This is a genomic window from Ideonella alba (genome assembly GCF_018069875.1).
Classification (GTDB): Bacteria; Pseudomonadota; Gammaproteobacteria; order Burkholderiales; family Burkholderiaceae_C; genus Ideonella; species Ideonella alba.
Window position 1 is genome coordinate 111,179 of sequence record NZ_JAGQDF010000012.1, and the last position, 91,926, is coordinate 203,104.

The 91,926-nt window shown below is 69.9% G+C and carries 96 protein-coding genes (1 of these 96 running past the window's edge); 48 read left to right on the forward strand and 48 right to left on the reverse strand.

Annotated features, from left to right (window positions below; translation table 11 throughout):
* Together KAK07_RS19035 and msrA are read left to right on the forward strand one after the other, a co-directional pair.
* Nucleotides 1-1,683: the 3' portion of an ExeM/NucH family extracellular endonuclease gene (locus tag KAK07_RS19035; protein ID WP_210862598.1), read on the forward strand. It extends 1,158 nt beyond the left edge of the window; only the last 1,683 of its 2,841 coding nucleotides appear in the window; the start codon falls outside the window, past its left edge; the stop codon is at nucleotides 1,681-1,683.
* 245 nt (nucleotides 1,684-1,928) lie between these two features.
* The gene (gene msrA, locus KAK07_RS19040) at nucleotides 1,929-2,444 is read left to right on the forward strand and encodes a peptide-methionine (S)-S-oxide reductase MsrA (RefSeq protein ID WP_210862600.1); all 516 of its coding nucleotides are present in this window, start codon (nucleotides 1,929-1,931) and stop codon (nucleotides 2,442-2,444) included.
* Nucleotides 2,445-2,460: 16 nt separating this feature from the next.
* Here the strand turns inward: msrA and KAK07_RS19045 are convergent, their stop codons facing one another.
* The 6 genes from KAK07_RS19045 to KAK07_RS19070 all read right to left on the reverse strand — a co-directional run bounded on the left by KAK07_RS19045 (nucleotide 2,461) and on the right by KAK07_RS19070 (nucleotide 6,845).
* Nucleotides 2,461-3,405 (reverse strand): YeeE/YedE thiosulfate transporter family protein, encoded by a 945-nt coding sequence (locus KAK07_RS19045; protein WP_210862602.1) that lies wholly within the window; start codon nucleotides 3,403-3,405, stop codon nucleotides 2,461-2,463.
* A 16-nt stretch (nucleotides 3,406-3,421) separates the two neighbouring features.
* The gene (locus KAK07_RS19050; protein WP_210851583.1) at nucleotides 3,422-3,907 is read right to left on the reverse strand and encodes a hypothetical protein; all 486 of its coding nucleotides are present in this window, start codon (nucleotides 3,905-3,907) and stop codon (nucleotides 3,422-3,424) included.
* Between the two features lie 38 nt (nucleotides 3,908-3,945).
* On the reverse strand, nucleotides 3,946-4,443 hold the full coding sequence (locus KAK07_RS19055; protein WP_210862604.1) for a YHS domain-containing (seleno)protein: 498 nt from the start codon (nucleotides 4,441-4,443) through the stop codon (nucleotides 3,946-3,948).
* A complete protein-coding gene (locus tag KAK07_RS19060; RefSeq protein WP_210862606.1) occupies nucleotides 4,443-5,015 on the reverse strand; it encodes a hypothetical protein in 573 nt (190 codons plus the stop codon). The genes KAK07_RS19055 and KAK07_RS19060 overlap by 1 nt, the downstream gene beginning before the upstream one ends.
* Before the next feature lie 76 nt (nucleotides 5,016-5,091).
* A complete protein-coding gene (locus KAK07_RS19065) occupies nucleotides 5,092-6,177 on the reverse strand; it encodes a hypothetical protein (protein ID WP_210862608.1) in 1,086 nt (361 codons plus the stop codon).
* A 56-nt stretch (nucleotides 6,178-6,233) separates the two neighbouring features.
* Nucleotides 6,234-6,845, reverse strand: a complete 612-nt coding sequence (locus KAK07_RS19070; RefSeq protein WP_210862609.1) for a DedA family protein — start codon at nucleotides 6,843-6,845, stop codon at nucleotides 6,234-6,236.
* A 234-nt stretch (nucleotides 6,846-7,079) separates the two neighbouring features.
* On the opposite strand from KAK07_RS19070, the gene KAK07_RS19075 reads away from it, so the two are divergent.
* Nucleotides 7,080-7,865 (forward strand): GNAT family N-acetyltransferase, encoded by a 786-nt coding sequence (locus KAK07_RS19075; RefSeq protein ID WP_210851588.1) that lies wholly within the window; start codon nucleotides 7,080-7,082, stop codon nucleotides 7,863-7,865.
* A gap of 155 nt (nucleotides 7,866-8,020) precedes the next feature.
* Here KAK07_RS19075 and KAK07_RS19080 read toward each other — a convergent pair whose 3' ends face one another.
* Nucleotides 8,021-9,358, reverse strand: coding sequence for a hypothetical protein (locus tag KAK07_RS19080; protein ID WP_210862611.1), 1,338 nt, complete (start codon nucleotides 9,356-9,358; stop codon nucleotides 8,021-8,023).
* A 154-nt stretch (nucleotides 9,359-9,512) separates the two neighbouring features.
* Here KAK07_RS19080 and KAK07_RS19085 point away from each other — a divergent pair, with 154 nt between their 5' ends.
* Nucleotides 9,513-11,198, forward strand: a complete 1,686-nt coding sequence (locus tag KAK07_RS19085; protein ID WP_210862613.1) for an AMP-binding protein — start codon at nucleotides 9,513-9,515, stop codon at nucleotides 11,196-11,198.
* Nucleotides 11,199-11,201: 3 nt separating this feature from the next.
* Here the strand turns inward: KAK07_RS19085 and KAK07_RS19090 are convergent, their stop codons facing one another.
* From KAK07_RS19090 to ocd, 6 genes are all read right to left on the reverse strand, one after another.
* Nucleotides 11,202-12,524, reverse strand: a complete 1,323-nt coding sequence (locus tag KAK07_RS19090) for a hypothetical protein (RefSeq protein WP_210862615.1) — start codon at nucleotides 12,522-12,524, stop codon at nucleotides 11,202-11,204.
* Nucleotides 12,521-13,477 carry a hypothetical protein gene (locus KAK07_RS19095; RefSeq protein ID WP_210851592.1) on the reverse strand — a complete coding sequence of 319 codons (957 nt, stop codon included), beginning with the start codon at nucleotides 13,475-13,477 and terminating at the stop codon, nucleotides 12,521-12,523. Before KAK07_RS19095 ends, KAK07_RS19090 begins: the two co-directional genes overlap by 4 nt.
* Complete coding sequence (locus tag KAK07_RS19100; RefSeq protein ID WP_210851593.1) at nucleotides 13,474-13,986, reverse strand: hypothetical protein; 513 nt, start codon at nucleotides 13,984-13,986, stop codon at nucleotides 13,474-13,476. The genes KAK07_RS19095 and KAK07_RS19100 overlap by 4 nt, the downstream gene beginning before the upstream one ends.
* A gap of 50 nt (nucleotides 13,987-14,036) precedes the next feature.
* On the reverse strand, nucleotides 14,037-14,519 hold the full coding sequence (locus KAK07_RS19105) for a hypothetical protein (RefSeq protein ID WP_210862617.1): 483 nt from the start codon (nucleotides 14,517-14,519) through the stop codon (nucleotides 14,037-14,039).
* Between the two features lie 166 nt (nucleotides 14,520-14,685).
* Nucleotides 14,686-15,171, reverse strand: a complete 486-nt coding sequence (locus tag KAK07_RS19110) for a hypothetical protein (RefSeq protein ID WP_210851595.1) — start codon at nucleotides 15,169-15,171, stop codon at nucleotides 14,686-14,688.
* Nucleotides 15,172-15,221: 50 nt separating this feature from the next.
* Nucleotides 15,222-16,271 carry an ornithine cyclodeaminase gene (gene ocd, locus KAK07_RS19115; protein ID WP_210862619.1) on the reverse strand — a complete coding sequence of 350 codons (1,050 nt, stop codon included), beginning with the start codon at nucleotides 16,269-16,271 and terminating at the stop codon, nucleotides 15,222-15,224.
* Nucleotides 16,272-16,401: 130 nt separating this feature from the next.
* Between ocd and KAK07_RS19120 the strand changes: the two genes are divergently transcribed.
* The 3 genes from KAK07_RS19120 (at nucleotide 16,402) to KAK07_RS19130 (ending at nucleotide 18,254) form a co-directional block, all read left to right on the forward strand.
* Entirely contained in the window at nucleotides 16,402-16,824 is a 423-nt protein-coding gene (locus KAK07_RS19120) for an Lrp/AsnC family transcriptional regulator (protein ID WP_210862621.1), read from the forward strand.
* A 75-nt stretch (nucleotides 16,825-16,899) separates the two neighbouring features.
* Nucleotides 16,900-17,394: an acyl-CoA thioesterase gene (locus KAK07_RS19125; RefSeq protein WP_210851597.1), complete on the forward strand. Its 495-nt coding sequence runs from the start codon at nucleotides 16,900-16,902 to the stop codon at nucleotides 17,392-17,394.
* Nucleotides 17,394-18,254, forward strand: coding sequence for a fructosamine kinase family protein (locus tag KAK07_RS19130; protein WP_210862622.1), 861 nt, complete (start codon nucleotides 17,394-17,396; stop codon nucleotides 18,252-18,254). The genes KAK07_RS19125 and KAK07_RS19130 overlap by 1 nt, the downstream gene beginning before the upstream one ends.
* Here the strand turns inward: KAK07_RS19130 and KAK07_RS19135 are convergent.
* The 8 genes from KAK07_RS19135 to KAK07_RS19170 form a co-directional block, all read right to left on the reverse strand.
* A complete protein-coding gene (locus KAK07_RS19135; protein WP_210862624.1) occupies nucleotides 18,248-22,054 on the reverse strand; it encodes a bifunctional nitrate reductase/sulfite reductase flavoprotein subunit alpha in 3,807 nt (1,268 codons plus the stop codon). The genes KAK07_RS19130 and KAK07_RS19135 overlap by 7 nt on opposite strands.
* Nucleotides 22,055-22,065: 11 nt before the next feature.
* Entirely contained in the window at nucleotides 22,066-22,401 is a 336-nt protein-coding gene (gene nirD / locus KAK07_RS19140; RefSeq protein WP_210862626.1) for a nitrite reductase small subunit NirD, read from the reverse strand.
* Nucleotides 22,402-22,411: 10 nt separating this feature from the next.
* Nucleotides 22,412-24,991, reverse strand: a complete 2,580-nt coding sequence (gene nirB, locus KAK07_RS19145; RefSeq protein ID WP_247664472.1) for a nitrite reductase large subunit NirB — start codon at nucleotides 24,989-24,991, stop codon at nucleotides 22,412-22,414.
* Nucleotides 24,988-25,791, reverse strand: coding sequence for an ABC transporter ATP-binding protein (locus KAK07_RS19150; RefSeq protein ID WP_210862627.1), 804 nt, complete (start codon nucleotides 25,789-25,791; stop codon nucleotides 24,988-24,990). The genes nirB and KAK07_RS19150 overlap by 4 nt, the downstream gene beginning before the upstream one ends.
* The gene (ntrB, locus tag KAK07_RS19155) at nucleotides 25,788-26,708 is read right to left on the reverse strand and encodes a nitrate ABC transporter permease (protein WP_210862629.1); all 921 of its coding nucleotides are present in this window, start codon (nucleotides 26,706-26,708) and stop codon (nucleotides 25,788-25,790) included. Before ntrB ends, KAK07_RS19150 begins: the two co-directional genes overlap by 4 nt.
* Before the next feature lie 19 nt (nucleotides 26,709-26,727).
* Nucleotides 26,728-27,975, reverse strand: coding sequence for an ABC transporter substrate-binding protein (locus KAK07_RS19160; RefSeq protein ID WP_210862631.1), 1,248 nt, complete (start codon nucleotides 27,973-27,975; stop codon nucleotides 26,728-26,730).
* 311 nt (nucleotides 27,976-28,286) lie between these two features.
* Nucleotides 28,287-29,558 carry a nitrate regulatory protein gene (locus KAK07_RS19165; protein ID WP_210862633.1) on the reverse strand — a complete coding sequence of 424 codons (1,272 nt, stop codon included), beginning with the start codon at nucleotides 29,556-29,558 and terminating at the stop codon, nucleotides 28,287-28,289.
* Between the two features lie 40 nt (nucleotides 29,559-29,598).
* Nucleotides 29,599-30,528 (reverse strand): LysR family transcriptional regulator, encoded by a 930-nt coding sequence (locus KAK07_RS19170; protein ID WP_210862635.1) that lies wholly within the window; start codon nucleotides 30,526-30,528, stop codon nucleotides 29,599-29,601.
* 102 nt (nucleotides 30,529-30,630) lie between these two features.
* Here KAK07_RS19170 and KAK07_RS19175 point away from each other — a divergent pair, with 102 nt between their 5' ends.
* The 8 genes from KAK07_RS19175 to KAK07_RS19210 all read left to right on the forward strand — a co-directional run bounded on the left by KAK07_RS19175 (nucleotide 30,631) and on the right by KAK07_RS19210 (nucleotide 37,653).
* On the forward strand, nucleotides 30,631-31,797 hold the full coding sequence (locus KAK07_RS19175) for an alpha/beta hydrolase family protein (RefSeq protein WP_210862637.1): 1,167 nt from the start codon (nucleotides 30,631-30,633) through the stop codon (nucleotides 31,795-31,797).
* A 17-nt stretch (nucleotides 31,798-31,814) separates the two neighbouring features.
* Nucleotides 31,815-32,765 carry a VOC family protein gene (locus tag KAK07_RS19180; protein ID WP_210862639.1) on the forward strand — a complete coding sequence of 317 codons (951 nt, stop codon included), beginning with the start codon at nucleotides 31,815-31,817 and terminating at the stop codon, nucleotides 32,763-32,765.
* Nucleotides 32,766-32,832: 67 nt separating this feature from the next.
* Nucleotides 32,833-33,963 (forward strand): FAD-dependent oxidoreductase, encoded by a 1,131-nt coding sequence (locus KAK07_RS19185; RefSeq protein WP_210862642.1) that lies wholly within the window; start codon nucleotides 32,833-32,835, stop codon nucleotides 33,961-33,963.
* Between the two features lie 17 nt (nucleotides 33,964-33,980).
* The gene (locus KAK07_RS19190; protein ID WP_210851608.1) at nucleotides 33,981-34,784 is read left to right on the forward strand and encodes a cyclase family protein; all 804 of its coding nucleotides are present in this window, start codon (nucleotides 33,981-33,983) and stop codon (nucleotides 34,782-34,784) included.
* Nucleotides 34,785-34,788: 4 nt separating this feature from the next.
* Nucleotides 34,789-35,772, forward strand: coding sequence for a fumarylacetoacetate hydrolase family protein (locus KAK07_RS19195; RefSeq protein WP_210851609.1), 984 nt, complete (start codon nucleotides 34,789-34,791; stop codon nucleotides 35,770-35,772).
* The gene (locus tag KAK07_RS19200; protein ID WP_210862643.1) at nucleotides 35,769-36,251 is read left to right on the forward strand and encodes a nuclear transport factor 2 family protein; all 483 of its coding nucleotides are present in this window, start codon (nucleotides 35,769-35,771) and stop codon (nucleotides 36,249-36,251) included. The genes KAK07_RS19195 and KAK07_RS19200 overlap by 4 nt, the downstream gene beginning before the upstream one ends.
* Entirely contained in the window at nucleotides 36,251-37,264 is a 1,014-nt protein-coding gene (locus KAK07_RS19205) for a sugar phosphate isomerase/epimerase family protein (RefSeq protein ID WP_210862646.1), read from the forward strand. Before KAK07_RS19200 ends, KAK07_RS19205 begins: the two co-directional genes overlap by 1 nt.
* The gene (locus tag KAK07_RS19210) at nucleotides 37,264-37,653 is read left to right on the forward strand and encodes a C-glycoside deglycosidase beta subunit domain-containing protein (RefSeq protein WP_210862648.1); all 390 of its coding nucleotides are present in this window, start codon (nucleotides 37,264-37,266) and stop codon (nucleotides 37,651-37,653) included. Before KAK07_RS19205 ends, KAK07_RS19210 begins: the two co-directional genes overlap by 1 nt.
* A 16-nt stretch (nucleotides 37,654-37,669) precedes the next feature.
* Here KAK07_RS19210 and KAK07_RS19215 read toward each other — a convergent pair whose 3' ends face one another.
* A complete protein-coding gene (locus tag KAK07_RS19215) occupies nucleotides 37,670-38,662 on the reverse strand; it encodes a LacI family DNA-binding transcriptional regulator (RefSeq protein WP_210851613.1) in 993 nt (330 codons plus the stop codon).
* A gap of 242 nt (nucleotides 38,663-38,904) precedes the next feature.
* Between KAK07_RS19215 and KAK07_RS19220 the strand changes: the two genes are divergently transcribed.
* The 18 genes from KAK07_RS19220 (at nucleotide 38,905) to KAK07_RS19305 (ending at nucleotide 58,735) form a co-directional block, all read left to right on the forward strand.
* Nucleotides 38,905-41,124: a TonB-dependent receptor gene (locus tag KAK07_RS19220; RefSeq protein WP_210862649.1), complete on the forward strand. Its 2,220-nt coding sequence runs from the start codon at nucleotides 38,905-38,907 to the stop codon at nucleotides 41,122-41,124.
* Nucleotides 41,125-41,180: 56 nt separating this feature from the next.
* Nucleotides 41,181-42,239, forward strand: coding sequence for a sugar phosphate isomerase/epimerase family protein (locus tag KAK07_RS19225; RefSeq protein ID WP_210862651.1), 1,059 nt, complete (start codon nucleotides 41,181-41,183; stop codon nucleotides 42,237-42,239).
* Between the two features lies 1 nt (nucleotide 42,240).
* Complete coding sequence (locus KAK07_RS19230) at nucleotides 42,241-43,428, forward strand: Gfo/Idh/MocA family protein (RefSeq protein WP_210862653.1); 1,188 nt, start codon at nucleotides 42,241-42,243, stop codon at nucleotides 43,426-43,428.
* A 29-nt stretch (nucleotides 43,429-43,457) separates the two neighbouring features.
* Entirely contained in the window at nucleotides 43,458-44,468 is a 1,011-nt protein-coding gene (locus KAK07_RS19235) for a sugar phosphate isomerase/epimerase family protein (RefSeq protein ID WP_210862655.1), read from the forward strand.
* Between the two features lie 19 nt (nucleotides 44,469-44,487).
* Complete coding sequence (locus tag KAK07_RS19240) at nucleotides 44,488-44,880, forward strand: C-glycoside deglycosidase beta subunit domain-containing protein (protein WP_210862657.1); 393 nt, start codon at nucleotides 44,488-44,490, stop codon at nucleotides 44,878-44,880.
* A 25-nt stretch (nucleotides 44,881-44,905) separates the two neighbouring features.
* Nucleotides 44,906-45,304 (forward strand): C-glycoside deglycosidase beta subunit domain-containing protein, encoded by a 399-nt coding sequence (locus KAK07_RS19245; RefSeq protein ID WP_210862659.1) that lies wholly within the window; start codon nucleotides 44,906-44,908, stop codon nucleotides 45,302-45,304.
* Nucleotides 45,305-45,339: 35 nt separating this feature from the next.
* On the forward strand, nucleotides 45,340-46,371 hold the full coding sequence (locus tag KAK07_RS19250) for a sugar phosphate isomerase/epimerase family protein (protein WP_210862661.1): 1,032 nt from the start codon (nucleotides 45,340-45,342) through the stop codon (nucleotides 46,369-46,371).
* Between the two features lie 47 nt (nucleotides 46,372-46,418).
* On the forward strand, nucleotides 46,419-47,336 hold the full coding sequence (locus KAK07_RS19255) for a sugar phosphate isomerase/epimerase family protein (RefSeq protein WP_210862663.1): 918 nt from the start codon (nucleotides 46,419-46,421) through the stop codon (nucleotides 47,334-47,336).
* Nucleotides 47,329-48,288 (forward strand): sugar phosphate isomerase/epimerase family protein, encoded by a 960-nt coding sequence (locus KAK07_RS19260; RefSeq protein WP_210862665.1) that lies wholly within the window; start codon nucleotides 47,329-47,331, stop codon nucleotides 48,286-48,288. Before KAK07_RS19255 ends, KAK07_RS19260 begins: the two co-directional genes overlap by 8 nt.
* Nucleotides 48,289-48,312: 24 nt before the next feature.
* On the forward strand, nucleotides 48,313-49,095 hold the full coding sequence (locus KAK07_RS19265; RefSeq protein ID WP_210862667.1) for a TIM barrel protein: 783 nt from the start codon (nucleotides 48,313-48,315) through the stop codon (nucleotides 49,093-49,095).
* On the forward strand, nucleotides 49,092-49,883 hold the full coding sequence (locus tag KAK07_RS19270; protein ID WP_210862669.1) for a TIM barrel protein: 792 nt from the start codon (nucleotides 49,092-49,094) through the stop codon (nucleotides 49,881-49,883). The genes KAK07_RS19265 and KAK07_RS19270 overlap by 4 nt, the downstream gene beginning before the upstream one ends.
* 22 nt (nucleotides 49,884-49,905) lie before the next feature.
* On the forward strand, nucleotides 49,906-50,682 hold the full coding sequence (locus tag KAK07_RS19275) for a nuclear transport factor 2 family protein (RefSeq protein ID WP_210862671.1): 777 nt from the start codon (nucleotides 49,906-49,908) through the stop codon (nucleotides 50,680-50,682).
* A 13-nt stretch (nucleotides 50,683-50,695) separates the two neighbouring features.
* A complete protein-coding gene (locus tag KAK07_RS19280; RefSeq protein ID WP_210862673.1) occupies nucleotides 50,696-52,372 on the forward strand; it encodes a GMC family oxidoreductase in 1,677 nt (558 codons plus the stop codon).
* A gap of 22 nt (nucleotides 52,373-52,394) precedes the next feature.
* Complete coding sequence (locus KAK07_RS19285; protein ID WP_210862676.1) at nucleotides 52,395-53,585, forward strand: MFS transporter; 1,191 nt, start codon at nucleotides 52,395-52,397, stop codon at nucleotides 53,583-53,585.
* A 71-nt stretch (nucleotides 53,586-53,656) separates the two neighbouring features.
* Nucleotides 53,657-55,117 carry an MFS transporter gene (locus tag KAK07_RS19290; protein WP_210862677.1) on the forward strand — a complete coding sequence of 487 codons (1,461 nt, stop codon included), beginning with the start codon at nucleotides 53,657-53,659 and terminating at the stop codon, nucleotides 55,115-55,117.
* Nucleotides 55,118-55,137: 20 nt separating this feature from the next.
* Nucleotides 55,138-56,148: a Gfo/Idh/MocA family protein gene (locus tag KAK07_RS19295; RefSeq protein WP_210862679.1), complete on the forward strand. Its 1,011-nt coding sequence runs from the start codon at nucleotides 55,138-55,140 to the stop codon at nucleotides 56,146-56,148.
* A 42-nt stretch (nucleotides 56,149-56,190) separates the two neighbouring features.
* Nucleotides 56,191-57,504: a xylose isomerase gene (gene xylA, locus KAK07_RS19300; protein WP_210862681.1), complete on the forward strand. Its 1,314-nt coding sequence runs from the start codon at nucleotides 56,191-56,193 to the stop codon at nucleotides 57,502-57,504.
* A 10-nt stretch (nucleotides 57,505-57,514) separates the two neighbouring features.
* Nucleotides 57,515-58,735 carry a hypothetical protein gene (locus KAK07_RS19305; protein WP_210862683.1) on the forward strand — a complete coding sequence of 407 codons (1,221 nt, stop codon included), beginning with the start codon at nucleotides 57,515-57,517 and terminating at the stop codon, nucleotides 58,733-58,735.
* A gap of 16 nt (nucleotides 58,736-58,751) precedes the next feature.
* On the opposite strand, the gene KAK07_RS19310 is transcribed toward KAK07_RS19305, so the two are convergent.
* Nucleotides 58,752-59,534 (reverse strand): IclR family transcriptional regulator domain-containing protein, encoded by a 783-nt coding sequence (locus KAK07_RS19310; protein WP_210862685.1) that lies wholly within the window; start codon nucleotides 59,532-59,534, stop codon nucleotides 58,752-58,754.
* 260 nt (nucleotides 59,535-59,794) lie between these two features.
* Between KAK07_RS19310 and KAK07_RS19315 the strand changes: the two genes are divergently transcribed.
* The 8 genes from KAK07_RS19315 to KAK07_RS19350 all read left to right on the forward strand — a co-directional run bounded on the left by KAK07_RS19315 (nucleotide 59,795) and on the right by KAK07_RS19350 (nucleotide 67,451).
* Nucleotides 59,795-60,874, forward strand: coding sequence for a porin (locus KAK07_RS19315; protein ID WP_210862687.1), 1,080 nt, complete (start codon nucleotides 59,795-59,797; stop codon nucleotides 60,872-60,874).
* Between the two features lie 88 nt (nucleotides 60,875-60,962).
* Entirely contained in the window at nucleotides 60,963-61,664 is a 702-nt protein-coding gene (locus KAK07_RS19320; RefSeq protein WP_210851632.1) for a TetR/AcrR family transcriptional regulator, read from the forward strand.
* 116 nt (nucleotides 61,665-61,780) lie between these two features.
* Nucleotides 61,781-62,341, forward strand: coding sequence for a TRAP transporter small permease (locus tag KAK07_RS19325; RefSeq protein WP_210862689.1), 561 nt, complete (start codon nucleotides 61,781-61,783; stop codon nucleotides 62,339-62,341).
* Between the two features lie 21 nt (nucleotides 62,342-62,362).
* Complete coding sequence (locus KAK07_RS19330) at nucleotides 62,363-63,643, forward strand: TRAP transporter large permease subunit (protein WP_210862691.1); 1,281 nt, start codon at nucleotides 62,363-62,365, stop codon at nucleotides 63,641-63,643.
* 39 nt (nucleotides 63,644-63,682) lie between these two features.
* Complete coding sequence (locus KAK07_RS19335) at nucleotides 63,683-64,690, forward strand: TRAP transporter substrate-binding protein (protein WP_210851635.1); 1,008 nt, start codon at nucleotides 63,683-63,685, stop codon at nucleotides 64,688-64,690.
* A 33-nt stretch (nucleotides 64,691-64,723) separates the two neighbouring features.
* Entirely contained in the window at nucleotides 64,724-65,623 is a 900-nt protein-coding gene (locus KAK07_RS19340) for a shikimate dehydrogenase (RefSeq protein ID WP_210862693.1), read from the forward strand.
* 19 nt (nucleotides 65,624-65,642) lie between these two features.
* Complete coding sequence (locus KAK07_RS19345; protein ID WP_210862695.1) at nucleotides 65,643-66,524, forward strand: 4-hydroxyphenylpyruvate dioxygenase; 882 nt, start codon at nucleotides 65,643-65,645, stop codon at nucleotides 66,522-66,524.
* 12 nt (nucleotides 66,525-66,536) lie between these two features.
* Nucleotides 66,537-67,451, forward strand: coding sequence for a sugar phosphate isomerase/epimerase family protein (locus KAK07_RS19350; RefSeq protein WP_210862697.1), 915 nt, complete (start codon nucleotides 66,537-66,539; stop codon nucleotides 67,449-67,451).
* Between the two features lies 1 nt (nucleotide 67,452).
* On the opposite strand, the gene KAK07_RS19355 is transcribed toward KAK07_RS19350, so the two are convergent.
* Nucleotides 67,453-68,352: a LysR family transcriptional regulator gene (locus KAK07_RS19355; RefSeq protein ID WP_210851639.1), complete on the reverse strand. Its 900-nt coding sequence runs from the start codon at nucleotides 68,350-68,352 to the stop codon at nucleotides 67,453-67,455.
* A gap of 135 nt (nucleotides 68,353-68,487) precedes the next feature.
* Between KAK07_RS19355 and KAK07_RS19360 the strand changes: the two genes are divergently transcribed.
* From KAK07_RS19360 to KAK07_RS19380, 5 genes are all read left to right on the forward strand, one after another.
* Nucleotides 68,488-69,519: a TRAP transporter substrate-binding protein gene (locus KAK07_RS19360; RefSeq protein ID WP_210862699.1), complete on the forward strand. Its 1,032-nt coding sequence runs from the start codon at nucleotides 68,488-68,490 to the stop codon at nucleotides 69,517-69,519.
* Between the two features lie 63 nt (nucleotides 69,520-69,582).
* Entirely contained in the window at nucleotides 69,583-70,140 is a 558-nt protein-coding gene (locus tag KAK07_RS19365) for a TRAP transporter small permease (protein ID WP_210851641.1), read from the forward strand.
* Nucleotides 70,137-71,465: a TRAP transporter large permease gene (locus tag KAK07_RS19370; RefSeq protein WP_210862700.1), complete on the forward strand. Its 1,329-nt coding sequence runs from the start codon at nucleotides 70,137-70,139 to the stop codon at nucleotides 71,463-71,465. The genes KAK07_RS19365 and KAK07_RS19370 overlap by 4 nt, the downstream gene beginning before the upstream one ends.
* Before the next feature lie 19 nt (nucleotides 71,466-71,484).
* Nucleotides 71,485-73,221, forward strand: a complete 1,737-nt coding sequence (locus KAK07_RS19375; protein ID WP_210862703.1) for a tannase/feruloyl esterase family alpha/beta hydrolase — start codon at nucleotides 71,485-71,487, stop codon at nucleotides 73,219-73,221.
* 31 nt (nucleotides 73,222-73,252) lie between these two features.
* Entirely contained in the window at nucleotides 73,253-74,533 is a 1,281-nt protein-coding gene (locus tag KAK07_RS19380) for a gallate dioxygenase (protein ID WP_210862705.1), read from the forward strand.
* Nucleotides 74,534-74,718: 185 nt separating this feature from the next.
* Here KAK07_RS19380 and aptA read toward each other — a convergent pair whose 3' ends face one another.
* Entirely contained in the window at nucleotides 74,719-76,083 is a 1,365-nt protein-coding gene (aptA, locus tag KAK07_RS19385; RefSeq protein ID WP_210862707.1) for an omega-aminotransferase AptA, read from the reverse strand.
* Nucleotides 76,084-76,174: 91 nt separating this feature from the next.
* On the opposite strand from aptA, the gene KAK07_RS19390 reads away from it, so the two are divergent.
* Nucleotides 76,175-77,101 carry a LysR family transcriptional regulator gene (locus KAK07_RS19390; protein ID WP_210851646.1) on the forward strand — a complete coding sequence of 309 codons (927 nt, stop codon included), beginning with the start codon at nucleotides 76,175-76,177 and terminating at the stop codon, nucleotides 77,099-77,101.
* A 24-nt stretch (nucleotides 77,102-77,125) separates the two neighbouring features.
* Here the strand turns inward: KAK07_RS19390 and KAK07_RS19395 are convergent, their stop codons facing one another.
* The 15 genes from KAK07_RS19395 to KAK07_RS25845 form a co-directional block, all read right to left on the reverse strand.
* The gene (locus KAK07_RS19395) at nucleotides 77,126-77,554 is read right to left on the reverse strand and encodes a gamma-glutamylcyclotransferase family protein (protein ID WP_210851647.1); all 429 of its coding nucleotides are present in this window, start codon (nucleotides 77,552-77,554) and stop codon (nucleotides 77,126-77,128) included.
* Nucleotides 77,555-77,594: 40 nt separating this feature from the next.
* Nucleotides 77,595-78,485: an acyltransferase family protein gene (locus tag KAK07_RS19400; RefSeq protein ID WP_210862709.1), complete on the reverse strand. Its 891-nt coding sequence runs from the start codon at nucleotides 78,483-78,485 to the stop codon at nucleotides 77,595-77,597.
* Nucleotides 78,482-78,946 (reverse strand): MOSC domain-containing protein, encoded by a 465-nt coding sequence (locus KAK07_RS19405; RefSeq protein ID WP_210862711.1) that lies wholly within the window; start codon nucleotides 78,944-78,946, stop codon nucleotides 78,482-78,484. Before KAK07_RS19405 ends, KAK07_RS19400 begins: the two co-directional genes overlap by 4 nt.
* Nucleotides 78,947-78,982: 36 nt before the next feature.
* On the reverse strand, nucleotides 78,983-79,348 hold the full coding sequence (locus KAK07_RS19410) for a bleomycin resistance protein (RefSeq protein WP_210851650.1): 366 nt from the start codon (nucleotides 79,346-79,348) through the stop codon (nucleotides 78,983-78,985).
* A gap of 10 nt (nucleotides 79,349-79,358) precedes the next feature.
* On the reverse strand, nucleotides 79,359-79,742 hold the full coding sequence (locus KAK07_RS19415; RefSeq protein ID WP_210862712.1) for a hypothetical protein: 384 nt from the start codon (nucleotides 79,740-79,742) through the stop codon (nucleotides 79,359-79,361).
* A gap of 19 nt (nucleotides 79,743-79,761) precedes the next feature.
* Nucleotides 79,762-80,376, reverse strand: a complete 615-nt coding sequence (locus KAK07_RS19420) for a GNAT family N-acetyltransferase (protein WP_210862714.1) — start codon at nucleotides 80,374-80,376, stop codon at nucleotides 79,762-79,764.
* Between the two features lie 36 nt (nucleotides 80,377-80,412).
* Nucleotides 80,413-80,604 (reverse strand): YbjQ family protein, encoded by a 192-nt coding sequence (locus KAK07_RS19425; protein WP_210862716.1) that lies wholly within the window; start codon nucleotides 80,602-80,604, stop codon nucleotides 80,413-80,415.
* 80 nt (nucleotides 80,605-80,684) lie between these two features.
* Entirely contained in the window at nucleotides 80,685-81,128 is a 444-nt protein-coding gene (locus KAK07_RS19430) for a DUF4188 domain-containing protein (RefSeq protein WP_310738446.1), read from the reverse strand.
* A gap of 138 nt (nucleotides 81,129-81,266) precedes the next feature.
* Nucleotides 81,267-81,701 (reverse strand): hypothetical protein, encoded by a 435-nt coding sequence (locus KAK07_RS19435; protein ID WP_210851655.1) that lies wholly within the window; start codon nucleotides 81,699-81,701, stop codon nucleotides 81,267-81,269.
* Nucleotides 81,698-82,108, reverse strand: coding sequence for a CC0125/CC1285 family lipoprotein (locus tag KAK07_RS19440; protein ID WP_210851656.1), 411 nt, complete (start codon nucleotides 82,106-82,108; stop codon nucleotides 81,698-81,700). The genes KAK07_RS19435 and KAK07_RS19440 overlap by 4 nt, the downstream gene beginning before the upstream one ends.
* Nucleotides 82,109-82,352: 244 nt before the next feature.
* Entirely contained in the window at nucleotides 82,353-82,700 is a 348-nt protein-coding gene (locus KAK07_RS19445; RefSeq protein WP_210851657.1) for a hypothetical protein, read from the reverse strand.
* 5 nt (nucleotides 82,701-82,705) lie between these two features.
* Nucleotides 82,706-83,026 carry a heavy metal-binding domain-containing protein gene (locus KAK07_RS19450; protein ID WP_210803616.1) on the reverse strand — a complete coding sequence of 107 codons (321 nt, stop codon included), beginning with the start codon at nucleotides 83,024-83,026 and terminating at the stop codon, nucleotides 82,706-82,708.
* A gap of 115 nt (nucleotides 83,027-83,141) precedes the next feature.
* Nucleotides 83,142-83,516 carry a cupin domain-containing protein gene (locus KAK07_RS19455; RefSeq protein WP_210851658.1) on the reverse strand — a complete coding sequence of 125 codons (375 nt, stop codon included), beginning with the start codon at nucleotides 83,514-83,516 and terminating at the stop codon, nucleotides 83,142-83,144.
* Nucleotides 83,517-83,672: 156 nt separating this feature from the next.
* Complete coding sequence (locus KAK07_RS19460) at nucleotides 83,673-84,119, reverse strand: hypothetical protein (RefSeq protein WP_210851659.1); 447 nt, start codon at nucleotides 84,117-84,119, stop codon at nucleotides 83,673-83,675.
* A 49-nt stretch (nucleotides 84,120-84,168) separates the two neighbouring features.
* Nucleotides 84,169-84,618 carry an excalibur calcium-binding domain-containing protein gene (locus tag KAK07_RS25845; RefSeq protein WP_210851660.1) on the reverse strand — a complete coding sequence of 150 codons (450 nt, stop codon included), beginning with the start codon at nucleotides 84,616-84,618 and terminating at the stop codon, nucleotides 84,169-84,171.
* Between the two features lie 195 nt (nucleotides 84,619-84,813).
* Between KAK07_RS25845 and KAK07_RS19470 the strand changes: the two genes are divergently transcribed.
* Nucleotides 84,814-84,972 carry a hypothetical protein gene (locus KAK07_RS19470; RefSeq protein ID WP_210851661.1) on the forward strand — a complete coding sequence of 53 codons (159 nt, stop codon included), beginning with the start codon at nucleotides 84,814-84,816 and terminating at the stop codon, nucleotides 84,970-84,972.
* Nucleotides 84,973-85,043: 71 nt separating this feature from the next.
* Here KAK07_RS19470 and KAK07_RS19475 read toward each other — a convergent pair whose 3' ends face one another.
* From KAK07_RS19475 to KAK07_RS19510, 8 genes are all read right to left on the reverse strand, one after another.
* Nucleotides 85,044-85,628 carry a hypothetical protein gene (locus tag KAK07_RS19475; protein ID WP_210851662.1) on the reverse strand — a complete coding sequence of 195 codons (585 nt, stop codon included), beginning with the start codon at nucleotides 85,626-85,628 and terminating at the stop codon, nucleotides 85,044-85,046.
* Nucleotides 85,629-85,701: 73 nt separating this feature from the next.
* Entirely contained in the window at nucleotides 85,702-86,334 is a 633-nt protein-coding gene (locus tag KAK07_RS19480; protein ID WP_210862718.1) for a DUF2272 domain-containing protein, read from the reverse strand.
* Nucleotides 86,335-86,540: 206 nt separating this feature from the next.
* Nucleotides 86,541-86,975 (reverse strand): hypothetical protein, encoded by a 435-nt coding sequence (locus tag KAK07_RS19485; protein ID WP_210862720.1) that lies wholly within the window; start codon nucleotides 86,973-86,975, stop codon nucleotides 86,541-86,543.
* Nucleotides 86,976-87,148: 173 nt separating this feature from the next.
* Nucleotides 87,149-87,913: a hypothetical protein gene (locus tag KAK07_RS25455; RefSeq protein ID WP_247664474.1), complete on the reverse strand. Its 765-nt coding sequence runs from the start codon at nucleotides 87,911-87,913 to the stop codon at nucleotides 87,149-87,151.
* Nucleotides 87,914-88,054: 141 nt separating this feature from the next.
* Entirely contained in the window at nucleotides 88,055-88,555 is a 501-nt protein-coding gene (locus tag KAK07_RS19495) for a hypothetical protein (RefSeq protein ID WP_210862722.1), read from the reverse strand.
* A gap of 145 nt (nucleotides 88,556-88,700) precedes the next feature.
* The gene (locus KAK07_RS19500; protein WP_210862724.1) at nucleotides 88,701-89,642 is read right to left on the reverse strand and encodes a hypothetical protein; all 942 of its coding nucleotides are present in this window, start codon (nucleotides 89,640-89,642) and stop codon (nucleotides 88,701-88,703) included.
* A complete protein-coding gene (locus KAK07_RS19505) occupies nucleotides 89,639-90,205 on the reverse strand; it encodes a DUF6932 family protein (protein ID WP_210862726.1) in 567 nt (188 codons plus the stop codon). The genes KAK07_RS19500 and KAK07_RS19505 overlap by 4 nt, the downstream gene beginning before the upstream one ends.
* A 201-nt stretch (nucleotides 90,206-90,406) precedes the next feature.
* Nucleotides 90,407-91,678, reverse strand: a complete 1,272-nt coding sequence (locus KAK07_RS19510; RefSeq protein ID WP_210862727.1) for a DUF4062 domain-containing protein — start codon at nucleotides 91,676-91,678, stop codon at nucleotides 90,407-90,409.
* Nucleotides 91,679-91,926 lie beyond the last annotated feature (248 nt).

Consider the following 91,926-nt stretch of genomic DNA (forward strand, 5'->3'; position numbering starts at 1 on the left):
TCGGCCGAGGCGCAGGCCCTGGCCGACGCCAACGCCCGCCGGCGCATCATCCTGGACGACGGCAGCAGCCAGCAGAACCCCAACCCCACGCCCTACCTGGGCGAGGGCGACACGCTGCGTGCCGGTGACACCGTGGCGGCGATCACCGGCGTGGTCGACTACGGCCTGGCCACCAGCAGCTCGTCAGGCCCGGGCGACTACCGACTGCACCCGACCGAGCCGGTGGCCTTCACCCGCGCCAACCCGCGCACCGACGCGCCGCCGCCGCTGCCCGGCAACCTGGTGCTGGCCAGCTTCAATGTGCTGAACTACTTCACCACCTTCACCGATGGCACCGACGCCTTCGGCCAGAGCGGCCAGGGCTGCACGCTCGATGGCGTCAGCCTGCCGCAGAACTGCCGCGGCGCCGACAACCTGGCCGAGTTCCAGCGCCAGCGCGCGAAGATCGTGGCCGCGCTGTCGGCGATCAATGCCGACGCCGTGGGCCTGATCGAGATCCAGAACAACGGTGCCACCGCGGTGCAGAACCTGGTCGACGGTCTCAACGCCCAACTGGGTGCCGGCACCTACGCTGCGGTGCCCGACCCCGCTCAGGGCAGCGGCAGCGATGCGATCAAGGTGGCCATGATCTACAAGCCTGCCCGCCTGCAGCGCGCGGCCGAGGTCCAGAGCGACGTGGATGCGGTGCATAACCGCCCACCGCTGGCCCAGACCTTTGAGGCCCCCAACGGCGAGCGCCTGACGCTGGTGGTCAACCACCTGAAGAGCAAGGGCAGCTGCCCCGGCGCCACCGACCCGGACGCCGCTGGCAACCTGGACAGTGGTGACGGCCAGGGCTGCTGGAACGCCCGCCGCGTGGCCCAGGCCCAGCGCACGGCCAGCTGGGTGGCCAGCCTCGCAGGCAGCGCCGGCACCGACGCTGCGCTGCTGCTGGGCGACCTGAACGCCTACGCCCAGGAGGATCCGATCGTCGCCCTGGCCGACGCCGGCTACGCGGACCAGATCGCGCGCTTCAACCGCTTCGGCTATTCCTACGTGTTCGACGGCGCCGCCGGTCGCCTGGACCATGCGCTGGCCACGCCCACGCTGGCGACCCGGCTGACCGATGTCGCCCCGTGGCACATCAATGCCGACGAACCCTCGGTGATCGACTACAACACCGAGTTCAAGCAGCCGCAGTGCGGCAGCTGCGGCCCCGACCTTTACACGGCCACGGCCTTCCGCTCGTCGGACCATGACCCGGTGGTCGCGGGCCTGTACCTGGTGAAGGTGATCGCAGGCAGCTCGGGCAAGGACCGGCTGGTGGGCACGCCGGGTGACGATCAGCTGATCGGCGGCGGCGGTGCCGACAAGCTCACCGGCGGCGCCGGCGACGATGTCTTCACCTACACCGCGATGAGCGATGCGCGCGACACCATCCTGGACTTCACGCCGGGCTCGGACCGCATCGATCTGCGCGCGCTGCTGGCCAGCATCGGCTACACCGGGTCGGACCCGATCGGCGACGGCGTCGTGCGCCTGAAGGACAGCGCCAAGGGCGCGCTGCTGCAGATCGACACCGACGGCGCCGGCCCCAGCGCGAAGTGGAAGCCCCTGGTCCTGCTCAGCGGCGTGCCGGCCAGCGCGGTGGTGCCGGCCCGCGACCTGGTGTTCGCCGACCCGGCGCGGCGCGCGCAGCGCTGAGCGGCCCGGCCGGCGCTCGGCCGCCCGGTGTTCTCGTGCCCGGCTGAGCCACCGGCTGTCGGTCGGACGGGCCTTTGCCTTGGGCCGCAGGGTCGTGTCCAGCCCCCCATCGTCAACGTTGCGGCACGGGGTCACGCTGGCGCGGCCTGGGTGTAAGGCAGGCTGCCCGTGTTCGACTGATGCGCTGTGGGGCGATCCTGCCCTGGCAGCACGGTGCCTCGCGGCACCACGACACGGAGAACATCATGACCACGACCGACACCGCCATCCTCGCGGGAGGATGTTTCTGGGGCATGCAGGACCTGATCCGCAAGCGGCCCGGCGTTGTGCGCACCCGCGTGGGTTACAGCGGCGGCGATGTGCCCAACGCCACCTACCGACACCACGGCACGCATGCCGAGGCGATCGAGGTGGTGTTCGACCCCGCCGTGATCAGCTACCGCGAGCTGCTGGAGTTCTTCTTCCAGATCCACGATCCGACCACGCTGAACCGGCAGGGCAACGACCGCGGCACGTCGTACCGCTCGGGCATCTACGTCACCAGCGAGGCGCAGCGCACGGTGGCGCTGGGCACGATCGCCGATGTCGACGCCTCGGGCCTGTGGCCGGGCAAGGTGGTCACCGAGGTGAAGGCGGCCGGCCCGTTCTGGCAGGCCGAGCCGGAACACCAGGACTACCTGCAGCGCTACCCTGAGGGCTACACCTGCCACCGGGTGCGACCCGGCTGGACGCTGCCGCGCCGCGACGCGGCCCAGGCTTGAGCCACCCACCGGCGCGTCATCGCGGCGCCAGCACCTGCAGTGCGGCCGCGATGACCGCCACCATCGTGCCGAAGGCCACCCAGGCATAGGGCCACAGCATCGGCATGCCCAGCAGCACCAGGCCGTCATTGCCGCCCGGTATCAGCGCACCACCCCAGCCCATCAGCAGGCCGCCGGCCGCGCAGCGCAGCAGTGCGCTGGCGCGGAAGCGGCCGGGCCGCAGCGTGCCGCTGGACCAGCCGCCGACGATGGCCCCCACCAACACGGCCAGGCCCAGCGCCCCGCGCGCCAGCAGGCTGGCGGCCATGCCGCGGGCCAGGTCCTGCAGCACGTCGGTGTAGGTCCAGGCGCCGGCCAGCAGCAGCAGTCCGGCGAAGCTCAAGCCGATCACGGTGGTCGCGGTGTGCGGCGACCAGGCGCCGCTCAGCGCGATGCGCTGCGCCGCCCGCGCCCGCCATGCGCGCCACAGCACCAGACCCAGCAGCCCGGCCATCAGCAGGCCAGGCCACCAGGGAGGTGCACCGGCCAGTGGCGAGTCAACTGGCAGCGGGCGCGGCGGCGAGAAGACCGCGCCCACGCTGACGCAGCCCAGGTAGAAGCCCAGCGGCGTGGCCGCGTACACCCACTGACCCGAGCCCAGCCGGGCCACGGTACCGAACACGCAGGCCTGGTTGAGCACCGCACCCAGGCCCAGCAGCGTGGCGCCGATCCCGGTCCAGCGTGACACCGCATAGCCGGCCGGCCAGGCGCCCGCATGCCCCAACTGACGCGCCAGCATCACGCCGGCGCAGACCCACAGCGAGGCCTCCACCATCGCCGCCAGCCGCGTGGTGCGGCGGCTGGTGCGCCACTCCTCCACGGCGGCCACGGTGCAGGTGGTGCCGCGCTGGATGGCCAGCCCCATGGCCGCCGCGCACAGCAGCGCCAGCACGAAGGCCGTGCCCGCGATCATCGGGTTCATGGCCGGGCCACCGGGCTCATCGGCCGCGGAGGCGGGCCAGCCATCCCAGCCACAGCGCGCGCCGCAGCCACAACAGCAGCGCGCAGCTCAACCACACGCCGCAGGCCAGCATGAACAGCTCGCCGCCATCGCTGCTGCCATCGGCGTTGACCACCGCCACGCCCAGCGGCGTGAACAGGTGGAAGAAGATCGCGCCACTGATGACGCCCAGGCCCAGGGCCGCGCCCAGCACCTGCACCGCGCGCTGCGTGCTGATCGCCGCGCCGGCCAGCAGCAGCACCGAGGCGATCAGCTCGACGCTGCCCACCACCTTGGCCGAGAAGATGCCGCCCGGCGCGAACAGGCCAGGAAAGCCCAGCGACGCGGCCCAGGGGTCGAGCTTGACCTGGAAGATGTAGACCGTCTCGGGCGAGCCCGTGAACTTGAAGAACAGCGACTGGATGAACACGAAGGCCACATACAGCGTCAGCAGCCAGTGGCCGTGTTTCTTGAGCCAGGACATGGGGGACTCCTCCAAGGGGGGTGGGGTGGTGGTGGGTGTCACTTCTTCAGCAGCGCGCCGAAACGGCCATCGGCGGTCTTGATGAAGCCGGCCGGGTCCTTGAGCCACTTGGCCTGGACATCGGCGTCGTAGTTCAGGTAGAGCTTGTCGTCACGGATCGTGAACTGATCGGGCTCCACCTTGACCAGCGAGCCCTGCGCTACGCCATAAGCGCAGTAGCCGCCGTACTGGGGCGCGTACTTCTCGGGGTTGGCCTTGAACAGGTCCAGATGGGCCTGGCTCGCGAACTTCCACTTCGCGCCCATCCATTCCTGGACGAAGGCCTCGCTGCCCTTCACCGGCTTGCGTTCGGCGAAGTAGGCCACCGTGTCGTAGCCGTTGATCGCGGTGTCGGTGCGGCCGCCGAACAGGCTGTTCTTCAGCGTGTTGACCGGGGGCTCGGCCGCCTGGGCGGGCAGGGCCAGCCAGGCGAGCGAGGCGAGCAGCGCGCCCATGAACAGGCGCATCAGGCGAGGGGAGGGGGTGGCGGGGGTCATCAGGTCTCCTGGTTGGGGGTCGGTGGGGTGTCGGTGGAAAGGGCGCGGGCGTTGGCGCGCTCGTGCGCCACGGTGGCGGGGGCCTTGCCCAGGTCGGCCTCGATCGCAATGCCCTGCGCCAGGCAATGCGGCCGGATCAGGGCGAGGTGGTGCACGGCATGGCTGGCGACAAAGGCCAGCTCGCGCCCCAGCGTCGAGGGCACGGTGAAATCGAACTCGCCGGTCAGGCCGCACTGGCCGCGCACCTGCACGGGCGCTGACAGCGTGTCGGCGCACCAGGTGGCCAGTTGCTGCTGCAGGTCCTGCAGGCGGGTCTGGGCCAGCGCTGGACTGGCCTCCAGCGCGGCCTCACGCGGCCGGGCGTCGTAGTCCACGCAGCCCGGCTGCGCCGGCCAGACCAGCGCCTGCCAATGCTCGATCGCGTGGCGCAGGTGGGACCCCACTGGTCCGGCGTAACGCGGCCGCTCGGGTCCGGCATGGGCGCTCACCACGCGCAGGCACTGGTCCAGCACCTGGTGGTTGAACACCAGCAGGGGAGGGGTATCCGGGCGTGGGCTGGTCGGGGTGGGCATGGGGTGCGAAGCGGTGGGGATTGGGTGTGTGTCGATCCAGGGGCGGCGGACCTTACGCAGGTTCGGCACGCGCCACTCAATCGGTCGCTGGGTAATGCGGCGTCAGCGCTTTCTCGCGCCGGTAGGCCCGCACAAAGGCGGCCCAGCCCATGGGCTGGAAGCCGCGCGCGCGGTTGGCATGGCCGATCTCGAACAGCCAGCGGTACTGCCGCATCAGATCGCGCCAGGCCTGCAGCAGACCGGTGCGGCGATCCCAGATGTGGGTGCTCTCGGCGCCGGCGCCGTTGATCTCGACGATCGTGAAGCCCTGGCCCTGCTGCACCTGCGCGAAGCTGTCGAAGCGCACGTCGAAGCGGCCGAAGTGGAACTCCGGCAGGCTGCGCGCGATGGCCTCGAAGCGCGCCTCCATCGCCGGCGTGACCAGGTGCGTGCCGTTGCGGAAGATGGCGCCGCGGCTGTGGCTGCCTGCAAAGGCCAGGCGCACCGGCTGGCCCTCGGGCACCACCTCGTCCAGCCGCGTCAGGTGGCGCCTCAGGTACAGGTGTGGCAGGCGGCCTGCGCGCGGGTCGTCCAGGATCAGCTGGCGCAGGCCGCGCTTCCCGTCACCAATAACGTACGGGAAGTACTTCAACGTGATCGACACGATGCGCCCCTGCGCCTGCCCGGGCCGGCGGCAGTAGAAGATGCCTGCCTCGCCCTCGAAGGGCACCAGTTGCTGCAGCACCAGCGCGGCGCCGGCCGGAAAGGCCTGCAGGTAGGCGCTCAGGGCCTCGGTCGTGCGGATCAGCTGGACGCCTGCGCCGCGGCAGCCCAGGTCGGGCTTGGCCACCACCGGCAGGTCCAGACCGGCCGCATGCAGCGCCTGCAGCGCGGCGCGGCACTCGGCGTGTGCATCGCTGGTGGGCGACGCCGGCCGCTCCAGGCGGATGAAGGGCGCCACCCACTGCGGCGCGTGGCGCACCGCCAGCGCGAGGATCTCGGCCTTGGATTCACCATAGAAGCCACCGCCGGGAAACGAGGGGTTGGCGGCGGTGGGCAGCAACACGCCGCGGTAACGCAGCATCAGCCAGGCGGCATAGGCCATCACGGGCGGGTAGAAGGCCCACATCGGCCAGAACTCGAAGAAGCTCAGCGGCGGGCCGTCCTGGTCCAGCGGGGGCATGCCCTGGTGCGGACGGAACGGCGGGGTGGGACGGGACTGGGGTGGGGCAAGAAGCGTCATGGGCGGGTGGGTGAAGCAGCCAGGCGTTGGCGAACGCTGCGCACCAGCGGCACCGCCAGTGCGAGCACAAGAATGGGCAGGGCCACTGCGATCGGCGCGGGCAGCCCCAGCTGCTGCGCCAGCGCCTGGCCCAGGGCCGCGCTCAGCGCATACAGCCCCAGCGTCCACAGCGTGACCGCCAGCAGCACCCAGGCCGTGAAGGGCACGAACGGCACACGCAGAAAGCCGCAGGCGGTGTAGGTGGCCAGCCGCAGCCCGGGGATCACACGCGCCAGCAGCACCGCGGTGAGCAGGCGCTGCTCGATCTGACGGCGCGTCCAGTCGGCACGCTCGCCAACCAGACGGCGGCGCAAGGCCGGCAGGCGCCGCGCGCCCAGGCCCAGCGCATACAGGCCCAGATCGCCCAGCGCAATACCCAGCGCCACGGCGCTGAACGACAGCGCCCAGGAGATCGCCCCTTGAGTGGCCAGCGCCACACCGGCGGCGATGGCCAGGTCTTCCAGCAGCAGCGTGGTCAGTGCCAGCACACCGGCGATGACGGCGGGCGTGGCCATGCCCGACAGCACTGCCTGGCTCCACGCCAGCCAATCCGCCAGGCCGCTCAGCATGCGGGCTCCAGCGCGACGCGCATTGGAGCGCGCGCCGGTCCACCGACGCGGTGGCACAGGCCCCATCGCTGGCGCGCTGTCGTCACCGTGATGCTGCGGTTCATGTTCATGTGTCCTGGGTTCGCGGCTGTGCTCACCGTGGTCAGTCGGCCCAGACGGCGATTCATTACAGATCGCTGTAATGCCGCAGCGCGATGTGCGACCAAGTGATGGCCAGCCCCACAGGACATCGCCATGAGCCCCACGCCAGCCTCTTACCACCTCAGCGAGACCACAGCGTTACCAGAACAACGACCCACACCGCGTTACCGGCTGCGCCTGGCCGACGGTGCAGACGATGTGCGCGCCGCGCAGGCGCTGCGCTTTGCGGTGTTCAACCTCGAACTCAATGAGGGCCTGCCGCAGTCCTACGACACCGGGCTGGATGCCGACCCTTTCGACGAGGTCTGCGATCACCTGCTGGTGGAGGACGCGCAGAGCGGCGCCATCGTCGGCACCTACCGGCTGCAGACCGGCCTTAGGGCCGGCGCGGCCCGCGGCTACTACAGCGAGCGGGAGTTCGACTTCTCGCCCTTCGAGGCCGCCAGGCCACTGATCCTGGAGCTCGGCCGCGCCTGCATCCACCAGCGGCACCGCCACTTCGCGGTGCTGAACCTGTTGTGGAGTGGCATTGCCAGCTATGCGCATGAGCAGGGGGCGCGATACCTGGTGGGCTGCAGCTCGCTGAACTCGCAGGATGCCGGTGAAGGCTGGGCCGCCTACCGCGCGATGGCCCGTCACCTGGCGCCGCCGGCCTGGCGCACGCAGCCGAGGAACGCCTTCGTTTGTCCGCACTCGCCGCAGCCGGCCGCTGCGCCCCGTCTGCCGCGCCTGCTGTCGGCCTACCTGGCGCTTGGCGCGGAGATCTGCGGGCCGCCGGCCATCGACCGCGAGTTCCGCACCATCGACTTCCTCACCCTGCTGGACCTGCACTCACCCGGTGTGATGGCGCTGCAGGCCCGCGGCCGCTTTGCCGGTTGAGGTGACGATCAGGCCGCCGGCCTGGCAGCGCCCCGACCGTGCGGTGCAAAACCTGCCGCCGTTTCAACGAGCCGATGCACTGCCTGCGCCGGGCGATCCAGCCGCTGCAGGCGTCGTTCGGGAAGCCCGGCGCCGACCCCTGAGGCCTCGGGCACTCAGTCGCGCGCAGGCACGCGGCTGGCCAGCGGCGGCGGCGTCCAGTCCGGCAGCATCCGGCACTCGCCCGGGAAGCGGGCGCGGGCGGCCTCGCAGCGCGCGGCCACTGCGGCCGGGTCGGGTTTCTGGCCGCGGTCCACCCAGGCCTGCAGGGCCTCGAGCAGGGCCACATAGACCGGGTCGGCCAGGTAGCTGTGCTCGTCATGGTCGGTGTAGACCTGCACCAGGTGCTCAGCCTGGCCGGCGCGTGCCATCGTGCGGCCGAACTCGCCCGACAGTTCGGGGAAGGCCACCGGGTCCTGGCGCGCGTGCACGGTCAGCACCGGCGCGGCGATGCGGCCGGTGGGATCGGTGTCGGCGGCGAAGCGCTGGCGCGCGTCGGGGTCGGCGCGGTAGCGCAGCACGCCGGCGTTCAGCGCGGCGTCGTCGGGCGAGCCGCTGTAGCGCACGCCCTGGTTGCCGAAGACGGGCTGCTCGCCAATGCGGCGGGCGATGTCGGCGAAGTGGAAGGTGGCCCAGTTCAGGTGGCCCTGCACGCTGCGCTCGGGGATGCGGATCACCGACAGCAGCGTCTTCAGCCGCGCCGACTGCTCGGCGCTGCGCTGGGCGGCGGGCAGGCCCAACCCCAGGCACTCGCGGGCGCGGGCGGCCAGGTCGCTCTGCTTCATCGTCGAGCCGGCGGGCTGGCCCATCCACAGCGGGTAGGCGGGCTCGTCGGGGCGCGGGTGGTTGCCGCACAGGGACTGGTAGACCACCCGCAGGTCCAGCCGGAAGTCGTAGCTCTTCGAGCCGCCACCCAGCACGCCGCTGGTCAGCAGCACGCCGTCATAGGCGCTGGGCTGGCGCTCGGCCAGCCGCGCCGCCACGCTGGCACCCCAGCTCTGCCCGTGCAGCAGCGTGCGCCGGGGTGGCCCCACATGCTCGACGAACAGGCGGCGCAGGCGCTCGGTGTCGTCGGCCGCGGCCAGCACCTGCACGCCGCCCTGGGCGAAGCTGCTGCCGGCCCAGGCATAGCCGGCGCGCACGGTGATGGACCAGCGGTGCAGGTCCTCGGCCACCCGCTCGGCGCGCGGCTCGCCCAGCAGCGGGCCGCCGTGGGCGTGCATGACCAGGTCGCCGCGGCCGGCGGTCCAGCCCGGCGGCAGGGCGATCAGGATGTGGGCGCCGGCGCTGTCGCGGCCGCCCAGGCAGCGGCTGCCGGCCGGCAGGCCCTCGGGGCAGGCCACGGCCTGCGGGGCGGGCTCGGGGGGCAGCGGCGGCGTGCTGCGGCACGCCGGCAGCAGCAGGGTCAGGGGCAACAGACCCAGGCTCAGCAGGGGGATGGGACGAAGTGGCATGGCGCAGGGAACCCGGAAGGCGTCGTGATGCTCTGTGCTCTGCTGACGCGCGTCAAGTTAGGTGCAAGCCCCCAGCCGCAGCGCTGGAATCCCCCGACGACGGCGCGCCCGGCTGTCGCTATCGTCGCCCCATCCTGACACTGGAGACCCTGTCATGGCGTCCTCGCCGCAACTGCTGCTCGACCACGTCTACGCCCACGAGAAGAACTTCGCCGACCGGGTGTTCATGACCCAGCCCATCGGCAACGGCCAGGTCGTGAACTACACCTGGGCGCAGACGCTGGACCAGGCGCGCCGCATGGCCACCCACCTGCAGGCGCTGGGCCTGGAGCCGGGGGCGCGGGTGGCGATGCTGTCGAAGAACTGCGCGCACTTCGTGATGGCCGAGCTGGCCATCTGGATGGCCGGCTGCACCACGGTGGCGATCTTCCCCACCGAGACCGCCGAGACGGTGAACTACGTGCTCTCGCACAGCGAGGCCAGCCTGCTGTTCGTCGGCAAGCTCGACACCTGGGCCCACCAGAAGCCCGGCGTGCCCGAGAGCCTGCCCTGCATCGCCTTCCCGCTGGCGCCCGAGGGCCACGGCCTGCCCAGCTGGGACGAGATCACCGCCCGCAACGCGCCGATGGCCGGCCAGCCGGCGCGTGCGGCACAGGACATCGCGGTGCTGATGTACACCTCCGGCTCCACCGGCACGCCCAAGGGCGTGATGCACAGCTTCGAGCGCTTCAGCGCCGCGGCGGTGGGCATCCGCGAGGACCTGCGCCGGCGCATCGGCCAGGACGCGCCCTACCGGGTGCTGTCCTACCTGCCGCTGTCGCACATCTTCGAGCGCTCCTGGATCGAAGGCGCCGCGCTGGTGGACGGCCGCACCCACATGTTCTTCGCCGAAGCGCTGGACACCTTCCTGGCCGATCTGCAGCGCGCCCGCCCCACGCTGTTCATCAGCGTGCCGCGGCTGTGGCTGAAGTTCCAGCAGGGTGTGTTCGCCAAGATGCCGCCAGCCAAGCTGGAGCGGCTGCTGAAGATCCCGCTGCTGGGCAAGATCGTCGCCAAGAAGATCCGCACCGGCCTGGGCCTGGACGCGGTGCTGATGGCCGGCAGCGGCTCGGCGCCGATCCCGCCCGACCTGATCGCCTGGTACCGCCGCATCGGCCTGCCGCTCTACGAGGGCTATGGCATGACCGAGGACTGCGCCTACTCCTTCACCTCGAACGCGCAGTACAACGCGCCGGGCTATGTGGGCGTGGCGCTGCCGGGCGTGCAGCTGCGGCTGAGCGCCGAAGGCGAGATCCTGATCAAGAGCCCGGGCCAACTGGTGGGCTACTACAAGCGCCCCGACCTCGACGCCGAGGTCTTCACCGAGGACGGCTTCTTCCGCACCGGCGACCTGGGCGAGCTGAACCCGCAGGGCCTGCTGAAGCTGACCGGCCGCGCCAAGGAGCTGTTCAAGACCGCCAAGGGCAAGTACGTGGCGCCCGCACCCATCGAGAACCGCATCAACGCCCACCCGATGGTCGAGTTGTCGCTGGTCTCGGGCGTGGGCCAGCCGGCGGCCTATGCGATGGTGCTGCTCAGCGAGACCCTGCGCCCGCGCCAGCACGAGCCCGAGCTGCGTCAGCACGTCACCGCCGAGCTGACCCGCCTGCTCGACGAGATCAACGCCAGCGTCGCCGACTACGAGCAGCTGAAGATGTTCGTCGTCGTGCGCGAGCCCTGGAGCATCGAGAACGGCTGCCTGACGCCCACCATGAAGATCAAGCGCGCCGGCATCGAGAAGATGATCGCCTCCGAGCTGGACCGCTGGTACGCGGACAAGCAGAAGGTGCTCTGGCAGTAGCCCTCACTCGATCGGCCGCTTAGCCTTGGCGCGCGCGGCCAGCGCGCCCAGGTCGACGCGGGCCACATAGCGGCGCAGCTCGTCGGCAGGCAGCTGGCCGCTTTCGGCGCGCACGTGGTAGCGCTCGCCGACCAGCACCTCCAGCTTGCACTCACGCGTGGGCAGATCGCACTCCAGGCGAGAGATGCTGCTGTCGTCAGCGCTCATGCTGCGCTGCGTGCGCTCGTCACCCTGCAGACCGCTGCCGCTGGCGATCTCGCTGAGCAGCTTGGCGGCGAGCGCGCTGCCATGGCCTCCCAGATCCTCGATCGTCAGGTGCAGGTAGCGCGACCTGTCCTGGCGGGCGACGTTCTCGACCCGGGCCATGGCGCCGGTGGTCAGGACCTGGCGCATCGCGTCGCTGGCGCCCGGGGCGTGGGCATAGCTTTCGGTGATGCGCCGATCGAAGCCGTCGATCGGCCCCGGCAACAGGTCCTGGAGCACGGTGCGGGTGAGTGGCTCCGTCGGCTGGCCCGAGCGCACCCAGCGCTCCAGGTCGGCCGTGGCACTGGCTGCCGTGCCGGGTGGCAGGGTCATCGCGCCACTGCCGGCGCCGTCCGGCGGCACCAGGCCGACACGCTCGCCGGGGCCGCCCTGGCCGCTTTCATCAGGTCGCGCCACGGCGCCAGTGCCCGAGCGCGCCGCTGAGGCGGCGGCGTCGGACCACTCAGGCGGGGCCGACCAGGGAAAGGGCGGCACGGTGGGCGCCGCGGGCAGGCCGCTGCATCGCGCCAGACTGGCCAGCAGGAGCAGGACCGCGGCCGCCGTGATCACGCTGGTCGCGGTGTAGGCCAGCGCGCGCGAGTCCGACGGCTGCGCCGCCTGGCGCAGGCCGGCGTGCACCTGCCACACCACAGCGGCCAGCGCCAGGGGCCAGGCCCACCACAGCAGCGGCCACCACAGCGTCTGCGACCACAGCCACAGCGGCCCCAACGCATACAGCGCGGCGCTGACCAGCGCGGTGCGGGACGACTGGCCGCCAAAGCGCGGCGCCCAGCGCAGCGCAGACTCGGCCAGCAGCAGCGCAAACACCAGCGCCAGCAGCGCTGCGCCCACTGCCTCGCGCAGCGCGGCCATCGGCAGGAACCGGGTGCTGAAGTCGCCGCTGCGCAGACCGACCAGACTGAAGCCCAGCGTCGCGGCCAGCACGCCCACCAGCATCAGCGGCAGGGTGAAGCGCCAGCCGGCCCCCGGCGCGCTCAGCGGCAACGCGGGCCATTGCGTGGCCGGGCGGCGCAACAGCCGCAAGGCCTGGGCCCAGGCGCCCCATGCCGCTGCCGCGCTCACAGCACCGGCCTCTTGTAGTGGTCCTTCATGAACTGGTAGTAGACGAAGCCGAAGCGGTCATACCAGCTGGGCACCTTCATGATCGTCTCTTCGCATTCGCTGTACTGCTGCAGGTCCTTCAGCAGCGCCTGCATCAGCTCGGCGTACTTGGCGTCGTAGGCCTTGTCGAGGTTCTTGACGCTCTGCATGATCTTGATCTTCTGGGTCTGCCAGGCCAGCCCCGACACGCCATGCACGCCGGACACGCTGTCGGCAAAGGCCATCTGCGCCTTGGCCGACTTGTAGGTGCTGCTGTAGATGGCCCGCAGTTTCTCGAGCCGGGTGCGCGTGCTGTCCAGCGCATTGATGGCCTTGGTGTAGCAGGCCTCGCAGGGGTGGCCGGCGGCGCCGGGGGCGCGCGCCGCGCCCGGCTTGTGCGTGCGGCGCCCGCCACTGGCCGCACCACCGTCGACCGCCGCGCAGGCCGACGGGACGCCAGGCTGCCCATCGGGCGCGCCGCTGGGTTCGTTGCCGCTGTCATCCGGGTCGACCAGACCGGCCCGCTCCAGGGCCTTGCGCACCGCACGCGTGGCGTCGGCCGAGCGGCCCCAGCCGCTGTCGCGCAGCATGCGGGCGAGTTCTTCCAGCTGCTCGCCGCCGTTGTCGGAAGCCCAGCCGAGGAGCTCGCTGGTCTTCTCGGCGATCGCGCCGGCGCGCTCGAAACCTTCCTTGGCGCCCTTCTTGGCGGCATCCTCGATCTGCTCGTTGCGGCGGAACCTTTCGCCCTCCTGGCGAGCCTGGTCGAGCCCGGCCTGCTGACGACGCATCGGGTCGGCCGACCCGGGCTGGGTGCGCCATTCCTCCCACAGCCCACCGAAGTCGCCGCTCAGCGACTGTGCGGCGGCCGAGCCCAGCTGCATCACGCAGGCGGCCCCGACCAGGATGCGCACGCTGGCTATCAGCAGACGCTTCATGGCTTGCCTCCCTTCTGCAGCGACTCGGCGCTCACGGCGCGAAACGGCGGCGCCAGTTCGGGCACTGCCTCGGGCGCCACCCAGATCGACATTTGGTACCGCACCCCTGCGGGCGTGGCGCCGGGCTTTCCGCCGATGCGCAGCTGCGTCTCGCCCTGGGCGCGGAAGGCGCTGCCCACCTGGCCCGAGGCCTGGGTGGTCACCACCCGCCGGGCGCGGTCACCACCCAGGGGCTTGAACAGCGTCAGTGCAACGCCTGGCGTGGCCGGCCGCGTCACCAGATGCACCGCCACCGGCTGCATCACGCTCAGGCCGCCCAGCTCCAGCGTCTCGGGCTTGTCGGCCTTGACCTCGCCCTGCACCAGGTAGAGCTTGCCGCCCTTGAAGTCGATCGCCTTGGCCGGGTCGAGGTTGAAGACACCCTCGCCGGGCGCGGCCACCGGCTGCCCCTGGCCAAGCACCGTGGCGGCGAACAGGCAGCCCGCGGTGAACACACTCCATCGTCTCATCGCTCGGAACTCCGGGAATGGTGGACGGCGCAGGTGCCGTCCCGGGGGGATCAGGGCACGCGGCGCAACTTCAGCAGCTTGGCCTGCATGCCGTTGACCAGGGGTTGGGGCACGCCGTTGATGGACACCATCACCATCACGTTGCCGCCGCGAACGTAGTGCAGCGCCTGCTTGGCGCCCTCGCGCTCGCTCAGCCACAGGGCACCGTCGGCGTCGCCTGGCAGGGGCTTGGCGTCCTTCAGGTCGCGCAACTGCAGGGCCTTGATCCGCACGGCGGCGGTCTTGGGGTCGAACCAGCGCTGCGACACCAGCAGCGAGGCCGAGACCGCGCCATCAGTTGCGCTGCAGCTGAGGAACATCTCACCGTTGACCGGCTCGGTCATCGGCTTGGGGGCGCCGGCGAAGGTCATCAGCGGCACCAGCTCAATCTTCAGGCCGGTGGCAGCGCTGAGCTCCTCGGCGGTGTAGGGGCAGCGCTGCAGCTGGGTGTGCGCCACCGGCGCGGCGACGGCCCCTGCGGCGCCAGCCAGCACCAGTGTCAGTGCAAGGACCGGTCGTGCCGGCCGGCCGGGTCGGGAGAGTGGGGTCCAGGGCATCGTGAACGGCTCTTCAGTCGGATCGCGATGGATGGTACGGTCAGCCAGCGCAGGGCACCACCCGTGCAGACAAGGGGGGCGGCCTGCGCCGGATCGGCCGTGCTCAGGGCAGCCGGGGCAGCTTCAGCAGCTTGGTGGCCAGCGCCTCGTGGTTCTCCTTGCCCTGGCCCAGCGCCCGCAGGAAGACCACGTAGCCACCACGCTTGTAGCTGATGTCGAGAAGGCCGTCATCGGCGGCACCGCGCACGCGGGCGGCGCCGTCAGGGTCACCGGCGATGGCGTCGAAGCGCACCTTCGGGCCGCCGGCGGTCATCGTGCGCATCATGTCCTGGTTGGGGCCGGGCGCCAGCACCAGCACCCATAGGCTGAAGTCGGTGCCGGCTTTCATGGAGCCGCCTTGTGTCTTGTACTTGCACCCGGTGCCGCCGATGCCAGGCTCTTCCTGGCCGGCGGCAAAGCCGACGCCGATCACTTTGGCCAGATCTTCCGGCTTGTAAGGGCAGGCAGCAGGGGCGGCGTGCGCTGACAGCGCCAGGCCGCCCAGCAGGGCAGCGGTGGCCGACGCACGGACGGAACGAACCAGGCTCATGACAGCTCCGGGGCGAGTGGATGTGGGCGTGATGGTAGCGCCCGCCGGGCTCAGGCCACGCGCCGCATCACCGCGCGCGAGGCGCCGGGCCGGGTGAAGCGAAACAGGTCCTTCGGGTCCTCGGCCTCGGGCACCAGGGCCACCGGCTGGCCCAGGCCGTGGGCCTCGGCCTGCTGCAGCAGGTAGCGCAGCGTCGAGTAGTCCTCCAGCGCGAAGCCCACCGAGTCGAAGACCGTGACCTGCTGCGGGCTCTCGCGGCCCACGGTCTGGCCGGCCAGCACGCGCCACAGGTCCACCACCGGGAAGTCGGCGGGCAGCTGCTGGATGTCGCCTTCGATGCGGGTCTGCGGCTCGTACTCGACGAACACGCGGGCGCCGCGCAGCACGTCGGCATGCAGCTCGGTCTTGCCGGGGCAGTCGCCGCCCACCGCGTTGAGGTGCATGCCCGGCTCGATCATCTCGGGCGTCAGGATGGTGGCGTAGGTCTTGTCGGCGGTGACGGTGGTGACGATGTCGGCGCCGCGCACCGCGTCGGCGGTGGAGCTGGCACGGCGCAGCCGCAGTCCCGGATAGACGGAAAGGTTGCGCAGCAACTTGTCGGTGGCGGCCGGGTCGACATCAAACACCGCGATCTCCTCGATGCCCAGGTGGGCATGGAAGGCCAGGGCCTGGAACTCGCTCTGCGCGCCGTTGCCGATCAGCGCCATGCGGCGCGCATCGGGCCGGGCCAGTGCGCGCGCCGCCATCAGCGAGGTGGCGCAGGTGCGCAGCGCGGTGGCCACGGTCAGCTCCGACAGCAGCACCGGGTAGCCGGTGGCCACGTCGGCCAGCACGCCAAAGGCCATCACCGTGGGCAGGCCCTGGCGGGTGTTGCCGGGGTGGCCGTTGACGTACTTGAAGGCGTAGTGGTGCGCATCGGCCACCGGCATCAGCTCGATCACGCCGATCTCGGAATGGCTGGCCACGCGGGCCGACTTGTCGAAGTCGTTCCAGCGGATGAAGTCCTCGCGCAGCGTGTCGGCCAGCTCGCCAATGAAGCGCTCCAGGCCGACCGCCTGAACGAGGCGGGACATCGTGGGCACATCGATGAAGCGGGTCATGTTGTCTCCTTGTCCGGTCCAGCCGGTCCCGCCATTGTTCCCGGGAGTGCTGCCAGATTGAAGAGAGCAACTTGTCAGGTTATGCTGTTTGCCTGGCAAATTGCCAACCCTACTTGGCACTCTGATCAATATGGACGATGTCGACCGCCAACTGATCGCGCTGCTGCGCGCCGATGCCCGGATGCCGGTGGTGGCGCTGGCGCGGCGCCTGAAGGTGGCGCGCGCCACGGTGCAGAACCGCATCGCCAAGCTTGAGGCCAGCGGCACCATCGTGGGCTACACAGTGCGCCTGAAGCCCGAGGTCGAGGGCCAGCGCATCCGCGCACTCACCTCGATCGAGGTGGACGGCCATGTGGGCGAGACGGTGCGCCGCACGCTGCGCGGCCACCCCCACGTGGTGGCCCTGCACACCACCAACGGGCGCTGGGACATGATTGCCGAGCTGGCCGCCGATTCGCTGGAGGCCTTCGACCAGGTGCTGGGCGAGATCCGCCAGATCGAGGGCATCGCCACCACCGAGACCAGCATCCTGCTGTCCACCCACAAGGCCTGAGCGCCGGGGGAGATATCGCCGCCGTGGCACGAAAGCTGCGACGATGCCAGCCCTGATGCCTGCCCTGGAGCCCCGATGGACCTGCCCGCCCACCAACTGTCGATGACGGTGCTGATGACGCCCGACACCGCCAACTTCGCCGGAAACGTGCACGGCGGCACCATCCTGAAGCTGCTCGACCAGGTGGCCTATGCCTGCGCCAGCCGCTATGCGGCGCGCTATGTGGTGACGCTGTCGGTCGACCAGGTGGTGTTCCGCGAGCCGGTGCATGTGGGCGAGCTGGTCACCTTCCTGGCCGCGGTCAACCACACCGGCACCAGCTCGATGGAGGTGGGCGTCAAGGTGATCGCGCAGGACATCCGCTCGCAGAGCCAGCGCCACGTCAACAGCTGCTTCTTCACGATGGTGGCGGTCGATGATGACCGCAAACCGGTGCCGGTGCCGCCGCTGCGCCCGTTCACGCCTGACGAGAAGCGGCGCCATGCCGCGGCCGTCGTGCGCAAGGAGCTGCGCCAGGAGTTCCAGCGCCGCACCGCCGCGCTGCGCCAGGATCCCCCTCTGGAAGCCTGATGCTGCACCGCGCGCTGTCCGAGCACTTTCCGGGCGACTGGCGCTGCCAGGCGCTGAACATCAGCGGCCTGTGCGAGACCTGGCGCGCCGAAGGCCCCCAGGGCGCGCGACTGTTCATCAAGACGCTGCCGCAGGCCCGCGCCGCGGTGCTGGACGCCGAGGCCGACGGCCTGCGCGCGCTGGCCGCGGCGCGCGCGCTGCGCGTGCCTGCCGTGGCCGGCGTGTTCCTGCATGAAGGCACGGCGGTGCTGGCGCTGGAGTGGCTGGACCTGAAGCCGCTGGGCGATGCCGGCGGCGCGGCCTTCGGTGCTGCGCTGGCCGCGCTGCACACCGCCGAGGCACCGGCGCGCTACGGCTGGTCGCGCGGCAACTGGCTGGGCGCCACGCCGCAGGACAACGCCTGGACCGCTGGCGACGGCCTGGCCGACTGGCTGGGCTTCCTGGCCACGCGCCGGCTGCGCCCGCTGGCCCAGGGCCTGGACGCGGCGCTGGTGGATGCGGTCGAGCGGTTGATCGCGCGCCTGCCAGCGCTGTTCGACGACGGCCACGTGCCGCGCCCGTCGCTGATCCACGGCGACCTGTGGAGCGGCAACTGGGGCGCGCTGGCCGACGGCACGCCGGTGGTCTTCGACCCCGCGGTGTCGGTGTCCGACGCCGAGGCCGAGCTGGCGATGATGGAGCTGTTCGGTGCGCCGCCGCCTGCGTTCTGGCCGGCCTACCGCGCAGCGGCGCCGCTGCACGGCGGCTATGTGCGGCGGCGCCCGGTCTACCAGCTGGTGCACCTGCTGAACCACGCGCGCCTGTTCGGTGGCGGCTATGCGCGCCAGGCGCTGGCGGTGGCGCAGCGCCTGATTCAGTAAACGTCGCGCAGGTAGCGGCGCTGACGCGTCAGCGTGGCCAGCCAGTCGGCGGCCGCGTCGGGCGTCAGGCCGCCGTGCTGCACCGCCACGTCGCGCAGCGCCTGGTCCACATCGCGCGCCATGCGGCTGGCGTCGCCGCACACGTACAGGTGGGCACCGTCCTGCAGCCAGGCCCACAGCTCGCCGCCCTGCTCGCGCATCCGGTGCTGCACATAGACCTTGTCGGCCTGGTCGCGCGAGAAGGCCAGGCTCAGGCGCTGCAGCGTGCCGTCGCGCTGCATCGCCTGCAGCTCGTCGCGGTAGTAGAAGTCGGTGGCGGCATGCTGCTCGCCGAAGAACAGCCAGTTCGCGCCCCGGGCGCCACGCGCGCGCCGCTCGTGCAGGAAGCCGCGGAAGGGCGCCACACCGGTGCCTGGGCCGATCATCACCACCGGGCGGTCTCCCTCCTCGGGCAGGCGAAAGCGCGGGTTGGCTTGCACGAACAGCGGCACCGGCTGGGCCGCGGTGCGGTCGGCCAGGAAGGTCGAGCACAGGCCACCGCGCAGCCGGTCGCCATGGCGGTAGCGCACGGTCGACACCGTCAGGTGCACCTCGTCCGCATGGGCGCGCGGGCTGGAGGCGATCGAGTACAGCCGCGGCTGCAGCCGCGGCAGCAGATCGACCCATTCCTGGGCGCCCAGACGTGCCGGGTGTTCGCGCAGCAGGTCGGCCGGCTGGCGGCCCCATTGCCAGCGCTGCAGCGCGGCGGCTTGCGCGGGCTGGACCAGCGCCAGCAGCGCCACGCTGCCGCTGCGCTCGGCCACGCCGGCCAGCAGCTCGGGCGTCAGGCGGGTGATCTCCAGGTGCCGCAGCATCGCCTCGGCCAGCGGCAGCTCGCCCAGGCCGTCCAGGCGGACGGGCGCCGCAGCGCTGAGCTGCAGCAGTCCCAGCAACTCGGCCACCAGGGCCGGGCAGTTGGTGGGCCACACGCCCAGCGCGTCGCCGGCCTCGTAGTGCAGGCCGGTGTCGGCCAGGTCGAAGACGAACTGGCGCACTTCCTTGCCGGCACCCGGGCCGCTGAGCAGGCGGTTGTGGCGCAGCGGCGCGGGCAGCGGATGGGCGCGCGTGCCGGGGACGGCTGCGGCCGGGGCCTCGGGCGCGTCGTCGTCGGCATCGAACAGTGCCAGCGCGGGCTGGCGCGCATCGGCGGGGCGGTGGGCCTGCAGGGCCTGTGCCACCGTGGTCAGCCAGCGCCGCATCGGCGCGGCGTGCTCAGGCGGACAGTCTACGCGCGGCGCCAGGCGCGGCGCGCCCAGGGCCAGCAGGCGCGCTTCCAGCTGCCGGCCGAAACCGCAGAACTGCGCGTAGCGCGGATCGCCGAAGGCCAGCACCGCGAACGGGCTGCTGGCCAGGTGCGCGGCCGACGGGTCCTGCAAGGCCTGCCAGAAGGCGCGCGCGCCGTCGGGCGGATCGCCGTCACCGAAGGTGCTGGCCAGCAGCAGCAGCGGCGTGCCGGCGGGCAGGTCGGTGGGCTGGCAGGCGTCCATGCCGCACAGGCGCACGCGCCAGCCGGCGCTGCGCAGGCGGCGCGCCACCTCGGTGGCGGCCTCCTCGGCGCGGCCGGTCTGCGAGGCCCACAGCACGGTCAGCGGCGGGCCATCGCCCTCGGGCTCGGGCAGGGTGCTGCGCGGGGCGGGTTCAGCGGTGGCGCGCTCGAACAGGCGCAGCGCCACCGCGCTGAGCTTGAACTCGGGCTGCAGCGACACCGGGTCCACCGCCGGGCTGGTCAGCGCATTGACCGCCAGGTCCTCGCCGTACAGGTCGTTCCAGTGGAAGGGCGCGAAGCACTGGCCGCGCTGCACCCGGTCACTCAGCCGCGCCGGCAGCACCGCGCGACCGCGGCGCGAGCGCAGCTCGACGCGGTCGCGTGCGCGGATGTCCAGCGCCGCGGCGTCGTCCGGGTGGATCTCGATGAAGGGGCCCGGGTCCAGCTTGTTCAGCACCGCGACGCGGCCGGTCTTGGTCAGCGTGTGCCACTGGTGCTGCACGCGGCCGGTGTTGAGCAGCCAGCCGTACTCGGCGTCGGTGGCCTCGGCCGGCTCGCGGTGCGGGCAGGGGATGAAGCGGGCGCGGCCGCTGGGCGTGGGAAAGCGCAGCACGCCGCCCTGCCGGTCGCGCTGCGGGTGGCGTCGCTCGTGGCGCCCGGGCGGGCAGGGCCATTGCAGCGGGCCCTCGCGCAGCCGTGCATGGCTGGCGCCGCGCAGGTCGTAGCCGGTGGCCGGGTTGTGAAGGCGCGCCAGCTCGTCGAAGACCTCGGCCGCGCTGTTGAACGCAAAGCCCTGCGCATAACCCATGGCCTGGGCGACGCGGCAGATGATCAGCCAGTCGGGCAGGGCCTCGCCCGGCGCCGGTGTGGCCGCCGGCGCCAGGGTCAGGTTGCGCTCGGAGTTGACCATCACGCCATCGCCCTCGGCCCACAGTGCGCCGGGCAGCAGGATGTCGGCGTGGCGGCTGGTCTCGGTGTCCAGGAAGGCGTCCTGGCAGACCACCAGCTCGGCGCGCGCCAGGGCCGTGATCACCGTGCTGCGGTCGGCCACGCTGGCCACCGGGTTGGTGCAGATGATCCAGCAGGCGGCCACCTGGCCGGCGGCCATGCGCTCGAACAGCGCCACCGTGCCGTCGCCGGCCTGCGCGCGCAGCGTGCCGGGCGGCAGGCCCCAGACGTCCTCGGTGAAGCGGCGGTCGGCCTCGACCATCACGCTGCGCTGACCCGGCAGGCCCGGGCCCATGTAGCCCATCTCGCGCCCGCCCATCGCGTTGGGCTGGCCGGTCAGTGACAGCGGCCCGGCACCGGCGTGGCCGATCGCGCCGGTGGCCAGGTGCAGGTTGCACAGCGCCTGCGTGTTGGCGGTGCCGTGGCTGCTCTGGTTCAGGCCCATGGTCCAGCAGCTCACCCAGCGCGTGCCGGCCTGGGCGATCCACTGTGCGGCGCGCTCCAGGTCTGCCACAGCCAGGCCGGTGAGCGCGGCCACGCGGGCCAGGTCATAGGGCGCAACCGCGGCGCTCACCGCGTCCCAGCCCTCGGTGTGCTGGGCGATGAAGCCGGGGTCGGTGTGGCCGTGCTGCTGCAGCCAGCGCAGCCAGCCGGCCAGCAGCGCGAGGTCGCTGCCGGGGCGGATGGGCAGGTGCAGGTGGGCCTTGTCGGCGGTGGCGCTGCGGCGCGGGTCCACCACGATCAGCTTCGCGCCGGCCTGCACCCGCTCCATCAGGCGCAGGAACAGGATCGGGTGGGTGTCGGCCATGTTCGAGCCGATCACCAGGAACAGCTCGGCCTGGTCGATGTCCTCGTAGCTGCCCGGCGGCGCGTCGGCGCCCAGTGAGGCCTTGTAGCCGGCGCCGGCGCTGGCCATGCACAGGCGCGAGTTGGACTCGATCTGGTGCGTGCCGATGTAGCCCTTGGCCAGCTTGTTGGCCAGGTACTGCGCCTCGATCGACATCTGGCCCGAGACATACAGCGCCACCGCGTCGGGGCCGTCGCGGTCGATCAGCGCGCGCAGGCGCTGGCCGGTCTCGCGCAGCGCGCTGTCCATGGGCACGCGCACCGGCTCGTGCGAGCGGTCGTGGCGCAGGTAGGCGCTGTCCATGCGGCCCGGCGCGGTGAGCGGTACGGCGCAGGTCTGGCCCTTGGTGCACAGCCGGCCGCGGTTGGCCGGGTGCTGCACGTCGCCACGCACGCGGATGATGCGCTGCTCGCTGTCGCGCTCCAGCACGATGCCGCAGCCCACGCCGCAGTAGGGGCAGACGCTGCGCACCTCGTCCATCGCGCGGCCTCTCAGGCGAGCAGCCAGACCGCGCCGTCGCGGGCCTGCACCTCGAAGGTCTGCAGCGTGGTGCCGGCGTCTTCCAGGCAGGCGCCGCTGCGCAGCGCGTAGTGCTGCTTGTAGACCGGCGAGGCCACCACCGGCTCGCCGCCCAGGTCGCCGACGATGCCGCGCGAGAGCACGTTGGCGCCGCTCTTCGGGTCGTGGTTGTCGAGCGCGAAGAGGCGGTCGTCGGTCAGGCGGAAGACAGCGATCTGGCGGCCGCCCAGCAGCGCGCAGACGCCGGTGTCGGGCAGGATGTCGTCCAGCGCGCAGATGCGCTGCCAGGCGGCGTGGGGCTGGTCCATCGGGGGCTCCTCAGACGGGGGTGGCTTCGGCGGCCGGCTGCGCCTGCAGCGCGCGCTTTTCCTCGGGCGTGGCCGGGCGCGGCTGGCCGCGTTCCTCGACAAACACCACGTTGGCGTCACCGGCCTCGCTGTTGACGAAGGTGCGCAGCTGCTGCAGCGTGGCCGGGGTCTGGAGCGCCACCTTCCACTCGCAGGCATAGGCGCCGATGACCTGGGCCATCGCGGCCTCCAGCTCCTCGCCAATGCCCAGCGAGTCCTGCATCACCACCGCCTTCAGGTAGTCCAGGCCGCCTTCCAGGTTGTCGCGCCAGGTGCTGGTGCGCTGCAGGCGGTCGGCGGTGCGGATGTAGAACATCAGGAAGCGGTCGATCGCGCGGATCAGGCCGGCCTCGTCCAGGTCGCTGGCCAGCAGCTCGGCATGGCGCGGCTTCATGCCGCCGTTGCCGCACACATACAGGTTCCAGCCCCGCTCGGTGGCGATCACGCCGACGTCCTTGCCCTGCGCCTCGGCGCATTCACGGGTGCAGCCCGAGACGCCGAACTTGATCTTGTGCGGCGCGCGCAGGCCCTTGTAGCGGTGCTCCAGCCGCAGCGCCATGCCCACCGAGTCCTGCACGCCGTAGCGGCACCAGGTGGAGCCGACGCAGCTCTTCACGGTGCGCAGCGCCTTGCCATAGGCATGGCCCGACTCGAAGCCGGCGTCGACCAGCTCGCGCCAGATCTGCGGCAGCTCATGCGCCTGGGCGCCGAACAGGTCGATGCGCTGGCCGCCGGTGATCTTGGTGTAGAGCTTGTGGCGCTGCGCGATCTGGCCGATCGTGATCAGCTGGGCCGGCGTGATCTCGCCGGCGGGCACGCGCGGCACCACCGAGTAGGTGCCGTCCTTCTGGATGTTGGCCAGGAAGCGGTCGTTGGTGTCCTGCAGCGGCAGGTGCTTCGGGGCCAGCACGAAGTCGTTCCAGCAGCTGGCCAGGATGCTGGCCACCGCCGGCTTGCAGATGTCGCAGCCATGGCCGCGGCCGTGCTTGGCAATCAGCTCGCCGAAGCTGCGGATGCCGCCCACGCGCACCAGGTGATGCAGTTCCTGGCGCGAGTGCGGAAAGTGCTCGCAGACATGGTTGGTCACCGCCACGCCCTGGCGCTTCAACTCGGCCTTCAGCACCTGCTGCACCAGCGGCACGCAGCCGCCGCAGGAGGTGCCGGCGCGGGTGCAGGCCTTGAGCGCGCCCAGCTCGTGCACGCCCTCGGCGATGGCGCCGCAGAGCTGGCCCTTGCTGACGTTGTTGCAGGAGCAGATCTGGGCCGTGTCGGGCAGCGCGTCCACGCCCAGGCCCACGGGGGCGCCGTCGCCGGCGGGCAGGATCAACTGCTCGGGCGCGGCCGGCAGCGCCAGGCCATTGAGCACGTACTGCAGCAGCGTGCCGTACTCGCTGGCATCTCCCACCAGCACCGCGCCCAGCAGGGTCTTGCCATCGGCGCTCAGCACCAGGCGCTTGTAGAGCTGCTTGGGCTCGTCGCTGAAGGCGATGCTGCGGCAGCCTGGCGTGCGGCCCTGGGCGTCGCCGATGCTGGCCACGTCCACGCCCATCAGCTTGAGCTTGGTCGACAGGTCGGCGCCGCGGAAGGCCGCCGTGGCCTCGCCGGCCACCTGCGCGGCCACCACGCGCGCCATCTCGTAGCCGGGGGCCACCAGGCCGAAGACCTGCTCGTTCCAGGCGGCGCACTCGCCGATCGCGAAGATCGCCGGGTCGCTGCTGCGGCACTGGTCATCGATCACCACGCCGCCGCGCGGGCCCACGGCCAGTGCGCACTGGCGCGCCAGCTCGTCGCGCGGGCGGATGCCGGCCGAGAAGACCAGCATGTCGGTCTCCAGGTGGGTGCCGTCGGCGAACACCAGGCGGTGGCGCGCCGTGGCGCCGTCGGTGATCTCCAGCGTCTGGCGGCTGGTGTGCACCTGCACGCCCAGGCCCTCGATGCGCCGGCGCAGCAGTGCGCCGCCGGCCTCGTCGATCTGAACCGCCATCAGGCGCGGCGCGAACTCCACCACGTGGGTGCCCAGGCCCATGTCACGCAATGCCTTGGCGCACTCCAGCCCCAGCAGGCCGCCGCCAATGACCACGCCGCTGGACGACACCGCACCCGAGGCCTGCATCGCCTGCAGGTCCTCAATCGTGCGGTAGACATGGCAATGGTCGCGGTCGCGGCCCGGGATCGGTGGCACGAAGGGCACCGAGCCGGTGGCCAGCACCAGCTGGTCGTAGTGCAGCTGATCGCCGTCGGCCAGGCGCAGCGTGCGCTCGCGCCGCTCGATGCTGGCCACCCGCGCGCCCAGGCGCAGCGTCAGGCCGGGGCGCTCGTAGAAGCCGGGCGTGACCAGGGACAGATCGTCGGCGCTGCGCCCGGCGAAGAACTCGCTCAGGTGCACGCGATCGTAGGCGGCGCGCGGCTCCTCCCCCAGCACCGTGACCTGCAGACCGGCGGCCGGCAGGTCGGGGATGCGCTGCAGCAGTTCCTCGACGAAGCGGTGGCCGACCATGCCGTTGCCGGCGACGACCACATGGGTGTGCGGTGCCATGGCGGGGTGTCTCATGCCGCCTTCTCCACATGGCCTTGCCGCGTGTAGAGGAAGTCGATCACCGCCTTGCGGTAGGCCTGGTACTGCGCGTCGTCGGCCAGCGCCACGCGGCTGCGCGGGCGCGGCAGCTCGACGTGCAGCACCTCGCCGATCGTGGCGGCCGGGCCGTTGGTCATCATCACGATCTTGTCGGACAGCAGCACCGCCTCGTCCACATCGTGCGTCACCATCACCACGGTGGCGCGGGTCTTGGCGACGATCTCCAGCAGCTCGTCCTGCAGCTTGGCGCGGGTGAGCGCGTCCAGCGCACCGAAGGGCTCGTCCATCAGCAGCACCTGCGGCTCCATCGACAGCGCCCGGGCGATGCCCACGCGCTGCTTCATGCCGCCGGAGATCTCGCCGGGGCGCTTGCCCGCGGCGTGGCCCAGGCCCACCAGGGCCAGTGCGGCCTCGGTGCGGGCCTTCAGCTGCGCCTTGCTCTCGCGGCCGCCGAAGACGCGTTCCACCGCCAGGTGGATGTTCTCGAAGCAGGTCAGCCAGGGCAGTAGCGAGTGGTTCTGGAACACCACCGCACGCTCCGGCCCGGGGCCCTTGATCTCCTTGTCGGCGCACAGCAGCACGCCCTCGGTGGGCGCGGTCAGGCCGGCGATCAGGTTCAGCAGCGTGGACTTGCCGCAGCCCGAGTGGCCGATCAGCGCGACGAACTCGCCCTTCGCCACGCTCAGATCGATGTCGCGCAGTGCGGGGAACAGGCCCTGCTTGGTCTTGAAGGTCTGCGCGACGCCCTGGATCTCGATGTACTTGGCGGTGTTCATGCCTTGACCTCCTCGTAGGTGAACAGCGAGGCCAGGCGGATCAGCGCGGCCTCCAGCAACAGGCCGACACCTCCGATCACGAAGATCGCGATGATGATCGACGAGACGTTCAGGTTGTTCCACTCGTCCCAGACCCAGAAGCCGATGCCCACGCCGCCGGTCAGCATCTCGGCGGCCACGATCACCAGCCAGGCCGTGCCCACCGCCAGGCGCACGCCGGTCAGCAGGTAGGGCAGCACCGCGGGGAAGAGGATCTTGGTGAAGACCTTCCACTCGCTCAGGTTGAGCACGCGGGCGACGTTCAGGTAGTCCTGCGGCACGCGCTGCACGCCCACCGCGGTGTTGATGATCATCGGCCAGATCGAGCAGATGAAGATCGTCCAGATGGCGGCCGGGTTGGCGCCCTTGAAGACCAGCAGGCCGATCGGCAGCCAGGCCAGCGGCGAGACCGGGCGCAGCAGGCTGATCAGCGGGTTGAACATGCGCGAGAGAAACACCGAGCGGCCGATCGCGAAGCCCGCCGGGATGCCCACCAGCGCCGCCAGGCCGAAGCCGATGCCCACGCGCTTGAGCGAGGACAGGATGTTCCAGCCGATGCCCTGGTCGTTCGGGCCGTTGCGGTAGAACGGGTCGGAGAAGACCTTCACCGCCTGCGCCCAGGTCTCGGCCGGCTTGGGGATGCCGCTGCCGGTGGTGGACGCAATGCCCTGCCACACCAGCACCAGCAGGCCCAGGCCGAAGATCGGCGGCAGCACCGCCATCCACAGGCCGCGCCAGTCGCGTGGCGGACGGCGCGGTGCGGGGGTGGGCGCGGGCGCGCTCTCCAGCGGGGCGGACTTGGCAGGCGCCGGCGCAGCGGCCGGCGGAACCGGGGCCGCGGCGGCCTCGATCGGCGAATGGAAGATGGCAGCGACCATGGTGGCGTCCCTTTCGGCCTCAGGCCTTGATGGCGAAGGAGTCGGCGTACTTGGCCGGGTCCTTGCCGTCCCAGACCTTGCCGTCGATCAGCTTGCTGCTGCGCATCGGGTCCTTGGGCACGCTGATGCCCATGGCGCTGGCGACCGACTTGTACAGATCGACCTGGTTGACCTGTTTGGCCACGGCCAGGTAGTCGGGGTGGGTCTTCATCAGGCCCCAGCGCTTGTGCTGGGTCAGGAACCACATGCCGTCGGACAGGAAGGGGAAGTTCACCAGCCCGTCGTTGAAGAACTTCATGTGGTTGGGGTCGTCCCAGGTCTTGCCCAGGCCGTTCTGGTAGCGGCCCAGGATGCGCTGGTTGATCGCGTCGACGCCGGTGTTGATGTAGGCCTTCTGCGCCACCGTCTCGGCCATCTTCATCTTGTTCTGCAGGCCGGCGTCGATCCACTTGCCGGCCTCGAGCACGGCCATCATCACGGCGCGCGTGGTGTTGGGGTACTTCCTGACGAACTCGGCGCTGGTGCCCAGCACCTTCTCCGGGTGGTCCTTCCAGAGGTCCTGGGTGGTGTTGGCGGTGATGCCGATGCCATCCATGATGGCGCGGTGGTTCCAGGGCTCGCCGACGCAGAAGCCGTCCATGTTGCCCACGCGCATATTGGCCACCATCTGCGGCGGCGGCACGGTGATCAGCTTGGCGCCGCTGAGCGGGTTGATGCCGAAGCTGGCCAGCCAGTAGTGCATCCACATCGCGTGGGTGCCGGTGGGGAAGGTGCCGGCGAAGGTGTATTCGCGCGGGTTGGCGGCGATGTGCTTGGCCAGCGACGGGCCATCGACCGCGCCCTTGTCGGCCAGCGCCTTCGACAGCGTGAAGGCCTGGCCGTTGTTGTTCAGGTTCATCAGCACGGCCATGTCCTTCTTCGGACCGGCGGTGCCCAGGTGCACGCCGTAGACCAGGCCGTAGAGCACGTGGGCCATGTCCAGCTCGCCGCTGACCAGCTTGTCGCGCACGCCGGCCCAGCTGGCTTCCTTGCTGGGCACGATGGTCACGCCGTACTTCTTGTCGAAGCCCAGCACGCTGGCCATGACCACGCTGGCGCAGTCGGTCAGCGGGATGAAGCCGATCTTCACTTCTTCCTTCTCGGGCTTGTCCGAGCCGGCGGCCCAGACGCCGCTGTGGCCCAGGCTGGAGAACACGGTGGCGGCGCCGACGGCGGCGCCCTTCTTCAGCACATCGCGGCGCGACGGATCGGGGGTGCGGGTGGTCATGGGCAACTCCTGAGGCCAAAAGAAACGGGGTCGGAAAACGACAACGGCGCCCATCGCCAGGCCTGCGGGTGCAAGCCGGCAATGGACGCCGTTGTCCGTGTCCGGGAAGACTTCATCGCACCACAACCGCCATTGGCCGCGGTGCCTTGAGCTCTTCTCAGCAGAACCCGTGCCAGACCCAGGGTTCACCCGGGGTGGCGCGGCAAGTCATTGAATTTCCTGGGGAATGTCTGGCTGGGCGGGGTAGCGTCGGGGCCATCGGCCACGCACGAGGCTGGTGCGTCAGCGCCCGCAGGCACTGCGGCAGTGCATCAACGGCCGGGCGGGGGCGGCAGCACCGCGGCCATGGCCAGCACGGCCTCGGCCACGTCCACCAGGCGGCGGCTCTGGTTCATGGCCATTTGGCGCATGGTCTTGTGCGCCTCGTCCTCGCCCAGCTGGCGGTGCGCCATCAGCAGGCCCTTGGCGCGCTCGATGGTCTTGCGCTCGTTCAGGCTGGCGCGCACGGTGTCGAGCTCGTCGCCCATCGCCTGCAGGCGCCGCGCCTGGTCGCGCACCAGGGCCAGGACCGAGCCGTCCACCGGTGGGCCAACCGCCAGGCTGGCCGGCAGGACGGCGGCCCCGGTCGGCTCGTCGAAGAAGGCGCTGTCCGGCGCGCTGGGCCCGGCGGCGCGCAACTGGTCGCCCAGGCGTTCGAGCTCGGCCAGCTCCTGCTCGGTGGCGCGCAGGCGCTGGCCGCACAGCGCCTGCAGCTCGCTGGCCAGCGCGTCCTCGACCGATTTCATCGCGTCGAGCCGGGCGGTGCAGGCGTCGAACCAGACCTGGCTGAGGCCGGTGTCCAGCGGGCCGTCGGCGGGCGTGGTGCACAGCACGCGCCGCAGGCGCTCCAGCGGCAGCAGGTGGTCGGGGCGCTGCAACTGCTGCCAGGTGGTGGACAGTCCGGGGCCCGCGACATCGGCGAACACTTGCAGGCAGCGCTCCTGCGACTCGATCAGGTGCAGCAGGCGCTGCTGGCTGTCGGTCTCGGCGCGACCGGCGGCGAACAGGGCCGAGCCCGCCGCTCGCTCCTGACCGGCGAACTCCTTGCCCTGCAGGAAGTTGAAGAAGGCCACCAGGTGGCGCGAGATGTCCGGGTCCAGGGCGCTGTCCGCCGCCTCGAAGACCACCGCCAGCAGCGCGCTGATCACACGCACATAGGCCTCGGTGGCGCGCGGCGCCGACCAGTGGCGCGCCTGCACCTGCTCGCGCAGCGTGCCCAGCGCCGCCAGGCCTTGCATCGCGTAGGCGATGGCCGCGAACAGGCGGGCGCGGTGGCCGCTGGGCCCGGTGTCGGTGTCGAGCTGCTCGAAGGCGTAGAGCACCTCCTCCTGCAGGCCCTGGCTGCCGGCCACCTGGGCCAGGCGCTCATCGGCCCAGTGGCGCCCTTGCGAACCCAGGAACAGGTTGGACAGGCCGCGCTCGCGCTGCAGTGCATGCACCAGGCGACCCACGGCGTTGACCAGGGCGCCGGTCAGCACCAGGCGGCGCAGGCTGGCGATCTCGCTGCGCTTGGCAGCCTTCAGGAAGGACAGGGCGGATTTCATCGACCCACCCACTGGCAGCAACATCCGTGCCGTCGGCGATTCAGGCGGGCTCGCGCTGCGACGGCGGCAGCACCGCCGCGGCCTGGGTGAACAGGCCGCGCAGCCAGGCGATGCCCTGGTCCTGGCGGCGGTACTTGTGCCACTGCACGGCCTGCTGCATCGGCGGGATCTCGATCGGGCAGGGCCTCACCACCAGCGGCCACACCGACAGGAACAGGCGCGCCAGGCGCTCGTGCATCGTCGCCACATGGTCGGTGCCGACCAGCAGCCCCGGCACCGTGGCAAAGCCGTAGCTGGACGCCACGATGCGCCGCGTCACGCCCAGCCGGGTGATGAACCAGTCCTCGTACGAGGCCGACGCGGCGTCCTGCGGATGCATCACCACATGGCCGGCGGCCAGGTAGCGCGCGCGGGTCAGTGCGCCGCGGGCCAGCGCGCCGTCCTGCCAGACCGCGCAGACGAAGCGCTCCTGGTAGAGCACCTCGCTGGGGTGCTCGGCCGACAGCAGGGCCTGCGGCAGCACCAGCAGATCGGCCTCGCCCCGCTCCAGGCTGCGGTGCGGCTGGGCGATCTGCGGCAGGAAGTCGATGCGCACCCTCGCGCCCTGGCCGGCGGCCAGCGCCATCACCTGGGGGCCGATCACCATCTGCGTGTAGTCCGAGGCGAAGACGCGGAACACCCGCTCACTGCGCGCGGGGTCGAAATCGGGCTGGGTGGCGATCGTGCTGTCCACCCGCACCAGCACGTCGCGCACCGGCTGCTGCAGCGCCTCGGCGCGCGGCGTGGGCTCCATGCGCCGACCCACCTGCACCAGCAGCTCGTCGTCGAAGTACTCGCGCAGCCGGGCCAGCGCGTCGCTGGTGGCCGAGGGGCTGAGGTTCAGCCGCGCGGCCGCGCGCGTCACGCTGCGCTCGGTGAGCAACGCGTCCAGCGCGACCAGCAGGTTCAGGTCCAGGCGGTTGAATCGCATCGATGGATCCGAGGGATAACCCTTGATGATTCGGTTTCATCGAATCATGACATGGATCGAATCCGCTTTTCCAAACGCGTCCGGGCCGCAAGACTGCGCCCCATGTTCAGGTACTTCCCCACCAACTACGTCTGGAACCTGTCGGTCGATCTAGCGATCGAGATGGGCGCGCGCATCGGCGAGATCGAGGCCATGTGCGCCCCGCTGCAGGAGGCCGCCAAGGCCCCGGACGCCGCCGGCACGCAGGCCTTCCGCGAGACCTGGGTGCGCATGGCCGACCAGCTCTGCGGCCTGGCCGAAGAGGACGAGTCGCGCGGTCGCCGCTTCAGCGCCGGCGAGAAATACCGCCGCGCCGCCAGCTACCTGCTGACCGCCGAGCGCCTGCAGGCCCACCACGCCCCGGGCCGCCTGGCGCTGTACCAGCGCGAGCTGGCGCTGTTCCAGAAGGGCTCGGCGCTGCTGGGCGATCCGGTGCAGCGCGTCGAGATCCCGTATGAGGGCAAGACCTTGTCGGCGCTGTACCGGCCGGCCCAGGGCCTGCAGCCCGGCGAGCGCGCGCCGATCCTGGTGCAGCTCAACGGCCTGGACTCGACCAAGGAGATGAAGTACCTGGTCGGCCTGCCGGGCTGGCTGGCCCAGCGCGGGGTCTCGTCGCTGGTGGTGGACCAGCCGGGCACCGGCGAGGCGCTGCGCCTGCACGGCCTGACCGCGCGCTTCGACACCGAGCACTGGGCCAGCCGCGTCGTCGACTGGCTGGAGCAGCACCCGCAGGTGGATGCCGCGCGCATCGGCTGCGAGGGCGTCTCGCTGGGCGGCTACTACTGCCCGCGCGCGGTGGCGATGGAGCCGCGCTTCGCCTGCGGCGTGGCCTGGGGCGCCAACCACGACTGGCGTGACGTGCAGAAGCGCCGGCTGGAGAAGGAAGGCAACTTCCCGGTGCCGCACTACTGGGCCCATGTGTGCTGGGTCTGGGGAGCCAAGGACATCGAGGACTTCATGCGCATCGCCGAGGACGTGCACCTCGACGGCGTGGTCAAGCAGATCCGTGTGCCCTTCCTGGTCACGCACGGTGCCAACGACTCGCAGATCCCGCTGAAGTGGGCCGAGCGCACCTACGAGCAGCTGGTCAACAGCCCGAAGCGCGAGCTGAAGGTCTTCACCGAGCGCGAGGGCGGCAGCCAGCACGCCAGCTTCGACAACAGCATCAACGCCGGCCACTACATCGCCGATTGGGTGGCCGAGACCCTGGGCGGCCGCACCGCCGCCTGAGCACCAAGGACCCCACCATGCAGATCATCGGACCCGATGCGCTGGTCTTCGGCGTCGACGACGTCGCCGCCTGCGCGCAATTCCTCACCGACTACGGCCTGACGCCGGTTGGCCTCACCGAGGCCGGCGGCCGCTTCGAGGCCGAGGACGGCACCGCCGTGGTCATCGCCCGTGCCGACGACCCCGCGCTGCCACCGCCGATGGGCACCGCCAGCCTGCTGCGCAAGACCGTCTACGGCGTGAAGGACGCCGCCACGCTGGCGGCGATCGCCAATGAACTGGGCCGCGACCGCGAGGTGCGCCAGCTGCCCGACGGCTCGATCGAGGCCGCGGACGACATGGGCTTCGTGCTGGGCTTCCAGCTCACCGTGCGGCGCCCGCTGCAGGTGGCCGGCGAGGCCGCCAACGCACCCGGTCAGCCCGCGCGCGGCCTGAACGCGGTGGCGGTGGCCGAGGACATGCCGCACCGGCCGCTGACGCTGTCGCACGTCGTCTACTTCGTGCCCGACGAGCCGCGCGCCGCCGCGTTCTACACCCAGCGCCTGGGCTTTCGATGCACCGATCGGCTGGAGGGCGCCGGCCCCTTCCTGCGCCCGGCGGGCACCGACGACCACCACACGCTGTTCCTGATCCAGACGCCGCCGTTCATGAAGGGCGTCGAGCACTTCACCTTCCACATGAGCGGCCCCACCGCGGTGCTGCAGTCGGGCTACCGGCTGGTGGCCAAGGGCTACCAGTCGTTCTGGGGGCCGGGCCGCCACAAGATGGGCTCGAACTGGTTCTGGTACTTCAACAGCCCGCTGGCCACCCATGTCGAGTACGACGCCGACATGGACCGCCACGACGACGCCTGGACCGCCCGCAGCGTGCCGCTGAGCGCCGATGCCTCGCAGGCCTTCCTGTTCCAGCCGCGCGACAAGTGGTTCCCCGGCGGTGGCCCGCCCCCCGGGGCCGGCGGTCCCCGCTGAGCCGCTCGCTGTACGCACCACCCACCCCCAGGCGAGGACCACCTCGCCGGCCCCCAGGAGACATCCCATGACCCTCGCAGCCCAACGCATCCTGATCATCGGCGGCGGCTTCTCCGGCATGTCCGCCGCGATCGAACTGCGCAAGCACGGCGCTGACGTGGACCTGGTCGAGATCGACCCCGAATGGCGCAACTACGGCGCCGGCATCAGCCTGGGCGGCGCCACGCTGCGCGCCTTCCGCCAGCTCGGCGTGCTGGACGCCTTTCTGCAGCAGGGCGCGGCCAGCGACGGCGTGCAGCTGCGCCTGCCGCACGGCCAGCCGATCGGCGAGCTGCCCACGCCGCGCATCGCCGGCCCCGACGTGCCCGGCGGCGGCGCGATCATGCGCCCGGTGCTGGCCCGCATCCTGGCCGACGCCACCCGCGCCAGCGGCGCCACCGTGCGCCTGGGCTGCACCTTCACGTCGATCGAGCAGGATGCCGAGGGCGTGGAGGTCCGCTTCACCGACGGCCAGCGTCAGCGCTACGACCTGGTGATCGGCAGCGACGGCCTGTATTCCAAGGTGCGCGGGGCCCTGCTGCCCGACGCCCCGCGGCCCGCCTACAGCGGCCAGGCCGTATGGCGCGCGGTGCTGCCGCGGCCCGACGAACTCAAGACCATCACCATGTGGATGGGCGGCGCGGTCAAGCCCGGTGTCAACCCGGTCTCGGCCGATGAGCTCTACCTCTTCGTCACCGAGCGCCGCCCGACCAACGACCATGTCGACCCGGCCACCTTCGCCGACACGCTGCGCGCACTGCTGGCCCCGTTTCCCGACCCGATGCTGCAGGCGCTGCGCGCCCAGATCAGCCCCGCCTCGCAGATCGTCTTTCGCCCGCTGGAGGGCATGCTGGTGCGCGGCGACTGGTACCGCGGCCGCGTGGTGCTGATCGGCGACACGGTGCACGCCACCACGCCGCACCTGGCCTCGGGCGCCTGCATCGGCATCGAGGATGCGATCGTGCTGGCCGATGAGCTGGCGCGCCACGCCAGCGTGGCCGAGTCGCTGGCCGCCTTCCAGGCCCGCCGCTATGAGCGCTGCCGCATGGTGGTCGACAACTCGGCCCGCCTGGGCCAGATCGAGATGGAGGGCGGCGACAAGGACGAGCACGCCCACATCATGCGCACGTCGCTGATGGCGCTGGCGCAGCCGATCTGAGACGGGAGCCGCCGACGATGCGACCGCTGCAACGCCCCCGCCGCCTGGTGGATCTGTCGATCTACCTGGAGAACGATGTGCTGTCCGATCCGCCGCCGCTGGCGCCGAAGATCACTTACCAGAAGCACCAGGACACGCTGCCCGAGTTCATGGCGATGATCCCGGGCACCACGCCGGAGGACTATCCCGAGGGCGAGGCCGCTGCCGCCGAGTGGGTGACGCTGACCACCCACAACGGCACCCACCTGGACGCCCCCTGGCACTTCCATTCCACGCAGGACGCGAAGAACGGCGGCGCGCGCCCCAGCATCACGATCGACCAGGTGCCGCTGGAGTGGTGCTACCAGCCTGGCGTGAAGCTGGACTTCCGCCACTTTCCCGATGGCTATGTGGCCACCGCGGCCGACGTCGAGGCCGAGCTGGCACGCATCGGCTGGACGCTGCAGCCGCTGGACATCGTGCTGGTCAACACCCGCGCCGGCTCGCGCTACGGCCACCCCGACTACCTGGGCGCCGGCTGCGGCATGGGCTACGAGGCCACGATGTACCTGCTCGAGCGCGGCGTGCGACTGACCGGCACCGACGCCTGGAGCTGGGACGCGCCCTTCTCGTACACCGCGAAGAAGGTGGCCGAGACCGGCAACAAGGCGCTGATCTGGGAAGGCCACAAGGCCGGCCGCGACATCGGCTACTGCCACCTGGAAAAGCTGCACAACCTGGAGGCGCTGCCCGCGCACGGCTTCCTGGTCAGCTGCTTCCCGCACAAGATCCGTGGCGCCTCGGCCGGCTGGACCCGCGCCGTGGCCATTTTCGAGGACTGACGCCATGCGACTGGCCACCCTGAACGACGGCAGCCTGGATGGCCGCCTGATCATCGTTGCAAGCGACGGCGCCCGCGCCGCCCACGCCCCCGCCCCCTGGACCACGCTGATCGGCGCGCTGCAGCAGTGGGCCACCGCCGAGCCCGCGCTGCGCGCTGCGGCCGCCGCGCTGGACGCAGGCGAGGGCGGCTTCGCCTTCGATCCTGCGGCCTGCGCCGCGCCGCTGCCGCGCGCGCCGCAGTGGCTGGACGCCTCGGCCTTCCTGAACCACGGCCGGCTGATGGAGAGCGCCTTCGGCACGCCGCCGATCCCCGACTTCGACACCGTGCCGGTGATGTACCAGGGCGCCAGCGACGATTTCCTGGGGCCGCATCAGGACGTGCCGCTGCCCTCCGAGGCCCACGGCATCGACTTCGAGGGCGAGTTCGGCGTCATCGTCGACGCCGTGCCCATGGGCGCCACGCCGGCCCAGGCCCTGGCCGCCGTGCGCCTGGTGGTGCAGCTCAACGACTGGAGCCTGCGCGCGCTGGGCCAGCACGAGGTGCGCACCGGCTTCGGCTTCCTGCAGGCCAAGCCCAGCACCGCGTTCGCGCCGATCGCCGTCACCCCCGAAGCGCTGGGCCCGGCCTGGCAGGCCGGCCGGCTGAACCTGCGCCTGCACGTGCAGTGGAATGGCGAGCGCTTCGGCGAGCCCTCGGCCAGCGAGATGAACTTCGACTTCGGCCAGCTCATCGCCCACGCGGCGCGCACGCGGCGGCTGAGCGCCGGCACCATCGTCGGCTCGGGCACGGTGTCCAACGCCGAGCGCGGCGCCGGCTCCGCCTGCATTGCCGAGCGCCGCATGATCGAGAAGCTGGCGCACGGCGAGATCCGCAGCGGCTTCATGCGCTTTGGCGACCGGGTGCGCCTGCAGGCCTGCCACGCCGATGGCCGCCCCGGCCCCTTCGGCGCGATCGACCAGCGCGTGGTGGCGGCGGGGGCGCCGTGACGCGGGTGCGCCTGCTGGGCGCCGGGCAGCACCTGGCGCTGTCCTCGGGCGCGAACCGGGCGCCGGTGGCACCGCCCGTGGCACCGCCGCTGCCGTCTGGCCTGGGCGATGATCCGCGCCAGCTGATGGAGCGCTTCGTCGACCTGTTCTACCGCCGCCGCCAGGTGCGCGCGGCCTTCGAGTCCTGCGTGGTGCGCACCGGTTTCCGTGACCATGACCCGTCACGCCCCGGCGGCCGCCAGGCGGCCATCGAGATGCTGGCGCGCAAGCTGGCCGAGCCCGACTTCTTCGTCGAGGTCGAGCGTGTCTTCCTGGACGGCGACCGCGCGGTGGTGCACACCTGGGTCGGCTCAGGGACGGATCGCCACCAGCGCCTGGACCTGTTCCGCATCGACGCCGGCCGCATCGTCGAACACTGGGGCTTTGACGAGACCGGCCGGTCCGTCTGTGCCCATTCCCTGCCTACGGAGACCGCTTGATGCGTTCCAAGATCCAGCGAGGCATCAGCCTCTACAGCTTCCAGGAAGAGATGTTCCTGGGCCAGATGAGCGTGGAGGACGTGATCGCCTTCAGCGCCAGCATCGGCGCCCGCGCGGTGGAGATCCTGCCCGAGCAGAACATGCCCACCTTCCCGAACATCAGCGACGCGCAGATCGCCCAGTGGCACGAGATGCTGGCCCGCCACGGCGCGCACTTCTCGTGCTATGACATGTTCCTGGACACCAAGCGCCACAAGGACCGGCTGCTCACCGACGACGAGCAGGTCGAGAGCATCCAGCGCGACCTGCGGCTGTGCCACCGCCTGGGCATCCGCAACATGCGCATTCTCATCTTCGTGCGCCCGGACATCCTGGAGCGCTGCGTGCCGCTGGCCGAGCAGCTCGACGTGCACATGGGCGTCGAGGTGCATGCGCCCTGGTACCTGGACCACGCCTGGATCCAGCGCACGATCGAGGTGGCCGACCGCTTGAAGACCCGGCACCTGGGCATCCTGCCCGACATGGGCATCTTCATGAAGCACTACCCGCCGGTGATGCGCGCGCGCTATGAGCGCCAGGGCGCACGGCCCGAGGTGACGCAGTTCATCGTCGACAGCCACGAGCAGAAGATCATGTGCGAGTACACGATCTACGAGGTGGCGGTGAAGATGCAGGGCAACAAGGCCGAGGTGGCGATGGCCGAGAGCCTGCGCCACAACCCCTACGCGAACCCCAGGCGCATCGGCGACTTCGCGCCCTACTTCCGCCACATCCAGGCCAAGTTCTACGAGATGACCGAGGACTGCCGCGACCCGTCACTGGACTACGAGGCGGTGATTCCCGAGCTGGTGAAGGCCGGCTGGGAGGGCACGCTGTCGTCCGAGTACGAAGGCAACCGCTGGATCCAGGACGTGCAGCCGGTGGACAGCCGCGAGCAGGTGCGCCGCCAGCATGTGATGTTCGAGCGGCTGATCGCCCAGGCCGAGCAGGCGCAGCCAGCAGGAGCCCAGTGATGTTTGACAAGTACATCATCGACCCAGCGTCGGTGGCCAACACCGGACCGGCCGACGCGCCCACCGGGTTCTCGTTCACCAGCAAGCTGGGCTACTACCGCGGCCTGGGCCTGTCGATGGTGGAGGACCTGAAGGTCTCGATCGACGGCCAGGCGCTGCCGCGCGAGGCCATCACTTTCAATGAAGGCCCGGGCCCGCTGACCCTGGACCAGATGGAGACCGCGCTGGAGCGCCGCTGGGCCTTCGGCGCCCCCGCCACCATCAGCGTGGCGCTGCCGGGCGGCTTTCCCCGGGGCGAGCACACGCTGGCGCTGCAGCAGCGCCTGCGCATCTCCTACATGCCCTTTCCCAGCGTCAACCACGACGAGAAGCGCATCCGCTTCGGCTGATCGGGGCTGCAGGCCTTCAAGCCGAATCGCGCACGACCAGTTGATGACCCAGCGTGCGGGAGGCCGGGCGCTGGCCGCTCAGCCGCGCCAGCAGGATCTCGGCGGCGGTGGCGCCCAGCTCGCGCATCGGCTGCGACACCGTGGTCAGCGCCGGCTCGAACACGGCGGACAGCGGCAGGTCGTCAAAGCCCACCACCGCGATGTCCTCGGGCACGCGCCGACCGGCGCGTCGGAAGGCCTTGATCGCGCCAATCGCCAGTGTGTCCGACACCGCAAAGACCGCGGTCGGCGGCTCCAGCAGCGCCAGCAGTCCACCGGCGGCCTGCGCGCCGGCGTCGTAGTCCAGGCTGGCGGCCAGCCGCACCAGTTGCGCATCCGGCTTCAGACCGGCACGCTCGATGGCCATCTCGTAGCCCTCATGGCGCAGCTGCGCCCAGCGGTAGGTTTCGTCGGCGGTGATCAGCCCGATGCGGCGGTGACCGCGGTTGAGCAGGAACTGCACCGCGTCGATCGCCGCCTGGCGGTGGTCGATGCTGACGTAGGGCGGACCGGCCTTGGGCAGGTACTCCGAGCAGTTGACCCAGGGCAGGTTGCGCAGCTCGCCCAGCAGCGTGCCGTCGTCATTGAGGTGGGCCAGGTTGATCACGCCGTCGGCCAGGCGGTTGTAGATCGCATCCAGCGCGGTGGTGTGCGGGGCCTCGTCGCCGGCGGCGTCGGTCAGCAGCAGCTTGTAGCCCGCCGGCCGGATCACCGACTCCACGCCCTGCACGATCTGCGCATAGAACGGATTGGCGAAGTCGGGCACCAGCACCATCAGCAGGTGGCTTTGCGCCATGGCCAGGCTGCGACCGGCGGCATTGCCGCGGTAGCCGGTGGCTGCGATCGCACGCTCCACGCGCTTGCGCGTCTCGGGGTTCACCGGCTTGCTGTTGTTCATCACCCGCGAGACGGTGGCGATGGACACCCCCGCCAGGCGGGCGACCTCGTCGATGGAGGGCAGGTTCTTCATGGGGCGTGCCGCGCGCAGCGGCTGGAAAGTGCTTTCCCATTCTGCCTGATATGGTGACTTGCTGTCCAAACGTCTCGCCGGTCACTCAGGAAATCTACCTATGATAAAAGTAGAAACCCTAGTGTGGGAAAGCGAGGAAAGCGCTTACCTTTCGTTCCGCTGATTGATCCCCGCCCACGGTCGATGCACGGCGCGCCCGACACCGGCAATCGACCGCCACGACACCCCTAGGAGACAAACCGATGTCGCAGCAGCAACTCACTCCCCTGAGCCAGGTGCTCCTGGCCGCCGGCCTGGTGGCCGCCAGCCTGCCTGGCTGGGCCCAGGACGCCAACACCACCGACCGCAAGGCCGGCGTGATCCAGGAAGTGGTGGTCACCGCCCAGAAGACCGCCCAGCCGGCGTCGAAGACGCCGGTGGCCCTGTCGGTGGTCAGTGCCGACGACCTGAAGGACGCCGGCATCACCGACGCCCGCGGCCTGGCCGAGGTCACGCCCAACCTGCAGATGGGGCAGGAGAGCGGCAAGCTGCAGATCGCCATCCGCGGCGTGGTCAGCCTGGACATGACCGAGAAGGGCGACCCCTCGGCGGCCTTCAACGTCGACGGCGCCTATGTCGCCCGTTTCGAAGCCCAGATGGGCGCCTTCCTCGACCTGGACCGCATCGAGGTGCTGCGTGGTCCGCAAGGCACGCTGTACGGTCGCAACGCCACCGCCGGCGCGATCAACCTGATCACTGCCAAGCCCGCCAAGCTCTTCGGTGCGCGCATCGAGGGTGAGATCGGCAACTACGGGGCGCGCCGCATCGAGGGCATGATCAATGTGCCGATCAACGATGTGCTGTCGCTGCGCGCCGCTGCCAGCAAGACCCAGCGCGACACCTACTTGAACCCCGGCCCCAACACCGATATTCCGCTGGAAAGCAAGAGCGACTACGCCGGCCGCGTACATCTGCTGGCCAAGATCTCGGCCGACAGCTCGCTGCTGCTGACCGCCGAAACCAGCCATCAGGGCGGCAATGGCGCCACGCCGGTGCCGATGGGCAACTTCTTCACCGGCACCTACATCGACCGCCTGCCCTTCTCGCCGCCCGACACCGGCAACAACATCCAGAACCCGGTCTACATCGACCGCGGTTCGGCCGCCCAGCGCACCACCGGCCTGCGCTTCCAGGCCACGGATGCCCACCGCGACAACGACGCCCACGCGCTGCGCGCCGAATACAAGCGCAGCCTGGGTTTTGCAGAGCTGACCTACCAGTTGGCCTACATGAAGAGCCAGGTCGACGAGGTCCAGAACGGCGTCTACTTCGGCTTCCCGTTCCGCGGCGAGGTGCCGGGCACCGCCGAATCCACCTCGCATGAGCTGCGCCTGAATTCGCAGGGCAGCGGCCCGCTGCGTTGGGTGGCCGGCGCCTACCTGTTCGACGAGAAGGTGCACCGCGACACCATCTACCGCACCTTCATCACCGCGCCCTTCGGCAGCTTCACGGTGACCGTGCCCTTCAACGTGGACGTGCGCAACAAGTCTAAGGCGGTGTTCGGTCAGGCCACCTACGCGCTGCAGCCCGAGACCCGACTGACCATGGGTCTGCGCTACACCAAGGACGACAAGACCGGCTCCGACACCCTGGCCGGCACGCCCGCCACGCCGCCAGCCACCTCCAGCCCCGCGGCCTATTCCACCGGCGTGGCCTTCAGCAACACCAGCTGGAAGCTGGGTGTGGACCACGACCTGACGCCCGGCACCATGGTCTTCGGCTCGGTGGCCACCGGCTACAAGGCCGGCGGTTTCAACGACCAGGTCACCGCCGGCACCTACAAGCCCGAGAACCTGACCGCGGTGGAGCTGGGCGTGAAGAGCAAGCTGATGCAGGACCGCCTGCAGCTGACCGCCAGCCTCTTCCACTACGACTACAAGGACATGCAGCTGAACTCGGTGGTCTGCCGCACCAACGATCCGTCGACCTGCGGCTCGGTGACCACCAACGCGGCCAGCTCCAAGATCAACGGCGCCGAGATCGAGTCCCGCTGGCTGGTCAGCGACAACGGCCAGCTGCGTGCTTCGGTGGCGCTGACCGACGCCAAGTTCGGCACCTACAAGCCCAACGCCACCGATGACTGGAGCGGTCAGCGTCTGGACCGCGCGCCGCGCAGCGTGGTCAGCCTGGGCTACAGCCACCGCTTCAACCTGGAGTCCGGCGCCGACATCACCGCCACCGTGGGGACCCGACTGAACTCGGGCTACACGATCAGCGATCCGGCCGCCGGCGTGCGCTACGGCCAGCCCTCGTTCCGCAAGAGCGACGCCAGCCTCGGCTGGACCAGCCCCGACCAGAAGACCCAGGTCCAGCTCTTCGTGAAGAACATCGAGGACAAGATCACGATCGAGAGCCGCGTGCCGGGCAGCTTCTTCATCGGCGACCCGCGCACCTACGGCGTCCGCGCCAGCTACAGCTTCTGATGCGTGACCAGGCCCCGGCAACCCGCCGGGGCCGCCTTTTCCCCAAGGCCTTTTCCATGAGCACCACCCTCCAAGGACCGGCGATCTTCCTGGCGCAGTTCGCCGGTGACCAGGCGCCGTTCAACTCCTGGCCCGCGATCACGCAGTGGGCCGCCTCGCTGGGCTACCGCGGCGTCCAGGTGCCCACCTGGGACGCGCGTCTGTTCGACCTGGACCGCGCCGCCGAATCCAAGACCTGGTGCGACGAGTTCGCCGGCATCGCGCGCGAGAACGGCGTGGCGATCACCGAGCTGTCCACCCACCTGCAGGGCCAGCTGGTGGCGGTGCACCCGGCTTACGACGAGGCCTTCGACGCCTTCGCCCCCGAGGCCCTGCGCGGCAAGCCCGCCGAGCGCCAGCGCTGGGCGGTGGACCAGGTGCTGAAGGTGGCCAAGGCTTCGCAGCACCTGGGCCTGAACGCCAGCATCAGCTTCCCCGGCGCGCTGGCCTGGCCCTTCCTGTACCCGTGGCCGCAGCGGCCGGCCGGCCTGGTGGAGGCCGCCTTTGACGAGCTGGCCAAGCGCTGGATCCCGATCCTCGACGCCTACGACGAGGCGGGCGTGGACATCGCGTTCGAGCTGCACCCCGGCGAGGACCTGCACGACGGTGTCACCTTCGACATGCTGCTCGAGCGCGTGGGCGGCCACCGTCGCCTGAACATCGCCTACGACCCCAGCCACTTCGTGCTGCAGCAACTGGACTACCTGCAGTTCATCGACCTGTACCACGACCGCATCAAGGTCTTCCACGTCAAGGACGCCGAGTTCCGCCCCACCGGCCGCCAGGGCGTCTACGGCGGCTTCCAGTCCTGGCAGGACCGGGCCGGGCGCTTCCGCTCGCTGGGCGACGGCCAGGTGGACTTCAAGGCGGTGTTCTCGAAGATGGCCCAGTACGACTTCAAGGGCTGGGCGGTGCTGGAGTGGGAGTGCTGCCTGAAGCACCCGGAGCAGGGGGCCGCCGAAGGCGCGCCCTTCATCCGCGACCACATCATCCGCGTCACCGAGAAGGCCTTCGACGACTTCGCCGGCGGCGCCGCGGATCCCGCTCAACTGCGCCGCATGCTCGGGCTGAACTGACATGGTGGCTGCCAGCAAGAACACGGCAGGCCGCAAGCCGGCCAGGATCCGCCTGGGCATGGTGGGCGGTGGGCAGGGCGCCTTCATTGGCGCGGTGCACCGCATCGCGGCGCGTCTGGACGACCAGTACGAACTGGTGGCCGGCGCGCTGTCGGCCTCGCCCGACAAGGCCCTGGCCTCGGGACGCGAACTGGGCCTGGCCGACGACCGCGTCTACGACAACTACGAGGCCATGGCGCGCGCCGAGGCCGCGCGCGACGACGGCATCGAGGCGGTGGCCATCGTCACCCCCAACCACCTGCACGCGCCGATCGCCACCGCCTTCCTGAAGGCCGGCATCCACGTCATCTGCGACAAGCCGGTGACTGTGCACAGCGCCGACGCCAGGAAGCTGGCCGCGCTGGCCAGAAAGCAGGGCCTGATCTTTGCGGTCACCCACAACTACAGCGGCTACCCGATGGTGCGCCTGGCGCGCCAGATGGTGAAGGACGGCCGGCTGGGCGACGTCCGCGTGGTCCAGGCCGAGTACCCGCAGGACTGGCTGACCGAGCCGCTGGAAACCACCGGCCAGAAGCAGGCCGCCTGGCGCACCGACCCGGTCCAGGCCGGCGGCGGCGCGATCGGCGACATCGGATCGCACGCCTGGCACCTGGCCGACTACGTCAGCGGCCTGGCGCTGGCCGAGCTGTGCGCCGAGCTCAGCAGCTTCGTGCCCGGCCGTGCGGTGGATGACAATGCCCAGGTGCTGCTGCGCTACGCCAACGGCGCGCGCGGCGCGATCTGGGCCAGCCAGGTGGCGCCGGGCCACCTGAACGGTCTGCGCCTGCGGGTCTACGGCAGCCGGGGCGGCCTGGAGTGGTCGCAGGAGCAGCCCAACCAGCTGCGCTTCACGCCCTTCGGACAGCCCACGCAGTTGCTGGAGCGTGGCGGGGCCGGTTTCGGCGAGGCCGGCGCCCGGGTCAATCGCATTCCGGGCGGCCACCCGGAGGGCTACCTGGAAGCCTTTGCCACGATCTACAGCGAAGTCGCCCAGCACCTGCGCGCAGCGCGCGGCGGCAAGGCCGGCAAGCCCGACAAGGCCAGCCACTTCCCGACCATCGACGACGGCCTGCGCGGCGTGCAGTTCATCGAAGCGGTGCAGCGCTCCTCGCGGCAAGGCGGCCGCTGGGTCAAGCTGCCGACGCCGTGACGCCTCCCACCCCTCCAACGAGCACCACTATGAGCCACCAGATCCGGCGTGGGGTCAGCCTCTACAGCTTCCAGAACGACACCTTCCTGCGCCACATGACGCTGGAGGACTGCGTGCGCACCTGCGCCGAGATCGGCGCGCTGGGCATCGAGGTCGTGGGTGAACAGAGCTTCACCGGCTGGCCCGAGGTCGGCATGCCCACCGCCGAGATCGCCCACTGGCACGCGCTGATGGAGCGCTACGGCACCACCCCGGTCTGCCACGACTTCATGCTGGACTACAAACGCGTCAAGGGCCAGGTCATGCCCTTTGCCGAGCAGGTGGCCAGCGTGAAGAAGGACATCGACTTCGGCGCCGCGCTGGGCATGCGCTACATCCGCTCGCTGGTGTCGGTCGCCCCCGAGGTGCTGGTGGCCTGCGCCGGCTATGCCGAGGACAAGGGCATCACCATCCTGCTGGAGGTGCACGCGCCGCTGCACTTCGACCACCCCTGGATCGTCCGCCACGCCGAGGCCTACGAGAAGTCCGGCTCCCGGGCCCTGGGCTTCCTGCCCGACATGGGCATGTTCGTGCACCGCTTCCCGCGGGTCTGGAAGGAGCGCTTCGTCCGCAACGGTGTGCCCCGGCACATCGCAGATTACATCGAGCAGGCCTACCAGGACCGCGTGCTCAGCGAGTACGTGCTGCTGGATGTGCAGCAGATGGGCGGCACCGGCCCGGCGATCGCGATGGCCGAGACCCTGCGCCACAACGCCGCCTTCGAGCCGAAACGGATGCTCGACTTCATGCACCGCATCCACAACATCCACGGCAAGTTCTACGAGATGACCGAGGACGACGTGGAGTACTCCATCCCCTACGACGAGATCGTCGCGGTGCTGAAGCAGGGCGGCTACCAGGGCTACATCTGCTCCGAGTACGAAGGCAACCGCTGGATCGAGGACGCCCACCCGGTGCGATCGGTCGAGCAGGTGAAGCGCCAGCACCGCATGCTGTGCCGGCTGCTGGACGAGCCGATCCCTGCGGCGCTGCAGGCCTGAACGCCAAGGAGAACACCCCATGATGGATCAGCACATGCTCTGCGACGACGGCTTCGAGAACGTCGTCGAGGGCGGGCACACCACCGGCTTCGCGCTGCTGGCGCGCCTGCCCTACTACCGCGGCCTGGGCCTGTCGATGGTCGAGGACATTGCCGTCTCGATCGACGGCCAGGCCGTGCCGCGCGAGGCCGTGCGCCTGGCGCTGCGCGGCCGCAGCTGGAGCCTCGACGAGATGGAGCGCTGCTTCGACGAGAAATGGAACTTCGGCGAAAAGGCCCGCGTCCTCGTGGCGCGCCCGGGCGGCCTGGTGCCCGGCGCGCACCAGGTGGATCTGGCGATCCGCTACCGCGTCTCCTACCTGCCCTTCGTGCCGACCACCCGCACCGGCCGACCCCTCACCTTGGCGGTCTGACCCGCCACCACACGAACACACTGCCATGGCCCGCTTCTTCAAGAACGCCTTCAGCGACTACCTGATCACCCCCGAGGACTCGCGCATCACGCCCGATGGCCTGGTGCTGGACCTGCGCCTGCCCTGGTACCGCTCACTGCCGCTGTCGGTGGTGATGCCCACCCAGCTGGTGGTCGACGGCCAGACCGTGCCGCTGGACGGCGCCACCGTCGAATATGAGGGCCGGCGCTACACGCTGGCCGAGCTGCCCGAGCAGACCGGCGTGTCCTGGTTCATCCAGGACTCGGTGCTGCTGCATGTGCCCACGCCCCAGCCGCTGGCCAGCGGCCCGCACCATGTGGTCGTCACGCTGAACCTGTACCCGCCCTACATCCCGATGCTGACCCATGTGACCCGCGGTGACGCACACGTTCAGGCCGCCTGAGGGCGCGCCACCTCCACCGCACAGACGCATTGACCATGAACGCACCCCAGACCACCGCCGCGCCCAAGGGCTTCCAGCTCGGCTCCACGCTGTACAGCTTCACCAACGAGTGGCATGAGCGCCGCTACGGCTTCGAGGACCTGATCGCCGAAGTGGCCAAGCGCCAGCTCGGCCCGGGCCTGGAGATCATCGGCTTCTCCAGCATCCGCGGCTTCCCGAACGTCAGCGACGACTTTGCCGCCCGCTTCAAGGACCTGATGGCGAAGTACGGCCTGACGCCCAGCTGCCTGAGCATCAACGCCGACATGGCGATCCGCCGCGGCACGATGATGAGCATCGACGAGGCCGTGGCCTACCACGCGCCGCAGATCGAGGCCGCCGCCAAGATGGGCTTCCCGACCATCCGCTGCCAGTTCGCCGCGCCGGTGGAGGTGATCATCCGCCTGCTGCCGCTGCTGGAGAAGCACGGCATCAAGATCGGCCCGGAAGTGCACGCGCCGCTGAACCCCAGCTCGCCGCCGGTGATGGCCTGGCGCGAGGCCTATGCCAAGGCCAATTCGCCGCTGCTGGGCTTCGTGCCCGACTTCGGCTGCTGCGCCAGCCGGCTGCCCGCCACCTACATCGCCAACCTGCGCCGCCAGGAGCTGCCGGAAGACCTGATCCAGCTGGCGCTGGAGGTGTGGCAATTGCCCAAGGACGCCGGCTGGAAGCGCCAGGAGTTTGCCCGCCGCGTGGAGCCGCTGAACGCCGACCCGGCCGATGTCAGCGCGCTGGCGGTGATGTTCAACATCCTCAGCCCCGGCACCGCCGAGATGTGGAAGGAGATCATGCCGCAGGTGGTGCACGTGCACGGCAAGTTCTACGACTTCGACGACAACGGCGACGAGGCCTCGATCGACTACAACAGCATCCTGCCGGTGTTCCACGACGGCGGCTTCACCGGCTTCATGTCCAGCGAGTGGGAGGGCCACCTCTACATGCGCAACGTCGATGCCTTCGAGATGGTGGCCAAGCACCAGGCCCAGGCACGGCGCGTGATCGCCCGCCACACCGGAGCGGCGGCGTGAGCCCCATTGGTGCCCCGCTGTCAGGGCGGCGTCTTCGATACGCGTACATGGACCACTGGCGCGTCGACACGCCCCAGGGTCCGCTGTCGCAGTACAGCTCGGTGGAGCGCTTTGATGCCTTCCTGAAGCAGATCGCCGGTGTGGGCTACGAGGCCATCGAGACCTTCGACTTCCACCTGCCGGTGCTGCGCGACCTGTTCGGCTCGCTCGAGGCCGCGCGCGCCCACATGCAAAGCCGCGGCATCGACCGCGTGCTGAGCCTGTTCCATGCGGTGATGTACGACGCGCGCCAGAGCACGCCGCACGTGCGCGCCACGCACGACCGCATGGCGGGCTATGCCGAGTACATCATGAAGAGCAGCGCCGGCCTGGGCGTGCAGAACTTCATCGTCATGCCGGTCGGCCTGTACTTCGACGTGGAGCCGGTCACCGACGACAAGATCCGCGCCTGCGCCGAACTCTGGAACCGCATCGGCCAGATGACGCTGGAGGGCTACGGCGTCAAGACCTGCTGCCACCACGAGTTCTTCTGCGGCATCCGCAGCGCCGAGCAGCTGCGCAAGTTCTACGACTGGACCGACCCGCGCTATGTCTTCCTGTGCCTGGACACGGCGCAGCACGTGATCGCTGGCGTCGACCCGGTCCAGCTGTTCATCGAGCGCCGCGAGCGCGTGGCTGCCTTCCACCTGAAGGACACCCACCACGTCGATCTGAACGGCGACTACCGCCGCAAGCCCGACGCCGAGGTGATGGCGCCCACCACCGACCGCTGGTTCTACGAGATGGGCACCGAGGGCGGCCTGGTCGACTTCCCGGCGCTGTATGGCGCGATGAAGGACACCGCCTGGGCCGGCTGGGTGGGCGTGGAGCACGACAAGGCCGACGTCGGCGGCGGCAACTACCCCGAGAGCACGGCCATAGCGGCCTGGTACCTGCGCAACGTGCTGAGGCCGATTCATGACTAAGTGGGGCTACGCAATCAACCAGTGGAAAGCCGGCTTCACCGGCTTCGCCCGACTGGAACAGCACGAACGGGCGCTGAAGGTGACCTCCGCCTGCGGCTTCGACGCCATCGAGCTCAGCGCCGGCACCGGCCGCTGGGACCCGATGGGCCGGCCCGAGAACATCCTCATCAACTTCGGCTCGGTCGACCATTTCAAGCTGAAGCTGCGCGACTGGGGCATCCGCCGCGTCGCCAGCCTGTTCCTCGACCCGCTGCAGATGAGCTTCGAGGAGCTGCACCACGGCCTGGACTGCAGCGATCCCGATCACCAGGCGCTGTTGCTGCAGCAGGCCGAGGTGTTCGCCCGCTTCTTGGCCGAGGTCGATGGCGAGGTGCTGGTGGTCCGCGCACTGCCGCCCTATGGCCGCCATGGTGGACTGAGCGCCGAACGGCAAGCGGCCGCCGCGGCCTGCTGGAACGCGGTGGGGGCAATGACTGCCGCGCTGGGCGTGAAGACCGTGCTGCACCTGGACGCGCTGTCGGCGCTGCGCGGTATGGACGAGGTCGAAGCCTGGCTGCAGCAGCTGGACCCGGCCACCGTGGGCCTGGCGCTGGACACCGCCGAACTGACCATCGCCGGGCACGACGTGACGGCCTGGTACCGGCGCTTCCAGGCGCGTGTGTGGCACATCCATCTGAAGGATGCGCTGGCGGTCGACACCGACGGCGAGTACCGCGCCCCCAACGCCGAACGCGCGCTGATGCTGGCTGGCGGCCAGCGCGCCATTCCCCGCTGGTTTGGCGAACTGGGTAGCGGCCTGGTGGACTGGACCGCCTTCATGACGGCGCTGCGCGAGACCGGCTACGCCGGCTGGCTGATTGTCGAAAGCGACAAGGGCCCCGCGCCCCAGGCCGCGGCCATGATGCAGAACGCCTGGACGGTGCGGCATGTGCTGCAGCCGCTGCTGGCCTGACACCTTCACGAACGAGAACACCCCATGCAACTCTGCGCGGTCATTGAAGACCTGTACATGTTCAACGAGGCCGGTGACATCCCGGCGCGCATCCGCGCCGCCGCCGCGGCCGGCCTGACGAAGGTCGAGTTCCACATGTGGAACCAGGTCGATCTCGACGCGGTCGCGGCTGCGCTGCAGGAGACCGGCGTCCAGCTGAAGAGCATCACCGTGGGCCCGCGGGTGGGCTGCGTGGACCGCAGCAAGACCGACTTCATCGTGGAGGCGCTGGAGCGCACCATCGTCGCCTGCCGACGCCTGGGCGCCACCGACATGGTGATTGCCGGTGGCCCGGCGCTGAAGGACGCGTCGGCCGCCGAGCAGCATGATGCGATGGTGCACAACCTGAAGCACCTGGCCCCGGTCGCCGCCGCGGCCGGCATGCGCCTGCTGCTCGAGCCGCTGAACACCCGCGTCGACCACCCGGGCTTCTTCATGGCCTCGGCCATCGAGGGCCTGGACATCGTCGAAGCCGTGAACCACCCAGCGGTGCGCCTGCTCTACGACGCCTACCACGCCGAGGTGATGGGCGAGGACCACCGCCAGATCCTGCAGCGCGCCCACCTGATCGGCTACGTGCAGGTGGCCGACACCAACGGCCGCCATGAACCTGGCACCGGCACCATCGCCTGGGCCACCTGGCTGGCCGACCTGAAGGCCGCCGGCTACACCGGTGACATCGGCCTGGAGTACCGCCCGAGCAACGGCACCCTGGCCTCGCTGCAGCGCACGCGCGAGGTCTTCGGCATCGCGGGGGCCGCGGCGTGAAGCTGATCCCCTGCATCGAGATGCTCTACAAGGCCGAGCATCCCGACTTCCTCGACCGCTTCCGCGCGGCCCAGGCCGACGGCTTCGACGCCGTGGACACCTGGCTCTGGCGCGACAAGCCGATCGATGCCATGGTCGATGTGGTGGCCGAGACCGGCGTGCAGGTGTTCAGCCTGTGCGCCGACCCGCGCGCCAGCCTGGTCCAACCGGCCGAGCACGCCACCGTGCTGGGCGCGGTGCGCGATGCAGTGCCGGTGGCCCGGCGCGTGAATAGCCAACTGAAGGGTGCCGGTCCGGCCGCCCGCATCATCCTGGCTTCGGGCTTCTCGGTGCCTGGCCTGGCCGAGGCCGAGCAGCGCGCCAACATCGTCGGCGTGCTGCGCGAGGCCGCCCGCATCGCCGCCGATGGCGGCGTTGAGCTGCTGCTGGAGCCGGTGCACATGGTCATCGGCGGGAACCTGATGGCGGTGCACAGCGTGCGCCAGGGCCTGGACATCGTCGAGGCGGTGGACCACCCGGCGCTGCGCCTGCTGGCCGACGTCTACCACGGCGCTGTCAGTGGCGAGACCTTCGCCCAGGCCTTCGCCGACCGCACCGAACTCATCAGCCATGTGCAGGTGGCTGACTTCGAAGGCCGCCACGAACCCGGCACCGGCCAGCTGGACTGGTCGGGTCTGCTGCCCCTGCTGCGCCAGCGCGGCTACACCGGCGCCATCGGCCTGGAGTACCTGCCCACGCTGCCGATCGATCAATCACTGGCGCTGACGCGCCGCCACCTGGGCCTGTAAGCCCGCCAAGGAACACCCACGCATGAACACGCCCCTGCCTGCCACCGCCGATCTGGCGGCCCACATCGCGGCTCTTGAGGCCCGCGTCGCCCGCGCCGAAGCGCGCGGCGAGGTGGAGAACCTGTTCTCCAACTACATGCACCTGCACAACGGCTACGAGGACGCCCGGATCATCGACATGTGGGTCAAGCCCGGCACGCCGGGCATGCGCGCCCAGTACTCGAACAAGGGCATCTACACCAGCTGGGAGACGATCACCGAATACCACCGCGGCCGCCCCTCGCCGGTGGGCAAGCTGCTGCTGCACTACAGCACCACGCCGTCGATCCAGGTGGCGGCCGATGGCCGCAGCGCGCGCGGCATCTGGATCGTCGGTGGGGTGGAATCGGGCCTGACCGACCCCGCCCAGGCCGCCAACGCGCCTGAGTTCCTGTACGAGAAGGACCTGGTCAACGGCCAGAAGGTCTGGGCCCACTGGGTGGCGATGAAGTACGAGATGCATGCGCTGCTGCAGGACGGCGTCTGGAAGATCTGGCGCTTCCGCTGCTTCGAGGTCTTCCGCGCGCCCTATGGCCGCAACTGGATCGACTTTGCCGCCTGCACCGAGGCCGTGCCCGACTTCCAGCGCTTCCACGAGAACCTGGCCTACTTCGGCCACGACGGCAAGCCGGTGTGGTTGCCCGACACCGACCGGCCCGCCGAGGACTTCTACCAGGCCTACAGCACCCAGACCGCGCAGGCCGTGGTGCCGCGTCCGCCCGCGCCCTACGACACCGACCCCGAGACCCCCGCCGCCTGAACGGCTGTTGCCCATGACCCAAGAACACTTCGACGCGATCGTCGTCGGCTCCGGCGCCACCGGCGGCATCGCCGCCAAGGAACTCACCGAGGCCGGTCTGAACGTGCTGGTGCTGGAAGCCGGCGGCCCGCTGCCCGAGGCCCAGTTCGAAGCCGCCGCCAAGGCCCAGTTCGCCGCCATCGGCTCCTGGGCCCGCATCAAGGCTGGCCTGAGCGGCCAGCACAAGCAGGCGCTGACCTCGTTCTACTCGCCCGAGAAGGCCTTCCTGTTCGTCAACGACAACGAGCACCCTTACGAGTCGCCGCAGGACTTCTACCTGTGGCTGCGCGGCAAGCAGGTGGGCGGCCGCTTCCTGTCCTGGGGGCGGGTGGCGCTGCGCATGTCGGACTACATCTTCAAGTTCAAGAGCCATGAAGGGCAGGGCTTCGACTGGCCGATCAGCTACGCCGACCTGGCGCCCTACTACGAGCGGGTCGAGCGCACGCTGGGCGTGGTGGGCAACGACGACGGCATCGACTACTGCCCGTCGGGCAGCTATGCCAAGGCCGCCGGCCTGAGCCGCGCCGAGCAGCAGTTCAAGCAGCGCGTCGAGGCCCGCTGGGGCGACGCCAAGGTCATGGCCTGGCGCTATGTGCGCAAGGAAGCCACGCCGGTCGATGCCAACGGCCACCGCACCACCGTGCCTCTGGCCGCCGCGGCCGCCACCGGGCGACTGACGCTGCGCGCCCACTCGCCGGTCGAGCGCGTCAACACCGACGCACGCACCGGCCGCGCCACCGGCGTCACCTACATCGACAAGGCCACCGGCACACGCCACGAGGCGCGTGCCAACGTGGTGATGCTGTGCGCCTCCACCATCGAGAGCATCCGCCTGCTGCTCAACTCCGGCGGCGGCCAGCACCCGCACGGCCTGGGCAATGCGTCAGGCCTGGTGGGGCGCTACTTCATGGACCAGATGCTGACGCTGGGCTTCGGCACCGTGCCGGGCTTCAAGGGCGGTGAACTGGTCGACGGCACCTCGCCGGCCGACAACCACGGCGGCATCTACATCCCGCGCTTCCGGCAACTGCGCCGGCCGGGCGAGCTGGGCTATGCCGGCGGCTTCAATCTGCAGGGCATCGTCGGCCGGCCGATGCTGCCGCCGGAGATGGACTCGGTCTTCGGCCTCACCGGCCACGGCGAGATCCTGCCGCACGCCGAGAACCAGGTGCGCCTGGCCGCCCGCCGCGACCGCCTGGGCGTGCCCATCCCCTCGGTCAGCGTGCGCCTGCGCGACAACGACCTGAAGCTGCTGCGCGACCAGGTCGACACGCAGAAGGCGATGATGCAGGAGGCCGGCCTGTCGCCCGACTTCCTGATCAGCCCGCTGGGCATCAGCTCGGACGGCCCGTTCATGCCGAACAACAAGTGGTACGAGCGGCTGATGTTCCGCCTGGCCTACAAGCGCAGCGTGGCGGTGGGCGGTGCGATCCACGAGTGCGGCGGCGCCCGCATGGGCAGCGATCCGGCCAGTTCGGTGCTCAACGCGCACAACCAGGTCTGGGGTGCGCCCAATGTGTTCGTCACCGACAGCAGCTGCTTCGTGACCAACGGCACCTGCGGACCGACGCTGACCACGATGGCGCTGACCGCGCGCGCCTGCGCCTACATTGCCAGCGAGTACGGCCACTCGGCCGAGCTGCGCGCCTGAGACCCACACCATGGAGACAGCCATGAACACGCCACGCCGCGCCGGCATCGCCCAAGGGCTGGTGATCATCCTGATCGGCCTGCTGCCGATGATGGCGATCGTCACGCTGATGCCCATCGTCCCCGCACTGGTGAAGAACTTCCAGCATGTGCAGGGCATCCAGACGCTGGCGCCGCTGGTGCTGTCGGCGCCGGGCCTGTGCGTGGCGCTGTTCTCGCCCTTCGCCGGCACGCTGACCGACCGCATCGGCCGACGCCGGCTGCTGCTGATCTTCACCACGCTCTATGGCCTGGGCGGCGTTCTGCCCTACTTCGTCACCAGCTTCGAGGCGCTGTTCGCCGGCCGGCTGCTGCTGGGCGTGGGCGAGGCCTTCATCCTCACCGTGGGCAACGCGCTGCTGGGCGACTACTTCGAGAAGGAAGAGCGCGCCAAGTGGCTGATGTGGCAGAGCCTGACCGGCCCGGCCGCTGGCGTCTTCCTGGTCACCACCAGTGGCCGCCTGTCGATGCTGGAATGGAACCTGCCCTTCCTGATCTACGGCCTGGCGCTGCTGCTGGCGGTCTTCGCCTTCTTCACCGCCTACGAGCCCGACCGCAGCGGCCAACAGGCGGTGAACGAGCCGGGCACGGCGACAATGATGGCCTTCCCCAGCGGGCTGATGGTGCGCATCGCGGCGTCCACGTTCGCGCTGTCGGCGCTGTATTTCGTCTACACACTGCAGTTCTCGCTGGCGCTCGACGAGATGGGCGTCAAGAAGGGGAGCGAGCTGGGCAACTACACGGCGGTGGCCAGCATCGGCGTGCCGGTCGGGGCGCTGCTGTTCAAGCTGGTCTCCAAGCGCAGCAACGCGGCGCAGTTCACCGTGGTCTTCTCGCTGCTGGGGCTGGGCATGGTGGGCATCGGTCTGAACCTGGGCCTGGAGCCGGCGATCGCCTGCGCCTTCGTGCAGCAGCTGGGCGCCGGCATGGTGATTCCGGTGCTGATCAGCTGGAGCCTGCGCGAGCTGCCCGAGCGCTTCCGCGGCCGCGGCATGGGCTGGTGGTGCAGCGCCTTCTTCCTGGGCCAGTTCGTCTCGCCCTTTTTCGTGACCTTCGTGCGCGGCTGGGCCGGCAGCCTGCTCAACACCTTCGTGGTCTGCGGCCTGATCTGCATCGTCATCGCGCTGAGCCAGGGCTTGAGCCACCGGCGCGCGATGCTGGTGCCGGCGCGCTGAGCGGGCGTCCCTGCTGAATGTCCCTGGCCTCCCGGCTGCGGCCGGGGGCTGGCCACGCCTTTGCCTGATCCATGAGCCTGCCCACCCTGTCCAGCACTGCGCCACCCCTGGTGGGTCGGCGCCGCACCTGGGCCTTCGCCATCGTCGCCATCGCCTTCGTGATGGATCTGCTGGACGTCACCATCGTCAACGTGGCGCTGCCGGCCATCGGCCGGTCGCTGCAGGCCGGGCATGCGCAGGTGGCCTGGATCGTCGCCGGCTATGCGCTGGCCTTTGCCGTGCTGCTGGTGATCGGCGGCCGGCTGGGCGACCTGTACGGCCACCGCACGATGTTCCTGTGCGGCGTGGGCAGCTTCACGCTGGCCTCGGCGGCCTGTGGCCTGGCGGGTTCGGCTGATGCGCTGGTGCTGGCGCGGCTGGCGCAGGGCGCCTGCGCCGCCATCATGGTGCCGCAGGTGCTGACGCTGATGCAGGCGATGTACGCGCCGCACGAACGCATGCGCGCCTTCACCATCTTCGGTCTGCTGGGCGGCGTGTCGTCGGCGCTGGGGCCGGTGGTCGGGGGACTGATGGTGGACGCCAACCTGGCGGGCCTGGGCTGGCGGCTGGTGTTCCTGATCAACCTGCCGGTGGGGCTGCTGGCCATCGCGGGCGCGCTGCGCCTGCTGCCGCAGGACCCGCCACAGCCCGGCACCGTGCTGGACCTGGGCGGCACGCTGTGGTGCCTGGCGGCGGCGGTGGCCTGGGCGGTGCCGCTGGTGCAGGGGCCCGAGCAGGGCTGGACGCTGCCGCTGTTCGCGCTGCTGGCCTGTGCGCCCGGCTTCACGCTCGGCCTGTGGCAGCACTGTCGCCGGCTGGAGGCCCGCGGCGGGCAGCCGATCGTGCAACCCTCGCTGCTGGAGGACCGTGGCTACCGGCTCGGGCTGGGGCTGTCGCTGCTGTGCACCGGGGTGCTGCCGGCCTACCTGTTCGTGATGACCCTGGCCTGGCAGCTGGGCGCTGGTCTCAGCGCCACGCAGATGTCACTGTTGTCGATGCCGATTGCGCTGGGTGTGATGCTCAGCGTCAGCACGCTGGGCCGCATCGCCTTCCAGCGCCTGGGCGGCCGTTGCATCGGCCTGGGCCTGGGCATCCAGGCGCTGGGCATCGCCCTGATGGCGGTGATCAGCGCCGGCGGGCTGGGCGAGCCGGTGCAACAGGTGCTGGCGCCGCCGGGCCTGCTGGCGCAGGGCCTGCTGGGCCTGGGCGTGGGTTTCATCGGGCCGCCGCTGACCGCGGTCACGCTGCAGTCGGTGCCGCGTGCGCAGGCCGGTGGGGCCTCGGGGGCGGTCAACGCGGGCCGGCAGTTCGCGGCGGTGCTGGCGATCGCGCTGGTGGCGGCGCTGCTGCCCAGCGGACCCGGCCAGGCCTTCACGCCGCGCACGCTGCTGCAGGCGCTGCCGGTGCTGATGGGCTTGCTGCTGTTGAGCATGGGCCTGGCCTGGCGGCTGCCCGCCGTGCCGCCAACCCCCGTGCCCGCAGCGGCGCACTGACGACTCAGGAGGAACCACCGATGTCACAACACCCCCCCATACGCTGGGCCGTGGTCGGCAGCGGCGGCATCGCGCGCCGCACCGTGGGTGACCTGCGCCTGTGCGACGGGGCGCAGGTGGTGGCGATCTGCTCGCGCTCGCGCGAACGCGCCGAGGCCTTCGCGCAGGCGCATGGCCTGCCGCTGGCCTTCGATGACTTCGCCCGGCTGTGCGCCAGCGACCAGGTCGATGCGCTCTACATCGGCACCCCGCACGCCACCCACTTCGCACTGGCCAGCCAGGCGCTGCGCGCCGGCAAGCATGTGCTGTGCGAGAAGCCACTGACCATGACCGCCGACGAGACCCGCGAGCTGGGCCGCCTGGCGCAGGCGCACGGCGCCTTCCTGATGGAAGCGATGTGGATGAAGTTCAGCCCGGCCATGCGCAAGGCGGCCGAGCTGGTCGCCGCCGGCGCTATCGGCGAGCCGCGGCTGCTGCAGGCCGGCCTGGGCTACCCGGTGCCGCCCGATGGCCCGGCGCGCTTCTGGGACCCGGCGCTGGGGGGCGGCGCGCTGTATGACATGGGTGTCTACACGATCACGCTGGCGCAGATGTACCTGGGCGAGCTGGCCGAGATTTCGGTCACCGGCACGATGCGGCCTGACGGCGTGGACCTGGAGGAGGCCATCACGCTGCGCTACGCCGGTGGCGCGCTGGCCCAGCTGAGCACCTCCATCACGTCGCTGATCCCGCCGCGCGGCTGGCTCAGCGGCCGTCGGGGTGCGATCGACTTCCTGGAGCCGCTGTTCTCACCAGCGGGCTTCAAGCTGATCACGGGCCAGCCGCCAGCGCCGCCCCAGGTGGAGCAGCTGGACTTCCCGCGCGAGGGCGCCGGCTATGTGCCCATGTTCCGCGCCGTCAATGCCGCCATCCTGGCGGGTGCCACCGGGCATCCGCTGCACCCGGTCGAGGCCAGCGCCGAGGTGTTGTCCATCATGCAGGCCATCCAGGCCCAGCTGGCCAGCGAACGCGATGCGCGCCAGTCGCGCTGAGCTGCCGCACCCCTCTGCGAGGCGCCCCCAGGGCGAGATGCCATGTCCACTGTCTTTTCGGAACTGCCGACGGTCCGCTACGAAGGTCCGTCCTCCACCAACCCCTTCGCCTTCCGTTGGTACGACGCCCAGCGCGTGGTGCTGGGCAAGACCCTGGCCGAACACCTGCGCCCCGCGGTCTGCTACTGGCACAGCTTCTGCTGGGGCGGGCAGGACCCGTTCGCGCTGGGCGGCCCGCTGTTCGACCGCCCCTGGTTCAGCGGCGCGCCGCTGGCCGCGGCGCAGCTGAAGCTGGACAACGCCTTCGACTTCTTCCGCCGTCTGGGTCTGCCCTTCTGGTGCTTCCATGACCGCGATGTGGCCCCGGAAGGCGCCACGCTGCGCGAATCGAATGCCCTGCTCGATGCGGTGCTGGAGCGCGCCGCGCGCCAGATGCAGGACAGCGGCGTGCGCCTGCTGTGGGGCACGGCCAACCTGTTCTCGCACCCGCGCTACATGAGCGGTGCCGCCACCAACCCCGATCCCGAGGTCTTCGCCTACGCCGCCGCACAGGTCAAGCATGCGATCGAGTGGACGCACCGCCTGGGCGGCGCCAACTATGTGCTGTGGGGCGGCCGTGAGGGCTACGAGAGCCTGCTCAACACGGACCTGAAGCGCGAGCTGGACCAGTACGGCCGCTTCCTGGCCGCGGTGGTGGAACACAAGCACCGGATCGGCTTCACCGGCACCATCCTGATCGAGCCCAAGCCGCAGGAGCCCACCAAGCACCAGTACGACTACGACAGTGCCACGGTGGACGGCTTCCTGCGCCGCTACGGCCTGCAGGGCGAGGTCAAGCTCAACCTGGAGGTCAACCACGCCACGCTGGCCGGCCACAGCTTCGAGCACGAGGTGGCCACCGCCGCCGCGCTGGGCCTGCTGGGCTCGATCGACGCCAACCGCGGCGACGAGCAGCTGGGCTGGGACACCGACCAGTTCCCCAACAACCATGTGCAGCTGGTGCCGGCGATGCTGGAGATCATCCGCCACGGCGGCCTGGGGCAGGGCGGCATGAACTTCGACGCCAAGGTGCGTCGCCAGAGCATCGACCCCGAAGACCTGCTGATCGGCCACATCGGCGGCATCGACACGCTGGCGCGCGCCTTCCTGTGCGCGGCCGAGCTGCATGCGTCGGGCGAGCTGGAACGGGCGGTGGAGCAGCGCTACGCCGGCTGGCAGGGCGAGCTGGGCCAGGCCATCCTGGGCGGCGCCAGCCTGGAGACGCTGGCCCAGCGTGTTCAGGCGCAGGACCTGTCGCCGCTGCCGCGCTCGGGCCGCCAGGAGCGGCTGGAGAACCTGGTCAACCGCTTCGTCTGAGCCGGGGGTGGTGATGCGACTGCGTGTGTCTGCGCGCCTGCTCGCGCTGGGGTGGCTGCTGGGTGCGTCGGCCCTGTCGGCGCAGCCCGCGCCGGAACCGCTGCGCCCCGAGGTGGCCAAGCCGCTGCAGGCGGCACAGGAGGCCATCCGCGCCGGCCAGGGGGCCCAGGCGCTGGCGCACGTGCGCGTGGCCGAGGCCGTGGCCCAGCCCAACGCGCAGGAGCGCTACCTGATCCTGCGCCTGCGCGCGCCGGCCGCCGCACTGGCGGGCGAGCACAGCCAGGCGTTGGCGGACTTCGAGGCGGTGCTGGCCAGCGACCGCCTGCCGGCAACCGAGCGCCCGGCGCTCTGGCAGGCGCTGCTGCAGACCGCGCAGCGCGCCAACGACCCCGCCGCCGTGGTGCGCGTGGTCCGTGCCCAGCAGGCCGAAGGCGCGCGCGAGCCGCGCCTGTGGCTGGCCCTGGCCCAGGCCCAGACCACGCTGAAGAACGATGCCGGCGTGGTTCAGGCGCTGCAGGGCCTGGTGGCCGACGATGAGGCCGCCGGCCGGCCCAGCGCCGAGGCACCGCTGAAGCTGCTGGCCGCCACCCAGCTGCGCCAGGGCGATGAGGCGGCCTACGTGGCCACGCTGGAACGGCTGCTGCGCCACCACCCGCAGCCCGCCTACTGGGCCGACCGGCTGGCGCGCCTGCGCGCCGCGCCGGGCTTTCCGCCACGGCTGCTGCTTGACAGCTGGCGCCTGGCGCGCCAGGCCAGTGCGCTGCTGGAAGCAGACGACGTGGCCGAGCTGCTGCGACTGGCGGTGCAGGCCGGCCTGCCGGCCGAGGCGCTGGCGGTGCTGGACGAGGCGCTGAGCCGCGGTCTGCTGAGCGCCAGTTCGGCCGAGGCTGCGCGCCGCCCGGCGCTGCAGCGGGCGCTGGCACAGGACCAGGCCGGGCTGGCTGGCAGCGAGGCCGACGCACGCCGGGCCCCCGACGGCCAGGCGCTGCTCAACCTCGGTCAGGCGATGGTCTCGATGGGCCAGACCGAGCCCGGCCTGCAGCGCATGGCCGAGGCCCTGGCCCGCGGCGGCCTGCGCCAACCCGACGAGGCGCGGCTGCGCCTGGCGGTGGCGCGCTGGCAGGCCGGCCAGGCCGAGGCCGCGCGCAGCGAGTGGCGCGCGCTGGCCGCCGGCCCCGCCGGTCCGGTGGCCGACCTGGCGCGGCTGTGGGGGCTGCTGGCCGCGCGCTGAGGCCAGGGTGGCGCGCTCAGAGGATGTTGCGCAGCACCTGCACCACGTCCGAGATGCGCGGCACGGCGGCCTCGACCAGTTCCTCGCGTGAGCGCGGCGACATCGTCGTCGTCAGGCCAATCGCGCCGACGCACTGGCCGCGCGCGTTCTTCACCGGCATCGCCAGGCCGCGCAGGCCCGGCGTCAGCTGCTGCTCGGTGACCCAGTAGCCCAGCGCGCGGGCGGTCTGCACATCGGCCAGGAAGCGCTGCGGGTCGGTGGTGGTGCGGGGCGTGAAGGCGCTGAACGCGTGGGCGGCGATCCAGTGGGCCAGCCGGGCCTCGCTGAAGGTGGACAGGATGGCCACGCCCGGTGTCACCACGTGCGCCGGCACCCGCGCGCCGACCGGGAAGCCGATCGTCATCATCTGGTTCGACAGGCTGCGCGCCACATAGACCACCTCGTGCTCGTCGAGCACGCTGAAGTTGATGTTGTCGCCCAGCTCCTGGGACAGGCGCTGCACGAAGGGCTGCACCAGCCGCGGGATGCGCGCCGCCCCCAGGTAGCTCTGGCCCAGCCGCAGCACGCGCGGCGCCAGCCAGAAATGCTTGCCGTCGGTGTCGGCGTAGCCGAAGTGCACCAGGCTCAGCAGGTAGCGGCGCGCCGCGGTGCGGGTCATCGCGGCCAGGTCGGCGGCCTCCGAGGCGGTCAGGCGCGGGTGGTCTTCGTCGAAGGCCTCGATGACGCGCAGGCCCTTGCCCAGGCCTTCAATGATGTCGGCCTGGCGGATCGCGGCCGGGCGGTGCGGGCGGGTCGGCATGGCAGGGTCGGGGGATTCCCGCGAAGCGAACGAAGATCGCGCGTGGTGCGCGATTATCGCGCAAACCCGGCGGCGCGCTCTTGTGGCGCCCAGGCCGCATGCCTATCGTGCGGCCCGCTGGCATCGCCCAGGGGCGACCGGCACACACCCTGACCGACACCCATTCCCCGGCCCAGAAGCGGCGTCGGCCGGGGAGGGCGGAGCCTTGCCGGCTCAGCCTCCGCAGGCGCCGTCCACCTGACACCGAAGAAAGCCCCTCCATGAAGCACAAGCCCCTCGTCCTGGCCGCCGCGCTGGCCGCCACCGCTGGCCTGGCCCAGGCCCAGTCCAGCGTCACGCTGTTCGGTCTGGTCGATGCCAACGTCACCCGCTACCGTGCGGGCAGCCAGTCCGGCAGCCCGTCGGACATCGCGCTGAACGATGGCACGACCAACGGCCTGAACGGCTCGCGCTGGGGCCTGCGCGTCAGCGAGGATCTGGGCGGCGGCCTCAAGGTCGGCGTGCTGCTGGAAGGTGGCCTGTCGCTGGCCAACGGCACCGCGCTGCAGGGCGGGCGCAGCTTCGGCCGCCAGTCCTACCTGTCGCTGGGCGGCTCGGTGGGCGAACTGCGTGTGGGCCGCCAGTACATCCTGTCCGACGGCGTGCTGGGCCAGAGCAACCCCTACGGCAACGCGCTGACGCTGAATCCCGGCACCGGGGTCACCAACGTTGGCAAGGCGCTGCCCTTCTTCCTGAACGCACCGCGGGTGGATGGCGCGCTGACCTACATCAGCCCCACGCTGGCCGGTTTCCAGTTCTCGGCCCAGATCACCGATGCCACGGCCACCTACGACCGCTTCCACGGCCTGAAGCTGCAGTATGCCGACGGCCCGCTGTACGCCGCGCTGACGCACGAGTGGAACACCTCGCGCAAGACCGACGACAGCGTCAACCAGTCGACCACCTTGGCGATGAACTACAACGTTGGCGCCTTCAAGCTGCTGGGCGGCCTGCAACGCAACCGCGATCTGGCACTGGGCTCGGGCAATGGTGCCTTCACCGGCGCCAACCTGTCGGTCACCGGCAGCGCCGGCACTTTCGTCGCCGATCGCTCGGACGGCTGGACGCTGGGCGCTGAAGTGCCGATGGGCCCGTGGCTGTTCGGCGGGAACTACACCGTCGTCAAGTACGCGGCGGCCGGCGGCGCCAGCCAGAACCTGGGCAAGTTCGCGCTGGGCGCGCGCTACGGGCTGTCGAAGAGCAGCTTCCTGTACACCTCGGCGTCGACCGCCACCGGCGACCTGAAGGACCACATCGCCCAGCGCTCGGCCATGCAGCTGGGCATGCGCACGGCGTTCTGAGCGGGCCACGGCATGGGCGACGAACGGGCCCGGCAGCGCACCCGCGGCGGCTGCCGGCGGCCGCATCCAGGCGTATGCTCGCGCCTTGATGAACCAGACAGTACATCCCGCCCCGAAGCCGGCCCGCAAGCGCGGCCGCCCCGCTGCCGTGCCTGCCGACGCCGCCGACAGCGGGCGCACCAACGACCCCGAGCGCACGATGGCCGACATCCTGGAGGTGGCGACCGCCGAGTTCGCCGCCAAGGGCCTGGCCGGTGCCCGCATCGACGAGATCGCCGCGCTGACGCGCACCAGCAAGCGGATGATCTACTACTACTTCGAGAGCAAGGAAGGGCTGTACGTCCATGTGCTGGAAGCCGCGTATGCGCGCATCCGCCGCATCGAGTCGGAGCTGCACCTGGAGAACCTCGAGCCCGAGCGGGCGCTGCGCACGCTGGTCGCGTTCACCTACGACTACCAGCTGGCCAACCCCGATTTCATCCGCCTGGTGATGAACGAGAACATGCACCGCGGCGAGTACCTGGCGCGCTCCACCACGATCCGCCGGCTCAACGTGCCGGCGATCGCGGCGGTCGAGGAGGTCTACCGCCGCGGCGTGGCCAGCGGTGCCTTCCGGCCCGATGTCGATCCGGTGGACCTGCACATGTCGATCTCGGCGCTGTGCTTCTTCAACGTCTCGAACCGCCACACCTTCTCGCTGATCTTCGGTCGCGAGCTGGACTCGCCGGCGGCTGTCGCGGCGCGGCGCGAGAGCATTGTCGAGATGATCGTGCGGCACGTGCGCCGCTGAGGCGCGGTCGAACCCGGTGGATCAGGGTTTGACCCAATAAAAAAACTAACCAGTTCGTACATTATTCGGTCCGCGCAGCCTGTGGGCCGGCGCGGCCCCTCGAAGGAGACACAGACATGGACAACTTGCTCGGTCGCTACTGCCGCCTGCTGGAGTGGCTGCTGGTGGCGCTGCTGGCGCTGATGGTGGTGCTGGTGTTCGGGAACGTGGTGGCGCGCTACGTCTTCAACAGCGGCATCACCGAGTCCGAGGAGCTCTCGCGCTGGCTGTTCGTCTGGCTGACCTTCCTGGGCGCCATCGTCGGCCTGCGCGAGCGCGCCCACCTGGGCTCGGACATGCTGGTCAGCCGCCTGGGACCGCAGGGCAAGCGCGTCTGCCTGGCGCTGGGCCAGGGCCTGATGATCTTCGCCACCTGGCTGCTGCTCAAGGGCTCATGGGAACAGGTGCAGATCAACCTGGAGGTCGAGGCCCCGGTGACCGGCGCGTCGGTGGGCCTCTTCTACGCCGCGGGGGTCGTCTTTGCCGTCTCCACCGGGGTCATGCTGCTGCTCGACCTGTGGCGCACGCTCAGCGGCCAGCTGCGCGAGCAGGACCTGGTGATGGTCCAGGAGAGCGAGGACCTGGCGCAGATCGAGGACCTGCACCTCGACCGCTCGCAAACCTTCAAGAAGCATTGATCCACCCCAGGAGCGTTTGTCATGACCGTCTTCATCTTCCTGGGATCACTGCTGGCCGTGATGGCCCTGGGCGTGCCCATCGCCTACGCGCTGCTGCTGTCGGGCGTGGCCCTGATGCTGCACCTCGACATGTTCGACGCGCAGATCCTGGCGCAGAACACCGTCAACGGCGCCGACAGCTTCCCGCTGCTGGCCGTGCCCTTCTTCATGCTGGCCGGCGAGATCATGAACGTCGGCGGCCTGTCGCGCCGCATCGTCCATCTGGCGCTGACACTGGTGGGCCACCTGCGCGGCGGCCTGGGCTTCGTGGCCATCGTCGCCGCCTGCCTGCTGGCGGCGCTGTCGGGCTCGGCGGTCGCCGACACCGCCGCGCTGGCCTCGCTGCTGCTGCCGATGATGGTGGCCGCGGGCCACGACAAGGCGCGCGCCGGCGGCCTGATCGCCTCGGCCGGCATCATCGCGCCGGTGATCCCGCCGTCGATCGGCTTCGTCGTCTTCGGCGTGGCCGGTGGCGTGTCGATCTCCAAGCTGTTCCTCGCCGGCATCGTGCCGGGCCTGCTGATGGGCCTGGCGATCGCTGCGGCGTGGTGGTGGGTGGCCAAGCGCGAGAACATCACGCCGCCGCCCAAGGCCACGCTAGCCCAGCGCCTGCACGCGCTGAAGGAATCGACCTGGGCCCTGGTGCTGCCGGTGATCGTGGTGGTCGGCCTGAAGATGGGCGTGTTCACGCCCACCGAGGCGGCGGTGGTGGCGGCGGTCTACGCGCTGCTGGTGTCCACCCTGGTCTACCGCGAACTGAAGTGGAAGCAGCTGCACGAGGTCTTCGTGGCCGCGGCCAAGACCACCTCGGTGATCATGCTGCTGGTGGCCGCCGCCATGGTCAGCGCCTGGCTGATCACCGTGGCCGACATCCCCAGCAAGATGATCGCGCTGCTCGAGCCCTTCATGGGCAACCAGACCCTGCTGCTGATCGCCATCATGGTGCTGGTGATGGCGGTGGGCACGGCGATGGACATGACGCCCACGATCCTGATCATGACCCCGGTGCTGATGCCGGTGATCAAGGCCGCGGGCATCGACCCGGTCTACTTCGGCGTGCTGTTCATCATCAACAACGCGATCGGCCTGATCACGCCGCCCGTGGGCACCGTGCTCAACGTGGTGGCCGGCGTCGGCAAGATGAAGATGGATGACGTCACCCGCGGCGTGCTGCCCTTCATGCTGGCGCAGTTCGCGGTGATGTTCCTGATGGTGCTGGTGCCCGAACTGGTCACCTTGCCGGCCCGCTGGTTCAGCCACTGACGCCCCCGTTCCCCCCCCAACAACACCCGGAGACCTGCCATGACCCGACTGACCCGCCGCGCGCTCGGCCTTGCCCTGGCCGCCGCCAGCCTGTGCACCGCGCTGCTGCCCGCCCAGGCGCAGGAGCGCACCTTCAAGCTGGCGCTGCAGAACCCCAAGGGCCACCCGCTGGAGATCGGCGCCAGCAAGTTCGCCGAGCTGGTGGCTGCCAGGAGTGGTGGCCGCTTCAAGGTCAGTGTCTTCCCCGGCGGCACGCTGGGCGGCGACGCGCCCAACGTGTCGGCGCTGCAGGGCGGCACGATCGACTTCGTGCAGCTCAACTCGGGCATCCTGGCCTCGCAAATCAAGGACTTCGAGGTCTTCGACTTCCCCTTCATGTTCGCCAACGCCAAGGAGGCCGACGCGGTGGTCGACGGCCCCTTCGGCCAGAAGCTGCATGCGCGCCTGCTGGACAAGGGCATCGTTGGCCTGGCCTTCGTCGAGCTGGGCTTTCGCAACATCACCAACAGCCGCAAGGCGATCAGCACGGTCGATGACATCGCCGGCCTGAAGCTGCGCGTCATTCCCAACGCGATCAACATCGACTGGGTCAAGGCGCTGGGCGCCAACCCCACGCCGATGGCCTTCCCCGAGGTCTACGCCGGCCTGGAGCAGAAGGCGATCGACGGCCAGGAGAACCCGCTGTCGGTCATCCTGGCCAACAAGTTCTACGAGGTGCAGAAGTACCTGACGGTCACCAACCACCAGTACAACCCGCAGTCGCTGATCATGAGCCGCAAGGTCTGGGACAGCCTGACCGACGCCGACCGCAAGCTGATCAAGGACGCCGCCGTCGAGGCCTCGGCGTTCCAGCGCAAGGTCAACCGCGACAAGTCGGCCGACGATCTGGACGAACTCAAGCGCGCCGGCATGACGGTCAGCGAACTCTCGCCGGCCGAGCAGGCCAAGCTGCGCGACAAGCTCAAGCCGGTGGTCGAGAAGCACGGCGCGGCCATCGCCGCCACCGTGGCCGAACTGCAGGCCGAGCTGGCCAAGCTGCGCAAGTAAGCCGTCCGCGCCAGGACGCAAGGAGTCACCACGATGAACGCCACGGTCTCGGACCCGGCGCTGACGCTGCTCACCCCGGCCACGCCGCAAGGCCTGCTGGGCCTGATCGGCAGCGGCATCGGCCAGTCGCTGACCCCGGCCCTGCACCAGCAGGAGGCGGGGCACCACGGGCTGCGCCTGCACTACCAGCTGATCGACCTCGACCGCTTTGGCGGCAGCGCCGCCGATCTGCCCTGGCTGCTCAGCGCCGTGCGGGCGATCGGCTTTGGCGGCCTGAACATCACCTACCCCTGCAAGCAGGCGGTGATTCCGCACCTGGACGAGCTGTCCGACGAGGCGCGCGAGATGGGCGCGGTCAACACCGTGGTGATCCGCGACGGCCGCCTGATCGGCCACAACACCGACGGCTCGGGCTGGGCCCGGGGTTTTCGCCGCGCGCTGCCCCAGGCCGACCTGGGCGCCGTGGCGCTGCTGGGCGCCGGTGGCGCCGGTGCGGCCATCGCCCATGCGGTGCTGCGGCTGGGGGCGGACGAGCTGCGCATCGTTGACGCCGACCCGGCCCGCGCCGCCGCGCTGGCGGCCGAGCTGGGCCCGCGCGCCCGCGCGGCCGCCGACGCGGCCCAGGCGCTGCAGGGGGCCACGGGCCTGATCCACGCCACGCCCACCGGCATGGCCAAGCTGCCCGGTCTGCCACTGGACGCGGGCCTGCTGCATGCCGGCCTGTGGGTCTCGGAGGTGGTGTATTTCCCGCTTGAGACCGCGCTGCTGCGCGAAGCGCGCGCCCGCGGCTGCGCCGTGTCCGACGGCGGCGGCATGGCGGTGGGCCAGGCACTGGGTGCCTTCGAGCTGTTCACCGGACTGACCGCCGATGCCGACCGCGTGGAACACCATTTCCGCCAGTTGGTCGCGCTGCGCCAGCGCGGCGAATGCTGATGCCGCTGCCGAGGTGACCATGCCAACCACCGCCACCCCCGACCGCGAGGCCCTGGGCGAGCTGCCCAACCCGATGGGCCTGCTGGGCGTCGAGTTCATCGAGTACAGCACCGCGCGCCCGCAGACGCTGGGCCACAGCCTGGAGCGCCTGGGCTTTCGCCCGGTGGCCCGCCACCGCTCGCGCGAGGTGCTGCTGTACCGCCAGGGCGACATGAACATCGTCGTCAATGCGCACCGTCCGCCCGAGGCGCCGCCCCTGCCCGATCGCGCCCGCATCGCCGCGGTGGCGCTGCGTGTGCGCGACGCCGCCAGCGCCTACCGGCGGGCGCTGGAGCGCGGCGCCTGGGCGGTGCCCACGCAGGTGGAGGTGATGGAGCTGAACATCCCGGCGATCCATGGTGTCGGCGACAGCCGCCTGTACTTCGTCGACCGGGTGGGCGAGTTCTCGATCTATGACGTGGACTTCGTGCCCATCCACGGCGTCGACCCACGGCCCCCGGCGCTGGGCGACATGAAGCTGTTCGGCGTGGTCCAGTACATCGGCTTCGAGCGCCTGGCCGACTGGTCGGCCTTCTACGCCGAGCTGCTGGGCTTTGCCGAGCTGCCGCCCGAGGCCCAATTCGGCGTGCTGACCCAGGGCCGCATCCTGGCCAGTCCCTGCGGCACGCTGCACTGGCAGCTGATCGAGCCGGCGATCGATGCGGTCGACGTCGACACCGAGGAAATGCTCGAGCGCATCGCCTTCGCCACGCCCGATGTGCTGGCCACCGTGGCCGCGCTGAAGGCGCGCGGCGTGGAGTTCGTCGAATCCAGCGGCGGTGTACGCACCGATCGTGCCGGCGCGGTGACCCGCCCGTCGGACACCGGCCCGAGCTTCGAGTTCGTGCGCGACCCGCGCTGACGAAAGGCCGCGATGAAGACCCTGCTGCGCCAGGCCGCCGACGCCCGCATCGCCGACTTCGGCATGGACACGATCACGCTGGCCGGCCCGCTGGAGGCCAAGCTGGCGGCGATGAAGGCGGCCGGCTTCACCCAGGTGATGCTGTCCGCGCGCGACATCGTCGGCCACCCGCAGGGCGTGGACGCGGCGGTGGCCGCGGTGCGGGCCTCGGGCCTGCGCGTCACCGGCTTCCAGGTGCTGCGCGACTTCGAGGGGCTGTCCGGCCACCTGCACGGCTACAAGGTCGACATCGCCCAGCAGATGGTGCTGATGGCGCGCGCGCTGGGTGCGCGCGTGCTGCTGGCCTGCAGCTCCACCTCGCGCCACGCGTCGGACGACGCCGACCACATCGCACGCGACCTGCGCCAGCTGGCGATGCTGGCGCTGCCGCATGGCCTGCGCGTGGCCTTCGAGGCGCTGTCCTGGGGCCGTCACCTGAGCGAGGTGCACCAGGCCTGGGAGGCGGTGGCGCGCGCCGACATGCCCAACCTGGGCATCGGCATCGACTCGTACCACCTCCTGGCCACGGCCACCGCCCTGGACCTCCTGGAGGAGATCGACCCGGCGAAGATCTTCCTGGTGCAGCTGTCCGATTTCCTGTGGCAGGAAACCCGCACGCCCGAGGAACGGCTGGAGACCGCGCGCCACTTCCGCGTCTTCCCGGGCGAGGGCGTGCACTCCGAGGTGCTGGGGGAACTGGTGCGCCGCCTGGGGGCGATGGGCTACCGCGGCGACTACAGCTTCGAGGTCTTCAACGACGACTACCAGCAGCTGCCGCTGCCCTTTGTCGCCGAGCGGGCCCGCGCCAGCGCACGCTGGCTGGCCGAGGACGTGCTGCGCCGTGCGGTGCCGCTGCCCGGCGCGCTGCGCTGGGGCGCGCGCGCCTGACTCAGGCCGCGCCCACCTGCGCCGCCGCGCGGTGCAGGTGGTTGATGAACTGCTGCACCGCCGGCTTGACGGCCACGCTGCTCAGCGCGATGGCGCCCAGCGTCAGCGGCAGCGGGCCTTCGCGCAGCTTCAGCACCTGCATGAACGGTGCGGCCGCGGGGTGGTGGGCGATCGGCAGCGGCATCAGCCCCACGCAATCGCCATGGCTGATCAGCGACAGCAGGCCCAGCGTGGAGTTGACCACCGCCGCCGGCGCCGGCGGCTGCAGGCCGTGGCGCTCGAACAGCAGCTTGGCGTAGCCCGACTGGCCGCTCAGGCTGGTGTAGACCCAGCGCGAGTCCTGCAGCTCGCGCAGTGAGCGGGCGCGCGCCTTGGGGTTGCCGCGGCCCACCACCACCGCCATCTCGATGGGCATCAGCGGCTCGACCTGGCACTCGCCGGGTGGCAGGTCGTCGGGGATCGGGCCCACCACCAGGTCCACCTGGCGCTGGCGCAGCAGCTCGAGCTGGCCGATGTAGAGCTCCTCGCGCAGCTGCAGCATCATCGCCGGGAAGGCGCGGCTGTAGGTGCGTACCGCCTCAGGGATCAGCAGCAGCAGCGCCAGCGGCACCGCACCCACGGCCAGCTGGCCGACCATGCGGCCACCCATCTGGCCGATCTGCTGCACCGCCTCGTCCAGCTCCCACACCGCGGCCTTGGCCCGCGCATGCAGGATGCGCCCCTGCGCGGTGGGCGTGACGCCGGTGGTGCTGCGCTCCAGCAGCGGCGCGCCCAGCTCGCGCTCGAGCTCGCGCACCTGCTTGGTCAGTGCCGGCTGCGTCAGGCCCAGCCGGCGCGCGGCGGCGCGCAGGCTGCCCTCGTCAACCGCGGCCACCAGGGCCTGCAGGGCGCTGAGCTTCATGGCCGGATGATAACCAATCGTTATCGCGCCAAGCCCGGCGGCATCTTCCGGTGCCTGGGGGCGGATTCCTAGACTGCGGCCGCGATTTGCGCTGGATCAACACCAGATGTTTTCACCCAGACCGGAGACAAGCCCTTGAAGACCGTCCACCGCCTGCTCGTGCTGGCCACCGCCGCCGTGCTGTCCACACCCTCCTTGGCGCAGGACGCCGTGGTGCTGAAGGTGCACCACTTCCTGCCGGCCGGTTCCTACGCCCAGCAGCAGTTCATCCAGCCCTGGTGCGACAAGATCGCCAAGGACTCGGCCGGCAAGCTGAAGTGCCAGATCTACCCGTCGATGCAACTGGGCGGCACCCCGGCGCAGCTGGTCGATCAGGTCAAGGACGGCGTGGCCGACGTGGTCTGGACGCTGTCGGGCTACACCGCCGGCCGCTTCCCGCTGATGGAGGTCTTCGAGCTGCCTTTCATGATGCAAAGCCCCGAGGCCACCAGCAAGGCGCTGTGGGAGTACGCGAACACCTACGCGGCGGCCGAGTTCAAGGACGTCAAGCCGATCGCCTTCCATGTGCACGGCGACGGCGTGTTCCACATGCGCGACAAGCCGATCCGCAGCATGGCCGACCTCAAGGGCCTGAAGGTGCGCGCCCCCACCCGCCAGACCAACCGCTTCCTGGCCGCGCTGGGCGCCACGCCGGTGGCGATGCCGGTGCCGCAGGTCAGCGAGGCGCTGTCCAAGGGCGTGATCGACGGCGCGGTGGTGCCCTACGAGGTGGTGCCGTCGGTGAAGATCCAGGAGATCGTCAAGTTCCACTCCGAGACCGACCCGGCCGAGCCCGCGCTCTACACCGCGACCTTCCTGTTCGTGATGAACAAGGACCGGTACGCCAGCCTGTCGCCCGATCTGAAGAAGGTGATCGACGCCAACAGCGGCCTGGCGCTGTCGGGCCAGATCGGCAAGGTCTTCCTGGCGGCCGATGCCGAGGGCAAGAAGCTCACCGCCAAGAACACCACCAACGTGATCCCGGCCTCGGAACTGGCGGCCTGGAAGAAGGCCGGGCAGCCGGTGGTGGACGGCTGGATCGCCGACGTCAACGCCAAGGGCGCGAACGGCAAGCAGCTCCATGACGCTGCGCGCGCGCTGATCGCCAAGTACCAGGCTGGCCAGTGAGCCGGCACTGATCCCCTGATGTGATGGCGCCCGCCGGGAGGCGGTGCGCCTGGGAGACCTCTGATGAACGAACCTCTTCCAGGGGCCCGTGTCGCGGGCACCCTGCCTGGCTTCGGCCCGCTGGGCTACCGGCTGCTGGCCCTGTCCAAGGCGCTGGCCATGGCGGGCGGCCTGGTCTTCGTGGTGCTGGTGGCGATGAGCATCGTCAGCATCGTCGGCCGCAAACTGGCCGCGGCGCCGGTGCCGGGCGATGTGGAGCTGCTGCAGATGAGCGCCGCCTTCGCCTGCGCCTGCTTCTTCGCCTACTGCCACCTGATCGGCGGCGATGTGAAGGTCGACTTCTTCACCGCCAAGGCCTCGGCCCGCACCATCCATGCGCTGGACGCGCTGGGCTCGCTGCTGTTCGGCCTGATGGGCGCCGCGCTGGCCTGGCGCGGCACCGCGGGCATGCTGGCGATGAAGGACTCGGGCGAGACCAGCATCATCCTGGGCTGGCCGATCTGGCTGGCGCAGGCGCTGATGATCCCCGGCTTCGTGCTGATGGCGCTGGCCGGGTTGTACATGGTGGGCGCGCACCTGCGCAGCCCGGCGGTGGGCGCGGTGCAGGAGGTGACGCCATGAGCGGCATCGCCACCGGGCTGTGGATCTTCGCGCTGCTGATGGGCCTGCTGGCCCTGCGGGTGCCGATCGGCGTGGCGATGTTCACGATGGGCTCGCTGGGTTATGCCTGGCTGAGCGGCAGCCTCACCCCGCTGCTGAGCGTGTGGAAGAACGTGGGTTATGCGCGGCTGTCGAACTACGACCTGATCGTCATCCCGATGTTCCTGCTGATGGGCCAGTTCGCCACCCACGGCGGCCTGAGCGCGGCGCTGTTCCGCTTCGTCGCCGCCTTCATGGGGCATCTGAAGGGGGGCATCGCGATGGCCTCGATCGGCGCCTGCGCGGGCTTCGGCGCGATCTGCGGCTCCTCGCTGGCCACCGCGGCCACGATGGGCCAGGTGGCGCTGCCCGAGCTGCGCCGCTACGGCTACTCGGGGGCGCTGGCCACCGGCGCGCTGGCGGCCGGCGGCACGCTGGGCATCATGATTCCGCCGTCGGTGCCGCTGGTGATCTACGCCATCCTGACGCAGGAATCCATCGGCAAGCTGTTCATGGCGGCGGTGCTGCCGGGCCTGATCGCGATGGTCGGCTACATGGTCGTCGTGAAGATCATCGTCACGCTGCGCCCCGAGGCCGGCCCCGCCGGCCCGCGCGTGCCCTGGCCCGAGCGGCTCAAGGCGCTGGCCCAGGTGCTGCCGGTGCTGGGCGTGTTCGCGGTGGTGATCATCGGCATCTACGGCGGCTGGGCCAACCCGACCGAAGCGGCGGCGATCGGCGCCGCGGCCTGCGGCGTCCTGGCCGTGGCCACCGGCGGCATGCGCCTGAAGGGCCTGGTGGACAGCGCGCTGGGCACCGCCCAGGCCACGGCGATGATCTTCCTGGTGCTGCTGGGCGCCGACATGCTCAACACCGCGCTGGCGCTGAGCCAGATGCCGGTGGAGCTGGCCGCCTGGGTCAAGGACAGCGGCCTGCACCCGATGGTGGTGATGGTGGCGATCCTGGTGATCTACATCGGGCTGGGCTGCGTGATGGACTCGCTGGCGATGATCCTGCTGACCATCCCGATCTTCTACCCGATGGTCATGGGCCTGGAGTTCCACGGCCTGGGCGCCACCGACAAGAGCATCTGGTTCGGCATCCTGGCGCTGATGGTGGTGGAGATCGGCCTGGTGCATCCGCCGGTGGGCATGAACGTCTTCATCATCAACCGGCTGGCCAGGGACGTGCCGCTGGTCGAGACCTTCAAGGGCGTGATGCCCTTCCTGGCCTCGGACCTGCTGCGCATCGTGCTGCTGCTGAGCTTTCCGGCGATCTCGCTGGTGCTGGTGAACACCCTGGGCGGCTGAGGCCGCGAGGAGACCTGCCATGTCGCTGTTCGCGCTGCGGTTCCATTCCTGGCTGCGCTGTGGCGTGGTCGCGGCCCTGGTGCTGGCGGGTGCCGTTCCCGCCCGGGCCGACACCGCGCCCACCGGTCTGGCCCCGCTGCCGGCGCTGCCGCCGGTCATGGCCTGCGCAGACCTGGCCGCGCTGCGGCTGGACGGCGTGACCGACGGCGCCGTCGAGATCAGCGCCGCCACCGTGGTGGTGGCTGGCGCAGCGCCGTACTGCGAGGTGCGCGGCCGCATCGCGCCGGCCATCGGCTTTGTGCTGCGCCTGCCCACCCAGGGCTGGACGCAGCGCTATGTGCAGACCGGCTGCGGCGGCCTGTGCGGCTCGGCCCGCATCGACCCCGGCCAGGGCGCCGACTGCGTCCCGGTGCGCGATGGCAATGTGGCCATCGCCACCACCGACATGGGCCACCAGGGCAGCGGCACGCCGGCCGGCGCCTGGGCAGCAGGCCAGCCGCAGGCGCAGATCGATTTTGCCTATCGCGGCGTGCACGCCACCGCGCAGCTCGCCCAGGCGCTGGTGGCGCGCTTCTACGGCCAGCCGGCGCGCCACCGCTACTTCATCGGCTGCTCCGATGGCGGGCGCGAGGCGCTGATGGAGGCGCAGCGCTACCCGCAGGACTTTGATGGCATCGTGGCCGGCGCGCCGGCGCTCAACATGGTGGTGCAGAACAGCTTCCACCACGCCTGGAACGTGCGCGCCAACCGCGACGCCAGCGGCCGCTACCGCCTGCTGGCCGGCCAGCTGCCGATGCTGCACGCCGCGGTGCTGGACGCCTGCGATGGGCTGGACGGCCTGGTCGATGGCCTGATCGAGGACCCGCGGCGCTGCCCCTTCGAGCCCCGCCGCCTGCTCTGCCGTGACGGCCAGGACCCGGCCCATTGCCTGAGCCCCGAAGCGGTGGCCGCGGTGCAGGCGCTGCACGATGGCGCGCGTGATGACCAGGGCCGCTACCTGGAAGTCCCCGGCGCCCATCCCTGGGGCTCGGAGCGGCTGTGGACACTGTTCGTCCCGCCCACGCCGCAGGCCGCGTTCAACTTCAGCGAGCAGATCGCCGCCGCGCCCTTCGTGCGCTACCTGGCCCACTTCAACCAGGCGCTGCCCGCCTGGACGGTGGACGAGCTGCGCTTCACCGCCGAGGCCTTCTGGCAGACGGTGCAGACCTCCGTCTACCTGTCGGCGATGGACCCCGACCTGAGCCGCTTCCAGGCGCGCGGCGGCAAGCTGCTGCTGTGGCATGGCTGGAGCGACGAGCACATCGCGGCCACCAACACCATTGCCTACGCACAGGCGCTGCGGCAACAGATGGGCGCGGCCGCCGCCGATGCCTTCACCCGGCTGTATCTGCTGCCCGGCGTGGGCCATTGCGGCGGTGGCGACGGCCCGGACCAGGTGGACCTGCTGACGCCGGTGATGGTCTGGGTAGAGACCGGGCTGGCGCCCCAGGCCCTGATGACCGCTCAGGTGGCCAGCGGCGTGACCACGCGCACCCGTCCGGTGTATCCGTACCCGCTGGTGGCGCGTTTCCAGGGCGGCGATCCCACGCTGGCAGCGAACTTCGCGCCGGTCGACCCGGGCCCGGAAGAGCCCACCCCCGATTGGCTGGGCGCGCCGCTGTTCGCCAGCGGATACCAGGCGCAGTGCCAGGCCCGCGACGGTCGCCTGGTCTGCGACCCGCCCGGCCTGCCCTTCGGCACACCCGCGCCACGCTGAACTTCACCCCTCATTGCACAGGACACCCCCCATGGCTCGCATCATTGGCGGCATCGGCGCCTCGCACTCTCCCACCATCGGCTACGCCAAGGACACCGGCAAGCAGCAGGACCCGGCCTGGAAGCCGATCTTTGACGGCTTTGACGCGATCCGCGGCTGGGTGAAGGCGCAGCAGATCGACGTGATCTTCGTGATCTACAACGACCACATCACCTCGTTCTTCTTCGACCACTACTCGGCCTTTGCGCTGGGCATCGATGACCGCTATGTGGCGGCCGACGAGGGCGGCGGCCCGCGCGAGGTGGCGCCGGCGATCGGCCACCTGGGGCTGGCGCGGCACATCGCGATGTCGCTGGTGGCCGACGAGTTCGACATGTCCTTCTTCCAGGGCAAGCCGGTCGACCACGGGCTGCTGTCACCGCTGTCGATGCTGGCCGACGCGCAGGGCCCCTGGCCCGGCCAGGTGGTGCCGCTGCAGGTGGGTGTGCTGCAGCTGCCCATCCCCAGCGCCCGGCGCATGTGGAAGCTGGGCCAGACGCTTCGCCAGGCCGTGGAGAGCTACCCCGAGGACCTGCGCGTGGCGGTGATGGCCACTGGCGGCCTGTCGCACCAGGTGCATGGCGAGCGCGCGGGCTTCCTCAACGAGGCCTGGGACAGCGAGTTCCTGGACCTGCTGGAGCACTCGCCCGACACACTGGTGAACATGCGCATCGCCGAGTACGCCGCCAAGGGCGGCATGGAGGGCGCCGAGGTCATCATGTGGCTGATCATGCGCGGCGCGCTGTCCGAGCAGGTGCGCCTGGTGCACAAGCAGACCTACGCCCCGTCGGTGACCAACATCTGCACCCTGGTCTTCGAGGACCTGGGCGCTGAGCCCGACCCCGCGGCGGTGGCCGCCTACCGCGCCCACATCGGCCATGAACTGGACGGCGCCGGTGCCTTGCCCGGCACCTACCCCTTCACCCACGAGCGCAGCCACGCCAACCTGCGCCTCAACAGCTTCCTGCACGAGCTGGTGAAGCCGGCGCACCGCGCGCGCTTCCTCAGCGACTTCGACGCCCTGGCCGCCGAGCACGGCCTGAGCGCCGAGGAGCAGGCGCTGATCCGCGAGCGCCGCTGGATCGAGATGGTCCGCCGCGGCGTCAGCTTCTTCGTGCTGGAGAAGATGGCCGCGGTGCTGGGCGTGCCCAACCCCGCGGTCTACGCGGCCTTCCGTGGCGAAACGCTGGAGCAGTTCCTGGCCACCCGCAAGGTGCCGATGACCTATTCGGTGGCGGGCGGTGACAAGGTGCGGGCGATGGCGAAGCGATGAAGGACAGGGCTCTGCCCTAGTCGGACGCTGGTCTGACTACTTCGGTGTGGCGCGGCGGGCGAGGGGGAGTTCGCTTGTCCTCATGCCAGGGCCTCTGGCCCTGGCATGAGAGAGACCCCTTTCGCCCACCTCGCCTCAACCACCTCCGCGGGCAATGGCTGCCATGGGCAGGAAGCCGCCGGGGGTCACTCCACCTCGTTGAAGGTCTCGCCCAATGCGTTGACCAGGCTGTCGATCTGCGCCGGCGTGCTGATGAAGGGCGGGGCGAGCTGGATGGTGTCGCCGCCGTAGCGCACGTAGAAGCCCCTCTTCATCATGCGCATCGCCACCTGGTAGGGGCGCTTGGCGGGCTCGCCGGGCGCGCTGGCCACGGTGATGCCGGCGGCCAGCCCGAAGTTGCGGATGTCGGCCACGTGCTTTGCGCCCTTGAGGCTGTGCACCGTGCGCTCGAAGTGCGGCGCCAAAGCGCGCACGCGGCCGGGGCCGTCCTCGCGGGCCAGCAGGTCCATCGCGGCCACGCCGGCGGCGCAGGCCACCGGGTGGGCCGAGTAGGTGTAGCCGTGCGGGAACTCCAGCATGTAGTCGGGGCCGCCCGCCTGCATGAAGGTGTCGTAGATCTCGGTCTTGGCGATCACCGCGCCCAGCGGCTGCACGCCATTGGTCACCTGCTTGGCGATGTTGATGATGTCGGGCGTGACACCGAAGGCCTCGGCGCCGGTCCAGGCGCCGGCGCGGCCGAAGCCGGTGATGACCTCGTCGAAGATCAGCAGGATGTTGTGGGCGGTGCAGATCTCGCGCAGGCGCTGCAGGTAGCCCTGCGGCGGGATGATCACGCCGGCCGAACCGGCAAAGGGCTCGACGATCACCGCGGCGATGTTGCTGGCGTCGTGCAGCGCGATCAGGTTCAGCAGCTCATCGGCCAGCGCCACGCCGTGCGGGCCCTCGGCCGGCGGCTGGCCGGCGAAGAAGCTGCCGGCGGGCGGCTGGGTGTGGGGCAGGTGGTCGGCCTCGACGCCCTGGCCAAAGGTCTTGCGGTTGGCCACCAGGCCGCCCACCGAGATGCCGCCGAAGTTCACGCCGTGGTAGCCCTTGATGCGGCCGATCAGCCGCGTCTTGCTGGCCTGGCCCTTGGCACGCCAGTAGGCGCGCGCCATCTTCAGCGAGGTGTCGGCCGACTCCGAGCCCGAGCCGGTGAAGAACACCCGGTTCAGGCCGGCGGGCATGCGCTCGACGATGCGGTTGGCCAGCTCGAAAGACAGCGGATGCCCGAACTGGAACGCGGGCGAGTAGTCCAGCGTGCTCACCTGGCGCGCCACGGCCTCGGCGATCTCGCGCCGCGCATGGCCCAGGCCGCAGCACCACAGGCCCGAGAGGCCGTCGAACAGCTTCGTGCCGTCGGCCATCGTGTAGTGCACGCCCTCGGCCGAGGTGATCAGGCGCGGATTCGCCTTGAAGTCGCGGTTGCCGGTGAAGGGCATCCAGTGCGCGTCCATCCAGCCGGCGTCGGTGGAGGCGGGGTGGGTGGTGGTCCAGATCTCGGGGGCGTTCATCGGCGGCTCTCCTGGGGGCGCAAGAGCGTGGATGGTGCCTCAGAACTCGCTTGAATAGAATGAGCGTCTCTGCGCAGTCACTTGACGATCCATGCAACTGAACGAGGCCCCGCTGCCCGGCCAGATCGGTGACGCCGACCTGCGCCTGCTGCGCGTGTTCAAGGCGGTGGCCGATTGCGGCGGCCTGGCGGCGGCCGAGCGCGAGCTGGGCATTGCGCTGTCCACCATCAGCCGCCACCTGAAGGACCTGGAGCAGCGCCTGGGCCTGACGCTGGCCCGCCGCGGCCGCGCCGGCTTTGCGCTCACCCCCGAGGGCGAGCAGCTGCACGCCGCCGCCACCCAGCTGCTGGGCGCCACCGATGCCTTCCGTGGCCAGCTGCACGAGATCCACCGCCGCCTGGCCGGCGACCTGCACCTGGCGGTGTTCGAGAAGACCGCCAGCAACCCCGACGCGCGCATCGCCGAGGCGGTGGCGGCCTTCCAGGCGCGCGCGCCACAGGCCACGCTGCACATGCACGTGGGCACGATCGCGATGATCGAGCGCGGCGTGATCGACGGCAGCTTCCAACTGGGCATCGTGCCCGAACACCGCCGCTCGGAGAGCCTGGACTACACGCCGCTGTTCGGCGAGACCATGTACCTCTACGCGGGCCGCGGTCACCCGTGGTTCGCCCCGCAGCGCAAGCCACCATCGTGGGACGCGCTGCGCCGCGAGGCGCTGGTGGGCCTGGGCTACCAGTCACCCAACCTGATGCTCACCCATGCGCGCCGGCTGGAGCGCCGCGCCACCGCGTCCGACCAGGAGGCGGTGGCCACGCTGGTGCTGTCGGGCCGCTACCTGGGCTTCCTGCCCGATCACTACGCCGAGCCCTTCGTGCGCGCGGGGCGGCTGCGGGCGGTGTCGCCGCAGGTGCTGAACTACGCCTGCCAGTTCAGCGTGGTGCAGCGGCGCTCGCCGGCGCCGTCACGGCTGGCCGCGGCCTTTCATGCGGCGCTGGTGCAGGCGCACGGCGGCTGATCATGCCGGGTCGCCTGGCAGCCTTCAGCCGCGCGTGATCCAGTAGCCCTCGGCCAGCGCCAGCGTGTACTCGGGAAACGGTCCTTCCACCGCCAGGCAACGGTGCATCTGGTGCTCGGGCTTCAGGTAGGCAAAGGCCTGCAGCGGCTGGCCGTCGCTCAGCGACACCACCGTCAACGCCACCCGCTCGTAGCCATCGGGCAGGCCCACCTCCTCGAAGGCGTCGATCGAGGGCAGCGCATCGTCCGGCACCTCGAACAGCTGGCCGCTGACGCAGTGGCCCTGGCCGGGCAGGTGCATCAGCCAAGGGGCGCGTTCCTCCTGCGGCAGGCGTACCACATACAGCGGCAGTGGCTGCACGGTGCGGTACTCGCCCGGCACGCGACGGCCGGTGTTCAAGTGGTGGTTCGGGAACCCCTGCTTCAGGGTTCCGTAGACAAACAGCAGGGTCATGCGCCGAGTATCCCGGATCGGCCTCCCCCGCCGGTGGTGCTCAGGACCACCACCCGCGCCAGCGCGGCGCCAGCGCCCGCCCGCCCGCCACCAGCAGCGCCGACACCACGAACACCGCCACCGCCAGCAGCGCGCCGCGCAGCGGGGTGCGCCGCAGCAGCGCTTCCAGCACCAGGATGTGCACCAGGTAGATGCCCATGCACAGGTCCGACAGCCCCTGCACCGACCAGCCGCCCGGCGCCGGCGCCGGCCGCCAGGCCAGCCAGGCGCACACCCCCAGGCCGATGGTGCAGGTCAGGCCGAAGCTCTCCAGCGGCGCCACCAGCGCTGCCGCCAGCACCGGCCCGGCCAGCGTCGCCGCGCGCTGCCGGGGCGTCAATGCCCCCACGCCCAGCAGCATCAGTCCATAGCTCACCGGCAGCGCCGCATCGGCCCACTGCCGCAGGGGGTAGAACGTGCCCAGCGTGAGCGGGCGCCACAGCGGAATGCCCAGGGCCAGCGCGGTGGCCAGCAGGCCCGCCGCCAGCGCCAGACCGCGTGCAGGCAGGACGCGCCGCAGCGCGTCGACCACCAGCAGCAGGCCGAACATGAAGGGCAGGTACCACAGGTGGATGTTGCTGCCCGCCAGCACGCCCGCCAGCATGCCGTGGCGCGTGTCCACCACCGGCAGACGCAGCGTGTGCACATACCAGCCATAGACGACGAACCACAGCACCCACGGCACCAGCAGCCGCCGCGCGCGCTGGCGCACCGCCGCCCAGCCCTGGCGCGAGCCGGCCGACAGCCACACCGACAGCACCAGGAACACCACCAGCCCCGCATAGCCCAGCGCCAGTTGCGGCGCATGGGCGTGGAACCAGACGATGCCGAAGGCGGCCAGCACCCGCACCGCCTCGATGTCCTGCCGGCGTGCCGGCAGGGTCTGGCTCATCCGACCTCCGGAGGCCCGAGCGGGTCGCCCAGGTGGATCTCGCCATCGCTCAGCACATCCACCCGCAGGCCGCCGCGCCCCACCCAGTGGCGCACCACCGCTGCTGGCGGCAGCGTGTCGCTGCCCAGGGCCTGGCCCAGGCCCGCGCAGGGTTCGCACAGCTCCACGCCCCGCAGCCGCACGCCGCCGACCGTGAAGGTGCGCCCCACCAGCGCGTTGAGCCGCACGCCGCGCGTCACCAGGTTGCGCCGGGTGATCGACAGGTCCGGCGCGCGAGCGTGCTGGGCGCAGAAGCGCTCGATCTCCTCAGCCTCCACCAGGGTCAGGTTCTGGCCGGGGTGGTCGGCCTGGCCGTCGTTGCGGTCGCCCAGCACGCCCCGGCCGGCACGCAGCGTGATGCGTTCGTGCGCCACCTGCGGCGCGCCGGCGGCCGGGCTGGTGAAGATGCGCTCAATCGTCATCGGGGGTCTCCGCGTGGTGCGAAGAGGCCGCCTGCGTCACAGCACCTGGCCGAACTTGACCAGGTTGCCGTCCTCGTCGATCAGCGCCAGCTCGCGCATGCCCCAGGGCTTGTCCTCCACCGGCACCAGGCGCGGAATGCCCTGCGTCGGCAGGCCCAGCGGCGCAAAGGCCGCCTGCAGCGGGTCCACCGCCGCCACGCGCATGTAGGCGCCCGCATAGCACTCGGCCGGGTCCAGCGCCGGGTGCGGAAAGAAATGCAGCTCCAGCGCGCCGCGGGTGAGGATGGCGTAGGTGCCACCGGCCAGCAGTTCGCCCTCGAAGCCCAGCCGTTCGTAGAACGCGATCGTGCGCGGCAGCGAGCGGCTGGGCAGCACCGGAATGGACATGTCAGGGGTGGTCATCAGTGGCTCCTCAGCGGTTCACGACGCGGTCGATCATCTGGTCACGCAGCGTGCCCTCGGTCGCGGTGCCCGGCGCTGGCCTGGCGGCCGGCACCGAGGCCGGCGCCACCGGCGCGACGGGCGCGACCACGTTGACATGGCCCTGCACGGTGGCGGTGGCATAGCCCGGCGGACAGGCGGTGTCGGTGTAGAGCACCCGCTCGCCGGCCACGCACTTGCGCAGGCCGCCCGGCCCGGTGGCGGCGGCCGGGCGGGCCGGGTCGGCCGTCGGTGTGCCTGTCAGCGATGCGGCGGCGCCGCGCAGCGCCGGCATCAGCGGCGCCAGGGCGCCGAAGTGCCAGGCGGCGGCCAGGGCCAGGGTCAGACTACCGAGGGTGAAAACCAGGGTGCGCATGGCAGGCAGGATGTCTGGGTCACATGGCAGGAGACGGTGGGCCATGGTAAGGCGTCTGTCGTGGAGCCGGTACGCCACCGGCCTGCAACCATGCCTCGCGTGTGATCAGGTACAGGCAGTGGCGCCGCAGCGCATGGCCTTCGGGTAGCGCCGGGTGGTCGAAGTCCTGGCCGGTGTCGTGCATGCCCAGGCGTTCCATCACCGCCCGCGACGGCCGGTTGACCAGCGCGGTGTACGACACCACCTGCGCCAGCCCCAGCGCACCAAAGGCCACCGCCAGCGCGGCGCGCGCGCCCTCGGTGGCCAGGCCCTGGCCCCAGTGCTGCCGGGCCAACCGCCAGCCCACCTCCACGCAGGGCGAGCAGGGCAGGGTGCGCCGCGGCACTGTCAGGCCGATGAAGCCGATGAACTCACCGCTGTCGCGCCGCTCCACCGCCCAGTTGCTCCAGCCCTGCTCGGCGAACTGCGCGCTCCACAGGGCCACGCTGTCGCGCGTCTGGGCCTCGGTCTGCGTGGCCGGGAAGTAGCGCATCACCAGCGGGTCGGCGTTCAGTGCCGCGAACGGCGCCAGGTGCCGCGGCTGCCACACCCGCAGACGCAGGCGTGGGGTGTCGGGCTCGATCGGCGGGCGCATCGGGTCGGGCTGGTCCGCGTGCTGGCGCGCCGGCGCCTATTCGGTGACCACGGCCGTGCCGCTGGCCGACAGCCACAGCAGGCCGTTGCCCGCGCCCAGTGCGATGCCGCGCAGGCCGGCGACCCGGTCCTGGACGACCTGGGTGCCCGCGAGAGCCTCGCCCGCGACCGCGCCACCACAGCGGGTCATCCGGTGGCCTTCATGGCTGGGGGCGGTGGTGCGCTGCACGGTGTTCCTCTGACCAGATCGGCGTTGACGGGCACGCGCTGGCCGGCGAGCCGCCGCGAGACCGCGCCGCTGCGCGGACCTCATCCCTCACCGCCATGCAACCGCCCCCTGGCGGACTGCCAGCCGGCCCGGGCAGGCACCAGGGTCCCCGCCTTGCCCAGCCCGAAGGCGGGCATGTTGACGTAGACATTCTCATAGCTGCCGGGTCGGGCAAGGTAGGTCTCGTGCCAGATGCCGACACGGCCATCCACGCCCACGGCGCGGTTGAACGCCTGCCAGGCGGGCAGATGCGCCGAGTCGCGCGCCGTGGCGTAGGCGAGCAACGCGTCCAGGCTGCGCCAGTACTGCACCAGGACCGCGGTGCGCGAGAACCACATCTCGTGGCTGAGCAGACCCAGCTCGGGCCGCGCGTACAGCTCGCGCAGCATGCGCGGCATCGCCGCAGCAACCGGCAGCCACTGGTGCACGGCCCACAGGCGGTTGACCCGCATGCCGATCAGGAACACGGCGAATTCGCCGTCCATCCGCGCGGTCATCCGCTCTGGGTGCACCATCGACCTGACCTCCTCAGTGAGCGCCCATCGGCACGAGCAGCCTCGGGACCCGGCCCACCGCCACCGTCGTCCACGATGCCGACCGCGTGGCCCTGCGCGCTGACCGGCTCACTTCCCGAAGCAATCCGTCGATTGCCCGAAGGTGGGGTCCAGCGCCAAGCCGGTTCTGTGGGTGGCGTCCTCCTTGAAGATGAAGGCGAAACACCGCTCGGCCTCGATCTCAAAGTCGATGTAGTACCGCTGACCCGCTTCCGGAATGATGCTGGATCTGGGGCTGCATGACGTGGAGACGCCGCCGTACACATAGTTGTAGTAACTGGACCCGATGGTCACCCGGTTGCCAGCCGGGATGTCGGCATAACCTGTCGAATCCGCGACAAGCCTCTGGCGTTGTCCGGCCAGGCAGATCCACTTGTTGCCTGGGCTCTTGAGGTTGAGCCTGGCCACGGCAGCGCCTTGCGGCGCGCGGTATTCCGGCACCACGGCGCAACCGGAGGCCAGGGTGATGGCCGCCAGGGCCAGGGCGAGACGGGACGTGTTCATTTCTCCGCGCCTCCCTTGACTTCCGGCGCCAGGCGCGCCAGCAGGTCGGGGCTGCTCAGGAGTCCCGGGCCGGGGGCATCAAAGAACAGGACGTAGGCGTAGACCGCCGGCTTGTGGACGATCGTGGTGACCGTCTTTTCGGCGCTGCGCTTGTCCATCACGGCATCAGGGAGGCTCTGGTAGAAGGCGAAGTAGGTCTTGCTCTCACGCTGGGCAATCTCTGCGCACCGATAGAGCAGATAGGTTCCCACCTTTTCGCGCGTGACGATCGAATTGCCGCTGAAGCCGACCTTGATCAGTTCCCCCGGTCCCTTCTGCTCCCAGTACCCACCGGTCCATCCCACCAGCGGCTGGCTGGCATCCTGATAGCCTGTGGCGCAGCCCGCCAGCAGGGCCACCGCCGCCATGGGTACGGCACATCTCGACAACAGCACAGCGCTCCTCCTTGTTGTGTGCGCCGATTGTATGGACGCGCCTTGGCATCCCAAGGTCGTTCACGATGCCCCTGGCCGCAGGCCTGATGGTCGCCGAGCACGGGGGAGTGCGGCCGACCCGCGAGCGCGGCATGCAACGACCCGCAGGGGGCCGCCCGGTCAGGAAGGATGGTCGCGATGGCCTCAGCCGACACCCACCCCACGCGCCGCCCAGCCGTCAGCGCGGCGGACCGGCACCGTCCGTCTGCACCTGCTGGGGCGGGTCGCACGGGCCGGCGGGGAGCACGCGGACCGTCACCACGTCGCCGGGCGCCAGCGCGCGCGAGCCCCAGTGCCAGTGCAGGTCGCGTCCCGAGTCCAGCCCCGACATCGACAGTTCGCAGCGGTCCTGCAGGAACTCGGCCTCGTCGAACCCGGGCTGCTGGCGATGGGCCTCGGTGATCCGCGCCGGGCTGCGGCGCACCCGGCTGACCAGGGCCGTCAGGACGCCACAGTCCTCCAGGCCGATCGTCGCCAGCGGCTGGTCGTTGATGCAGATCTCGAAGCGGACAGCGGCGTCGGGCATCGTGGCTACTCGATGACCACGGCCGTGCCGCTGGCCGACACCATCAGCATGCCATTGCCCTGGCCCAGCACCTCGTAGTCCAGGTCAATGCCGACCACCGCGGTGGCGCCCAGCTGGGTGGCGCGCTCCTCCAGTTCGCGCAGCGCGATGTCGCGGGCGCGCTGCAGTTCTTTCTCGTAGGTGGCCGAGCGACCGCCGACGATGTCGCGGATGCCGGCGAACAGGTCCTTGAACACATTGGCGCCGAGGATGGCTTCACCAGTCACCACGCCGCAGTAGCGGGTGATGCGGTGGCCTTCGACGCTGGGGGTGGTGGTGAGCAGCATGCGGGTCCTGGCGAATGGCGGGCGGCGATGCAGGGGCGCACGTGGACTGGCGGGCCGCCGGATCCAGCAGCCACGTGGCGATCAGTCCGCCGATGATCGCAGAGTCGGCGCGCGCTCAGGACGGCTCGAACATCACCAGCCGGCAGTCGGCGCTGCCGATGTTCTCCAGCACATGGCCCGGAATCGGCGCTTGCACGATGGCCGCGCCGGCGCGTGGCTGCGCGTCGCGCGTGCTGCCGTCGGGCGCATGGATGCGCAGGCTGCAGTCGCTGAGGTAGTACACCGCGTTGGCCGGGTGCGCATGCAGCACGTCACGCTGCCCTGGCTTCCAGGTGACCGCGATCACCTTGAACTGTTCGTTCTGCGCAATGACCTGGTAGATATCGGGCGAAGCCACATACGAGCGGGGCAAGGTCTGGCCCTGCACCGGTCCCGGCAGGCCCAGCCACAGGGCGCAGCACGCGAGGATCGTGGCGGGTGTCTTCAGCATCATGGTCTCCGTCAAAGGCGTGGCGCCCAGCGGCCACGTCTTCACAGTAGAACGATGGCGCGCCGCATGTTTGCGCTGGCACAAGCGGCCAGGGGTTAGCGTTGATCGCTGACCCTGGAGCGTCAGCCATGAAGCGCCAGCCAAGAAACGCCAGCCTCAGAGCACCAGCTCCAGCCGCCCGCCCACCGGCAGGCCCGCCCAGCGCGCCGACAGATCGGTCATGCAGGCGCGCACCGCGTCCACCGCCGCCTCATCCAGGGCCAGCATGGGGCACTGCCGCGCTGCGCAGGTCACCTGGTACATCGCCAGGAGCTCGGTGGCCGGCGTCTGGCCGCCCGACCAGGCATCGCCCTGGATCACCTCGACCAACCGCTCCACCCCGTCGCTCTCGGCCTCGGCCGCCATCCGGAAGCCGGCGGTCTCGCCGTCGCGCACCCGGCCCAGAAAGCCGCGCGCCTGCAGCGTGCTTTCCACCGCGAAGTGCACCATGTCGTGCGGGATGATCCCCTGCTTCGGGCACTCCACCCGCTGCGGCGCGCCGCTGGCCTGGAACACCTCCATCAGGTCGTGCTTGGCGGAGCCCTTGGTGAAGACGATCTTCATGGCGCTGAGGGTTCGTGTCTGCGGAGGGCGCCCGACCGCCGGGCCGCGTTCAACGGCCGCACCACTGCTTTTCGCAGGGGATGCCATTGTGGTCGCCGTCCATCTTGACCCCCGGGCAATGCGTCAGAAAGTACTGCGCCTCGGCGCATGAGCGCATCTGCGAGCAGTACTGGCGCCCGTCGCAGTGGAAGGCGCCCGGCGCGGCCCCGGGCGCCGGGGCCGGCGCCGCCGCAGGCCCCGGCGAGGGTGAGGGCGCGGTGGACGGCCAGGGCACCTTGGCCCCCGCGCCGGGTGCCGACGCTGCCGCCGCGCGGCGCTGCTTCTCGGCCGCGTTCAGCTCCGCCAGCGTCGGGTCGCGCCGCGGCTGCGTGGCCGGGCAGGGCGCTTCCTGGAAGGTGACGCTGCCGTTGATCACGCACTTATTCACCGGTGCGGCGTGGGCGGCTGCGTGAAACATTAGCGCGGCGAAGACCGGCGCCAGCAAGGCGATACGGGGCATGGTGAGGAAGGGTGTCGTTGCGCGGTCACGGCGGCGCTGCGGCCTGGGCGGCCCGCGGTGCCCAGGCACAAGTGTGCGGACGTCGTCGTGTTCAGGCAAGCTTCGCAAAGCCCGCACCCATTGCCCGATCCAACCTGGTTGATGCCAAGCCGTCCCGCCGTGACCATGCGTGCAGATCAATTCATTCGCCCACCCATGGACCTCGCTACCCTGTCGCTCCTTGTATTGGCCGCTGCCCTTCTGGGCGCGACGGTCCAGGCCTGGCGCATCGGCAACGACCGGCGCGACGTCAGATTGCTGGGAGGCATCACAGGCTTCACCAGCCTGGGCGCCGTCGCAACGGCGCTGTGGTGAGTCCTGGACCGCGCCCTGGCCGGGTTTGAAGGGCAGGCCTGAACAGCAGGCCCGCGCGGTCGCTGGTGGAATCAGCCGCGCGCTGGCGCGCCGACGATCTCCGCGACGCGCTGGTCGAACGCCTCCGAGCTCAGCAATGGCGACTCGCCCAGGTTCAGGTGCTTGCCGTCGGCCCATTCGCACAGGTAGCAGGAGTCCGGGGCCGTGCCCCGCTCCAGCGCGAAGTAGCGCGGCGGTTCAGCCTGCTCCGTGGCCCGCGGTGTCAGGCCCCAGATGGCCACCAGATGGGCCTCCGGCGAGGCCAGCGGCGTGGGCATGCGGATGACCCAGTTGACCTGCTCGCCATGCGCGTAGCGCCGGGCACTGACCTGCCCCATCAGATCGGCGAGGTAGGTGGGCCAGGACGCTGGCTTGTCACGCCCGACCGGCCAGCCCGGAATGCTCCCGCACTGCGCTTCGGCGAGGAAGAACAGGTACTGGAAGCTCAGTGCCGACAAGGTCTCACCGGCCAGGGCCTCACACAGCATCGGGTGACGTTCGTGGGCGGCCTTTGGCAGCACCCGGTGTTCGAGGATGTAGACCAGCGGCCGCTGCAGCCGCGGCGAGCCATCCAGGCTGGGGACGAGGCGTTCGTAAGGCGCGATCGGGTGGTTCATGCTGTCAACCCAGAGACGTGTTGCCACGCCCTGGCCTCAGGGAAGGCCGGCCCGCTGACCGGCCCGTTGCGAGTCAGTCGGTGCGCAGTTTCAGCACCGCAAACCAGGGGTGAACCGGGTCGCGCAGGTGACCGGCGTCGTCAACCGGCAGCCGCTTGAGCGTCACCGAGTCGCGCACGTTGCAGCCGATGACCTCGACATAGCCGGGCCCGGTGGCAACCACCACGTCGGAGTGGCTGGGGTAGCTGGTCGTTGCATCGAACAGCTTGGCCGCCTTGGCCGGGTTGCTGCCCGGCACGCGGCTGTAGGCCACCAGATCGCCCACCTGCGGGGCCCCGCCGGCCTCGCCAACCCGGTAGCCCCAGAAAAGCGCAGAGCTGTCCTGAGCCTTGCGCGCCGCAATGAACTGGCGAATCCACACCGAGTGCGCCTGCGCAAACGGAAATCTCGCTTTGGTCAGCCCCGCAGCCTTCATGATCGCCGACATGCCCACGGCCGACCAGTAGTAGCGGTCGTCCATGACATCGTGCAGGCTCGGATGGCCGCCGCCCACCGCGCAGTAGTGGTCGATCACGTACTGCGCGTAGGCACTCTCGTCATCCGTGTGCTGGATCGACAGCCGCTGGTCGACCAGATCCCAGACCGACTGGCCCCAGTGGTCCCACTCGCTGCGCGCGGCAGCAACGATCGATGCCTTGATGCCCATGACCGGCTCCCCTGCCCATTGAACGAGCCGGCTTTGTAGGCCATCAAGCCCGCAGGCGCATCCTCAGAGGGAAGGATCGGCGGCGGCCTGAATGTGTTCGCGCAAATCGGAACGCTTCATGCCTGCCCCTGAGTGTGGGTGTTCGACATGAGCAGCGTCCAACAGGCCACGCTGTCCAGACGTCCGCCCGATGGAAGGGTGAGGCGTCACTTGGGTTCAAGGCGAATGAGCTCGGAGTTGCCAGAAGTGCTGCGCCTGATTCTGAAGATGGCCGCGGCCTTGGAGATGCCGGCATCCGGGAAGTCGACGTCGAACTCGCCGTTGGCCAGGGCGTGCATCTCCACATGCGTGAGCTGGCTTCCAAGACCAAAGATCATGAAGACATGGCCCTCGGGCGGCTCGGGCACCCGAATGATCCGACCACACTGGTTCCGATTCGCGCCGATGAACGCACAGACCTGCTCGCGGCTGGTGCCCGGCTTGAACACATAGAACCTGTCCCAGCCAAAGCTGGTCAGCTTGCCAAGGTCAACTTCCGAGGCGGACGGGTCGCGAGCCGCGGCACCGATGTGCTTGCTGATGCCGCCCGTGCCGTTGGTGGCTTCAGAACACGCACTAAGTGCCACGACGAGGACAGCCAACAGCAAATGCGACCGCACGGTGTGACGCCTATCGCAGTGTTGACCGTCGCGACGCGGTAAGGCGCCCTGGCCTTGGGGCCAATGGTAGACAACAGCGACTGTCGGTCAAGCGTGCCATGCCGCGGCTCGCGTGGTGGATGGAGCAGTTCGCGCAGGCAATGTACAGACCTTCCTCAGGCGTCAGCGGGCTGTGCAAACGAACGGCGCTTCATCAGGAAGACGAACGCTCCCAGCGGAAATGCCAAGGTGAAGATGTACGGAGCCACGGGCCCCGCCTTGGCGAAGCCTGCGCCAAGCAGCGCAACGCTGAAGGGGTGGACGCCCCACGCACCTGTTGTCCAGTTGAATCGAAACTGCACCATGCCAACTGCGACGAAGAGCAGCCATAGCCACTTGCGCTTTGGAATCTGGGTTCTGACACATGCGATGAGCGCGTAGACCACGAAGAGAGGAATGCCCACCGCAAGGACAAGCACAGCGTAGTGCAGCGCACTCTTGCCGTCGAACGTGAATGCGTTCTCCGCCTCCAGGGAGGTCGACCGTGGCGTGACGTGAATCCCCTGCACCAGGACCTTGCCATTGCGGCGCTCCAGAACCACATTGGCAAGCAGCCAGGAGTCCTTGTACTGATACTCGAACGTGAGATTGAAGCTTGTGACTGAGTTGGTGATGTTCGTATGCGCCCCCACGGTACGGACGCTGATGTGTTCGCCTGAAGGAATGTGTTCGGCCATCGCCTCCAGCTTGCTCCGAAGATCAGGTGACCGAAGGCTTGGATCCAGCTGCGCCTCGACCGACGCGTAGTCGCGTGCCGCGAGTTGCGAGACCACTTGCTTCGCGAGCGCAGCCTCTTCCTTTGGAACAAACCTATCGAACATGGCCTGTTGGTCGCAGGCAGACAACAAGAGCGCCAAGATAGGAATCAGGAGTCGGTGCATAGCGAGGTTGATGTTATTGGCGCCTCACGTTGGAGGTAACGCGCAGCCGCCAGCGGAGCGCCAGGGCCGCGAGGGAAATGATATGTCTGGCTGCCTCGCGGCCCTGGTGCGTAGCTCGTGGACGTCGCGTTGACCGAGTGGTTAGGTGCCACTGGGTACGTCGCGTCGCGCCTTGAGCCAGGCGCCCCAAAGCAGAACGAGGACGGCGACCCGAAGTGCTATGTGAACCACGAGCGCCTTGTGCATGTCGGACCCAAGCTGTTCAGACGCGATGGTCGAGGCGTTCGTGACAAGAGCGATGAGCTCGAAAACCGTGAGCACGACGACTGGCGTTAGGCCGGGGCGAATCCACAGCCACAGCGCACCAACCCCAAAGACCATGAGATCAATGGTGTTGAGGCCCCATTGATTGAGCAGGGCCATACCCGCCAGAAGCCAAAGGGTGTGGCCCGCGAGGACAGACATTGCGCCGAGGTATCTGGGATCGGTTGGCTTCAGCAACTTGCTGCCGATGTACCAAACGGCACCACTTCCGACTGCCGGGACCAGAACGTTCGCGCCGGCATATACGCCGAGTGTTGCCCCGAAGATTGAAGCCGCAGCGCCGCGGAGTGCGAGTTGTTGATTGGTGGGAGCGGACATAGAGGGGAGAGGGGTGACGCTCAACGTTTGAGCTGAGCCGCGAGCGCCGGTGTGGCACTTGGCCCGCTGGACGGATGATGACCTAAGCCGGAAAGCGGGCCAAGTGCCATGCCGGTGGGCGTCGGTCCCAGCGAGGGGTTAGGCGTCACTCGCGGCGCTCAATGAGACCGAGTAGGGTGTAAAGATTGCGGGGCGGCCTGTTGCGCTCTCGAATCTCTCGGACTCTCATCTTCGTTCGCCAGAGCTGTCCAATCAGCTTCTCGTCTGGCTTCTCGATTAGCTCGAACCAACGAGTCGCAAGAGCCGACGCGACCGTGCCACGGATCACCTCGCCAGACTCGAGGAGCTTCATCTCAAACTTTCGTGCCTCCGGAAGCAAGCCAAGAAGCTCGCCGACGACGTTGTCGCTCTCGTTGTCTTCGACTTCGGTCGCTTCAACTCGAATTCGCGCTCTGCGGACGGCCTCTCCGGTGAGGCTTTCGTCTCTCTCGGCTTCAACGATTCTCAAGGACGCTTGACTGTCGTCTAGTGCCCGAAAAAAATCGCGGAGCGATACCAACATGCGAGGATCAAGTGTTTCGACGCTTGCCTCAAAGGCCTCGTCCGACTCCGCAGCCGCTTGGCTGATCATGACGGTTACGTCGTCAATTGCCTTCTTGATGGGTGTGTCGGCGATCTGAGCGTTCTGCGAGTTCTCTTCCAGAACGAAGCCGACGGATCCACGCACAAGCTCTCGAATGGCAAGCGTTGATGGGGTTCGTTCTGGAACTCGACCCCGTGCTCCAAGACGGCCGAACTCTTCTGATGCAATTCTCTTGCTGATCAGATCCTGAAACGTCCTAAGCGCCGTCGTCGCGAAGTCGGCAGCGATTGAGCGAGAGCCGTAGACTGGGCCGCCTGCGAACATTAGCGCCACGCTTCCCGTTGTCTCTTCCTCTGCCGCTAGCCGCTGAATCTTCTCCTCGAGCGAGGCAAGTCGTGCACGAAACGACAGTTGTCCGATCGGATCGGCATCCCCAGCAGCAGCGAGCATGGCGCGCACTGCTTCACGGTCGGCTACAAGCGCTTCCAGTTCAAGACGCTTCATGGCCAGACCCGGTCCAGGTGCTTGAGGGCGTCGGCATCGTCAGAGATCAGTGGCAGTCGAAGGATACCCTTCCACAGGTGTGAGGATCGCCGATGGCCGAAGAGTCCATGCCAGTACGTCACCTGCGTGATGACGTTGGGAAGAGGGGTATTCGCATCAACAAAGTAGGCGTCGCATCGAAACAGTGCTTTCGTTTGTACGGCGTCGAAGAGTGCTGCGTTGGCGGCAACAAATGCTGCCCAAGCAACTTGATCCTGCGCGTGCGTTGGCCGAACAAAGAAGGTCACTACGTCAATGTCGCCCGGGCTTCGACCTTCAAGAGCTTCGATGTCCTCGCAGAAGCTTCCGGCACACCACTGATAGCCATCGGAGATGCCAAGAGCCAACAAGCTTTGGCGGAGCGAGATGAACCCGCGAAGGATTGCAGCGCGGTCGGCCGATGTTCCCAGGGCCTCGGCAACCTCCTTCATGGAGGTGTCGTAGGGGGATAGTCCGGCGGGATCGGCTGGCGAGGGGCCGACGTACGGCGGAAGCGCCCCTGAAAGATTGAAGGCCGGAATCATCTGTCTCCCTGTGTCTAGCGCTTCTTGTCGCAGCATTCTGCCGGAGAGCTGAGAACGGCGCTGCCTGTGACGCCTAACGTTCGAGTTGAGACGCGCGCGGAGGCAGACGATGACTGGCCGCGCAAGGACGATTAACACTTTGGCCTGGAGCGGCCAGGCATTGGCTGCCGTTGCGCGTCGGCTCGAACGAGGGGTTAGGCGTCACTGCGCGCCGCCGCGGATGAAAGCGTCGATCTCTTCATTGGTAGGACGCTGCTCAACTAGCTGCTCCTCCATTCCGTGTATTGGGGACGAGGGGCGAAGACTGGGTTGCCTGTAGGGGGCCCCGTCGAGATGCTGAAGGATTGCCCTAGAAAGCTCAATCACATTCGCCCAGCGGTCCATCAAGTGAAGGAACATCGCGAGCTTCATTGTGTCGATGTTGATGGTTGGCCCTCGGTGCGGTTGACTCTTTGGAGAGTGCTCATAGACGAGGCTCATGACCTCAGTCGTATTTGCACGCTTGAGGCGTCGAACTTCGTCCTGAAGTTGGAGCAATGCTTCGTAGACGGGTGTTTCTTGATACGAGTCGGAGGCAAGGTCAAACGAGAGAAAGGTCGGGACCGATACGGCGCGGTCCAATACAACGGGATGAAGTTGCAGCCCCATAAGAGCGATGGACAGTGAACTCAATAGATCCCACGTCTTTGTGTTTACTGTCTTGACGCTGTCCCTTCGGCCATCTAGGGATATTGGCGTCTCTCGGTGAAATTGATCAATGGCGGAGCGTGGCGAGTACACGGCGCCGGCTTTCATCTTGACCAAGCACTGCGAGAGAAACTCGCGCAGTTCCCGGCGTAGAAGGCGCTTCAACGTGAGGTCTTCCGTGGGGGTGGAAGTGAAGAGTGCACCATCAATGACTCGAACCAAGTCACGAAAGTCCGAAAAGACATTGATCCAGTTCCCGGTGGGTGCTTCAGATCCCGTCTTGACGGCGGCAGCCGTCTCTTTGTTGCGGCCGACTTCACTGAGAAAGGATGAAATGAAGTCCGCATCGGCAGCACTCTTGCTTGGGAAGTTCGAGATGTCCCTCTTAAGTCCGTCCTCAATGGCTACCGTGTCTAGGTACCTCGCGAGCTCGCGGCGCTCTTCCTTGACTTGCCAGACGTCAGATCGGACGAAGCTAAAGAGTTTGAGTTTTCCTTCTCGATGCAACTCATATGCTTCTCGGTACTCGCGCTGTGTGATCGATATTCTGTTCGGCTCGTCGTACCAACCGCCTACGCGGCTGCCGATGAGAAGCACGAAATAGTCAGCTGCATGGATTGCTTGAAGGCATGCCTGGTATGAGTGCTGATCGAGCGGCTTCCTAAAGTCATTGAACTCTGAGGCCAAGACCTTGCAGCCCTGCTCTTCCAAGTAGAACTTTAGCGATGAGCGCAGATCGCGAAAGTCGTAGATGGTTGACGAGATAAAGAAAGTTGGTCGCTTCATGGAGCTGATGTGGCTCTAGTCGGTCCGGCGGGTGCTGCGGGCCGTTTTGTGACGCCTTGTATGTTCAACCCAGCGATTCCACAGAAGAATCGCGGTTAGCGCAAGCGACCCGTGCGCCTGCGTTGGACGACTCGACAGCCCGTTGAAGCCTTGGGCTCACCAGCCCGCACGTTATTGATCCGGCATTGAAATGTTGAACTTTTCCGGACGCGTAGAGTCTGACCCTGCATGGACAAGATCGACTCTCG

Coding starts and splice junctions, on each gene's coding strand:
- msrA (WP_210862600.1), top strand. CDS start 1,929: ATGACCACGACCGACACCGCCATCCTCGCGGGAGGATGTTTCTGGGGC.
- KAK07_RS19045 (WP_210862602.1), bottom strand. CDS start 3,405: ATGAACCCGATGATCGCGGGCACGGCCTTCGTGCTGGCGCTGCTGTGC.
- KAK07_RS19050 (WP_210851583.1), bottom strand. CDS start 3,907: ATGTCCTGGCTCAAGAAACACGGCCACTGGCTGCTGACGCTGTATGTG.
- KAK07_RS19055 (WP_210862604.1), bottom strand. CDS start 4,443: ATGACCCCCGCCACCCCCTCCCCTCGCCTGATGCGCCTGTTCATGGGC.
- KAK07_RS19060 (WP_210862606.1), bottom strand. CDS start 5,015: ATGCCCACCCCGACCAGCCCACGCCCGGATACCCCTCCCCTGCTGGTG.
- KAK07_RS19065 (WP_210862608.1), bottom strand. CDS start 6,177: ATGCCCCCGCTGGACCAGGACGGCCCGCCGCTGAGCTTCTTCGAGTTC.
- KAK07_RS19070 (WP_210862609.1), bottom strand. CDS start 6,845: ATGCTGAGCGGCCTGGCGGATTGGCTGGCGTGGAGCCAGGCAGTGCTG.
- KAK07_RS19075 (WP_210851588.1), top strand. CDS start 7,080: ATGAGCCCCACGCCAGCCTCTTACCACCTCAGCGAGACCACAGCGTTA.
- KAK07_RS19080 (WP_210862611.1), bottom strand. CDS start 9,358: ATGCCACTTCGTCCCATCCCCCTGCTGAGCCTGGGTCTGTTGCCCCTG.
- KAK07_RS19085 (WP_210862613.1), top strand. CDS start 9,513: ATGGCGTCCTCGCCGCAACTGCTGCTCGACCACGTCTACGCCCACGAG.
- KAK07_RS19095 (WP_210851592.1), bottom strand. CDS start 13,477: ATGAAGCGTCTGCTGATAGCCAGCGTGCGCATCCTGGTCGGGGCCGCC.
- KAK07_RS19100 (WP_210851593.1), bottom strand. CDS start 13,986: ATGAGACGATGGAGTGTGTTCACCGCGGGCTGCCTGTTCGCCGCCACG.
- KAK07_RS19110 (WP_210851595.1), bottom strand. CDS start 15,171: ATGAGCCTGGTTCGTTCCGTCCGTGCGTCGGCCACCGCTGCCCTGCTG.
- ocd (WP_210862619.1), bottom strand. CDS start 16,271: ATGACCCGCTTCATCGATGTGCCCACGATGTCCCGCCTCGTTCAGGCG.
- KAK07_RS19120 (WP_210862621.1), top strand. CDS start 16,402: ATGGACGATGTCGACCGCCAACTGATCGCGCTGCTGCGCGCCGATGCC.
- KAK07_RS19125 (WP_210851597.1), top strand. CDS start 16,900: ATGGACCTGCCCGCCCACCAACTGTCGATGACGGTGCTGATGACGCCC.
- KAK07_RS19130 (WP_210862622.1), top strand. CDS start 17,394: ATGCTGCACCGCGCGCTGTCCGAGCACTTTCCGGGCGACTGGCGCTGC.
- KAK07_RS19135 (WP_210862624.1), bottom strand. CDS start 22,054: ATGGACGAGGTGCGCAGCGTCTGCCCCTACTGCGGCGTGGGCTGCGGC.
- nirD (WP_210862626.1), bottom strand. CDS start 22,401: ATGGACCAGCCCCACGCCGCCTGGCAGCGCATCTGCGCGCTGGACGAC.
- nirB (WP_247664472.1), bottom strand. CDS start 24,991: ATGAGACACCCCGCCATGGCACCGCACACCCATGTGGTCGTCGCCGGC.
- KAK07_RS19150 (WP_210862627.1), bottom strand. CDS start 25,791: ATGAACACCGCCAAGTACATCGAGATCCAGGGCGTCGCGCAGACCTTC.
- ntrB (WP_210862629.1), bottom strand. CDS start 26,708: ATGGTCGCTGCCATCTTCCATTCGCCGATCGAGGCCGCCGCGGCCCCG.
- KAK07_RS19160 (WP_210862631.1), bottom strand. CDS start 27,975: ATGACCACCCGCACCCCCGATCCGTCGCGCCGCGATGTGCTGAAGAAG.
- KAK07_RS19165 (WP_210862633.1), bottom strand. CDS start 29,558: ATGAAATCCGCCCTGTCCTTCCTGAAGGCTGCCAAGCGCAGCGAGATC.
- KAK07_RS19170 (WP_210862635.1), bottom strand. CDS start 30,528: ATGCGATTCAACCGCCTGGACCTGAACCTGCTGGTCGCGCTGGACGCG.
- KAK07_RS19175 (WP_210862637.1), top strand. CDS start 30,631: ATGTTCAGGTACTTCCCCACCAACTACGTCTGGAACCTGTCGGTCGAT.
- KAK07_RS19180 (WP_210862639.1), top strand. CDS start 31,815: ATGCAGATCATCGGACCCGATGCGCTGGTCTTCGGCGTCGACGACGTC.
- KAK07_RS19185 (WP_210862642.1), top strand. CDS start 32,833: ATGACCCTCGCAGCCCAACGCATCCTGATCATCGGCGGCGGCTTCTCC.
- KAK07_RS19190 (WP_210851608.1), top strand. CDS start 33,981: ATGCGACCGCTGCAACGCCCCCGCCGCCTGGTGGATCTGTCGATCTAC.
- KAK07_RS19195 (WP_210851609.1), top strand. CDS start 34,789: ATGCGACTGGCCACCCTGAACGACGGCAGCCTGGATGGCCGCCTGATC.
- KAK07_RS19205 (WP_210862646.1), top strand. CDS start 36,251: ATGCGTTCCAAGATCCAGCGAGGCATCAGCCTCTACAGCTTCCAGGAA.
- KAK07_RS19210 (WP_210862648.1), top strand. CDS start 37,264: ATGTTTGACAAGTACATCATCGACCCAGCGTCGGTGGCCAACACCGGA.
- KAK07_RS19215 (WP_210851613.1), bottom strand. CDS start 38,662: ATGAAGAACCTGCCCTCCATCGACGAGGTCGCCCGCCTGGCGGGGGTG.
- KAK07_RS19220 (WP_210862649.1), top strand. CDS start 38,905: ATGTCGCAGCAGCAACTCACTCCCCTGAGCCAGGTGCTCCTGGCCGCC.
- KAK07_RS19225 (WP_210862651.1), top strand. CDS start 41,181: ATGAGCACCACCCTCCAAGGACCGGCGATCTTCCTGGCGCAGTTCGCC.
- KAK07_RS19230 (WP_210862653.1), top strand. CDS start 42,241: ATGGTGGCTGCCAGCAAGAACACGGCAGGCCGCAAGCCGGCCAGGATC.
- KAK07_RS19235 (WP_210862655.1), top strand. CDS start 43,458: ATGAGCCACCAGATCCGGCGTGGGGTCAGCCTCTACAGCTTCCAGAAC.
- KAK07_RS19240 (WP_210862657.1), top strand. CDS start 44,488: ATGATGGATCAGCACATGCTCTGCGACGACGGCTTCGAGAACGTCGTC.
- KAK07_RS19245 (WP_210862659.1), top strand. CDS start 44,906: ATGGCCCGCTTCTTCAAGAACGCCTTCAGCGACTACCTGATCACCCCC.
- KAK07_RS19250 (WP_210862661.1), top strand. CDS start 45,340: ATGAACGCACCCCAGACCACCGCCGCGCCCAAGGGCTTCCAGCTCGGC.
- KAK07_RS19255 (WP_210862663.1), top strand. CDS start 46,419: ATGGACCACTGGCGCGTCGACACGCCCCAGGGTCCGCTGTCGCAGTAC.
- KAK07_RS19260 (WP_210862665.1), top strand. CDS start 47,329: ATGACTAAGTGGGGCTACGCAATCAACCAGTGGAAAGCCGGCTTCACC.
- KAK07_RS19265 (WP_210862667.1), top strand. CDS start 48,313: ATGCAACTCTGCGCGGTCATTGAAGACCTGTACATGTTCAACGAGGCC.
- KAK07_RS19275 (WP_210862671.1), top strand. CDS start 49,906: ATGAACACGCCCCTGCCTGCCACCGCCGATCTGGCGGCCCACATCGCG.
- KAK07_RS19280 (WP_210862673.1), top strand. CDS start 50,696: ATGACCCAAGAACACTTCGACGCGATCGTCGTCGGCTCCGGCGCCACC.
- KAK07_RS19285 (WP_210862676.1), top strand. CDS start 52,395: ATGAACACGCCACGCCGCGCCGGCATCGCCCAAGGGCTGGTGATCATC.
- KAK07_RS19290 (WP_210862677.1), top strand. CDS start 53,657: ATGAGCCTGCCCACCCTGTCCAGCACTGCGCCACCCCTGGTGGGTCGG.
- KAK07_RS19295 (WP_210862679.1), top strand. CDS start 55,138: ATGTCACAACACCCCCCCATACGCTGGGCCGTGGTCGGCAGCGGCGGC.
- xylA (WP_210862681.1), top strand. CDS start 56,191: ATGTCCACTGTCTTTTCGGAACTGCCGACGGTCCGCTACGAAGGTCCG.
- KAK07_RS19310 (WP_210862685.1), bottom strand. CDS start 59,534: ATGCCGACCCGCCCGCACCGCCCGGCCGCGATCCGCCAGGCCGACATC.
- KAK07_RS19315 (WP_210862687.1), top strand. CDS start 59,795: ATGAAGCACAAGCCCCTCGTCCTGGCCGCCGCGCTGGCCGCCACCGCT.
- KAK07_RS19320 (WP_210851632.1), top strand. CDS start 60,963: ATGAACCAGACAGTACATCCCGCCCCGAAGCCGGCCCGCAAGCGCGGC.
- KAK07_RS19325 (WP_210862689.1), top strand. CDS start 61,781: ATGGACAACTTGCTCGGTCGCTACTGCCGCCTGCTGGAGTGGCTGCTG.
- KAK07_RS19330 (WP_210862691.1), top strand. CDS start 62,363: ATGACCGTCTTCATCTTCCTGGGATCACTGCTGGCCGTGATGGCCCTG.
- KAK07_RS19335 (WP_210851635.1), top strand. CDS start 63,683: ATGACCCGACTGACCCGCCGCGCGCTCGGCCTTGCCCTGGCCGCCGCC.
- KAK07_RS19340 (WP_210862693.1), top strand. CDS start 64,724: ATGAACGCCACGGTCTCGGACCCGGCGCTGACGCTGCTCACCCCGGCC.
- KAK07_RS19345 (WP_210862695.1), top strand. CDS start 65,643: ATGCCAACCACCGCCACCCCCGACCGCGAGGCCCTGGGCGAGCTGCCC.
- KAK07_RS19350 (WP_210862697.1), top strand. CDS start 66,537: ATGAAGACCCTGCTGCGCCAGGCCGCCGACGCCCGCATCGCCGACTTC.
- KAK07_RS19355 (WP_210851639.1), bottom strand. CDS start 68,352: ATGAAGCTCAGCGCCCTGCAGGCCCTGGTGGCCGCGGTTGACGAGGGC.
- KAK07_RS19365 (WP_210851641.1), top strand. CDS start 69,583: ATGAACGAACCTCTTCCAGGGGCCCGTGTCGCGGGCACCCTGCCTGGC.
- KAK07_RS19370 (WP_210862700.1), top strand. CDS start 70,137: ATGAGCGGCATCGCCACCGGGCTGTGGATCTTCGCGCTGCTGATGGGC.
- KAK07_RS19375 (WP_210862703.1), top strand. CDS start 71,485: ATGTCGCTGTTCGCGCTGCGGTTCCATTCCTGGCTGCGCTGTGGCGTG.
- KAK07_RS19380 (WP_210862705.1), top strand. CDS start 73,253: ATGGCTCGCATCATTGGCGGCATCGGCGCCTCGCACTCTCCCACCATC.
- aptA (WP_210862707.1), bottom strand. CDS start 76,083: ATGAACGCCCCCGAGATCTGGACCACCACCCACCCCGCCTCCACCGAC.
- KAK07_RS19390 (WP_210851646.1), top strand. CDS start 76,175: ATGCAACTGAACGAGGCCCCGCTGCCCGGCCAGATCGGTGACGCCGAC.
- KAK07_RS19395 (WP_210851647.1), bottom strand. CDS start 77,554: ATGACCCTGCTGTTTGTCTACGGAACCCTGAAGCAGGGGTTCCCGAAC.
- KAK07_RS19400 (WP_210862709.1), bottom strand. CDS start 78,485: ATGAGCCAGACCCTGCCGGCACGCCGGCAGGACATCGAGGCGGTGCGG.
- KAK07_RS19405 (WP_210862711.1), bottom strand. CDS start 78,946: ATGACGATTGAGCGCATCTTCACCAGCCCGGCCGCCGGCGCGCCGCAG.
- KAK07_RS19410 (WP_210851650.1), bottom strand. CDS start 79,348: ATGACCACCCCTGACATGTCCATTCCGGTGCTGCCCAGCCGCTCGCTG.
- KAK07_RS19415 (WP_210862712.1), bottom strand. CDS start 79,742: ATGCGCACCCTGGTTTTCACCCTCGGTAGTCTGACCCTGGCCCTGGCC.
- KAK07_RS19420 (WP_210862714.1), bottom strand. CDS start 80,376: ATGCGCCCGCCGATCGAGCCCGACACCCCACGCCTGCGTCTGCGGGTG.
- KAK07_RS19430 (WP_310738446.1), bottom strand. CDS start 81,128: ATGGACGGCGAATTCGCCGTGTTCCTGATCGGCATGCGGGTCAACCGC.
- KAK07_RS19435 (WP_210851655.1), bottom strand. CDS start 81,701: ATGAACACGTCCCGTCTCGCCCTGGCCCTGGCGGCCATCACCCTGGCC.
- KAK07_RS19440 (WP_210851656.1), bottom strand. CDS start 82,108: ATGGCGGCGGTGGCCCTGCTGGCGGGCTGCGCCACAGGCTATCAGGAT.
- KAK07_RS19445 (WP_210851657.1), bottom strand. CDS start 82,700: ATGCCCGACGCCGCTGTCCGCTTCGAGATCTGCATCAACGACCAGCCG.
- KAK07_RS19450 (WP_210803616.1), bottom strand. CDS start 83,026: ATGCTGCTCACCACCACCCCCAGCGTCGAAGGCCACCGCATCACCCGC.
- KAK07_RS19455 (WP_210851658.1), bottom strand. CDS start 83,516: ATGCTGAAGACACCCGCCACGATCCTCGCGTGCTGCGCCCTGTGGCTG.
- KAK07_RS19460 (WP_210851659.1), bottom strand. CDS start 84,119: ATGAAGATCGTCTTCACCAAGGGCTCCGCCAAGCACGACCTGATGGAG.
- KAK07_RS25845 (WP_210851660.1), bottom strand. CDS start 84,618: ATGCCCCGTATCGCCTTGCTGGCGCCGGTCTTCGCCGCGCTAATGTTT.
- KAK07_RS19470 (WP_210851661.1), top strand. CDS start 84,814: ATGGACCTCGCTACCCTGTCGCTCCTTGTATTGGCCGCTGCCCTTCTG.
- KAK07_RS19475 (WP_210851662.1), bottom strand. CDS start 85,628: ATGAACCACCCGATCGCGCCTTACGAACGCCTCGTCCCCAGCCTGGAT.
- KAK07_RS19480 (WP_210862718.1), bottom strand. CDS start 86,334: ATGGGCATCAAGGCATCGATCGTTGCTGCCGCGCGCAGCGAGTGGGAC.
- KAK07_RS25455 (WP_247664474.1), bottom strand. CDS start 87,913: ATGCACCGACTCCTGATTCCTATCTTGGCGCTCTTGTTGTCTGCCTGC.
- KAK07_RS19495 (WP_210862722.1), bottom strand. CDS start 88,555: ATGTCCGCTCCCACCAATCAACAACTCGCACTCCGCGGCGCTGCGGCT.
- KAK07_RS19500 (WP_210862724.1), bottom strand. CDS start 89,642: ATGAAGCGTCTTGAACTGGAAGCGCTTGTAGCCGACCGTGAAGCAGTG.
- KAK07_RS19505 (WP_210862726.1), bottom strand. CDS start 90,205: ATGATTCCGGCCTTCAATCTTTCAGGGGCGCTTCCGCCGTACGTCGGC.
- KAK07_RS19510 (WP_210862727.1), bottom strand. CDS start 91,678: ATGAAGCGACCAACTTTCTTTATCTCGTCAACCATCTACGACTTTCGC.